Origin of the sequence: Dongshaea marina, assembly GCF_003072645.1 — a bacterium.
Lineage (GTDB): Bacteria > Pseudomonadota > Gammaproteobacteria > Enterobacterales > Aeromonadaceae > Dongshaea > Dongshaea marina.
The window spans coordinates 936,154-1,051,496 of record NZ_CP028897.1; the positions used below are offsets into that span (position 1 = coordinate 936,154).

At 49.1% G+C, this 115,343-nt stretch carries 105 protein-coding genes, 1 tRNA gene and 9 pseudogenes (2 of these 115 only partly in view); 79 read left to right on the forward strand and 36 right to left on the reverse strand.

Translation table 11 applies throughout. From position 1 onward, the window contains the following. Together DB847_RS04660 and DB847_RS04665 are read right to left on the reverse strand one after the other, a co-directional pair. A pseudogene (locus DB847_RS04660) lies at positions 1 to 678 on the reverse strand (carboxypeptidase M32); it reaches 796 nt to the left of the window's first position. A 92-nt stretch (positions 679 to 770) separates the two neighbouring features. Further along, positions 771 to 1,640: a TraB/GumN family protein gene (locus DB847_RS04665; protein ID WP_108649658.1), complete on the reverse strand. Its 870-nt coding sequence runs from the start codon at positions 1,638 to 1,640 to the stop codon at positions 771 to 773. Between the two features lie 208 nt (positions 1,641 to 1,848). Here DB847_RS04665 and DB847_RS04670 point away from each other — a divergent pair, with 208 nt between their 5' ends. Further along, positions 1,849 to 2,268 carry a hypothetical protein gene (locus DB847_RS04670; protein WP_108649659.1) on the forward strand — a complete coding sequence of 140 codons (420 nt, stop codon included), beginning with the start codon at positions 1,849 to 1,851 and terminating at the stop codon, positions 2,266 to 2,268. A gap of 108 nt (positions 2,269 to 2,376) precedes the next feature. Here the strand turns inward: DB847_RS04670 and DB847_RS04675 are convergent, their stop codons facing one another. The 9 genes from DB847_RS04675 to DB847_RS04715 form a co-directional block, all read right to left on the reverse strand. Continuing rightward, positions 2,377 to 3,336, reverse strand: a complete 960-nt coding sequence (locus DB847_RS04675) for an OmpA family protein (protein ID WP_108649660.1) — start codon at positions 3,334 to 3,336, stop codon at positions 2,377 to 2,379. A gap of 44 nt (positions 3,337 to 3,380) precedes the next feature. Then, positions 3,381 to 3,743: a hypothetical protein gene (locus DB847_RS04680; protein WP_108649661.1), complete on the reverse strand. Its 363-nt coding sequence runs from the start codon at positions 3,741 to 3,743 to the stop codon at positions 3,381 to 3,383. 598 nt (positions 3,744 to 4,341) lie between these two features. After that, positions 4,342 to 7,830 (reverse strand): hypothetical protein, encoded by a 3,489-nt coding sequence (locus DB847_RS04690; RefSeq protein ID WP_108649663.1) that lies wholly within the window; start codon positions 7,828 to 7,830, stop codon positions 4,342 to 4,344. Positions 7,831 to 8,132: 302 nt separating this feature from the next. Then, the gene (locus DB847_RS04695; RefSeq protein ID WP_159084406.1) at positions 8,133 to 10,346 is read right to left on the reverse strand and encodes a TcfC E-set like domain-containing protein; all 2,214 of its coding nucleotides are present in this window, start codon (positions 10,344 to 10,346) and stop codon (positions 8,133 to 8,135) included. Between the two features lie 106 nt (positions 10,347 to 10,452). After that, complete coding sequence (locus DB847_RS26540) at positions 10,453 to 10,752, reverse strand: EcpB family pilus assembly chaperone (protein WP_108649665.1); 300 nt, start codon at positions 10,750 to 10,752, stop codon at positions 10,453 to 10,455. A gap of 16 nt (positions 10,753 to 10,768) precedes the next feature. Beyond that, a complete protein-coding gene (locus DB847_RS04705) occupies positions 10,769 to 11,137 on the reverse strand; it encodes a hypothetical protein (protein WP_108649666.1) in 369 nt (122 codons plus the stop codon). A 137-nt stretch (positions 11,138 to 11,274) separates the two neighbouring features. Further along, complete coding sequence (locus tag DB847_RS25940) at positions 11,275 to 11,400, reverse strand: hypothetical protein (RefSeq protein WP_267897741.1); 126 nt, start codon at positions 11,398 to 11,400, stop codon at positions 11,275 to 11,277. 2 nt (positions 11,401 to 11,402) lie between these two features. Continuing rightward, on the reverse strand, positions 11,403 to 12,287 hold the full coding sequence (locus DB847_RS04710) for an IS982 family transposase (RefSeq protein ID WP_108649240.1): 885 nt from the start codon (positions 12,285 to 12,287) through the stop codon (positions 11,403 to 11,405). 71 nt (positions 12,288 to 12,358) lie between these two features. After that, complete coding sequence (locus DB847_RS04715) at positions 12,359 to 12,868, reverse strand: common pilus major fimbrillin subunit EcpA (protein ID WP_159084407.1); 510 nt, start codon at positions 12,866 to 12,868, stop codon at positions 12,359 to 12,361. Positions 12,869 to 13,238: 370 nt separating this feature from the next. On the opposite strand from DB847_RS04715, the gene DB847_RS04720 reads away from it, so the two are divergent. After that, complete coding sequence (locus DB847_RS04720; RefSeq protein ID WP_108649668.1) at positions 13,239 to 13,772, forward strand: hypothetical protein; 534 nt, start codon at positions 13,239 to 13,241, stop codon at positions 13,770 to 13,772. Between the two features lie 90 nt (positions 13,773 to 13,862). Here the strand turns inward: DB847_RS04720 and DB847_RS04725 are convergent, their stop codons facing one another. The 3 genes and pseudogenes from DB847_RS04725 to istA form a co-directional block, all read right to left on the reverse strand. Continuing rightward, positions 13,863 to 14,756 (reverse strand): helix-turn-helix domain-containing protein, encoded by an 894-nt coding sequence (locus tag DB847_RS04725; protein WP_108649669.1) that lies wholly within the window; start codon positions 14,754 to 14,756, stop codon positions 13,863 to 13,865. 55 nt (positions 14,757 to 14,811) lie between these two features. After that, positions 14,812 to 15,567, reverse strand: a complete 756-nt coding sequence (gene istB / locus DB847_RS04730; protein WP_108649424.1) for an IS21-like element helper ATPase IstB — start codon at positions 15,565 to 15,567, stop codon at positions 14,812 to 14,814. Between the two features lie 9 nt (positions 15,568 to 15,576). Beyond that, a pseudogene (gene istA, locus DB847_RS04735) lies at positions 15,577 to 17,122 on the reverse strand (IS21 family transposase). A 973-nt stretch (positions 17,123 to 18,095) separates the two neighbouring features. On the opposite strand from istA, the gene DB847_RS04740 reads away from it, so the two are divergent. The 15 genes and pseudogenes from DB847_RS04740 (at position 18,096) to DB847_RS04805 (ending at position 34,620) form a co-directional block, all read left to right on the forward strand. Next, positions 18,096 to 19,394, forward strand: coding sequence for a tyrosine-type recombinase/integrase (locus DB847_RS04740; protein ID WP_108649670.1), 1,299 nt, complete (start codon positions 18,096 to 18,098; stop codon positions 19,392 to 19,394). Between the two features lie 70 nt (positions 19,395 to 19,464). Beyond that, entirely contained in the window at positions 19,465 to 20,001 is a 537-nt protein-coding gene (locus tag DB847_RS04745; RefSeq protein WP_108649671.1) for a hypothetical protein, read from the forward strand. Between the two features lie 1,147 nt (positions 20,002 to 21,148). Then, the gene (locus DB847_RS26545; RefSeq protein ID WP_407644453.1) at positions 21,149 to 21,289 is read left to right on the forward strand and encodes a helix-turn-helix transcriptional regulator; all 141 of its coding nucleotides are present in this window, start codon (positions 21,149 to 21,151) and stop codon (positions 21,287 to 21,289) included. Between the two features lie 3 nt (positions 21,290 to 21,292). Next, entirely contained in the window at positions 21,293 to 21,664 is a 372-nt protein-coding gene (locus DB847_RS04760) for a hypothetical protein (protein ID WP_108649673.1), read from the forward strand. Between the two features lie 192 nt (positions 21,665 to 21,856). Next, on the forward strand, positions 21,857 to 22,423 hold the full coding sequence (locus DB847_RS04765; protein WP_108649674.1) for a YagK/YfjJ domain-containing protein: 567 nt from the start codon (positions 21,857 to 21,859) through the stop codon (positions 22,421 to 22,423). A gap of 416 nt (positions 22,424 to 22,839) precedes the next feature. Further along, positions 22,840 to 23,430 (forward strand): recombinase family protein, encoded by a 591-nt coding sequence (locus DB847_RS04770; protein ID WP_108649675.1) that lies wholly within the window; start codon positions 22,840 to 22,842, stop codon positions 23,428 to 23,430. 297 nt (positions 23,431 to 23,727) lie between these two features. Beyond that, complete coding sequence (locus DB847_RS04775; protein ID WP_108649676.1) at positions 23,728 to 25,443, forward strand: class I SAM-dependent DNA methyltransferase; 1,716 nt, start codon at positions 23,728 to 23,730, stop codon at positions 25,441 to 25,443. Beyond that, positions 25,433 to 26,887 carry a restriction endonuclease subunit S gene (locus DB847_RS04780; protein ID WP_108649677.1) on the forward strand — a complete coding sequence of 485 codons (1,455 nt, stop codon included), beginning with the start codon at positions 25,433 to 25,435 and terminating at the stop codon, positions 26,885 to 26,887. The genes DB847_RS04775 and DB847_RS04780 overlap by 11 nt, the downstream gene beginning before the upstream one ends. Beyond that, positions 26,884 to 27,789 (forward strand): COG2958 family protein, encoded by a 906-nt coding sequence (locus tag DB847_RS04785; RefSeq protein WP_108649678.1) that lies wholly within the window; start codon positions 26,884 to 26,886, stop codon positions 27,787 to 27,789. Before DB847_RS04780 ends, DB847_RS04785 begins: the two co-directional genes overlap by 4 nt. A gap of 23 nt (positions 27,790 to 27,812) precedes the next feature. Further along, positions 27,813 to 28,505 carry an AlbA family DNA-binding domain-containing protein gene (locus tag DB847_RS24750; protein WP_199911725.1) on the forward strand — a complete coding sequence of 231 codons (693 nt, stop codon included), beginning with the start codon at positions 27,813 to 27,815 and terminating at the stop codon, positions 28,503 to 28,505. After that, positions 28,505 to 29,071 carry a putative DNA binding domain-containing protein gene (locus DB847_RS24755; RefSeq protein WP_199911726.1) on the forward strand — a complete coding sequence of 189 codons (567 nt, stop codon included), beginning with the start codon at positions 28,505 to 28,507 and terminating at the stop codon, positions 29,069 to 29,071. The genes DB847_RS24750 and DB847_RS24755 overlap by 1 nt, the downstream gene beginning before the upstream one ends. A gap of 590 nt (positions 29,072 to 29,661) precedes the next feature. Further along, the gene (locus DB847_RS25405) at positions 29,662 to 29,892 is read left to right on the forward strand and encodes a hypothetical protein (RefSeq protein WP_234418516.1); all 231 of its coding nucleotides are present in this window, start codon (positions 29,662 to 29,664) and stop codon (positions 29,890 to 29,892) included. Beyond that, a pseudogene (locus DB847_RS04795) lies at positions 29,892 to 33,109 on the forward strand (type I restriction endonuclease subunit R). The gene DB847_RS25405 and the pseudogene DB847_RS04795 overlap by 1 nt, the downstream one beginning before the upstream one ends. 337 nt (positions 33,110 to 33,446) lie before the next feature. After that, positions 33,447 to 33,980 carry a DUF4160 domain-containing protein gene (locus tag DB847_RS24240; protein ID WP_159084408.1) on the forward strand — a complete coding sequence of 178 codons (534 nt, stop codon included), beginning with the start codon at positions 33,447 to 33,449 and terminating at the stop codon, positions 33,978 to 33,980. 196 nt (positions 33,981 to 34,176) lie between these two features. Next, on the forward strand, positions 34,177 to 34,620 hold the full coding sequence (locus tag DB847_RS04805; RefSeq protein WP_108649679.1) for an SF0329 family protein: 444 nt from the start codon (positions 34,177 to 34,179) through the stop codon (positions 34,618 to 34,620). 47 nt (positions 34,621 to 34,667) lie between these two features. On the opposite strand, the gene DB847_RS04810 is transcribed toward DB847_RS04805, so the two are convergent. From DB847_RS04810 to DB847_RS04825, 4 genes are all read right to left on the reverse strand, one after another. Beyond that, positions 34,668 to 35,069: a (deoxy)nucleoside triphosphate pyrophosphohydrolase gene (locus DB847_RS04810; protein ID WP_199911728.1), complete on the reverse strand. Its 402-nt coding sequence runs from the start codon at positions 35,067 to 35,069 to the stop codon at positions 34,668 to 34,670. Next, on the reverse strand, positions 35,069 to 35,809 hold the full coding sequence (locus tag DB847_RS04815; protein ID WP_108649681.1) for an HNH endonuclease: 741 nt from the start codon (positions 35,807 to 35,809) through the stop codon (positions 35,069 to 35,071). The genes DB847_RS04810 and DB847_RS04815 overlap by 1 nt, the downstream gene beginning before the upstream one ends. Positions 35,810 to 36,129: 320 nt before the next feature. Next, a tRNA-Arg gene (locus tag DB847_RS04820) sits at positions 36,130 to 36,206 on the reverse strand. A gap of 50 nt (positions 36,207 to 36,256) precedes the next feature. Next, positions 36,257 to 37,420: a flagellar assembly protein T N-terminal domain-containing protein gene (locus tag DB847_RS04825; RefSeq protein WP_234418517.1), complete on the reverse strand. Its 1,164-nt coding sequence runs from the start codon at positions 37,418 to 37,420 to the stop codon at positions 36,257 to 36,259. A gap of 122 nt (positions 37,421 to 37,542) precedes the next feature. Between DB847_RS04825 and DB847_RS04830 the strand changes: the two genes are divergently transcribed. Then, entirely contained in the window at positions 37,543 to 38,232 is a 690-nt protein-coding gene (locus DB847_RS04830; RefSeq protein WP_108649683.1) for a FlgO family outer membrane protein, read from the forward strand. Between the two features lie 9 nt (positions 38,233 to 38,241). Beyond that, the gene (locus DB847_RS04835) at positions 38,242 to 38,715 is read left to right on the forward strand and encodes an LPP20 family lipoprotein (protein WP_108649684.1); all 474 of its coding nucleotides are present in this window, start codon (positions 38,242 to 38,244) and stop codon (positions 38,713 to 38,715) included. Between the two features lie 486 nt (positions 38,716 to 39,201). On the opposite strand, the gene flgN is transcribed toward DB847_RS04835, so the two are convergent. From flgN to flgA, 3 genes are all read right to left on the reverse strand, one after another. Beyond that, entirely contained in the window at positions 39,202 to 39,621 is a 420-nt protein-coding gene (gene flgN / locus DB847_RS04840; protein WP_108649685.1) for a flagellar protein FlgN, read from the reverse strand. Continuing rightward, complete coding sequence (gene flgM / locus DB847_RS04845) at positions 39,618 to 39,938, reverse strand: flagellar biosynthesis anti-sigma factor FlgM (RefSeq protein WP_159084410.1); 321 nt, start codon at positions 39,936 to 39,938, stop codon at positions 39,618 to 39,620. Before flgM ends, flgN begins: the two co-directional genes overlap by 4 nt. Positions 39,939 to 40,029: 91 nt before the next feature. Beyond that, a complete protein-coding gene (gene flgA / locus DB847_RS04850) occupies positions 40,030 to 40,710 on the reverse strand; it encodes a flagellar basal body P-ring formation chaperone FlgA (protein ID WP_108649687.1) in 681 nt (226 codons plus the stop codon). A gap of 148 nt (positions 40,711 to 40,858) precedes the next feature. Here flgA and DB847_RS04855 point away from each other — a divergent pair, with 148 nt between their 5' ends. From DB847_RS04855 to hisH, 31 genes and pseudogenes are all read left to right on the forward strand, one after another. Next, a complete protein-coding gene (locus tag DB847_RS04855) occupies positions 40,859 to 41,770 on the forward strand; it encodes a chemotaxis protein CheV (protein ID WP_108649688.1) in 912 nt (303 codons plus the stop codon). A gap of 29 nt (positions 41,771 to 41,799) precedes the next feature. Continuing rightward, positions 41,800 to 42,651: a CheR family methyltransferase gene (locus DB847_RS04860; protein WP_108649689.1), complete on the forward strand. Its 852-nt coding sequence runs from the start codon at positions 41,800 to 41,802 to the stop codon at positions 42,649 to 42,651. 112 nt (positions 42,652 to 42,763) lie between these two features. Beyond that, the gene (gene flgB, locus DB847_RS04865; RefSeq protein ID WP_108649690.1) at positions 42,764 to 43,165 is read left to right on the forward strand and encodes a flagellar basal body rod protein FlgB; all 402 of its coding nucleotides are present in this window, start codon (positions 42,764 to 42,766) and stop codon (positions 43,163 to 43,165) included. Further along, on the forward strand, positions 43,162 to 43,593 hold the full coding sequence (gene flgC, locus DB847_RS04870) for a flagellar basal body rod protein FlgC (protein ID WP_108649691.1): 432 nt from the start codon (positions 43,162 to 43,164) through the stop codon (positions 43,591 to 43,593). Before flgB ends, flgC begins: the two co-directional genes overlap by 4 nt. A 13-nt stretch (positions 43,594 to 43,606) precedes the next feature. After that, the gene (locus tag DB847_RS04875; RefSeq protein ID WP_108649692.1) at positions 43,607 to 44,296 is read left to right on the forward strand and encodes a flagellar hook assembly protein FlgD; all 690 of its coding nucleotides are present in this window, start codon (positions 43,607 to 43,609) and stop codon (positions 44,294 to 44,296) included. A 21-nt stretch (positions 44,297 to 44,317) separates the two neighbouring features. Continuing rightward, positions 44,318 to 45,022 carry a flagellar hook-basal body complex protein gene (locus DB847_RS24765; RefSeq protein ID WP_199911729.1) on the forward strand — a complete coding sequence of 235 codons (705 nt, stop codon included), beginning with the start codon at positions 44,318 to 44,320 and terminating at the stop codon, positions 45,020 to 45,022. Positions 45,023 to 45,024: 2 nt separating this feature from the next. After that, the gene (locus DB847_RS24770) at positions 45,025 to 45,309 is read left to right on the forward strand and encodes a hypothetical protein (RefSeq protein ID WP_199911730.1); all 285 of its coding nucleotides are present in this window, start codon (positions 45,025 to 45,027) and stop codon (positions 45,307 to 45,309) included. Positions 45,310 to 45,359: 50 nt separating this feature from the next. Further along, positions 45,360 to 45,686 (forward strand): annotated as a pseudogene (locus DB847_RS24775) (flagellar hook-basal body complex protein); the annotation flags it as partial. A 21-nt stretch (positions 45,687 to 45,707) separates the two neighbouring features. After that, complete coding sequence (locus DB847_RS26550) at positions 45,708 to 45,803, forward strand: flagellar basal body rod C-terminal domain-containing protein (protein WP_407644454.1); 96 nt, start codon at positions 45,708 to 45,710, stop codon at positions 45,801 to 45,803. Positions 45,804 to 45,904: 101 nt separating this feature from the next. Next, on the forward strand, positions 45,905 to 46,648 hold the full coding sequence (locus DB847_RS04885; protein WP_108649693.1) for a flagellar basal body rod protein FlgF: 744 nt from the start codon (positions 45,905 to 45,907) through the stop codon (positions 46,646 to 46,648). Between the two features lie 15 nt (positions 46,649 to 46,663). After that, positions 46,664 to 47,451, forward strand: a pseudogene (gene flgG, locus DB847_RS04890) (flagellar basal-body rod protein FlgG). A 12-nt stretch (positions 47,452 to 47,463) separates the two neighbouring features. After that, positions 47,464 to 48,144, forward strand: a complete 681-nt coding sequence (gene flgH / locus DB847_RS04895; protein WP_108652905.1) for a flagellar basal body L-ring protein FlgH — start codon at positions 47,464 to 47,466, stop codon at positions 48,142 to 48,144. A 12-nt stretch (positions 48,145 to 48,156) separates the two neighbouring features. Continuing rightward, positions 48,157 to 49,248: a flagellar basal body P-ring protein FlgI gene (locus DB847_RS04900; RefSeq protein ID WP_108649694.1), complete on the forward strand. Its 1,092-nt coding sequence runs from the start codon at positions 48,157 to 48,159 to the stop codon at positions 49,246 to 49,248. 64 nt (positions 49,249 to 49,312) lie between these two features. Continuing rightward, positions 49,313 to 50,263 carry a flagellar assembly peptidoglycan hydrolase FlgJ gene (gene flgJ / locus DB847_RS04905; protein ID WP_108649695.1) on the forward strand — a complete coding sequence of 317 codons (951 nt, stop codon included), beginning with the start codon at positions 49,313 to 49,315 and terminating at the stop codon, positions 50,261 to 50,263. 12 nt (positions 50,264 to 50,275) lie between these two features. After that, positions 50,276 to 52,399: a flagellar hook-associated protein FlgK gene (gene flgK / locus DB847_RS04910; protein WP_108649696.1), complete on the forward strand. Its 2,124-nt coding sequence runs from the start codon at positions 50,276 to 50,278 to the stop codon at positions 52,397 to 52,399. Positions 52,400 to 52,459: 60 nt separating this feature from the next. Beyond that, positions 52,460 to 53,965, forward strand: coding sequence for a flagellar hook-associated protein FlgL (flgL, locus tag DB847_RS04915; protein ID WP_108649697.1), 1,506 nt, complete (start codon positions 52,460 to 52,462; stop codon positions 53,963 to 53,965). Positions 53,966 to 54,073: 108 nt separating this feature from the next. Continuing rightward, positions 54,074 to 56,044 (forward strand): flagellin N-terminal helical domain-containing protein, encoded by a 1,971-nt coding sequence (locus tag DB847_RS04920; RefSeq protein WP_108649698.1) that lies wholly within the window; start codon positions 54,074 to 54,076, stop codon positions 56,042 to 56,044. A 175-nt stretch (positions 56,045 to 56,219) separates the two neighbouring features. Further along, on the forward strand, positions 56,220 to 58,193 hold the full coding sequence (locus tag DB847_RS26300) for a flagellin N-terminal helical domain-containing protein (RefSeq protein ID WP_108649699.1): 1,974 nt from the start codon (positions 56,220 to 56,222) through the stop codon (positions 58,191 to 58,193). A gap of 77 nt (positions 58,194 to 58,270) precedes the next feature. Then, positions 58,271 to 58,636: a flagellar protein FlaG gene (locus DB847_RS04930; protein WP_108649700.1), complete on the forward strand. Its 366-nt coding sequence runs from the start codon at positions 58,271 to 58,273 to the stop codon at positions 58,634 to 58,636. Between the two features lie 30 nt (positions 58,637 to 58,666). Continuing rightward, entirely contained in the window at positions 58,667 to 60,748 is a 2,082-nt protein-coding gene (gene fliD, locus DB847_RS04935; protein WP_199911731.1) for a flagellar filament capping protein FliD, read from the forward strand. An 88-nt stretch (positions 60,749 to 60,836) separates the two neighbouring features. Further along, positions 60,837 to 62,858 carry a motility associated factor glycosyltransferase family protein gene (locus DB847_RS04940; RefSeq protein ID WP_108649702.1) on the forward strand — a complete coding sequence of 674 codons (2,022 nt, stop codon included), beginning with the start codon at positions 60,837 to 60,839 and terminating at the stop codon, positions 62,856 to 62,858. A gap of 11 nt (positions 62,859 to 62,869) precedes the next feature. Next, positions 62,870 to 63,874, forward strand: coding sequence for an NAD-dependent 4,6-dehydratase LegB (locus DB847_RS04945; protein ID WP_108649703.1), 1,005 nt, complete (start codon positions 62,870 to 62,872; stop codon positions 63,872 to 63,874). Then, entirely contained in the window at positions 63,871 to 65,049 is a 1,179-nt protein-coding gene (locus DB847_RS04950; protein WP_108649704.1) for a LegC family aminotransferase, read from the forward strand. Before DB847_RS04945 ends, DB847_RS04950 begins: the two co-directional genes overlap by 4 nt. After that, positions 65,030 to 66,211: a UDP-N-acetylglucosamine 2-epimerase gene (neuC, locus tag DB847_RS04955; protein ID WP_108649705.1), complete on the forward strand. Its 1,182-nt coding sequence runs from the start codon at positions 65,030 to 65,032 to the stop codon at positions 66,209 to 66,211. Before DB847_RS04950 ends, neuC begins: the two co-directional genes overlap by 20 nt. Before the next feature lie 139 nt (positions 66,212 to 66,350). After that, positions 66,351 to 67,403, forward strand: coding sequence for a nucleotidyltransferase family protein (locus tag DB847_RS04960; RefSeq protein WP_108649706.1), 1,053 nt, complete (start codon positions 66,351 to 66,353; stop codon positions 67,401 to 67,403). Further along, on the forward strand, positions 67,400 to 68,365 hold the full coding sequence (locus DB847_RS04965) for a Gfo/Idh/MocA family protein (RefSeq protein WP_159084411.1): 966 nt from the start codon (positions 67,400 to 67,402) through the stop codon (positions 68,363 to 68,365). Before DB847_RS04960 ends, DB847_RS04965 begins: the two co-directional genes overlap by 4 nt. 94 nt (positions 68,366 to 68,459) lie before the next feature. Further along, on the forward strand, positions 68,460 to 69,083 hold the full coding sequence (locus tag DB847_RS04970; RefSeq protein WP_407644455.1) for an acylneuraminate cytidylyltransferase family protein: 624 nt from the start codon (positions 68,460 to 68,462) through the stop codon (positions 69,081 to 69,083). Next, the gene (locus DB847_RS04975; protein WP_199911732.1) at positions 69,064 to 69,852 is read left to right on the forward strand and encodes an SDR family oxidoreductase; all 789 of its coding nucleotides are present in this window, start codon (positions 69,064 to 69,066) and stop codon (positions 69,850 to 69,852) included. Before DB847_RS04970 ends, DB847_RS04975 begins: the two co-directional genes overlap by 20 nt. Before the next feature lie 55 nt (positions 69,853 to 69,907). Next, positions 69,908 to 71,221: an N-acetyl sugar amidotransferase gene (locus tag DB847_RS04980; protein WP_108649710.1), complete on the forward strand. Its 1,314-nt coding sequence runs from the start codon at positions 69,908 to 69,910 to the stop codon at positions 71,219 to 71,221. Then, positions 71,221 to 71,979: an imidazole glycerol phosphate synthase subunit HisF gene (gene hisF, locus DB847_RS04985; protein ID WP_108649711.1), complete on the forward strand. Its 759-nt coding sequence runs from the start codon at positions 71,221 to 71,223 to the stop codon at positions 71,977 to 71,979. Before DB847_RS04980 ends, hisF begins: the two co-directional genes overlap by 1 nt. Continuing rightward, entirely contained in the window at positions 71,976 to 72,596 is a 621-nt protein-coding gene (gene hisH / locus DB847_RS04990; RefSeq protein WP_108649712.1) for an imidazole glycerol phosphate synthase subunit HisH, read from the forward strand. The genes hisF and hisH overlap by 4 nt, the downstream gene beginning before the upstream one ends. Positions 72,597 to 72,663: 67 nt before the next feature. Here the strand turns inward: hisH and DB847_RS04995 are convergent, their stop codons facing one another. From DB847_RS04995 to fliS, 15 genes are all read right to left on the reverse strand, one after another. Next, a complete protein-coding gene (locus tag DB847_RS04995; RefSeq protein WP_108649713.1) occupies positions 72,664 to 73,797 on the reverse strand; it encodes a class I SAM-dependent methyltransferase in 1,134 nt (377 codons plus the stop codon). Beyond that, on the reverse strand, positions 73,794 to 74,873 hold the full coding sequence (gene neuB / locus DB847_RS05000) for an N-acetylneuraminate synthase (protein WP_108649714.1): 1,080 nt from the start codon (positions 74,871 to 74,873) through the stop codon (positions 73,794 to 73,796). Before neuB ends, DB847_RS04995 begins: the two co-directional genes overlap by 4 nt. 29 nt (positions 74,874 to 74,902) lie before the next feature. Continuing rightward, positions 74,903 to 75,799, reverse strand: coding sequence for an NAD-dependent epimerase/dehydratase family protein (locus DB847_RS05005; RefSeq protein ID WP_108649715.1), 897 nt, complete (start codon positions 75,797 to 75,799; stop codon positions 74,903 to 74,905). Next, a complete protein-coding gene (locus DB847_RS05010) occupies positions 75,796 to 76,818 on the reverse strand; it encodes an ATP-grasp domain-containing protein (protein ID WP_108649716.1) in 1,023 nt (340 codons plus the stop codon). Before DB847_RS05010 ends, DB847_RS05005 begins: the two co-directional genes overlap by 4 nt. Before the next feature lie 2 nt (positions 76,819 to 76,820). Continuing rightward, complete coding sequence (locus tag DB847_RS05015) at positions 76,821 to 77,630, reverse strand: metallophosphoesterase family protein (protein WP_108649717.1); 810 nt, start codon at positions 77,628 to 77,630, stop codon at positions 76,821 to 76,823. 214 nt (positions 77,631 to 77,844) lie between these two features. Continuing rightward, on the reverse strand, positions 77,845 to 78,525 hold the full coding sequence (locus DB847_RS05020) for a PIG-L deacetylase family protein (protein WP_108649718.1): 681 nt from the start codon (positions 78,523 to 78,525) through the stop codon (positions 77,845 to 77,847). Next, positions 78,522 to 79,559: a pseudaminic acid synthase gene (gene pseI / locus DB847_RS05025; protein ID WP_199911832.1), complete on the reverse strand. Its 1,038-nt coding sequence runs from the start codon at positions 79,557 to 79,559 to the stop codon at positions 78,522 to 78,524. The genes DB847_RS05020 and pseI overlap by 4 nt, the downstream gene beginning before the upstream one ends. A gap of 5 nt (positions 79,560 to 79,564) precedes the next feature. Then, positions 79,565 to 80,275 (reverse strand): methionyl-tRNA formyltransferase, encoded by a 711-nt coding sequence (locus DB847_RS05030; RefSeq protein ID WP_108649720.1) that lies wholly within the window; start codon positions 80,273 to 80,275, stop codon positions 79,565 to 79,567. Further along, on the reverse strand, positions 80,262 to 80,915 hold the full coding sequence (locus tag DB847_RS05035) for a formyltransferase family protein (RefSeq protein ID WP_108649721.1): 654 nt from the start codon (positions 80,913 to 80,915) through the stop codon (positions 80,262 to 80,264). The genes DB847_RS05030 and DB847_RS05035 overlap by 14 nt, the downstream gene beginning before the upstream one ends. Further along, complete coding sequence (pseG, locus tag DB847_RS05040) at positions 80,908 to 81,993, reverse strand: UDP-2,4-diacetamido-2,4,6-trideoxy-beta-L-altropyranose hydrolase (protein ID WP_108649722.1); 1,086 nt, start codon at positions 81,991 to 81,993, stop codon at positions 80,908 to 80,910. The genes DB847_RS05035 and pseG overlap by 8 nt, the downstream gene beginning before the upstream one ends. After that, the gene (gene pseF / locus DB847_RS05045) at positions 81,990 to 82,679 is read right to left on the reverse strand and encodes a pseudaminic acid cytidylyltransferase (protein ID WP_108649723.1); all 690 of its coding nucleotides are present in this window, start codon (positions 82,677 to 82,679) and stop codon (positions 81,990 to 81,992) included. The genes pseG and pseF overlap by 4 nt, the downstream gene beginning before the upstream one ends. Further along, positions 82,676 to 83,842 (reverse strand): UDP-4-amino-4,6-dideoxy-N-acetyl-beta-L-altrosamine transaminase, encoded by a 1,167-nt coding sequence (gene pseC / locus DB847_RS05050; protein ID WP_108649724.1) that lies wholly within the window; start codon positions 83,840 to 83,842, stop codon positions 82,676 to 82,678. Before pseC ends, pseF begins: the two co-directional genes overlap by 4 nt. Further along, a complete protein-coding gene (gene pseB / locus DB847_RS05055) occupies positions 83,839 to 84,828 on the reverse strand; it encodes a UDP-N-acetylglucosamine 4,6-dehydratase (inverting) (protein WP_108649725.1) in 990 nt (329 codons plus the stop codon). Before pseB ends, pseC begins: the two co-directional genes overlap by 4 nt. 267 nt (positions 84,829 to 85,095) lie before the next feature. Continuing rightward, positions 85,096 to 85,392: a hypothetical protein gene (locus tag DB847_RS05060; RefSeq protein WP_108649726.1), complete on the reverse strand. Its 297-nt coding sequence runs from the start codon at positions 85,390 to 85,392 to the stop codon at positions 85,096 to 85,098. A 5-nt stretch (positions 85,393 to 85,397) separates the two neighbouring features. Next, a complete protein-coding gene (gene fliS / locus DB847_RS05065; RefSeq protein ID WP_108649727.1) occupies positions 85,398 to 85,817 on the reverse strand; it encodes a flagellar export chaperone FliS in 420 nt (139 codons plus the stop codon). Positions 85,818 to 86,045: 228 nt separating this feature from the next. Here fliS and DB847_RS05070 point away from each other — a divergent pair. The 29 genes and pseudogenes from DB847_RS05070 to DB847_RS05210 form a co-directional block, all read left to right on the forward strand. Then, positions 86,046 to 87,478 (forward strand): annotated as a pseudogene (locus tag DB847_RS05070) (sigma-54 dependent transcriptional regulator). Positions 87,479 to 87,933: 455 nt separating this feature from the next. Next, positions 87,934 to 88,998: a sensor histidine kinase gene (locus DB847_RS05075; RefSeq protein ID WP_108649728.1), complete on the forward strand. Its 1,065-nt coding sequence runs from the start codon at positions 87,934 to 87,936 to the stop codon at positions 88,996 to 88,998. Further along, positions 88,995 to 90,362, forward strand: a complete 1,368-nt coding sequence (locus DB847_RS05080) for a sigma-54-dependent transcriptional regulator (RefSeq protein ID WP_108649729.1) — start codon at positions 88,995 to 88,997, stop codon at positions 90,360 to 90,362. Before DB847_RS05075 ends, DB847_RS05080 begins: the two co-directional genes overlap by 4 nt. 188 nt (positions 90,363 to 90,550) lie before the next feature. Next, positions 90,551 to 90,876 (forward strand): annotated as a pseudogene (gene tnpA / locus DB847_RS05085) (IS200/IS605 family transposase); the annotation flags it as partial. A 701-nt stretch (positions 90,877 to 91,577) separates the two neighbouring features. Continuing rightward, entirely contained in the window at positions 91,578 to 91,892 is a 315-nt protein-coding gene (gene fliE / locus DB847_RS05090; protein ID WP_108649730.1) for a flagellar hook-basal body complex protein FliE, read from the forward strand. Positions 91,893 to 91,901: 9 nt separating this feature from the next. Next, the gene (fliF, locus tag DB847_RS05095; protein WP_108649731.1) at positions 91,902 to 93,617 is read left to right on the forward strand and encodes a flagellar basal-body MS-ring/collar protein FliF; all 1,716 of its coding nucleotides are present in this window, start codon (positions 91,902 to 91,904) and stop codon (positions 93,615 to 93,617) included. Beyond that, positions 93,610 to 94,658, forward strand: a pseudogene (fliG, locus tag DB847_RS05100) (flagellar motor switch protein FliG). The gene fliF and the pseudogene fliG overlap by 8 nt, the downstream one beginning before the upstream one ends. Before the next feature lie 10 nt (positions 94,659 to 94,668). Beyond that, positions 94,669 to 95,466 carry a flagellar assembly protein FliH gene (gene fliH / locus DB847_RS05105; protein ID WP_108649732.1) on the forward strand — a complete coding sequence of 266 codons (798 nt, stop codon included), beginning with the start codon at positions 94,669 to 94,671 and terminating at the stop codon, positions 95,464 to 95,466. Next, on the forward strand, positions 95,466 to 96,803 hold the full coding sequence (fliI, locus tag DB847_RS05110) for a flagellar protein export ATPase FliI (protein ID WP_407644437.1): 1,338 nt from the start codon (positions 95,466 to 95,468) through the stop codon (positions 96,801 to 96,803). The genes fliH and fliI overlap by 1 nt, the downstream gene beginning before the upstream one ends. Then, positions 96,800 to 97,249, forward strand: a complete 450-nt coding sequence (fliJ, locus tag DB847_RS05115) for a flagellar export protein FliJ (RefSeq protein WP_108649734.1) — start codon at positions 96,800 to 96,802, stop codon at positions 97,247 to 97,249. The genes fliI and fliJ overlap by 4 nt, the downstream gene beginning before the upstream one ends. A 69-nt stretch (positions 97,250 to 97,318) precedes the next feature. Next, positions 97,319 to 98,926 carry a flagellar hook-length control protein FliK gene (locus DB847_RS05120; protein WP_108649735.1) on the forward strand — a complete coding sequence of 536 codons (1,608 nt, stop codon included), beginning with the start codon at positions 97,319 to 97,321 and terminating at the stop codon, positions 98,924 to 98,926. A gap of 122 nt (positions 98,927 to 99,048) precedes the next feature. Beyond that, positions 99,049 to 99,504, forward strand: coding sequence for a flagellar basal body-associated protein FliL (gene fliL / locus DB847_RS05125; RefSeq protein WP_234418518.1), 456 nt, complete (start codon positions 99,049 to 99,051; stop codon positions 99,502 to 99,504). A gap of 8 nt (positions 99,505 to 99,512) precedes the next feature. After that, on the forward strand, positions 99,513 to 100,586 hold the full coding sequence (gene fliM / locus DB847_RS05130) for a flagellar motor switch protein FliM (RefSeq protein ID WP_108649736.1): 1,074 nt from the start codon (positions 99,513 to 99,515) through the stop codon (positions 100,584 to 100,586). Next, on the forward strand, positions 100,583 to 101,065 hold the full coding sequence (fliN, locus tag DB847_RS05135; RefSeq protein ID WP_108649737.1) for a flagellar motor switch protein FliN: 483 nt from the start codon (positions 100,583 to 100,585) through the stop codon (positions 101,063 to 101,065). Before fliM ends, fliN begins: the two co-directional genes overlap by 4 nt. Next, a complete protein-coding gene (gene fliO, locus DB847_RS05140) occupies positions 101,062 to 101,421 on the forward strand; it encodes a flagellar biosynthetic protein FliO (RefSeq protein WP_108649738.1) in 360 nt (119 codons plus the stop codon). Before fliN ends, fliO begins: the two co-directional genes overlap by 4 nt. 201 nt (positions 101,422 to 101,622) lie before the next feature. Continuing rightward, a complete protein-coding gene (gene fliP, locus DB847_RS05145; protein ID WP_234418519.1) occupies positions 101,623 to 102,348 on the forward strand; it encodes a flagellar type III secretion system pore protein FliP in 726 nt (241 codons plus the stop codon). Positions 102,349 to 102,350: 2 nt separating this feature from the next. Further along, positions 102,351 to 102,620 (forward strand): flagellar biosynthesis protein FliQ, encoded by a 270-nt coding sequence (gene fliQ / locus DB847_RS05150; protein WP_108649740.1) that lies wholly within the window; start codon positions 102,351 to 102,353, stop codon positions 102,618 to 102,620. Then, positions 102,620 to 103,399 carry a flagellar biosynthetic protein FliR gene (gene fliR, locus DB847_RS05155; protein ID WP_108649741.1) on the forward strand — a complete coding sequence of 260 codons (780 nt, stop codon included), beginning with the start codon at positions 102,620 to 102,622 and terminating at the stop codon, positions 103,397 to 103,399. The genes fliQ and fliR overlap by 1 nt, the downstream gene beginning before the upstream one ends. A gap of 9 nt (positions 103,400 to 103,408) precedes the next feature. After that, the gene (gene flhB, locus DB847_RS05160) at positions 103,409 to 104,548 is read left to right on the forward strand and encodes a flagellar biosynthesis protein FlhB (protein WP_108649742.1); all 1,140 of its coding nucleotides are present in this window, start codon (positions 103,409 to 103,411) and stop codon (positions 104,546 to 104,548) included. Positions 104,549 to 104,730: 182 nt separating this feature from the next. Continuing rightward, complete coding sequence (gene flhA, locus DB847_RS05165; RefSeq protein WP_108649743.1) at positions 104,731 to 106,836, forward strand: flagellar biosynthesis protein FlhA; 2,106 nt, start codon at positions 104,731 to 104,733, stop codon at positions 106,834 to 106,836. Positions 106,837 to 106,854: 18 nt separating this feature from the next. Further along, positions 106,855 to 108,206 (forward strand): annotated as a pseudogene (flhF, locus tag DB847_RS05170) (flagellar biosynthesis protein FlhF). Positions 108,207 to 108,232: 26 nt separating this feature from the next. Continuing rightward, positions 108,233 to 109,078, forward strand: coding sequence for a MinD/ParA family protein (locus DB847_RS05175; RefSeq protein ID WP_108649744.1), 846 nt, complete (start codon positions 108,233 to 108,235; stop codon positions 109,076 to 109,078). Beyond that, positions 109,071 to 109,790 carry an RNA polymerase sigma factor FliA gene (locus DB847_RS05180; protein WP_108649745.1) on the forward strand — a complete coding sequence of 240 codons (720 nt, stop codon included), beginning with the start codon at positions 109,071 to 109,073 and terminating at the stop codon, positions 109,788 to 109,790. The genes DB847_RS05175 and DB847_RS05180 overlap by 8 nt, the downstream gene beginning before the upstream one ends. Before the next feature lie 136 nt (positions 109,791 to 109,926). Continuing rightward, positions 109,927 to 110,298: a chemotaxis response regulator CheY gene (cheY, locus tag DB847_RS05185; protein ID WP_456073085.1), complete on the forward strand. Its 372-nt coding sequence runs from the start codon at positions 109,927 to 109,929 to the stop codon at positions 110,296 to 110,298. 12 nt (positions 110,299 to 110,310) lie between these two features. Beyond that, complete coding sequence (locus tag DB847_RS05190; protein ID WP_108649747.1) at positions 110,311 to 111,054, forward strand: protein phosphatase CheZ; 744 nt, start codon at positions 110,311 to 110,313, stop codon at positions 111,052 to 111,054. A gap of 12 nt (positions 111,055 to 111,066) precedes the next feature. Next, positions 111,067 to 113,202, forward strand: coding sequence for a chemotaxis protein CheA (locus tag DB847_RS05195; RefSeq protein WP_108649748.1), 2,136 nt, complete (start codon positions 111,067 to 111,069; stop codon positions 113,200 to 113,202). 32 nt (positions 113,203 to 113,234) lie between these two features. Continuing rightward, positions 113,235 to 114,359, forward strand: a complete 1,125-nt coding sequence (locus DB847_RS05200; RefSeq protein WP_108649749.1) for a protein-glutamate methylesterase/protein-glutamine glutaminase — start codon at positions 113,235 to 113,237, stop codon at positions 114,357 to 114,359. A gap of 3 nt (positions 114,360 to 114,362) precedes the next feature. Continuing rightward, positions 114,363 to 115,097 carry a flagellar motor protein gene (locus DB847_RS05205; RefSeq protein ID WP_108649750.1) on the forward strand — a complete coding sequence of 245 codons (735 nt, stop codon included), beginning with the start codon at positions 114,363 to 114,365 and terminating at the stop codon, positions 115,095 to 115,097. Positions 115,098 to 115,101: 4 nt separating this feature from the next. Next, positions 115,102 to 115,343: the start of an OmpA family protein gene (locus DB847_RS05210; protein ID WP_108649751.1), read on the forward strand. The gene runs 697 nt beyond the window's last position; 242 of the gene's 939 nt are visible here — the first part of the coding sequence; its start codon is at positions 115,102 to 115,104; the stop codon falls past the right edge of the window.

Below are 115,343 nucleotides of genomic sequence, written 5' to 3' on the forward strand. Positions count from 1 at the left end.
ATATCAAGTCGGCCATGCTCAAAATCAAATCCCAGCATCGCCATCACCTGGCGCGCTAATTTCTGCTGTGCCTTGATCTTAAAGGGACCCTGGAGTGGCTCGCTGAGGGTATTTGATTGCTTCTCCATCACCTGCTTGATTAGTGGTGGAGTTTCTCTCGCAGTGGGCTAAACAGAGTCTCTATCTGTTGGCTATTCATTCCGGGCTCATAGAGATCGATCAGGCTATCATAGGGACTGACCCCTAGCTGTTCACTGCGGATCTGCGCCTCCTCCCGGGTGAGCTCAACAACCTGTGTCAGGTTAGGCTTAAAACCTTCCCAGTCATTGGCATGACGCTGAGTTTGCCAGGCATGCTCACAACGGGAGCCGGCAATGGCCTTTTTCTTGACCAGATCTTCAGGCAGGACGATCGACTGTTGCCACTCCCTTCGCATCTCAAAAAGGTTGGCCTGCTCAGCCTGATCCAGTTGTTGCTCCTGTGCATCGCTAAACCACTGCTCGAGCTCTGGCTGTGCAAGCCGCTGATGGATGATCAGAGCCAGCTCCGCCTGGGCGTTGGCCCGGGCCCCACTCCCCCGGCTGGCATCATGGTCGCCTGGTCCCAATAGCTGATAGCGGCCAGGTGACGCAGATGAAAGATTTTTTCAAAATGTTTGGTTAACTGTTGATAGCTCATCAAGGCACTCCATTGAGTCAAACTTGAGTCATGGTGTTTTGAATAGGAAGGAAAGCTGGCAAACCACCTGGGGGCCAGCTTTCAGTCGTTGGTCAGGAGGGTTGGCGCTGCAGCTGATAACCCTCTCGCTCAAGCCCCTTTAATAATCCATTGTTATCGCCCAGGTGCAGGGCGCCCACGACAACGAAGATCTGGGGCTGTTTGAGCTTGATGAGCTCGGTGACCCAGTGTTGGGTCCGCCGCTCAAGAAGCTGCTGATTGATATATTGTTTGAGAGGCTTGGGAGCATTGGGCTGCTGAAGATGGGCCTGGAGCTGCTCCAGATCCCCTGACTTCCAGCTCACCAGAATCTTCTTGAGCTCCTTTGGCAGCTGTGGCAGCTGGTTCAGGGTTGTCTCCAGAAAGCTGCTCTGCAGGGTTCCCATTCCCGAGAGATATTCAAACTGCTCTGAGATGCTCTCCAGAGCGAAATTCGGTTTGTCTGAGGCTGAGGCCTGCTTTAGAAAATGCAGGTCGATTCCGTACTGTGAAGAGTAACCGGCATTTTCGGTGGCGATAGCCATCATCAGGGTTGCCAGATACCAGGGCTGGAGAGACTGGATTGTGGTGTTTGAGAGCCCTAGCGCCCGAGCCTGCTGTATGGTCTTTTGGTAAAGATCCGGGGTGAGCTCCTGGCTAAGCTGGGTCCCTTCAGGAAGAGTGGTCAGGGCATCTATGGTGCGTTGTTGCTCATCTGAAATATGCTCCGGATTGGCTTCGGTCACCAGTAGATCCGATTCCTTGAAGGCTTTTTCTATGGGTTTGGGCAGTGGGTAGAGGGCCGGGCTTCCGACATGGATAGAGCCGAGCACCCACAGGGTCTGACCATCCCGGGTCGCCTTCCAGAAGGGAGGCTGGCTGGACGCCATCGCGGGCACTGAAAGTAACAGACTTAGCCACACCAGTAGTTTTCGAAATCCCATGAAGCCTCCTTGCCGGAACTGATAAAAACAGGAACTCAATTACTATAACAGGAGGTGATGCTTTGATATATGAGAACTGTTGCTTCACAGACCTGGTGGCTTTTTGGGGTGAGAGTTTAGCCCCGTGTGTCAGCGATTCGAGCAAGATGAGTATCCTTATTCCAACTAAATTAAAGAGGGGAGCCTAAGTTTTCCCAAGGGAGAGGCTATGAAGTATCAGGAACACGGGAGATACACAATTTGCTACGCAGACAATATTCTGTTTGTGGAGGCTTTTGGTCGCTGGAACAAAGAGTTAGCACAACGCTACTGCCAAGAGATAGAGGCCATTATTACTGTAGAAAATCCTCCCTATTGGGGATTATTCGGGGATTGCCGGGATTGGGAGATGGCAACCCCAGAGGTCTGGGCCGAATTTGATCGTTGCTATGGCTGGATGGTGAAGCACAGGATGATCTTCATGGGACTTGCCTGTAACTCCATACTATTTAAGCATTTTATTGGTCAGGTGGTTGAGCATAACCCCGAAGATCAGGCGTCTGGCGGGCAGTTTTTTTCAAAAGAGTTTGATGAGGTGCGGGAGTGGTGCCATGCTCAGCTCCTCAATTATCGAGGCTCAGATCTCTGATATCTAAGGTGATAACAGCCAGCTCGGGTGTCCAGGCTCAATAATGCAAAAGGGGTTACAGCGCGATGCGTTGTAACCCCTTGATATTCTTGGTATCCCCTAGGTGATTCAACTCTCAGAGTTCGCCTCTGGGGTGGTTGGCTGTTGCTCGGGAGTCGCTTGGTAGCTAAAGCTGTGAATGGTAATTGTCACTCGGCGGTTTTTCGCTCGGCCCTGCCTCGTTTGATTGCTGGTGATAGGCTCTTTTTCTCCGAAGCCTTCAACGAAGAGCTGCTCTGCAGCAACATCCCGGGAGAGCAGATAGCCTTCAACAGCCATGGCTCGTCGTTTTGATAACCTGAGGTTATAGGCGGCAGGGCCGCTGCTGTCTGTGTATCCTTTGATATCGACCCGGGCTTGTGGGTAGGAGCTCAGTAGTTCAGCTAACTCATTGAGTTGTGCCTTCATCGATTCACTGATCGCGGCGCTATCAAAACTAAACCACTGCTGCCCCCGGGATTCATCGAAGGTTTTCTCAATCAACATGGGAGGTGTCGTCGCTGGTGGCTCAGGAGACGTATATCCCAACCGATAGCTCAGGCTCAGGCTGGCCATTCCCGCTTGTTGATCACTCAGGCCATAGCTTGAGTCATCCAGATTGGGGATAAGCTGATATTCAAGGCGCACCATCCATCGTGGGGTGGCATCAATCTGTACCCCTAGAGCCCCCATCATACTGCTATCCTGAGCATGGTCGTAATTGACCCAGGCAACACCGGCTTTTCCATACAGTGACAGGTAGTCATTCAGGGGCAGGCTGAAACGAGGGGCCAGAGTGAGCGCCGTGACAGGGCCATCCAGCTGGGTGATTTGGTTCCCTTGCCGATAGGAGGTAGCCAGATCCCCAAAGTAATCATATCCCGCTTCAAGGCCAATATAGGGATTAAACTGCCAACCCCCGAAGCCTCCCAATGCCAGGCCATTAGCATCACATGGGGCAGTGAGTGTGGCGCAGGACTCTTTGAGCCAGCCGGCACCCACTTTTCCTCCCAGATAGCCGAAGCCATCGGCCCATGAGGGATTGCACAATAGTAAAGCGGTCGCGGCGACCAGGTTTAAGAATTTTTCATCGTCTATTTCACTTTCATTAGGAGAGCTCCCGCTACTGGCGGGGAGAAGGAAGGGTTATTCGGGTTGAGTCCATACCGCCTTGAAGTCGACGCTGACCTCACCCTGGTAGTTACCGGCGGCATGGCGTGAGGATCAGGGGCACTAAAGTTATGCAGGTGAGCCTGCCAGTCCGTGGTGGCAGTTTCGATGCCTCCGGAGCGGCCGGTCAGGGTGCTTAGACCGGTATCCGGCTCGGCATCATCTCCGGCCACTGCCAGCCACTGGGTACGGCTCAGGGCATGAGCACCGGCTCTTACTGCCACATCCATCCCGGCATCATTTTGTGACAGGGTCAGGCGAGACTTGTCACCGGCTCTGGCATACAAGGTAAAGCCGAAGCTACTATCTGCGTCGTTATTATCGAGCGTGACGGTAAAGGGCAGGGGTTGGGAGCCAAAGCTGGCGAGCTCGTTATCGTAGGCAAAGTGCAGCTCACTGTTAGGGGTGACACTCAGCCGTCCCTCCTGATCATTATCCAGGATCTGGCCTCGTCCGCTTTTGGCTTGTGAGGCGACATAGCTCCAGCCTGGGTTTACTGAGAGCTGAAAATCTTCGGTAAATTCACGCAGGGTGTCATCGATGCTGGGGATCTCGATGCGAAACTCCCGGTACCTGTTGGCAGGGTGATCTCAGCTTCTCCTCGGCTTAGGGAAACTGGCAGGACCTGGCTGTCGGCGTGAAGAGTGACTTTTGTCAGAACCAGGTCGTCGGCTGAGGCTCGGCCCGGCCATAGCTTGATAAACACACTATCGGTTGCAACCGAGGGTGTAGAGAGGTGGATATTAAAATTAAGCGGATCTCCTTCATCAGACTTGGTATTACCAACTGATTCGATCTTAAACTCAGGGTTGTGGCGGCCCAAGATAGTGATATGGGTTACTTTATACATCTGGGCTTGAGGCCCGGTGGCGAGTGCCAGCGGAATCAGTTCATCGCTCTCACTGATATCATCTTTGAGAGTGGTGATCTCAATATAACCGCTGCGCTCAGCTGCATAAGCCGGACCGTGACCTTATGACTGCCCCCCTGGCAGATGTTTATGCTAAAGCGACTCTCAGGCTCACTGCCAAAAGCTGGAAGAAATACGTTGGCCTGACAGTCGTAGTCTGTACCTGGGGTCGCCAGGGGTTTACCCTGGGTGTTTGCCCTGGGATCGACCTTCAGATACAGAGTGTCGCTAATGTCGCTGGTATAAGATGTACTGGCGTGTACCTTGCCCAATGAGAAGGAATATTCGGTGGTTTTGCCCTCCTGAACCTGGTAGTTATCCTGTGCCCAGTAGCCTTCTAACTCATCTGATACATCAAAGATCTGTGAGGCGCCATTATTGGCAGGGGTAACATGCTGACTATCCAGCGGAGTCGTTCCCTGGTTAACTACCAGGTAGGCGTTCTCATTGCCTTCATTCCGATAGTCCTGGACGGTGGGGATGAGGATCGAGAACTGACTGATACCGGCCGGCAGTCTGAAGCTAGTCCCATAGCCACTACCACTGAGGTCGATGGGCTGGTGTGAGCCCTTATAGACAACCTGAGCCTTGTCTAGCTGGAAGTCACTGGCATCGGCCTGGCGGATTATTTCCGGGGCAAAACGGGCATAGAAATCCGTTGGCTCCGGTGTTTGGCTATTCAAAGAGACTGAGTAGCGAGCCAAGTTTCCCTCATAGACGTTATGACCTATAACATGGGTAAGTTTTATGGAGGCGCCCCCAGGAGTTATAGTCCCGGTACCGAACTTGGCTATCTGCTCATCATATCTTGCTTTAGAGGCTCCCATTCGGAAGGTTTTGTCAGAGGTTTGAGTCGAGTCAGGGTTAGTTGGCAAAGTAACAATGACTTCCTTTGCTCCCTTGCTCACCCTGATATAAAGCTGATCATAACTCCAGGTTTCACCTTCAATGACTTCGGCACCCTGCAGCTTGGTGTGATTGATGTTCAGATCCAGATCTGATTTTTGTGCAGTGTTCCAATACAGTCTTAAGTTAAGACGCTCGTCCTCTCTTGCAGGTCGATTAAGCCCTACCCTGAAGCTCAGATTTTGCCCCGCCTCAGCTGTGGGTGAACTGACGCTGGTGACAGCTAGGATCATGGGAGTGATAGTCCCGGTTCCAAATTTTGCAACTTGTTCATTATAAGGTGCTTTTGAGGCACCCATCCGGAAGATTTTGTTTGAGGTTTGTGCCGGGTCTGGGTAGGTGGGCATAGTTACAGTGAGCTCTTTTGCACCCTTGTTTACCCTGATATAGAGCTGATTATAATTCCAGGTTTCACCCGGAAGTATTTCGGCACCCTGCAGCTTGGTATGCTCGATATTCAGATCTAGATCGGAGCTCTTCGCAGTATCCCACTTTAACCTCAAATTGAGCCGTTCATCCTCTCCTGCGGGGCGATTCAGAGTCACCTTAAAACTGATCTGCTGTCCAGACTCAACGGTTGGTGAGCTAGTACTGGTAACAGCTAAAGTTTCAGCACCTTTCAAATCAATTTGGGAGCTAGTGTGGGCCAGGATGTTTCCTTCTTTGATCTCAAGGCGATCCTGTGGATTGCCAAATCCACTGTTTTCGATGATAAGGTCTGCTTCGACAGGGTTAGCCGCCGGTGATGCACCATTTGGGATAAACAGCTGTACTTGTCCTTGTGACTCGAGAGATGAGATGGCCTGACTATAGGTTAACGGCTGCCAGAGACGCTTAGCTGTTCGCCAGCGAGCTGTTTTTTCATTGAGACCAGATAGATTCAGGTGCAGCCGCAACTCGCTGCTGCGGGGAGGCTCCCCAATGATCCGGTAGTGACGTAGGGTACAGATCTCTCCTGTTACGCCTTGGATGGTGCCAGGAACACAGCGCTGGTTTAGCGCTCGCTCAAAGCGGATCTCTCCACCCAGACTCAGACGAGTAAATTGCTGCAGTGAGGATGATCTGTAGCGCAGCAATTTTTGTTGTCCTTGTGGTGAATGAAGCAGCCACTCAACTCCAGAGGTCGAAAGCTGGTTGGTTCCTGGAGCAAAGAACTCAGCTGGTGCCAGTTTGCCCGCTACTTTGTGGGGGGCGCCGACGGCTCCATTGTAAAACCAGCTCACAGATTGCTTCTGTGCTGGAGATTGACCAAATAGCAGTGGAGTAAGGGTAGTCTGGGCTCCTCGAGCCTCATCTGTGGTGACATAGGCGCTGCCGGTGGGCTGATCGTGGATGCGAAATAGACTCAGGCTGGTAAGCGAGAGACCAGGGGCATGATGCGGTGGACGGATATTTAGCAGCGGCAGCTGCCATCTGTCTCCCTGTTGTGCTGTCCGGGTGTTTGTCAGGGTTATTTTCAACTTAGCGAATAACTCAGACATAGAGGGAGGATCAGCACATAGCTGAGTCTCAGGCACGAATAGTTCTAAACGATCCCCCTGGTGCAGGGAAGATATGCTGATCCCTTGTCCAAGCGGAAGCCAGTGTTCCCGTACCCTATAGCGAGCACCGTTCAGGCCCTCGGCTCGCAGCTGTAGCATCAGGTTGCTTCCGGCAAGTTGTCCCTGTAGCTGTTTGACCTCACGCAGCGGACAGATTAGTCCTGAGATCTCTCCCTGCGAGGCTATATGACAGCGGGCGTGCGGGCGTGCCAGGGTGATGGTGGCGCGTTTACGGATGCTGGCGAGCACGGGTCGGAGCTTGTGATTATCGAGCACCTCCAGAAAACGGATCATCTTTGGCTGGCCAATAGGAAGGCTCTGCAGAGCAAGGGGAGCTGTCTGGTTGAAAACTGGGTTTACAAAGCTTTTGTCGGGGATCTGGATCCGGTTGCTACCATGCTGGATTTGTGGAGTAGAAGCATCATTAGCCACACCACGAAATAGCTGAGCAGGCATGAGGTGACTTACTGCGATAACAGGAAGATCGGGTTGGTGAGGGTACCAGATCAGAGGATGGCGATTTGCACCTTCAGGATGGGTAACTCCAAACAGGGCTCCGCGGGACTGGTTACCTGAGCTATGCACTGTTGTGATATAGGTTTGTTGGCTGGGCTCATCCTTAAAGACGGCCAGATCCAGATGATTGAGTACCGGATGAGCCAGGATCTCTCTGAGCTCCTTGTATCTCTCTTTAAACTTATTCAGGAAGTTAGGATCGTGGCGATAGCGCTCGATGAGCTGCTGCCATTTTTCCGGGTGATTTTTATAGCTCTCTTTGAGCCGTTTGGCGAGTTTGGGGTGGTTTCGAATCACTTCACTCACCCGGGCTTTGAAGCGCGGGTGTAGCTCCAGCTGATGCTGCAACCTTGGGTGAGCATCGACCACTCTGGCCAGAGGCTCACCCGCACTGCTTTCGCCAAATGAAAAACAGATGATGATCATAGCCATAATAAACAGAACATATTGCAGAGTCTGGAGACTGGGAATGAGACGGTAAGTTCGTTTGAGTTTTTTCATCATAAAACCTTTTCGAAACCTATTGATTGGCCAAGAGGTTGATGGTGATCTTGTTTAGCCACTGAGCCCCATCGGTTTTTTCTGGGAGAGTGAGAGGCACGATTCGGGTCAGCTTGTCAGCGACTATGGTGAGTTCAGGGTTCTGCTGGGCAGCATTTAGATCCAGTGAGAAATAGCCGTCTTGATCTGTGCTTCCTTCGTCGACATTGCTTTGCAGAGTGACATTGCGCAGTGGCTCACCAGAGGGGAGACTAACTGGCCAAAAATGGTCACTATGGCGACCACCTGAGGCTTTATGGTGACTACATTGCCAGGGTAGAAGGTGTAACTCTCATGGCTAACCCCCAATTTGTAGGCTCGAGTGCTGTTGGGGCAGTGCGGACATAGGCGGTGTACCTGCTATAACCATCTACTGGAATAAAGTTGCGCCCTGAGCGAAGTGGGTAAGAGATATCATTGACGACCACCTCTGTATCACCGCTTTCAATATGCTCAGGCATGATAACGATAAGACCGGATTCAGACTGCTGATCACCAGGTGCTGCCTGGTGTGGCGTCCACGCCAGTGAACCACTATTACTGATACTCACCGAGTGGTTCTGCTCGTCACCCTGAGCACTCACCATGCCCTGGGCATAGTGGCCATCATAGTTGGCATAGAGGTTGTAGCTATTCTGCTCATCAAAATCTGAGCTTAAGTCTGCTCCGGCGCTGGTCACGAAGCCATCCATCTGCTTCTCAACACTCAGATCCAGGCTATCTCCATCCTCATGATGGGAGAGTCCCAGTGACAGGCTGTAATCCAGGGGGATGCTGAATAGCAGGGTGCCATAGTAGTTTTCTGAGACGTTGTTGCTACCAGTACTCTCGTTACGGTTGTAGCCTATGGTCATCTGGATATTGACGTAACGGGAGTTATAGATCTGCTGCTGATAGGTAAGCTGAGTCGCCTGGTAGCCAGAGTCATCGAAGTTTAGATCGTCACTTATTTCATAACTGGCATTGAGGGTTCCTGCCCCGGAGATCATTCGGCCAACATTGAGGCTCATCCCAAAGCTTTTAGCGTGAGTATAAAAGTAGCCTTGTAGATCCTCTCTATCGCCTGGATGGCCATCTTGGTGGGTAAACCAGGTTTGGCCAAGCTGCCAGGGCAGATCATAGTTGAGGGTTGCACTATAGCTTCGACCATTGTCCGAGGCCATCAGGTTTCCCAGCTCCACCGAAAGGCTGCTTAATAGAGGAAGGGTGATCTGACCCTCCTCCACCAGGGTGTCGCCGTTTTGATAGAGGGAGGCACTCCAGAGCACATCCTTGATGTGAGAGGCCAGGGAGAGTCCCAGCAAGCTTTTAGTTTCCTCTTCGGTTTGCAGATTGGTCTGCAGCATCGCATCGACTTGGGAGAAGGTGCGGCTGCGTTTTGCCATTCCGCCCCACAACTGCCATTTAAGATCATCTCCCTGCTGGTAGTTCATCGGCTTATTGACCCGATAGAGCCGACTAGAGCTGACGGTGCCAGCTGTGACGATATCGACTCGTACCTGATAGTTTCCCTGGGGGAAGTCTCTGGTATCGAGCTCGTGTGATCCAAGCTCAAAGCGCTGAATATCGATTAATTTGTTGTTGCGATAGACTCTGGCCTCACCCGGGGTGCTGAAATAGAGGATAATCGGGATCAGTGAGCTGCTTTTGGTTGCGCGAGAACTCTCGGCCGCATTACCAAAGGAGGCGCCGTAGACAGTGTTGTAATCCAGGGTCGAGACATTGCCCAGGCTCTGGATGCTACCACCATCGAGCAGCCCGGTGGCAACGCGGTATCCATGATAATCCCGCTCATACAGCAGGGTATCCAGGGTCCCCTGATCTTTGCCCTCATCACCAAAAAAGAGTGAGCCATCCAGATTCAGGTGATGCTCTTCAAAGCTGGTATAGCTGTCGAGATTTAGTGATCCATTGCTGCCGCTATCAGCATGATAGGCGTTGAGATCATAGTTGAGCGTACCGGTCAGCTCGTGGGTTGAGGAGGATCCGAGCTCATCGTTCTTAGCTTTACGAGTCGTAGCAAAGCTGGATTGCTCTACCTGTAGCCTCAGCGTCATTTGAGCGGGGATAAATTGCAGCTCAGCTCCGCTCTTGAGCGTGACAGCGCCGTTGGGCCTAAGCTGGATATTTTTGCTATTTTCCAGCTGGTGGAGCAGTGATGTGGTCAGCTCAAATTTATCCTCTTCAAGATGGATACTAATCTCAGAAAGAACATATTTATTACCATTCAGGGTCAGAGTTGCAGTCCCGATCTGAGGGGAATCTGGATTAATGGACTGACCGGCAACTTGCAGATAGATGGGCAGTGGCAGGCCTGACTCAAACATGGCTTTTATCTCAGGTGATAGCACTAGCTGTTCACCCGATGCCGAGATGAGACTTTTTTCAGGGGCTTTTTCAGTACTTGCCCCCTGGTGGATAACTTTATGCTGAGTTGGTCTCAGCCACTGGGGATAGATTGGCTCCTTGACAGGCATAGGCAATGCTCCTGGTGAGGAAATCACCAGAGGGAGCGCTGTAAGAATGAAGCAAGCTGATCGTGTCATTAGAGTATGAGTGAAGGTCGGGTCTGGAAGAAAAAGGCTAGTCCAGCGGGATGGAGACTAACTGTTCATTAGACCAGTAACCCAGGGAACTACCGGCTGCTGTCAGATCTATTCCTGAGTAGTGAGTACTCTTGCCTGGAGTTAGATAGATGATTTGCTGACACTTTTTATGGGCTATTCCTTTGGGCTGCTTCAGACAATCCCCATAGGCCACAGTTTTCAGAGCTGTGTTACCGGTGTTTTTCAGGGCTTTTGTTTTTGGATCATAGTGATAGCTGAGCTTAGCCTTTGTCGGATGGACGACTAGAACTGTAGATACGGTTGCCTTGGCCAGCACGGTCGCAGATTTTTTATTATCTGATTGCTTGCCCGAGATGACGGAGTCGGTCCACTGTATTGCGTAGTAGCGCTCCTGTGCGTCCCGGGGCCCTGATAAAAGAAAGTGATCGAGTTTGATTTTCCGGAGGAAGTAGAACCCGGGCCGGGGTCCACAAGACCTCTTTTTTATCGGTGTAAGGAAGCGGATTGAGGGTATAGGGAGAGTCTACTGCGATCACATTGACCTGGATCAGGTGTGCATGTTTGGTGTCAGTGTTTTCTGCATCCTGGACAATCTTACCCTGTTGCGGGTTCATCATTAGGGTTGTGGTGTTGAGGCCAACAGCCAATACCAGGTTGGATACACACAGAAGTCCCGATAACAGTAGAGTTTTGAGTCGCATAATATCTCCTCAGAGGCCAGTAAAAACCGGCTCTAAGCTGTTTGAAGTGAATTTTCCAGCAATAAGAGGTCAGGCTGTGGATTCAGCCTGACCAAGATCACAACAGTAAGTAGAGAGGTGTGTAGTAGTTCGAAGAGTTAGATCTGGCCGCCGTCAACTTCCCAGGTAGCTTTAAAGGTTGCACTGACGGTTCCCACATAGGTTGCAGACGGCATCTCTGAAGCCTCAACATTGAGCCCTTGAGGATCTGTGAAGTTACTCAACCTCAGATCTGCATAAGCGCTTCCTTTTCAAGCCGAGACATTCGGATGCTCGGCTTCTTTTCCTGGAAGGTATATGCAATGAGGCCAGCAAGGAGATTCACCATAAAGCTGACGCAGCTACGATGCCGTGAGTGTTCTATCTGAGAGATGTTCTTCAGCTGATCAAAGACGGTTTCAATGATGAAGCGTTTGCGAAGCATCAGCTTATCCCATAGCCGCATCAACTTTGGTTTCATATTCTTCCTGATGCTGGTAATTAATGTGACCCCTTGGTCTGCCAGCTCTTCTGCAAGTGGTCCTGAAATATAGCCTTTATCTCCATAGAGTGAACCCCAGAGCTGCTCGCACATTTCAGGAAGAGGAGTTCTGTCATCAACATTGGCTGGGGTTAATTTGACCGAGATAACACCACCTTGATCATTGATGATAAGGTGCAATTTAAATCCATAAAACCACCCCATGGTTCCTTTGCCACGCTTGGCAGCACCTTGAAATACTTGATGTCGAGGGATGCGAAGGTTATGGCAAACCTGAAGTTTTGTTGAGTCGACGAATGCAATCCCAGTAGGTTTTGCTTGTCTGTGGGTGAGATAGGAGCACAAAGGGACAAGGGTCGTTTGCATCAATTTCAACATCCGGGTGTAACTCACCAGGCCGGGGAACTCGCTTTTCCAGTACTTACATACGAACTGAAGATAATAGGATTTAAAGTCTCGGAATCCCAAGCGATGGAATGCGATGACGATGGTCATCACTTCACTGACAGCCAGGCGAGAGGGTCTGTTCCGCTGCTTCACACCTAAGGAGATCTGCTGTTTTTGCCAAGCGGGTAGAAAGACCTGACAGAAATCATCGACATCAACGAAAATAGCTTCTAAATTGATCATGCCCAAGCTCCTTGGCGATTGATGGTTCTGGACAAACGATCAGATCGCAGCTTGGGCTTTTAGTTCCCCTCTTATGCGCAGCTCAGGTTACTCAGCATCGCCTGGAAAGAGGAGTTACCACTCTGGGTTGAACTATTTTGTCCATCCAGATCACCAAGTCCGTCGTAAGCAACGTCATTGGCTGTATCAACCAGGGAGACCCATGAGCCATTTTGCAGTTTACTGCCGTTAGCGTAGAGGTCGACAGTCATTCGGGCATTGTTTGGACTGGCCACTGAGTTTTGGTTCCCCATCTGCGCCTCTAACTTAAACCCGGTTACATTGGTCAGGTTACTGTTGTCCAATTCAACATGGAATGCGGCATCACTGACATTGAATGCTTTGGATTTTGGCAGATATTTGAACTCAATATCACCGTTAGGCACCACAATCAGGCGTGCAGAGTCATCCTTCAGTGCAGAGACTTTCCAGGTTACCGTATCGCTATCTTTAGTGATACTTGAATCAGGTGTTGCGGCGTAGGTAAGGCTGGTGGTTGCCAAGGCCAAAGTTGCTGCGAAGGGGAGTAAATATTTTCTCATCGTTTTACCTATCTGAAATATGAAATCAACTACAGTTGGATTTGATGAGCGCATTATATGTACAGGGAGAATGCTGGCTATGACCATTCGTACATCATTTTTGGCATTTTGCGCATACAGTATATTTTCTATTTTGTGCACCAAGCTTATTGGCTAATATCTTCAGCAAACTGACAAAGAGGTTCGTCCGAGTCTCTTATTGGGGAGGGTAGGGCTATTAAAGGGCAGGTACTAGCTATGGCTACAGGTAAAGCGGTTAATGCCAAACATAATGTATGAGTCATCCATTTTAAGTCTATTGAGCTTGTAGAGCATTTAAAGTGATGACTTATACCTTGTCTGTTTATGGATTAAAAAATGAAAGGAATCTATGGATAAGCTTAAAGCGACTGTTGTTATGCTCCTTCTCTCGTTTTCTGTTCATGCGGCAGGGCGTTTGTCTGCGGGCGGAGCCAAGTGGTCTGTTACGGCTATCAAGGAGGTTAATGATAGTCTGACCATTATGCCAGTCAATAACCTACTGGTTAGTAGAGATGCATTGCTGAAACATCAATTTATCAATAGTAATCTCTTTTGGGTGGAGGAGCAGAGGGTAAATTCCACGGTAAACTACTTTGCGCTTCAGAGCCGACAAGATATTCAGCTGAGGGTTTTTGGCTTATCACAGGAAAAACTGGGGGCACAGTTGGTCTTAGAGGACAAACAGCTGAGTACAAAATGGAAGAAATTGTCAGTTGGAGAGGATGATGGCGGTACAGAGCTGACAGTTAGAGTAAGAAAACTTAAAAATAGATATAGTGCCTACTCTAAAGGAAGCTATATGTTTACTCAGACGATTATTGCCAGGTTTCGCACACTTTGGATCCTGGATGATGGGAAGCAAGATCCCGATATTGTAGCTTGATGTCATCTGGACACTTCGTTCTTTCCTATACATCCAGAGATTAGTTTGTCGTATGGCTACTCAAGCCAGTCTCACATCTCAGTCCATCGGTTATATATGGGGGATTTGCTTCTCTTTGCGCCACTTGAGAGGTGTAGTGCCTTTGTTGTTTTTAAAAAAACGGGTGAAGGACGATATATCGGTAAAACCCACTAATAGAGCGATTTGCGCCACTGTTTTTTCTGAGTTGAGGAGTAGGCGACAGGACTCTTCAAGGCGAACGGACTTCAGGATAGTGCTATAACTTAGTTTTTCCTGCTGCAGGTAATGCTGCAGTTTGCGTGTTGAGATGTTTATTGATTGAGAGACTTGAGTCAGGGAGCACTCCCCCGTAGGGAGGAGATCTATGATAGCCTGTTTGATTTGAGAGTTGAGGTTTTGAGGAGCTTCCTCACTGATATCTTGGATCTTTTTGAGCACGACCTCTTCAATGATATCACGGCGTAATCCAATAGAAGTATTCAGGAGCGCAAGGGGCAATCTCAGACCATTGAAATCAGCGCCGAACTGGATCTGACTGATATCTATCTTTGAATTCACAGGATTGACCTGGGTGAGGCACATCTGGATATCGTTGGATTTTTCGAGTAATCGTTCAACTAAGAATTTTGAACGAACCACCATACATTGATAGATCTGATCCAGCTTTAAGCCTTGATGCTCAAAGGCAAGGGTGAACTGGATGCTGATCCAGTTTTCTTCAACTTTTGGGGTGAGCTCAATTCCGGTGGCATAAATTCCAATATTTTGTAGTAGGTAGTTGAGGGCATCATTCAGGTTACTCTGCAGGGCCAGAGCAATTGCCAGTTCTTTAAACTTTAGCTGTCGATCTGATTTTGCCAGCTCGACTCCAAAACAGGGCTCTCCAGTTTTCTGAGCGGCGAGTTCCAGCAGTCTACAAAAGGAGTGGTGAGAGATAATGCGTATTATCGCGATGGCGATCACCGAATAATATGATGTCGATCACCTCAACATCCCGTCTCACAGACTGGGTTATTTTTTACCCTGAGTGATCGGCATCCGTCAACTCTGCGGTGATTTTTCTCATCGATTCTCCGCATAATTCTACACGGATCGCTCCATGAACCAGACGATCCAGGATCGCATCCGCATGGGTTGATTCACCGATCATTGTGTGCCAGTGCTCCAGCGGAAGCTGGCTGCCGATCAGTGTGGCTCCGTGACCATGGCGAGCATCGATTAACTCCAGTAGATCGCTACGCTGAAGCGCATTCAGCGACTCCAGTCCCCAGTCATCGAGGATCAGAAGCGGCGTGTTTCTCAACTGAACCATCAGCTTTCGATAGCTGCCATCAGCCTGAGCCAGCTGCAGTTGCTCCAGCAGCTCTTTAAACCGGAAGTAGCGAACCCCGAGTCCCTGCAGACAGAAGTGATGGCCCAGGGCGCAGGCCAGATAGGTTTTCCCGCACCCGGTCGCCCCGGTCAGGATCAGAGTCTGCCCCAGGCTAAGCCAGTATCCCTCTGCCAGTGAGCGGATCTGGGCTCTATGCAAGCCGCGATCACTTCGATAATCCAGTTGCTCCAGATTTGCCTGCAGCCGGAATCGGGCCTGCTTGATAAGGCGCTCGATCCGCCGCTGAGACCGATCCGTCAGCTCCTGCTCCAGCAGCAGGCTGAGTCGCTCTTCGAACCCGAGTTCCTGGTAGTGCCCGGGTTGCTGATGTTGCCTTTCCAGGGCATCCCGGATACCACTTAGTTTCAGCTCCCGAAGTTGCTGTTTGAGTTGTTCTGTCATCTTTGATCCTTAGTGATAGTAGCCTGAGCCACGGATATTGAGGTGAGTGAGCTCCGCCAGACGATCCGGCTGAGTTTCGGGCAGTGGCTGGCCATCCAGCCCCTTTTCCAGGATGGAGCGGATCCCTTTCTGATAGTAAACGCCCGTTCGGTCTGCTCGCTGGCAGGCCGCTTCTAAGCGGGGGCGTCCATATCGCTTTTCCAGGTTGAGGATCCCAAGGCTGGCCCGATATCCAAGCTCCGGGTGGGACTTTCGGTAGAGCAGCTGTTTGATCACCGCAAGCGTGGAGGGGCCTATCTCCTGAGCCCAGTTCAGAAAGCGTCCCGGGGTCCATTGCATCTGCTTTTGGTGTGCGACCGGCATATGATCGGGGTGGGTGGTTTGCCCTCCCTGCTGATAGCTGCGTGGATGTGTCGCGACACAGCGACCACCATGATAGATCCGTACCAGGTTGTCGCAGATATGCGCTTCAAGCTTGCGTTTGAGCAGGGTATAGGGAACCGAGTAGTAGTGCTTGTCGAGCTCGATGTGATAGTCGATATGAACCCGAACCGCCTTCACCCGGGTGAACTGATAGGGGTTTTGAGGCAGCGATTTGAGCACCGGTTTGTCTAGCAATTCAAACTGTGATTTACGGCTTCCCGGCAGCTTCTTGAACGGGCGATTGTTCAACTCGGTGAGCAGAGCCCCGATCCGCTGGTTTAGCTGAGCCAGACTGAAGAAGGTCTCATGGCGCAGTTTTGCCAGGATCCAGCGCTCAACGATCTGCACGCCCACCTCAGCCTTGGCTTTATCTTTGGGCTTGTAAGGACGGGCAGGAAGCACTGCAACACCATAGTGTGCAGCCAGCTGCTGATAGGTAGGATTGAGATCTGGCTCGTAGCGACACGCTCTACTGACTCCGCTTTTGAGATTATCCGGAACGATCATCTCTGGTACTCCCCCAGAAATTCGAAGGCCCGTTTATGGCTCATCACCCAGTCTTCCAGCCCCTGACTCAAGGTTGCATCGGCGTAGGTGTAGCTGGATGCACCCATCACAGCGACAAAGATCTGAGCCCGACGCTCCTCCCAGTCCTCGGATCCACGATGGGCACGGTTGGACCGCAGTAATCAACAAACAGTTTTTCACCGGCTTTATGGCTCTGACGCATTGAGGGAGACTGGCATTTACGCCACTCACGATAACGCATGCAGTAATGGTTATAGCTGTAGTGGTTCTTGGGATGTCGCTCAGCATACTCCTCCCACAGGAGTTGTAGCGTCATCCCTTTGCGTCTGAGCTCCTGATGGGCCACGGCCCAATCCGGCAGAGGAGGTGTCTGACGAACCGTGATCCGGGTCTCAAGGAACTCACGGCGCAGCCGCTCTTCATCCCACTCAGCAGGCAGAGGCCATTGGCATAGCCCCATCTGTTGGGCCCTTTTGCAGTAATTGGACACAGTCGACGGAGACACAGACAGGCTGCTTGCGATCTGGCGGTGACTCAGGCCGCCTTGGTACTTGAGTCTGAGGATCTCTTTGAGTTTTCGCATGGTGATATGCACCGTTGGCATGGCTGGCTCTCCGCTCGAGGTCAAACAGAGAGCATAGCCGGTTAAAAAAACACCTGCGAAACGGGAGTTGAAATGAATAACATTTCGGTCGGGACTGCATAATATTCATGCCGATCACCCAATAATATAAAACTCAAAAGTGATCGCCATCGATATTATTGAGCGATCGCGATCGATATTATTCAGTGATCGCTATCGATCTTATTGGGTGATCGCGATGGACCAAAAAACGCAGAGATAAATCTCTCGGTTTGCTCTAAATCCTGGATGCTTAAGCCCACTCTACTTAATAAAGGCTCAGCTGAGATTTTGTACTTCTCCAGAAGAGGTAAAAATCCAGTCAGTGCAATAGAGCGAATTAGGTGCTTATGTGTACCTGGCTCTTTCATTATTTCTCCGAAGCACTCAAATCCCTAATTCACCTGTCAGGGATCTGCTTGGTAAATTATCCCTTAACTCAAAGCATAGAGCTCATGTAGCCCTTACATTGGCTTAAGTGATTAATAAATGACAGGGATTATCAACCCTATGACTCAGAAGTATGAATCGTCCTGTGTGCAGTGTATATGGTCCCAGAAGGTATTTTCAGAGGCAAGCATGGCTATCTTTTCAATATCACTGTAGCTCTATAACCGGAGCAAGGTGTACTCGCCATCATTACACTTTTGCAGGTGTGTACCCCTAACTCAAAAATGAAGAAGGGGTTACAGCGCGATGCGTTGTAACCCCTTGAAATTCTTGGCGCTCCCGAGACGATTCGAACGTCCGACCTTGCCCTTAGGAGCGAGCTGCTAGATGGTTTTATCACATTTCATCATTTATCACGTTGTGCCTATAACCTACTGAAAACAAAGGGATTGCCATGGTTTCATTGTTTCATCTGGTACCATGATGTTTCACTGTATATAATGCATTCTGTGTACCCCTGAGTGTACCCCCAAAACATATAGATGGTGAAAAAGTGAACTCATCGATGATGATTAAGCAAGATAGGCAAATCTCCTCCCTAGAGCTTCCTGAAGGAATAAAAAGTAAAGCTATCTCAGTATATTCGAAGCATGGTGGAGGGCTTGTACTTGAGCTTAGAGAAGGGAAAAAGCCAAGGTTTCGCTATAGGTTCAGGATAGCGGGCAGGCAGCATGCAATGAACTTAGGCTCCTATCCGGCATTAAGCCTATCTAAAGCGAGAGAGGCTCATCAGGACGCTGTCCTTTTGGTTCAAAAAGGAATTGACCCGCGGCAGCACCGGAAGGCTGAGAAGGCGAAGAATGAGTCTGTGATAACTATGGGGGCTCTAGTTGAACATTGGCTAAAGTATCTTGAACAAGCAGCAGAAGAAAAGCCAGATACGATTAAAAGGCATGGCGACCGCTGGCGGCTTCATCTTTCTAAACACCTTCAGGATATTCGGCTTGAGGATCTAACCCTTGCTCACCTTTCTCAAGCTCTTGAAGATATGCGGAGTAAGGGGATCAAAGAAGAAACGCGTAAGGCTTTATCAACACTAAACCTCTGCCTGGATTTCGCGTTAGCTCGTCACTGGGTCAACCTGAATCCAGCTAGATTACTACGACCAAAAGACTTTAAGGCTTCAGTCGGATTAGGGAGAGAGCGCTGGTTGACTATTCCTGAGTTGAGGAGGCTGTGGGGAACCATAGAAGAGCTCGGAGAGCAGCGAGAAGGGATACCTCGATCTGTAATCCTAAGCCTCTCAATAGGCAATATTCTACGGATACTTATTTTGACAGGGTGTCGAAGAAGTGAAGTGGTTCAAATGCGCTTTAGTCAGCTTGAGGGTGAAAAATGGACAATACCAGAGACTAAGAATGGAAAGGCCCACACGGTTTACCTCTGCCCCTTGGCTCTTAAAATTATCCATCAACAGCACTCCATATCCAGCCCTGGATGTGACTTTGTTTTTGAATCAGATAAGAGACTGGGGCAGTCAGTTACATCAGATGCGGTAACGCGTGCTCTTACCAGGCTGCGAGAGCGTGAGCTTCCCGAGATGGAGCATTTTACGATCCATGACCTGAGAAGATCCGCTGCTACTAACTGGGCGGAACGGATAGGTGCAGAGGAGAGGATCATTGAGTTATGCCTAAACCACCAGCCACAAAACAAGCTCATCAGGACTTACCATCGTAGCAAACACTCTGAAAAATGCAGGGCTGTTTGGATGCAATGGGGAGAGCTGGTGGAGCGAGAGATTGCGAATGATCAATGTGAAAGCTCTGAGTCTAATGTCATCGCTGTAAACTTTGGAAAGTGATCACTGAGCTGCGCTTCAGTGGTGATTTCCATTAAGAGATAAGGTTACACCTTATAAGTGGAGATAAATCATGCAAGATGTAATGCCTGAAAATTTCATCTACGACTTTAATAAAGACTCCTTAACAATAGAGACTCACGGGCTAGAAGCTGCGAGAAATATGATCCGTGAAGGGGTGAACGGTTTTAATAAGCAACACAACATGTTGGTCTATAGCACAGAGGCAGGGAAGTCCAACATAGGTAATGATAGGGTTGGCATTGCACTGTTTATGGATACGGATGAAGCCCCTGTTGGTGTTGAGCTTGTTGATTTTCCTATCTATTTAGAGGGGAGTAACGAGCCGTTATATCTAGGTGATGAAAGAGTTTACAGGCATGACTACTCTGTCGTGGTTTTTAGTGTAGTGGATGGGGCTCGCACTTATGCATCTGTGCTGGGAGATGTTAGTTACTTTGATGAGGGCAGGGAGGTGATGCCTGATGGAAAGCCTTTGTATTGCAGTAAGGAAAGAACAGGGCTGTCACTCTTTTATGCGTTTACAAATGATGATGATGCACTGAGGGCTGTGGTTTTCAGGAACATGCACGCTGATCTCTTTGGATAGGAGAAAAATATGGCACGGGCTAATTGGGTTTGTAATGGCCAAGCCATACCTGTGTCCGTTTTGGCTTGCTCATGACACTTCGTTGATGAGCCTACTTATAAGGCTCTGATATGGATTCCATGCTGTGGAGTTCTTCTCTTATCCTACTGATGGTTGTCAGCTCTGGGTCTCTATCCTTCCATCTTCTCTGTAGCCATAGTGCGTTGCTCACATCACGACCCTATTTTCAGAGATATCGATCTCAGGTCTACTTCCTCTACTCCGGTTCTTTGCTCTGATGTCGGAGTGTCAATTTGCTTTAAATGTATACAATCATTGCGACTATAGAGAGATATACAGAGCTAGCAGCTCTCTCTGTAACGCCTTTTTAGGGCTATCAACAGACATGGGGTAATTTTTTTTGAACTAAATTGCTTTAAAAAACAATAGGTTAAAAACTTGTTCAGTTGGGGTCGATTTTGGTATTTGCATTTGATTTTTATGGCGTCCCCTTCGTATTTCTTTAATTGTGTTTTTTTATGTAGTCAAGATGGTTATCTATGCACTCCGTGGCTTTGCGTGTTTTTTAACCACACATTGATAATGCCCCTCTCAATAACTATTATGCGCTCTATCGAACGGAGACGATTGATAGTGGAACAATGAGACGTATTTTAGATTTAGATCGTATAGTGAGAGATGAGGAGCGTTATTATCTTACAAAGATATCTCGAACTAGAGCTTGGTAGCTAGAGCAGATAGGTCAATTTCCACGGCGCATAAAAATCAGCCCAGTTGGTAATTCCGTAGGGTGGCGGCTTTCTGATTTATTAAGATGGGTTGAAGATAGGAAATAAGCTTTAAATCCGCTTCATCATAATTGACAACCCATTACTAAAGCATATCGTTTATTCACGATTAGATAATGCACCTGAGTATATCAGGGATATCAACCTGCCTAATTTCAATGATTAGTCTAGGTGTGGATATGCTTTAGTAATGATTTGCTCTCTTATTTAGAATGAGCTGAGCAGTTATTACCCCAGTTACATTCCTATTATTTAATAGTCAAGGAGATTATAAAATGAAAAAACACCCTCCTTTTCTGTCTAAGCACAGAGAAGTTGAGCAAATTTATTGCTCTCGCAGGCTAATTCGGATTAACGAGATGCTTCATCTCCTCGGTGTTAGCCGCCCAAGCCTTTATCGTTGGGTGAAAAAAGGTGCCTTTCCAAAGCCTTTGATGTATGGAGGGCGAACCATGGGATGGTCTGAGACTGATTACTTAAACTGGTTATCAAGGAAATAATGTATGTTTGTTAATAATAACATTAATATAGGAATGGGTTGTATGGAAGCCAAAACATCAAAAAGGAAACGCTATCCTGATTCATTCAAAAAGCACTGTGTAGAATATGCTTTAAAGAGATTGAAGCAAGTGGACAGCTTCGGTCGTTCTCCAACACTAAAGAATATTGCTAGTGGGCTAGAGATTCCTACGACCACTCTCAGTAGTTGGATGAAAGATGTGAGAATCAACTCTGAGTTGAGACAGACAGCTTATAAATCCCAGGCTACTGAATCAGCGTCACCTTGTAACGAACTGCTTATAATGTTCTTGCGAATTATTATCGCCGTATTGAAAGATCTAAAGGTGATTAAAGATAATCCACTTACAATTTAACACTGTTTAATTTTAAAGGGCTGACATGTTCAGCTCTTTTTTAGTGAAAGTGGTGAAACAAAATGAAAACATGTCTGTGGTTTTCTTCCACGTTTTTGCCTGACGCATCTATTGAAGTTCGCAGCGGGCTTAGCGAAAGGTCTTGGTTGTTCGTTTTTTAGTCGCAGGATATTCATATTATTTAGGGGTTTTATGGCTGTCACTCATGAGGCTGATCTATTTGATTATCGGGGATGGTTCTGGCCAGTCATGTCATTTTCAGATGGACTTCGCCGATCAATCATGCAACGGGTCATTGATCAGCTGGAGATGATGCTTCTTCGTTACTCAAGAGTGCTGGTGGTTCGGTTTGATCTACACCTGGCAGAGTACAGCTCAAATAATGGGATCATCAGTCTGTTTCAAGCTCGATTATCGAAGCGGCTAAAGAAGAAGTATGGTGGAGAGGTTGGATACGCATGGGTCAGAGAGCAGGTCAATGCTATTGCTCAACACTACCACTATGCCTTGATGCTTAACGGCCATAAAGTGAACTATCCATCTTCACTACTTGAGATGGTTGAAGAGATCTGGTGCGCTTTGGGAAATCCTAAGCCTTATACCCCTAAAAACTGCTACTACCTAATTCACCGCCAACGAGATGATGAGATCAAGAAGGTAGTCTACCGGCTGAGTTATCTTGCCAAAAACTACAGCAAGAGAAAGAGGGGAAAGCAAGTGAAGGATTATCAGACAAGCCGGCTCAAAAGCCCCGCATGATCACTTTTCTTGCTGCACGAAAAAAAGTGATCACTTAATGGGGATCACAATAGCCTTTGGAATGCGCCCCTGATCCCCTAAGAGCCTTGTATCTAAAGGGCTGGAGCCTCAAAAAATCACACGAGGCCGGTAATGAAATGATCACATGCTGAAACTCTGGATCGCCGCGCGCGGGCGTGCGCGCGATTATATGGCATTGTTAATTAGTAAGTTAGGGATTCGTGGGTATGTGCGGTGGTTATAAAGCTTCGGGTGGTCAGTCCCTCAAAAGGGGCAAAATGGGTCTCTTTAGACCGTCCCTCAAAGGGATTCCACTGATTGTCTCTATGGGGTTTGTTTTTTCAAAGAGACGGGTTACATTGAATGGATTCTCTATTAACTCTAAGTATTCATAGGGACAAAAGAGGTACACAAGAGTGACAACCTATATTTACGCTCGGGTATCGACCACCGAGCAGCATGTTCAGCAACAGGCTGACTATCTGGCGGAGCGCTACTCCCACGATGAGATAGTTACTGAGGAGTTTTCCGGTAAGTCGATGGAGCGGCCGGTCTTCAGTAAGCTCATTGAGAGGTTGGTTGAAGGGGATAGCCTGATCGTCAAAGAGGTGAGCCGCTTGGGCCGCAATACCTCAGAGGTTTCAGGTTTAGCATCTGATCTCAAAGTACGTGGAGTTCGGCTGGTGGTTGATCAGCTGGGTGGCATTGATGTCACATCATCCTCAGGTAAGTTGATCCTGGATGTGATGGCTGCTTGTGCTGAGATGGAACGCACAACAATGCTGGAGCGCCAGCGGGTTGGTATCGAGCGAGCCAAAGCTGAAGGGCGCTATAAGGGAAGAGCCCCAGTTGCTTCCGAGCTGGTGGAAATGGTGCTTACCATGAATAGCCATGGCGTGAAGGTACCGGTGATCTGTAAGCAGACCGGACTTGGGCGCTCGACAGTCTATAGGCTAATTAAGCAGGGTTTGGGGAGTAGCAGGTATGGTGCTCAGTCATCTGCCTGATTTTAGTACATGTGAATCTATTCAGTATGGACCTGTCGTGGGCTGCGACATATCATGGCGGCCATACAGATTTAGCTTCGGGCGATCGCGCTACTTCTCACTTTTCAAAGCCTCATATTGTGACAGGTCATGCTTTGCCTGGGGCATTTCATTATATAATCCAGTCCCATACAGTCTCAATTGTCCCTATAGCGGCACTCATGATCCCTTGTATGGCGTCGCAGACAGGAAGCTGCACCGATTTTTACTAGCAGCTGGTGGCCCTAAGCGACCCAGCAACAATCAGCAGGATTTTTTATGAACGATCAAGAACAACAGTTTCTCAACGCACTGGATGCCAAGCTGTGGCAGGCCGCCGATAAGCTGCGCTCCACCCTGGATGCAGCCCAATATAAGCACGCGGTGTTGGGGTTGATTTTCGTCAAATATGTGACCGATTCCTTTAGCCTGCGCCGTGATGAGATCAAGGCCGACTTTCAAAATCCTGGGCATGAGTATTTCCTGGACCCTGCTGATTTTGAGGGTGGCATTGAGGGTGAAGAGTACCAGCAGGAGCTTGAGATCGAGCTGGAGCAGCGTGACTACTACCGGGAGCAGAATGTGTTTTGGGTACCGACCGAGGCACGCTGGAAGTTCCTGCAGGATAAGGCGCCACTGGCGATCGGTGGTTGTGAGCTGGAAAGTGGCGGCAAGAGCAAGAAGATCACCTCTGTGGGTCACCTGATAGATAACGCCCTGGATGCCCTGGAGCGCGATAACCCAGCTCTTAAGGGCTTTCTCAATAAGCACTATTCGCAGCTCAAGATCGACCAGAGCAAGTTAAAGGAGCTGATCGATCTCATCGCAACCATCCCCTTTAACCATGACTCGCTCAACAGCAAGGATATTCTGGGGCATGTCTATGAGTACATGCTAGGCCAGTTTGCCCTGGCTGAGGGCAAGAAGGGTGGCCAGTTCTATACGCCGAAGTCAATCGTTAGCCTGATTGTTGAGATGATCGAGCCTTTCGAGGGGCGAGTTTACGATCCAGCGATGGGCTCAGGTGGCTTCTTTGTCCAGTCTGAGCGCTTTATCGAGAACCACGCTGACAAGCTGCATGTAGACGCCAGTGCCCAGAAGCAGAAGATCTCCATCTATGGTCAGGAGTACAACCACACTACCTGGCAGCTGGCCGGGATGAATATGGTGATCCGAGGTCTGGACTTTAATTTCGGCACTGAGCCAGCGAGCTCCTACACCCATGATCAGCACCCGGACCTGCGAGCTGACTTCATCATGGCTAATCCGCCATTTAACATGAAGGAGTGGAACGCCGGGGTGGATGATAACGACCCGCGCTGGGTATATGGCACCCCACCAGCCGGTAATGCCAACTTTGCCTGGCTGCAACACATGCTGCATCACCTGGCACCCGATGGCTCTCAGGCGCTGCTGCTGGCCAACGGCTCGATGAGTTCTACCTCCGGCGGTGAGGGTGAGATCCGCGCCGCATTGGTGGAGAACGATTTGGTGGAGTGTATGGTGGCGTTGCCGGGCCAGCTCTTCACCAACACCCAGATCCCGGCTTGTATCTGGTTCCTGACCAAGAACAAGCGTGGGCGCACTGACAAAGCTGGCCGTCAGCTGCGCGAGCGCAAGGGCGAGGTGTTGTTTATCGATGCGCGTAACCTTGGCTATATGAAGGACCGGGTACTACGTGATTTTGCCGCTGAAGATATCCAGAAGGTCTCTGATCTCTACCATGCCTGGAAGACCGGCGCTGAGGTGAACGGCGTAGGCTATGAAGATGTGGCGGGTTTCTGTAAATCGGCGACACTGGCTGAGATCGAGAAGCATGACTTTGTGCTGACTCCGGGCCGCTATGTGGGCGCCGCCGAGGAGGAGGAGGATGGCATCCCCTTTGCCGAGAAGATGGCAGGTTTGACTGCCAAACTCAGTGAGCAGTTTGCTGAGAGCGACCGCCTGGAAGCAGAGATCAAGGTGAATCTGAAGGGGTTGGGTTATGAGTGCTGATTGGCCTGTGATTACTTTAGAGCAGATTATTGAACATCAGAAAGGTTTTGCTTTTAAATCTAAGGATTATATCGGGGAAGGTACTCCTGTTATTCGTGTTAGTAACTTCACCTTAGATAGCGTTGATATATCTGATTTAAAATATGTAGATGAAAGCATAGCCTCCAAGCAGAAGGCTGTATCTTTAGAAACCGGAGATGTTGTTATCGCAACAGTTGGTTCTTGGCCAACAAATCCAGCATCGGTTGTTGGAAAAACTGTTTGTATTCCTGAGGTGGCTAATAACTCTTTACTGAATCAAAATGCTGTTCGATTAAGGGTGAAAAGTGGTCATCAACAGGATCAGGTTTTTCTTTATTATTTATTGAAAAATAAAAACTTTTCAGACTACATTGTTTCAACAGCTCAAGGTAGTGCAAACCAAGCGAGCATTACGCTAAAAGATATCTTTGGATATGAGTTTCATTATCCCGAAGGTCCTTCAAGAGCCTCCATTGGAGGTGTCCTAAAATCAATCGATGACAAAATAGCTCTCAACACCCAAACAAACCAGACCCTGGAGCAGATGGCGCAGGCGCTGTTTAAGAGCTGGTTTGTGGATTTTGAGCCGGTCAAGGCCAAGCTTAAGACCCTGGAAGCTGGCGGCAGCGCCGAACAGGCCACCCTGACAGCAATGACCGCTATCAGCGGCAAATCAGCCGATGAACTAGCGCAGCTTGAGGCCTCCAGCCCCGAACAGTACGCCGAGCTCAAAGCCACCGCCGAGCTGTTCCCCGCAGCACTGCAGGAGAGTGAACTGGGCCAGATCCCGGAGGGGTGGGAAGTCGGATCTCTCGGGGAGATTGCATCCGCGAAAGGGGGGTATGCCTTCAAGAGTAAACAGTTTATTGATGAAGGTAATCCAGTTATCAAGATTAAAAATATTACATCGGCAGGCACAGTTAATACGAGCGATTGTCAGTGTATTGATGATGACATAGCGAATACGGCATCAAGGTTCAAGCTCTCAGATGGTGATCTTTTGATGGCTATGACAGGTGCGACTGTGGGTAAGAGTGGTATTTATGTATCTGATGGCCGGGATGCTTACCTCAACCAGCGAGTAGCGAAGTTTGAGTCAAAAGTTGATAGCTCAAGCCCATGTTGGTTCACATATAACTTAGTCAATAAAGATAGCATCTTCGAACAGGTTGTCGGAGCTGCTCAAGGTAGTGCACAGCCCAATATTAGCTCTAAGGGGATAGAGCAGATTAAGACAGTTGTCCCACCCTTCGAGTTGATTAAAGAGTATCAAAGAGTTGTTTATCCTTTTTATTCTAAATGGATCAGTAGTTATAGGGAATGTAGTCAATTAGCCTCCCTTCGCGACACCCTCCTGCCCAAACTCCTCTCCGGTGAGCTAACTCTACCAGAGGCCGAGCAGCAGGTTGAGGTAAGTCAATGACCAGCCGGGTGGAGATGATCATTGAGACCCTTAAGGCCAACTCCGGGCGCCAGTTCAGCGCCCGGGATCTGGCTCGGGAGTTTCTGAGTCGCTATCCCGAGGAGATGGCACTCAAACAGCAGAATCCCCGCTATGCGACCGAGGATGCGCTGATTGCCCAGCTGGCCGCCGAGATTGGCGGGGAGCGCACAGTCACCGCCAAGCAGAAGTGCCCCCAAGTCTCGACTCGGGATAAGCCGCGACCTCGCCTCTACTTCTGGCAGGATACGCCTGAGATGGAGCCTTCTGCTGAGGATGAGGGGGAGCCAGAGATGGCTCAGGCCCACAGCGAGCATGATCTTTACCCCTTGTTGATGGGTTATCTCCAGCAGGAGCATAAGCTTTACTGTCAGCGCATCGATGAGAAGCGCTCACGTAACAGCAAGGGCAGTGGAGGCAATCACTGGTTGCACCCGGATATCGTGGCGATTGAACCTTTGGATCGGGGCTGGAATGAGGCGGTGCGCACCTGTGTGCGTCACGGCAACTACAGCTCGGCGCGGCTGTGGTCGTTTGAGGTAAAAAAAGATCTCAGTATCGGTAATGTACGGCAGTGCTTTTTTCAGGCGGTCTCCAACTCCAGCTGGGCGAACCTGGGATATCTGGTGACTACCGGGTTGCGCGATGGGGTAGAGCCGGAGCTGCAGATGCTGTCGGCCCTGCATGGCATCGGGGTGATCCTGCTTAATAGTGAGGAGCCCTATGAGAGCCAGATCCTGATCCCGGCCCGGGAACGTAGTAGCGTGGACTGGCAGTCGGTGAATCGCATCGTGGCGGAGAACCGAGATTTTCACCACTATATCGAGCAGATCGGCATCTACTACCAGACTGGTAAGCTGTTGGATAGAGCCTGGAACCGATAAATTATGAGGATATTGGTCGTCAAATGCAAATCACGATACGCGACATTTTAGATCTTGAGACTCTGGTGGAGTCTGAGCAGGTTGAGTTTAAACGTGCTGGTGGTAAGGATGGGAAGGGAGCACTGCCGAAAGATTTTTGGCCTACCTACAGTGCGATGGCAAATGGTCGTGGCGGATGGGTGATCCTTGGTGTGCGGGAGAGTGATGATAGAGAGTTTATTCCGGTTGGTGTAGAGCAGCCTGAAAAGGTGAAAACCGATCTGTTTAATCAACTCAATGATCGGGATCGGGTCAGTGTCAATGTCATTTCTGAGAGGGATGTTCAGCTGGTGGCCATGCAAGGCTTGCCTGTTTTAGCGATCCATATTCCACCGGCGACACGTAAGCAGAAGCCGGTTTATCTGAAAAAGACTCCCTTTGGGAATACGTATCTGCGTCTGCATGAAGGGGATCGTCGCTGTGATGATCAGTTTGTTAAGCGGATGCTTGCAGAGCAGTTGCATGACAGCCGTGATGATGAAGTTCTTTCAGAGCACTACTCATTCAATGACGATATTAGCCTTGAGAGCCTGAAAATCTATCGTAACCGCTTAGAGGCGCATAAGCCGCAGCATCCTTATCTCGATCTGGACTTGTTTGATCTCTTCAAAAAGGTGGGGGATGGCGTAAGGATCGAGAGACAGGTAAAGAGGGAATCACTCTGGCTGGCGTCTTGATGTTCGGGAACTGGGAGGCGATAACTGCTGCAGCACCAAACTATTTTGTTGATTTTCAGGAAAGGCCGGAAGCACAGGCTGAGCACCGATGGGTTGATCGTGTTTGTCCGGATGGTACCTGGTCTGGCAATCTGTTTGATTTTTACCGTCGGGTGTATCAGAAACTCACTGCAGACCTAAAGGTTCCCTTTAAGCTGGAGGGTGGGCAACGCAAATCGGATACTCCTGTGCACGTTGCCTTACGTGAGGCGCTGGTTAATACCTTGGTGCATGCCGACTTCAGTGATCGGGTTTCAGTGCTGGTGGTGAAACGTCCGGATATGTTTGGATTTCGCAATCCAGGCTTAATGCGGATCCCTCTCGCAGATGTCATATCCGGAGGTGTCACTGATTGTCGTAATCGGATCCTGCATCAGATGTTTTTGTTAATTGGCTTGGGAGAGCGGGCTGGCTCTGGCATGCCAAAGATCTTTAGTGGTTGGAAGTCAGTTAACTGGCGTACACCTAAGTTATGGGAGCGGGAGTCCCTGCTCAGACTCTACTCTCCCTTTCCACTGCAAGCTTGATCTCAGAAGATGTGAGGTCTGAGCTGCATCAGCGATTTGGTGATAAATTTGATGGCCTCAAAGATTTTGAGCAATTGATCATTGCGACTGCCTCTATCGAAGGGTGGGTCAATCATGAGCGAGCTTGCCAGCTGACAAGCCAGCATCCTCGAGAGGTCACCTTAACGCTACCCAAATTGGTAAAGAATGGCTTTCTGGCTGCAAGTGGGGAGCAAAGGCACAAATCTTACACTCTTCCGGGTGTTGCTTTACCGACGCCATCAGAGGTGTTTGCCAGTGCCTCTAATGTGACAAGCTCCTCAAATAGCTCCACATATAATGAACAGAGCTCCACACATAACGGACTGAGCTTCACACATAGTGGTGCCAGCTTCACATATAACGGAGCTAGTTTTTCTGGTGATGTTCAGAGCACAGCTGGTAGTCACGAATTAAAAACTGAGAATAGAGATTCATTCGGACGGCTGCTTACTGAGCATCTGGACCTCCCATTTATTGACTCTGTTACTATGCTTGAGTCCGAGTTTAGAGATGCACAATACCGTTTAGCTAAGGCTCCTCGGGAGAAAAAGCGACTATCTAAGGAGTTGATGAGCGAGGCTATTTTGAATGTCTGCCGGGGGCACTATGTATCGATTGCTTCGCTTGGTGAGCTACTAAAGAGAAACCCGAGTGCAATTCGCCAGCAGTACCTGAAAAGCCTGGTTGATGAGGGCAAGTTACGCCTGGCTTTTCCTGAGTTTAAGACTGACCCTAAGCAGGGCTATAGCACCGTTGAAAATGGTACTTTGGACCAGACCCAACAGAATGAGAGTAACTAATGATTACCGAAAACCAACTTGAGCTGCTGTGTATCGACTGGTTCAAAGAACTGAGTTACGAATACCAGTTAGGTTATGACATCCAGCCTGATGGTCCAAGACCGGAGCGGGAGGATTACCGCCAGGTAGTGTTGAAAGAGCGCCTGCTGGAGCGGCTGGAAGCGATTAACCCCGAAGTACCATCGGATACCCTGCAGTTGGTGGTGAATTCTGTGGTTGAGCCTGAGTCGCCGATTCTGATTAAGAGCAACCGCGCCTTTCATAAGTGGCTGATCGAGGGCTACCCGGTTGAGTATACCTGCCCTAAGAGCGGCGAAAACAAGCATACTCATATTCGGCTGATCGACTTTGATAGGGTGGATAACAACCAGTTCTTGGTGGTCAATCAGTTCACCATCACTGGTACCAAGGGCAATCGCCGCCCGGATCTGGTGGTGTTTATCAACGGTCTGCCGATCTCGGTGATAGAGCTAAAAAATCCTGCCGATGAGCAGGCGGATATCTGGCATGCCTATAACCAGCTGCAGACCTACAAAGAGGAGATAAGCGATCTCTTTGTGTTTAATGAGGCGCTGGTGGTGAGTGATGGCTGGACGGCGCGTATCGGCTCGCTGACCGCCAATAAGGAGCGTTTTCTGCCCTGGCGTACTATCAGCAACGAGCAGGATAAGCCGCTGCTGGAGTATCGCTTAGAGACGCTGGTGCGAGGCTTTTTTGACAGAGAGCTATTGCTCGATTATATCCGTTACTTTGTGCTGTTTGAGAGTGACAGCAACGAGATCATCAAGAAGATCGCTGGTTACCACCAGTTCCATGCAGTGCGTGAGGCGGTCAAGGCCACTGTGGTGGCAGCCAATAAAGAGGTTAGCGGCAAATTGCTGCCTGCCACCAGCAACATCGAGCCTGGCTCGGGCAAGGCAGGGGTGGTGTGGCATACCCAGGGCTCGGGCAAGAGCATCTCGATGGTTTGCTATGCCAGCAAATTGCTGCAGCAGCCACAGCTCAATAACCCGACGCTGGTGGTGGTGACGGACCGTAATGATCTGGATGGCCAGCTGTATAACACCTTCTGCATGGCGCAGGAGACCCTCAAACAGCTGCCGCAGCAGGCAGCAGATCGTGATGCGTTACGTGATCTGCTTGCCAGCCGTCAGTCCGGCGGGATCATCTTTACCACGGTGCAGAAGTTCTCACTGCTGGATAATGAAGAGGCGCACCCGATACTCTCGGAGCGAAACAATATTGTGGTGGTTTCGGATGAGGCGCACCGCAGCCAGTATGGTAACAAGGCCCGCCTCACCGAAACCAAGGATGAGCAGGGGAATGTGACCGGACACCGCTATGTGTTTGGCTACTCCAAATATATGCGCGATGCACTACCGGGAGCCTCGTTTATCGGCTTTACCGGGACCCCCATCTCACTGGATGACAAGGATACCCGTGGGGTGTTCGGTGATTATGTCTCCATCTATGATATTCAGGATGCGGTGGAGGATGGTGCGACAGTGCCCATCTACTATGAGTCTCGCCTGGCTAAGCTGGATATCAACCAGGATGAAATCGAAGAGCTGAACGATGAAGTGGATGATGTCCTGGAAGATGAGGAGGAGCTCTCATCCCGGGAGAAGGCTAAATCCCAGTGGGCGGCATTGGAGAAACTGGTGGGCGCAGAGCCTCGCATCAAACAGATTGCAGAGGATCTGGTAAAGCACTTTGAGGCGCGTACCGAGACCTTCCCCGGCAAAGGTATGGTTGTTGGGATGAGCCGGGATATCTGTGTCGATCTCTATGATGCGATCGTGGCCCTGCGCCCTGATTGGCATGATGAGGACCCCGAGAAGGGGGCGATCAAGATAGTGATGACGGGCTCCGCCTCCGATAAAGCCAAGCTACAACCGCATATCTACAACAAGAAGCAGAAAAAGCGCTTCGAGGCACGCTACAAGAAGGTGGATGACCCACTGAAGCTGGTGATTGTGCGGGATATGTGGCTGACCGGCTTTGATGCGCCCAGCTGTCACACCATGTATATCGATAAACCGATGAAGGGCCATAACCTGATGCAGGCTATCGCCCGGGTGAACCGGGTGTTTAAAGACAAGCCGGGCGGACTGGTGGTGGATTACATTGGGATTGCCAACGAGCTTAAGAGTGCTCTGCATACCTATACCGGCTCTCGGGGTAAGGGGAAGCCAACTGTCGACAGCCATGAGGCGTTCTCTGTACTGGCAGAGAAGATTGATGTGGTGCGCGGCATGTTTGCCACCCTGGTCGATGGCAACACCTTTGACTACCTGGATGAGTTTGAAACTAAGGCGATTCAGCTATTGCCGGGTGCAGTAAATCACCTCTCTGGTCTCACTAATGCAAAAGGGGAGAGAGACGGCAAGCGGCGTTTTCTGGATGTGATGGCGGCGCTGACCAAGGCGTTCAGCCTTTGTAACACCCTGGATGAAGTGGCAGAGTATCGCAAAGAGATCGCCTTCTACTCGGCGATTAAGACTGCCTTTTTGAAGCACTCCTCGGTGGATAAAAAGCTTAGTGAAGAGGAGAAGCACTCAGCCCTGAAGCGGATCATCGATAATGCGATTGTCGCCGAGGGGTAGATGATCTCTTCTCTATGGTAGGCCTGGAAAAGCCTAACATCGGCCTGTTGTCGGAGGAGTTCCTGGAAGATGTGAAAAGCATGCCGCAGCGCAACCTGGCGGTTGAGCTTTTGGAGAAGCTTCTCAAAGATGAGGTGAAGGCGCGGCTTAAGACCGATGTGGTCCAGGAGAAGAAGTATTCGGACCGGATCATGGAGACCCTGCGTAAGTACCATAACCGGGGAATTGAGACCGCACAGGTGATTGAGGAGCTGATCCAGATGGCCAAGGATATGGCCAAGGATGCCGATCTGATGAACCAGCTCAATCTCAATCCGGATGAGATTGCTTTCTACCATGCTTTGATCCGCAATGAAGCCTCGGTACGGGAGATGGGCAACGATAACCTCAGAAGCCTGGCGATTGAGCTCACCAAGCAGATCCGTAAGTCAGCTACTGTAGACTGGCAAAACCGCGAGAGTGTACGGGCGCGGATGCGTAACTTGGTGCGGCGACTACTGCGGCGCTGGAAGTACCCGCCCGATGATCCTGAGACTCAGGAGTACACCGAGTCGGTGGACTTGGTTCTCAAGCAGGCCGAGGCCCTGGCGGGGAGCTGGGGCGAGCGCTGAGTGCCGACTTTATTATGAGCTTTCCTGAGGTAGAAGAGTCTGTTCTGCTGTTAGGTTAATTTGCTCAGGGCAAGCATGATGATTTATCTGACCTGGACAACGCTTGGGGTGTTTTGAATAAATCAGGACATAAGTCGCACTTTGAGCGATTACTTGAGCGGGTTTGTTGTCGAATTAATGAGTTTCGGTGTGAAGAGTTTAACGGCTGAGGCCTGGGAGCGAACGGGGCTATCGCTATAACTATGAAGTCACGGAGCGGTGCGCTGGTGAGCGGCAGCAGACTTGATGAAGCCATCGCCCATTAGCAAAGTGATTCAGAGTTCAAAGAGGATTGACGGTGACAACAATATCAATATTTTATGGGATCGTGATTGCGATGTACTGGCGAGAGCATCAACCTCCTCATTTTTATGCCACTTATGAAGAAGATGAAATCTTGGTTGATATCCTAACCCTGACGGTGCTCGAAGGGAAGCTACCCAAGCGTGCTGAAAAGATGGTACTGGAATGGGCATCCAAATACCGTAAAGAGCTATTGGGGAACTGGGCTTTATGCGAAAAAGAACAGCTTCCCCGTAAGATTGCACCACTCGACTTTGAAGTAGGGCCGGTGACGACACCGTGGCATGTTGAACAAGTAAGAGTAGTTAAACATCTTCTGCTTGAGGTGACATTTAGAGATGCAGTATCTGGCACAGTTTCGATTGCACCGGCATGGCTAACTGGCGCTCTTTCACCTCTCAAGGACCCCGAGTTATTTTCTCAAGCTTTCATTGCCCATGGTGCTGTATGCTGGCCGGGAGATTTGGATCTCGATCCTTTAATGATGCACGATGCGATCGCTCAATTCGGGCACCATGAAGTCTGTTGATAGAGTTGAAAATTGCGAAGCATAGATGCCACCTGCCTAGGCTTGTGGCAATCTGTGTAAGGTATGGAGTGAGTCACCCTGAGAGACGATGCTGATTGCTGTATGCATAGCTTGTGACTTATGAGGTTGAGCTTAATATTATGAGAGGGTGCCTAACGGCACCTTTTCTTTTGCTATGGATTGTCTGGAGAAATAAGTGTCTAAACGTTGGAGCAAGCTTCAAAGAGAGTTTTATCAGCTACGAGCAGAGGGGCTGGACTTGCAGCTGCACTGCCGGGTGTATCGGATGGGCTCTCAACGTGGTAGTACAGACTGCCCTCGATATTGGATAACCCTGGGTAAAGAGGTTATCTGGGACTATCCAAGGGACTTTAGTGAGAGTGAAAAGGCTAAGAGGCTTACGGATGAAGGACACTACCCCTATATCACTGATGTCTCAGATATTTCAGCGCTGATCCGCGATTACATTGATACTCCCAAGGGGGAATTACTGTCCCGGTCATTTGACCAGGATCGCTGGGGGCTGGTGGACCTGCTCAGAGCCTCTGACCGTCGTGTCGGTTTGCGACGCCTTGCTAAATTCAAACAGTCGACCACCAGCAAAGCTGCTCACAGATTGATGGAAGCTCGACTGGCCTAGTAAAGACTTATATGGAGTAATTCTGTTTGCTCAGGCCGAGCCCCTTTCTATCTGTAGCTGTCCATGATTTTGTGTACGGCAGGGATATCAGCTGCGGCCCAATCAACGTCCATCAGGCTATCTTTAGTTAGCCAGCGCTTGGCAACATGCTCAGTTAACACAATCTCTCTACTATCAACATTTACAACAAAACAATGCATGGTGATATCGAAGTCTGGGTAGTCGTGTTCCACAGTGATCAATAATTGTGGGCTGCTTATAGAGAGTGCGAGTTCTTCTTGAAGTTCACGCTGAATTGCGTCTTCGAGTGACTCACCTAATTCGACTTTCCCACCTGGGAACTCCCACTTGTGGCGAATGTAATCAAGTCCGGCGGAGCCACGTTGAACTGCAAGGTACTGGTCTTCGAATGTTATAATTGCAGCTACAACTTCGATGTGTTTTCTCATTATGCTGTATCCACATGCCTTGTGCGTTGCTGAAGAGTGAGTACATCTTGTCTATCATCAACAATGTGCATTTTTTTATGGCAGTTGGGGCATAGTGCAACGGTGTTTTCTATGGTGTCTTCACCTCCTCTCGCTAACCAAGTGATATGATGAGTCTCAAGGTAGGGCTCACCTTTGGCGTTGTGAAATGGCGCAGGCTGTAAACAAAGTTGGCAAATACCTCCTGCCTGCCTCTTCGCATACTCGGCTACCCAAATGCTTCTCTCATATTGAGTAGCTTCTTGCTTGAATGTGCCAGGTTGCTTTCGGCTTTTTGCTGCTCTCTCTTTTAGGGTTTCATCTGATAGAGCTTTTGCCGCTTTAGAGCGCTTTTTTTCTAGTGCCTGCAGATTGTCTTGAGATACAACCCTACTACCTAATGCCACCTTCAACGGAAAAATATAAGCAAGCCTGCTGTCACCGTTTACATCAGGTTGTGGCTCTTGGTAAGGGCTACCACAAAGAGTCACCTCTCCAACGTAGGTGTATTCTTTGTCTCGAAATACTTCGAATAAGTGAACCCCTACGCCGTTGCTTCCTGACTCTGCGAGAGTTTTGTTTTGTGCAAAAGATAAACTCTGATCACCGTTTGTCCCCATGCCTGTGTAATGGAGAGTATTACCTTCCCAACGATCATCATAAATAGATTTAACGTGGTTTGAGATGATAACCAACGTGTTGGTCTTATGCGCACGGCGCATGCCACCTTGAGGGCTGCATCCAAATATGTCACATAGCTGGGTGTTATCGAGTATAGAGCCGGGAGTAACTGGGGGATTGTGGTCATATAAGTCATATAGGTGTTAGATACTCTGAGCCGTACAATACTGCAAACTTGAAAGAATGAGAAACAGAGATGCCGATTTTGCAGGTGCATTATCACTCAGCAAAAGGTTAGCTCGTTTGTGAGTGATAGCTTGAAGTGGTTTTCACTTTTGTAACTGTGTACCCCTGAGTGTACCCCTAACTCAAAAATGAAGAAGGGGTTACAGCGCGATGTGCTGTAACCCCTTGATATTCTTGGCGCTCCCGAGACGATTCGAACGTCCGACCTTGCCCTTAGGAGGGGCCTGCTCTATCCAGCTGAGCTACGGGAGCCGTGTGCTGCTGATTATACTGAATTTAAGGGCTTTGAAAAGCCATCTTACTCAATCAATCAGGGTCAGATCGCGGATCTGGATGTTGGTTGCCGGATATTTGTTCACCGGGACCAGTGTTGCGCTATATTCCTGCAGATGAGCAACTTCCATCTGGGCTCGAATGGGACGTTGCAGGTCACGGAACAGGCCACTTTGATCGATAAAGGATGCCTGATGATTGATCCTGAGCTTATCGCCGACCTTGAGGCCGTGGCGTCGCCCCAGATTGATCTCCAACTTCTCCCCGCTGACCCGGATGATCCGTCCCTGGGGCTTGCGGCATTTTAGAAAATCAAGCACATCCATCTGCACCTGGTCCAGCAGCTGGGCCGTGGTCTGGCCAAACTTACTGCTCCAGAAATTATTACTGTAAACATCGACTTTGGCGGTATCGTTAAAATCCCACTTTTGGGTAAATTGATAGAGGCGCTCCATCTCCAGGGTGCCGTGATAGCTGTCATAAAGATAGACCTGCAGGGCCAGGGAGCGTTTGTCGATCCGCACCTTGTCCAGCCAGGCATCCCGGTTGAGCCAGGTTTCGGGAACTGTGAGTGACAGGCGTGACTTGTCCAGCAGCGCGATATCTCGGATCACCCCGAACAGGACGTATTGGCTGTCACTATTTCGTCCGATACTCAGGAGCTGCTCGGGGTTTCGGTCCTGGCGAGTCAGAATTTTGTCTGGATTGAGATTCAGGTTGTGATCCAGCCAGGGGTGGGTCACCAGATCGGCTGTTGATTCAGCCAGTAGCTGGTGCAGATAGCCTGAAATGGCTCGATTGAGCTCAAAGAGCTGGCCATTGCGTGCCTGGGTCGGATTTTCGGTTCGAAAACGTGCCAACACCAGGGACTTTGCATAACTAGGGCCCTTGCAGCTGGAAAGCTCGGGGGTAATGTCGGCCTGGACGCCAATCAACATATTGCCGTTGATTACTCTCTCCCAGGTGATCTCATAGCCTCTTATCTCACTGTTGCTGCGGATCTGAATCGTATCCTGAGTCAGGATGCCATCCTCGACCTGTTGCAGGCTGGAGATTGAGGAGCCAGATTTTAGCAGAGCCTGCTTGAGAGCCAGGCGCATCGCCTGCTCCCGGGCAAACGCCTTATCACCATTGATGATGGGGGCTGAACCGACGCCCTGAAACCATGCGGCATAGGCTGATTGCATAAACATCAGCAGGAGCATAAGCAATAAGCATCTTTTTTGCATACAGTTAAACCAAGGTGTCAGCTATTTATTGGATATAAGCAGAATTTGTGCCTGCTCTAATGGTTTTAAATTCTCAAGAATTGGCCATGGTGACCGATAGAGAGATCAGATGGCCTGCCGGAGGTAATAAGATGAAGACCCTGAGCATCATGCTGATGTTGTTACTCGGGCTTAGTGCCTGTAGTAGTCAACCTGAACCCCCACCGGTCCAGCCCAAGCCGGTACCTCAGGAAGAGAAGGAAAGGATCCCCCCTCAAAGCGAAATTAATCAGGTTGTGTCTGATATGGCCGACCAATTGCTAGGGAATGATGTAAACAAGGAGAATCAATCGCCGATCGCCGTTGCTTCCTTTGTTGATCTGACGACCCTGAAGCGAACCAACAATCTGGGGCAGCAGTTGGCCGAGAGTTTTATCCACGAATTGCATCGCCGCGGATTGCCAGTGGTCGATTACAAGCTGACCGGTAACATCCGGATCACCCCCAAGGGAGACTTTGTATTGAGTCGAAACTGGAAAGACCTGGCCAAACGGTTACCCATCCGGCGGATCCTGACCGGTACCATGTCTCAAAGTGGTAATGGGATCCTGATCAATACCCGGATCATCGAGCTTGAGAGCAAGTTTGTAGATGCAACCGCTCAGGGATTTCTTCCCGATATGGTGTTGATCCCCTATGAGATGCGCGGTCGCTCCGTGACCACCTCAGGTGGTCACCTGAGTCGCGATGAGATGCGCTTTAATGGTAGCGGGCACAGTGTGGAGCTCACACATTAGGAGTAAACTATGTTTTACCGAGGGTGGCTGGTGGCGGGGGGGATCCTGCTTCTGAGTGGTTGCTCTTCATTGAGCGGGATTTTTTCATCGTCCGATCAACATAAGGCCTATGCTCCTGCAGAGCTTCCGGTGCTGACAGCTGTGGGTTACGCACCTATCCTGGAACAACCAGGCCCCTCCAAGACACAAAAGATGCTGCAGGCGATTCGGGCCTCTAAGCTTGATGCATATCGTGAACTGAGCGAACAGGTCTATGGCCAGAGGGTTCATGGTCAAACCCGCCTGGGCAACGTGGTTCAAAAAGATAGCCAGCTTCAGGCCTCGGTCGATGGCCTGGTGCGGGGAGCCAGGGTTGTGCAGAGCTATGCCCTGGACAATGTCTATGTCACTCGCCTGGAGCTCGATATGAAGCTTGTTCATCAGTTGACTCAGGGTGCTTTTGGTGGACGTTCATCCCAGGGAGCTGCGACAAGGCGCTTCTGAGTGGAGGTTATACGTACTGCAAGAATCCCGGGCACTCTGCCCGGGATTTTTTATGTCCCTGCTGTAGGAGTTCTTTAGGCGGCAGGAAACTGCCGCTATGGTTAGATGGGGGGGAATTACATCTATTGTGGTGTCTGGCTCAATCATGAGCGACACGCTGTGAATCCGGGCCTCTTCCATGAGACTCTTTTCCCGCTTAGCTCTTTGCTTCGTGTGCGTTACTCAGGTTGTAACTTACTTCCGGAGTCTCTATTGCCGTGCTGCCATCCCTGATAGCTCATTCCAGTTCGATGATGTTAAAACTTACTCATCTTAAATATCAGCAATAGATCTGAAATATGACCCAATAAAGACTGATATCACTAAATGGTGTGATTGCATCGTAAGCAGAGCATTTTCAGGAGATACTGGTTCACAGTTGAACCATCAATAGAGCCTATGAGGGGAGGGGAAAATATATTCGAGCTTGTAGGATTAGTTTAAGGCTCAGGCCTTGATCCCTTTGCCTGACAGGGTGCCACCCTGGGCTGTGCCTTTTTTGCTATAGGTCATGGTATCAGGGTGCTGCAGGCGGGTCAGGAGTTGTGACAGGCGGTTGGTGGTACTCAGGCTGCGTTCGATGATTTCGCCATTGACTGCATTCTCTTTCTGGCAATTTTCGAGCTGACGACGAACCTCTTCAAGCTCTTTGGCATGTTGCTCCTGGAGTGTTTCGAAGTCGGGATGAGTGGTGAGCTGTTGATCCAGCTCTGCAATCTTCACCAGCAGTAGCTGTTTTTGTTCGACGAGCTGTGAAAGAGGCTTGATTTGACGTTTTTCAAGAGCCAGGCGCTCCTGCGCCAACAGTTCCTGAAGCTGTTTGAGCTGATTGAGTTGCTGATTCAGAGTATCTAACCATTCGTTCATTTGGCTATTTTTTCTAATTCAGACTCAAGTGTAAACATTTTTTTAGCCACTTGTTCATGGTTAACCTGATAGCTTCCATCTGCGATGGCTGCTTTAAGCTCAGCGACACGCTCAGCACGGCTGCTATCTGAGGTGGCAAGCTGTTTCTCCAGCTCAGTGAGCTGCTGGGCCTGCTTGGTGAGAAGTACCGCATCAGGTTTAGCCTGTGAGGTGGCTTGTGGCTGTTGATCACCAGCAACTTGCGGATCAGACTTTTTATTCGCCTGGTCGATTCGCTGCTTAGCATCATGACCGATGTTATTGATATGAATAGACATCTTAACCATCCAACCTTAGGAAACCCATCTTTCTGTCCATTGTATCGGCAACTCCACATAATCCTTTAGTAAAAATTACGGGAAATGCTACTCATAGGGCAACTTCCACCCGAGCCACACCGGTGACTCTTGCTGTTATTTTACGCCCTGAGCGGATATTTTTCACGGAAACTGTTTGCCCGTAACGCGCATCTCCCAATGCGACTCCCGTGGTGCGCAGCATGATGGAGTCGCTTTTCGCAATAATATTCACCTTATCCTGTTTGCAAACTACGCAGATATTGTGTTGCAAAATGGGCATATTGATCCGGACATCCCGCTTGAGTCGGGTGCCGATGAGGCGCTTGGGATCCTGAAAACCGTTGTTGCGGATCACCAGGCGATCAAAGTAGGCGATCTTGAGATCGTTTTGGGTGATCCTTTGTCCCTTTCCCATATTGCGAACGGCAACAACCTGAGGCTGCTGATAGCTGACCCGAACCGGAACATAGATATTCCAGGCAGGATCGGAGCAGGTCACATGCACAGGAGTATTGCGCTTTATCTTTCCGTTGCCCGGTAATCTTAGCTTGAGAGGACCCTTGCAGACCGGAAGGTTAAGCCGACGGTCAACGCCTGTGACCTTGAGGTTGAGGCGGCTGTCGCTCGGAGCATTGATCTGCTGTTGCATAAATTGCTTTACCTCTGCCTCAATATGCTGATGAAACTCAGCAGCCTTGCCTTGTGAGGCAACCACTGCTAGTAACATGAGTATGAGATGGGTATTTCGCATTTGAACCTCTTTGTTCGGATTCAAAATGACGCTCTGTTTCAAACTTGTCTATGCTATACAAAGGACAAAGTTAAGATGAAACCGTGCCACTCGTTCCATGAGAGTGAGAAACGCAAGTTTCATGCCGGACTTTAAACTGGAGCACGCTATGGCAGGCATATTAGACTCGGTCAACCAAAGAACCCAGCTAGTCGGACAAAACCGGCTGGAACTTCTGCTTTTCAAACTGGCTGGTCGTCAAAGATTCGGCATCAATGTATTCAAGGTGAAGGAGGTCTTGCAGTGCCCCCCATTAACCAGCATGCCTAAGCTGCATCCCTGTATTCGCGGGGTGGCACACATTCGGGGGCAAACCATCTCGGTCATCGATTTTAGTATGGCGACCGGGGGACGGGCTATCGAAGATCCAACCAAGTGCTTCATCATCATCTCAGAATATAACCGTTCGATTCAGGGATTTTTGGTGGGTTCGGTGGAACGGATCATCAATATGAACTGGGAGGCGATCTTACCTCCTCCTGAAGGTGCCGGTCGTTTTAACTATATGACAGCGGTCACCGAAGTGGATGGTGAGCTGGTCGAGATCCTGGATGTTGAAAAAATTCTTCACGAGATTTCGCCGCTGGATATGGATGTCAGTGCAGAGGTTCTTGAAGAGAGCACAGGAAAGGATCTCAGTGAGTTGCCGATTCTGGTTGCGGATGACTCATCCGTTGCCCGCAAGCAGGTGCAGCGAGCCGTTCAGGCGATAGGAATGAGCTGTATTTTGGTTAAAGATGGTAAAGAGGCACTGGTTAAGCTCCAGGAGATGGCGGAAAACGGCCCGATCGAAGATCAGATCTCTTTGGTTATTTCAGATATCGAGATGCCGGAGATGGATGGCTATACATTAACCGCTGAAATCCGCAACGATCAACGCCTTAAGGGGCTGCATGTGATCCTGCATACCTCATTGAGCGGGATCTTTAATCAGGCAATGGTACAGAAAGTTGGGGCAAATAACTTTATTGCGAAGTTTAACCCGGACGAACTCGCTAAAGCGGTACAGGCTGCTTTATAGGTTATGGATAACGATAAAGATGGTACCTCATGAAAACGATACCTGACGATCTTTATAAGAAGTTCAGCGATTTTCTGGAACGTAAGAGCGGCATCGTACTCGGTGATAACAAGCAGTATCTGGTTAAGAGTCGCCTGACACCGCTGATGGCTAAATATGACAGTCCGGATCTGACCGATCTGATTAATCGCTCTATGCTGATGCGAGAGCGGGATCTGCAGATGTCGGTGATCGATGCGATGACCACCAATGAGACTCTGTGGTTCCGTGATGTCTATCCTTATCAGCTGTTAACAGACAGGCTGCTTCCTGATGTTGCTAAACCGGCTCGTAAGGTTAAGATCTGGTCTGCGGCCAGCTCATCAGGGCAGGAGCCCTACTCAATTGCGATGACGGTTCTGGAGCACCAGATCAAAAAGCCCGGGACTCTCTCCGGTGGCGCCGAGATCATAGGTACAGATATCTCGGTTGAGATGTTGGAGCATTGTCAGAAAGGTGAATATGACTCCCTGGCTCTGGCTCGGGGTTTGTCCCTTGATCGCAAACGTCAGTTTTTTGAGCCTTGTGATAACAACCGGATGCGGGTGGTGGACAGGGTCAAACAGCTGGTGACCTTCCGCTCCTTTAACTTGTTGGATAACTACAGTCTGCTGGGGAAATTTGACATCATCTTCTGTCGAAACGTGTTGATCTACTTTTCGGCTGATGTGAAATCCAAGATCCTCAACCAGTTTGCCAACAGTCTTAACCCCGGTGGCTACCTGATGCTAGGCGCCTCTGAATCACTTACCGGTCTTACTGAGCGTTTTGAGATGATTCGCTGTAACCCGGGGATCGTGTACCAGGTGAAAGACGCCAAGGGCTCTGTGTTTAATCGATAATCGGGTTCACTTCTTCAGAGCACTCCGGGTGGGTGCTCTTTTTTATTCCTTCCAACCCATAATCCCCAAATATCTGGAACATATTTTGCAAAAAAAATTCCAGGAGGCGCTTATGGCTATTTCATTCGATAAGGCACTTGGCATTCACCAATACACCCTTGAGGTACGCAATCGGCGTTCCGAAGTGTTATCGGGGAATATTGCCAATGCTGATACTCCGGGCTATAAGGCTCAGGATCTCGACTTTGAGGCCGCACTGGAGCATGCGAAGGGGATGCAGCAGTTTAATCTGTCGCGTACCCATGAGCAGCACATTCAGGGCTCAGCACAGATGGATGGCGATCTTAAATTCAGGATCCCGGAGCAGCCAGATACCGGGGATGGCAATACGGTGGATGTCCAGCGTGAGCGCACGGAGTTTTTTACCAACCACCTGCAGTACCAGAGCTCCCTGACTTTTCTTAACTCCAAGATCTCTGGTCTTCTCAAAGCGATTAAAGGAGGTCAGAGATGAGTCTTTTCAATGTCTTTGATATTGCCGGCTCTGCGATGAGTGCTCAGTCGGTGCGCCTCAATACCACCTCATCGAACCTTGCTAATGCAGAGAGTGTCAGCTCCAGTGTTGAGGAGACTTTTCGTGCCAGGCGGCCGGTCTTTGCCGCAGAGCTGCAAAAAGCGATGTTCGGTAGTAGCGATCAGGGGAGTAATGCCGTTGGGGTAGAGGTGTTGGGAATTGTAGAGAGTGATGCGCCACTGCGCGCAGAGTATAACCCCAATCACCCGATGGCAGATAAGGATGGTTATATCTACAAACCGAATGTCAATGTGGTGGAAGAGATGACCGATATGATTAGCGCCTCCCGCTCATATCAGACCAATGTACAGATTGCAGATTCCGCCAAGCAGATGTTGCTGCAGACACTGCGGATGGGGAAAGGTTAAGGGGAGATAGCAGATGACTCAAATTAGCAACAACCCTTATCTGGATGTCTTGCGTCAGACTGAGCAAGCCAATGCCCAGAAAGCCGAAGATCCGAACAATAAGCAGTTGGATCAGGAGGACTTTTTCAAGTTGCTGACCCAGGAGCTCTCCTATCAGGATCCTTTTAAACCGGTGGATAACACCCAGATGATTAGCCAGATGACCTCTTTCAGTACCCTGGAGGGGATCACTAAGATGACCGAAGAGATGGAGAGTCTCAACTCAGTGATGACCTCGGGCCAGGCTTTGCAGGTTTCAGGGCTGGTGGGTAAGAGTGTCCTGATCCCATCTAATACCTCACATATGCAGGAGGGGCAGGATATTTCGGGCAAGATCAATCTTCCACTGTCAGCCGGTAATGTATTGCTGCAAATTGAAGGGGCCAATGGTGAGCTATTGCGCTCTTATAATTTAGGCGATCAGGCGGCAGGAAATGTCAGCTTTAGCTGGGATGGCCAGGATCAAAGCGGCAACCCTTTGCCTGCTGGCATGTACAAAATCAAGGCCACTGGTCTTATTGAAGGTAATCGCGAGGAGTTGCCGGTTGCGACCTTTGCCCATGTGGATAGCGTGAGCCTCGGTCAGGGAATGAGCGATGTGGTACTTAACTTGCAGGGATTGGGTGGAATTAAGCTTAACGAAGTGATTGAAGTCGCTTCATAAGGTGTACAAAGGGGTAGCATCATGTCTTTTAATATCGCCCTCAGTGGGATCAATGCCGCTCAAAAAGATCTGGATACCACGGCAAACAACATCGCGAACGTGAATACCACAGGCTTTAAAGAGTCCCGTGCTGAATTTGCCGATGTGTATGCCTCCTCTATCTTCACCGCGGGTAAAACCAAGGTGGGGGATGGTGTGAGCACCTCAACCGTTGCCCAGCAGTTTCATCAGGGCTCGTTGCAGTTCACCAACAACCCGTTTGATCTGGCGATCACCGGCTCCGGTTTCTTTGTGACCTCCTCTGAGCCAACCTCTCTGGATTATACCTTTACCCGGGCGGGAGCCTTTAAGCTGGATAAAGACAACTATGTAGTGGACTCAAACAGTAACTTCTTAAGAGGTTTTCCGGTGAATACCGATGGAAGTTCATCTTCGGTAAGTCTCGGGACTTCGGGTACGGTGCAGGTACCAGAGACTGCCGGAGTGCCGGTCCAGACATCAATTCTCGACATTTCACTGAATTTGCCAGCAGCCGAAACAGCACTCACTGTTGCTAATTTTGATCCGGCCAATACCACCACCTATAACGCGGCAACCTCGATGACGGTTTATGATTCATTGGGTGAGGCCCATACTGTCACCATGTATTTCGTGAAACCCGCAGGGGCTCCTATACAGGAGCAAACCACTGGGGAGTTTTCGCCTTTGTTGATAATACGGCAGTGAATGTGGTTACGGATACAGGCGATAATACTCCAAATGCAGGCCAGTACCAGGTTGACTTTGAGACGGGGATGACGCTTCCATCTAGCGGGCGAACTCAGACTCCGGATGGTATCGCGGATGATTTGGATGACACCGGTGCGAATACCGATGCGGGAGACTTCGTAAGTATGACTGTAGGCACTCATAGAGGTGCAGTATTGACCTTTGATGCAAGTGGCTCCATGCTAACGAGTGGTGGCACCAGCCCTGCCACTATCACTCTTCAGTCTCTGGGGTCACCAGCTTAGGTGGCACAGCAGGAGCCGGGGTACTTGGGGCGGGAGCCGATGGTAGCCAGCAACTGACCCTGCGTTTTAGTACCACAGAGACCACCCAATTTGCCTCCGAATTTGAGGTGACCAACCTTGAGCAGAATGGACTGACGGTAGGGCGCTTAACCGGTGTCGATATCGGATCCGATGGTTTGGTGAAGGCGACCTACTCCAATGGTACATCTACTCCTCTGTCAAGAGTGGCCCTGGTGCGTTTTTCTAACGAGCAGGGGCTGAGACAAAACGGTGAAACCAGCTGGAAAGAGAGTCAGGACTCCGGGGTTGCCATCGCAGGTGAGGCGAACTCAGGAACCTTTGGTACCATCAACTCGGCGGCCCTTGAGCAGTCGAATGTAAACCTCACGGCTGAGCTGGTGGATCTCATCACCGCGCAGCGGAACTTCCAGGCCAACTCACGGGCCCTTGAAGTTAACAGTAGCCTCCAGCAAACAATCCTGCAGATCCGTTAACCTGAATATCCTCTTGAGCAAGGCGGCGATAGCCGCCTTGCTCATTTCTGGCACCCCCCTTGCATTTCTCCAGGTAGTCACCGAATTGACTGGAGTGTCGTATGGATCGCTTGTTGTATGTCTCCATGACGGGAGCCAAAGAGAATATGGTGAGCATGGCCAAGCGGGCCAATAACCTGGCCAATGCCAGCACCATAGGTTTTAAGAGCGACTTTCAACAGGCTCGTGCCATGCAAGCCTTTGGTGAAGGGCTGCCGACTCGGGTGTTCTCCATGACGGAGCGAGCGGCTACCAACTATGACCAGGGTTCTTACATCACCACAGGTAGGGAGCTGGATGTTGCGGTTAAGGGAGAGGGCTGGCTGGTAGTAAAGGACAGCAAGGGTGAAGAGGCCTTTACCCGGATGGGTAATCTCAGCATTTCTGTGACCGGAGAGCTACAAACCAGCACAGGATTAACCCTGGTCGATGTAGGGGGGAATCCGATTATCTTGCCGCAGATGGACAAAATCGTGATCAACAAAGATGGCACCATCCACGGCTTATTGGCGGGGGCGACCCCGGATATCCCTGAAGACTTTCAACAGTTAAAGCTGGTGAACCCGCAAATCCAGGATCTCTATAAAGGAAATGACGGGCTGTTTCGGCGCAAAGATGGAGAGGCGGAGGCGGTCTCTGCCGATGTACGCCTTGCCAATGGCAAGCTTGAATCGAGCAATGTGAATGTTGTGGCGGAGATGACCCACCTTATTCAGTTACAGCGTCAGTTTGAAACCCAGGTCAAGATGATGAAGACCGCAGAGGAAAATGATCAGGCTCAGGAGCGACTGCTCAGAATGAGATGATTTTAGGAGGCTAGTATGAATCCTGCATTATGGATCAGCAAAACGGGCCTCGATGCCCAACAGACCAACATTTCGGTGGTCTCCAATAACCTGGCGAATGCCAGTACCGTGGGGTATAAAAAATCCCGGGCCATCTTTGAGGATCTTCTTTATCAAAACATCAATCAACCGGGGGACGCTCCTCGGCGGATACCGAGCTACCTTCGGGTTTGATGCTGGGGGTGGGCTCCAAGGTGGTCGCCACCCAAAAAACCTTTAGCCAGGGTAATGTTCAAACCACAGATAACTCACTGGATATAATGATCAGTGGTCGGGGCTTCTATGAAATCCAGCTCCCGGATGGCACCTCTGCTTATACCCGCAACGGTCAGTTCACCATGAATGATGAGGGAACGATCGTAACCCCGGGCGTGGGCTATGTGCTACAGCCACAAATTCAGATCCCGAATAACGCACAGAGCATCACCATTGGTACTGATGGAACGGTTTCGGTGCAGCTGGCGGGACAAGCGGCGCCTCAGGAGCTGGGACAGATCACTCTGACCGATTTTATTAACCCCGTGGGACTTGAGCCAATGGGGGAGAATCTATTTATAGAGACTCAGTCAAGTGGAGCCCCCATCGCAGGGACCGCAGCAGCCGATGGATTTGGTGATATCAAGCAGGGAATGCTGGAAACATCCAATGTCAATGTGACCGAAGAGCTGGTGAATCTGATTCAGTCACAGCGCATTTATGAGATCAACTCTAAGGTGATCTCTGCGGTTGACCAGATGATGTCGTTCGTCAACCAGCAGTTGTAAGGTGACACCATGATGAGACTGTTGTTGGGCATGTTGCTGTTAGTTCTGTTGGGCGGATGTGCCTCGCCCTATCCGGTTGCTACACCGGATGATCCTGACTATGCGCCAGTCTACCCCGATGAGCCCGAGGTCAATATGGTTCCAACAGGCTCAATTTATCAGCGTGGTTATGCGAATAATCTCTACTCTGATGTCAGGGGACTCAAGGTGGGAGACATTATCACTGTCACCTTGAATGAGACCACAACAGCCTCTAAAAAAGCCAACTCGACACATAGCAAGGATAATAGTTTTACCACCACGACCCCCCTAAAAATTGGTGGGGAGACCATCAATGCCCTGGGTTTTAATCAGATATCGGCAGGATTTAATCGAGAGAGTGAATTTACCGGGGCTGGTAAGGCTGATCAGAGCAATAACCTACGCGGAAATATCTCAGTTACTGTGACCAAGGTGCTGTCGAATGGCAACCTGGTGATCCGCGGTGAGAAGTGGATGATGCTCAATAACGGCAATGAGTATATTCGCCTCACCGGGGTGGTGCGTCCCGAAGATATTGACTCCCTGAACCAGGTCGAGTCCTACCGGGTAGCCAATGCCAGGATCCAATATGGTGGTACCGGTGATTTTGCCAACTCCCAGGAGGCAGGATGGCTGTCTCGTTTCTTCAACAGCCAATGGTGGCCATTCTAGTGGGGTGAGCTGATGCGATTCATAATCATAGTATGCACTTTTGCCCTGCTAACCTTGCCGGTGGAAGCTGCCCGGCTCAAAGATATGACCTCGGTTCAGGGGGTTCGCTCCAATCAACTGATCGGTTACGGCCTGGTAGTTGGATTACCAGGAACCGGTGAGAAGAGTAGTAAATTTACCGAACAATCTTTTCGCGCCATGCTCAATCATTTTGGGATCCGACTTGCAGACAATGCGACACCCAAAATTAAAAACAGTGCCGCGGTGATTATTCACGGTGATCTACCCGCCTTTGCCAAACCTGGTCAAAAAATCGACGTTACGGTTTCGGCGATTGGTGAGGCGAAAAGCCTGCGAGGCGGCACCCTGCTTCGGACCTTCCTCAAGGGAGTGGATGGTCAGGTATATGCCATTGCACAGGGCTCTTTGATAGTTTCAGGTCTTGGCGCTGAGGGGGCTGACGGCTCTAAGGTTTTGGTAAATACCCCGACGGTAGGGCGGATCCCTAATGGGGGAGTGGTGGAACGTGCGGTTCCGAGTGCCTTTGCTACCGGCGATCATCTTATCTTTAATCTGCACCGCCCAGACTTTACCACGGCGAAGCGAGTCTCGGATGCGATCAATCAACTGCTTGGGGGAGGGATTGCTCGCCCGATGGATGCCACTTCAATCGAGGTCCGGGCTCCCCGAGATGTTGCTCAGAGAGTGGCCTATCTTTCGGCCCTTGAAAACCTTGATGTGAAACCTGCCGATGAGAGTGCGCGGATCATCGTCAATTCCCGCACCGGTACCATAGTGATCGGCCAGCATGTGCGGCTAAAACCTGCCGCCATCACCCATGGTGGTTTGACCGTCTCGATTACAGAAAACCCCCAGGTCTCCCAGCCTGAGCCGCTATCTGGCGGTGACACAGTCGTAACCCCTGATAGTGAGATCAATGTTGAGCAGAAGAATATGCGGATGTTCAAGCTCGATACGGGTACCACTTTGGATGAATTGGTGCGGGCGATCAACCAGGTTGGGGTTGCGCCAGGCGATCTGATGGCGATTCTGGAGGCGCTCAAGCAGGCAGGGGCTATCGAGGGTGAGCTGATCATTATTTGAACTGGCACTAACCATGCATGGTTCTGTTACTTGCTGAAGCAATGAGTTGCCAGGAGCGGTTCTAATGAATGGCATGGATCCGACACTCTTTACTGATATTAAATCTCTGGATCGATTACGCCAGGAGTCTCTGACTGCCGCGGACTCGAGAAAGCCACTGCTCAAGGCTGCTCAGCAGTTTGAATCCTTCTTTACTCAGATGTTGCTGACCCGGATGCGTGAGGCAAACCGGGTGTTTGAGGCAGACTCTCCCTTTAACAGCCACTACACCCGGTTTTATCAGGGGATGCTGGATCAGCAGATGGCTGTTGAGATGAGCCAAAAGGGTAGCCTTGGGTTGGCCCAGCTGATGGTTGAACAACTCTCACCAACTCAGGGAGCGATTTTACCGGGCCAAGCCAGTGGTTATGGGGCGATGGGAAGTCAACATAGCACAGCGAAGGCCGCGCCTCTTGCAGAAAAATCAGCTGAGACGGGAGATAAGCCTGTTGTATCCAAAGCTCAGCCAATCGAAAAAACAGTTGAACCAACCGCATTTGATTCTCCTAAGAGCTTTATCGATACCTTGCTCCCACTGGCAAAAGGAGCTGCAGAAAAGCTTGGAACCTCCCCTCTTGTTTTGCTGGCGCAGGCGGCACTGGAGACGGGGTGGGGCAAGAAGCTGCTACGCAGGCTCAATGGCGAGAGCAGCTTTAACCTCTTTAATATCAAGGCAGATCCCTCCTGGCAGGGGGAGAGCACCCGGGTTACCACACTTGAGTATAAAGAGGGAGTTGCGGTTAAGCAGAGTGCGAACTTTCGCTCCTATGATGATTTCAGTCAGAGCTTTGGTGACTATGTCGAGTTTTTACAGCGCAACCCTCGTTATCGTGAGGCGCTGCAGAGTGCTGCCGATCCCGAGCGTTTTATTGAAAAACTCCAGCAGGCGGGCTATGCCACCGATCCTAAGTATGCCTCCAAGGTTATGCGGGTGTTTGAATCTATTCCTCAGCTGTCTGGTGACAGGGCCCTGTAAGGAGTTCTGATTATGTCTAATCTTTTTCAAATCGGCTTATCCGGGCTTAATGTCTCTCAGGCGAGCCTGAATACCACGGCGCATAATATAGCCAATATCAATACCGAGGGGTATAGCCGGCAGGTCACCCTTGCTGAAACTCGTGGTGCTGAGCGCCAGGGGAATATATTTATGGGGCGGGGAGCCCAGATCGGCAGCATTAGCCGTCAGTTTAGCGAGTTTGCTTATAGCGAGTACATCATTAACACCACCTCTCAGAGTTACTTTGAGACTCGCTTTACCAATGCAGCCCGGATTGACAGTGTGGTATCCGATGAAGATACCTCGGTCTCCCAGGATATGCTGAGCATGTTTTCGTCGATCAATGGGTTTGCCGATCACCCCAACACCATAGAGGCGCGCAGTGTGTTTATCGAAGATGCCAAGAATATGGTAAACACCTTTAATCGCCTCTATGACCAGGCGCGCCTCCAATTTGATAGCGTTAATGATGATATTGAGCGCACTGTCGAGTCTATTAATACCTTTTCCGATAACATCGCCAAGATCAATCTGGATATTCTGACGGCCCTCAGTGGGGATACCAGTCGTGAGGCGAACGATCTTGCCGATCAGCGTGACGAGCAGATCCGTCAGCTCAGTGAATTGGTGAATGTTTCTGTTATCAAGCTAAGTAATGGCATGGTGAATGTCACCATGGGCACAGGACAGCCTTTGGTGCTGGGTGCTCAGGCTACAGTGCTAGGTACCCAGCCTGGTAATCCTGATACTCAGGATATTCAGGTGGTGATTGAAGCGAGCGGTGCCCAGATCCCGGTTGATGGAACGGTTTTAGGGGGGTCCCTGCAATCTCTGTATGATGTCCGCGATCAAGTGTTGGTTCCAACCTTTACCAGTCTGGGTCTCAATGCGATGGGGATTACTCATTCGATCAATGAGCAGCAGAAGCAGGGGCAGGATCTTGATGGTGCCATCGGTGAACCGCTGTTTTACGATTACAACAGCACTACGGCACAGCGTGGCCGGGTGATGAGTCACAATGATAGTTTGGGTGAGGCGCAGCTTAGCTTGCGTATCGATGATCTCTCTTTGATGACGATTGATGAGTATGAGCTTAGAGTAATTAGCTATACACCAGCAGCACCAGGCCCAGAGGCTATTCAGTTTGAGTTAACTAATCTCACCACAGGGGCTACTTCGAACCTTCCTGCAGCGGGCGCTCAGGACTTAACTGTGAACCAGCGGATCACGATTCCAAACACCGGGTTATCCCTTGGGATCGAGAGTATCTCGGCAGGCGATCCTCCCCAGGTTGGCAAGCGCTTTACCATCAGGCCGACCCGAACCGCGGCCAATGATCTTTCTTTGATTCAGGATGATCCCCGCAAGGTCGCTGCGGCGGATGCTGAGGTAAAGGTTGCCGCTGTTTCGACCAATACTGGTAATGCCACCCTTTCGGTTACCTCGATTGATGATCGGGCCGATGGGCTCTACCCGGTCAAAAATCAGCCGATGACGATCGCCTTTACCGGTGTTGCGGCAGGACCTCCAACTGTATATCAGTACGAGATCCGCGATAGTGCCGGAACCGTGATTACGGTGCCAGCTGGTGAAAGTTATACATTAATCGATAATACCGGGGCTGCAGTTACCAAGAATGCAGGAGATCAGTTAAATAACCTTGGTTTTTCTTTGGATATTCTCTCCAACCGTTACAGCGGGATGCAGTTTGCCGGGGTAACCCTGGAGTTTGATGGCATCAGTGGCGGCCCTGCAGTTGGTGATCAGTTCACTATTAGTTATAACGAAACCGGCGATGGTGATAACCGTAACGCTCTGCTGATGGCGCAGCTGCAGACCGATAAGATTCTCGGGCAGGGTAAGCAGACCTTCCAGGATAACTATAGTGCGATGATCTCCTGGGTTGGTGCCATCACCAAAAATGCCGAGATAAGTCTTACCTCCAGCGAAACCCTCCTCAATCAATCCAGGGAGCGATTGCAGGCGATCTCCGGGGTGAACCTCGACGAGGAAGCCTCAAATCTCATCCGTTATCAGCAATCCTATAACGCCTCGGCGCGGGTTATTACTGTGGCTAACGAGCTGTTTGACACCATATTGCAGTCAATCCGTTAACTGGCGCAGTTTATGCAGCGGTTAAATCAATGAACGAGCGGAGCGACTAGGAGTTTAGCTGTGCGGATCTCCACCCAGATGTTTTACGATCGCAGTGTAACCAGCGTGGTTAAACGCCAGGCTAATCTGAGTGAGCTGCAGACCCATCTCTCGGAGCAAAAAGAGGTGGTCCATGGCTCGGACGATCCTGTGGCGATTTCGGCGATTCAGCGGTTGCGTCAGGATATCTCTGTCAGTGAAAAGCATATTCAAAATGGTGAACTGGCTGCCAACAGTAATGCGATTGAGGAAACCAGTATTGCTCAGGCGGTTAATCTGCTGCAGCGTTCCAGGGAGCTACTGGTTGCGGCAGGAAATGGTACCTACAACACAGATAACCGGGAGGCTCTGGCTACGGAACTTGAGCAGGTTCGAGAGGAATTGATCGGAGTTGCTAATACCCGGGATGCCAATGGCCAATATATCTTTTCCGGTTACGAGGTGGATACTCAGCCGTTTCAGGTCAACGAGTTTGGTACCGTGGATTACCATGGTGATGATGGGGTTCGTAACTACCAGATTGGCCCTGGAGTAAAGATCTCAGGTAATGAGGCGGGTGATTACGCCTTCATGAATATTGCTACCGGAAACGGCACCTATCTTTCGAGCGTAGCTGATTCAAATCAGGGTTCCGGGGTTATTGATGAAGCCCAGGTGATTGATGAAACGGTGCACTCAACCTTTTCCGGGAACAGCTACTCCATCTCAATGAATGAGCCCACTCCCGGGGCTGATATCGAGTATCGGGTGTATGGCATCAAGCAAACGGCAACTTTTACCGGTTCGGCAACGGTGAAGATTGCCTCTTTGGATCCTACAGATGCGGGATTTGCCACACAACAGCCAACGGCACTTTATCCTGAGGCAAATGGCACGACTAATATCGTTTTTACTCAAACGGCCCCGAATACCTTTGATGTGATTGTGGGGGGAAATACAGCTGTTCCTCAATATGACTCTTCAAATACCAATCCCCAAACAGTTGTGGTTAATGGAGTCAGCCTGGAGATTTCGGGAACTCCAGTTACAGGCGACACCATGGAGCTGACCGCTTTTGTTGGGGCGACTCAGTATGAAGAGAATCAAGATATCGAATTTAATGGCCTGAAAACTCAGATCAAAGGTAAACCCTTTGATAAAGATGTGATGTATTTGGAGCCAGCCAGTCAGCAGTCGGTTTTTGCAACGCTTCAGCAAGCGATCGCTGCACTGCGTATCCCTGGCGAAGGTGATGTGATCGAGGCAAAGATTGAGAATCAGCTCAATATGTCAAAGCTACAGGTTGATAGTGCCTTGGATCGGGTGAAAAACATTCGCTCCAGTGTGGGGGCTCGGCTCAACACTATAGAGAGGCAACGTGAGTCGAGTGAGGACTTCAAACTCACTTCACAAAAGGTGCTCTCTCAGCTCGAGGATCTGGATATGGCCGAAGCCATCTCTGAATTTCAGCTTGAGCTAACCTCTTTGCAGGTGGCTCAGCAAACCTTTGTGCAACTGCAAAATTTAAGCTTATTTAATTTTCTTTAGGATATGGCACACATTTCGCTTGATCTGTGTGTGGTTAAACAATCGACACTGTAATGGCAAGAGTTTGCCGCAGGCTGTCAAAACTGGAAGTTAAGTGAGGAACAAGTTATGCCTCAAATTATTAACACCAATATCATGTCGCTCAATGCTCAGCGTCAACTAAATAAGTCGCAACTCAAGCAGAATATGGCTATGGAGCGACTCTCATCCGGCCTGCGGATCAACAGCGCTAAAGATGATGCGGCAGGTCTTGCCATTTCAACCGGCATGGAATCGCAAATCCGAGGCCTAAACCAGGCGGTACGTAATGCGAACGACGGTATCTCCATGTCGCAGACTGCAGAGGGTGCGATGGATGAGATGTCCAACATTCTGCAGCGGATGCGTGAGCTGGCGATTCAGGCGGCTAATGATACCAACTCGGCGTCTAACCGGGCATCCATTCAGAAAGAGATCGATCAGCTCTATGCTGAATTGGATCGTATCGCAGAGGTGACTCAGTTCAATGGGGTGAAGGTGCTGGATGGATCTGGTGGTTCGACAAGCCTACAAATAGGTGCAAACGCTGGAGAGAATCTCGCCTTTTCCATTGACGCTGTAACCACGACAGCCCTTAACCTGAATGCGGTCTCAGGAATTGGAGAGCTTAATGGTGGACGAGTGGATACAGGTGGTGCTGGGGCTGATAGTACAGTGACAGTTAATGGAGTCAAAATCAATTTTGCTGCAGGCGCAGCAATGACTGCCATGGTTGAAGCCTTTAATACAGTAAAAGGTCTGACCGGAGTGACCGCGACCTCTTACAACGTGCTTGAGGGAACCAAAAACCAAAGCGGGGTGACCGATGGGACCTTCCAGATTAATAGTACGACGATCGGCGCGACTGGCTCAATGCAGGAGTTGATCGATACGATTAACCAGGAGGTCGGAGGGGTTACTGCAAAAATTGGTTCCGGAAACTCTTTGATTTTGAGCAATGATGATGGGGGAGGCATTGTTATTAATGCTGGTGGTGCTCAGATTGGGTTAGTCGATGATATCTATGGTGGTTACCTCGCCTTGACCAGTCAGGATAACTCTGCAATTGAGATTGGCTTGACCAGCACCGGAGTAACCTCTGAATTAAATGAAATAGGCTTCAACCGGAGTACCGGCTCCGATCTGGTTGTGGGGGGAACCAATTCAGGTGTTATCTCTGCCATGGCGGCTGCGAGCAATCACGGCATTACTGCCTCTGATGGTATTGTTATCAACGGTGTGAAATTAGGCGATGTTACCGGGAATTCAGCGGCGGACAAGGCGTTTGCGATTAATGCCCTTAGCTCTCAAACTGACGTCACAGCTGCCGCGAGAACGGAACTTGATTTTAGCTTGAATATAAATACTGCCCAGGGCGCTAGTGCATTGACAATCAATGGTGTAGGTAGCATAACCTTATCCTTAGCGACCAGTCTGGACTCTGCAGTAGCGATTATTAATGCGGCTGGAATTGGTGGTTTGGTTGCTGAGGCCGATGCGAGCAGTGGTCAGGTCAAGCTGATCTCAGCATCGGGTCAGGATATCAGCATTGTGAGTGGTAGTCTCCATTTCGAGGATCCGGCAGGCACGGGAATCGTCTCAGAGATAACCTACCGAGGAGCGATTACCTTGACCGGTCAGGATGGTAAGGATGTTGTGGTAACTAGCTCGGCTTCGGATGAAGCCGCAAAAGAAAGTGCTCTTGAAAAACTTGGATTGAGCGATCAGGGGGGGAACTCTACTGCCGTTGGAATTGGCTTGAGCGTGACGACGGTTGCTAATGCAGAGAATACTATTGAGCGAATCGATGCAGCACTTCAACAGATCTCTGATACTCGGGCGAGCTTAGGTGCGATTCAGAACCGCTTAAACTCTACCATCTCTAATCTTGAGAATGTGTCTCAGAACTTGTCGGCGGCAAACTCGCGAATTAAGGATGCGGATTTCGCGGCGGAGACCTCTGCCCTTAGTAAGGCGCAGATCCTCCAGCAGGCAGGTATCTCCATGCTGGCCCAAGCCAATGCCAGCACTCAGAATGTACTATCGCTTCTTCAGGGATAGTGATCTTCATGGTATTAAAGGGCAGCATTTGCTGCCCTTTTTCTTGTAAAACGCAGAGCCAAATAGGTTAAAAATTGACTAAAGCTTCCTCAGCTATCGCCGATAAGGAGGTATCAAAAGTCGCCGATCTGCAGTATTTCCTGGGTCGGAGTGTGTTGAGCATGAGGAGCTTATTATGCCTTTCGTTGTAAACACCAATGTAATGTCGATCAATGCACAGCGTCAGCTGGGTAAATCGCAAATGATGCAAAACCAGGCGATGGAGCGACTCTCCTCTGGTTTGCGGATCAACAGTGCTAAAGATGATGCGGCGGGTCTGGCGATCTCCACCGGGATGGAATCTCAAATTCGTGGCCTGAATCAAGCGGCACGTAACGCTAACGATGGTATCTCCATGGCTCAGACCGCAGAGGGGTCTATGCAGGAGATGACCAACATCTTGCAGCGGATGCGTGAGTTGGCAGTTCAATCGGCCAACGATACCAACTCAGCTTCTAACCGGGCATCGATTCAAAAAGAGATCGATCAACTTTATGCTGAGCTGGATCGTATCGCCACCGTTACCCAGTTTAACGGGGTCAACCTGCTCGATGGCTCGAATTCTTCCACTAGCTTGCAGATTGGGGCAAATACTGGCGAGCGTCTCTCATTCTCTATTGCTGCTGCGACTACTGGGGCACTGAATCTGAACGCAGTGTCCGGTATCGGTGAGCTCAATGGAGGCCGGATTGATACTGCGGGTGCTGCTGCTGTTGATAATGGTGATGTGACGGTCAATGGGGTAGCCATGTCTTTAACTGCTGGTGCTGCGATGTCACTGCACTTGGCCGCATTTAATGATGTGAAGGGCCTCAGTGGAGTTACTGCCACTGCTTATAACGTATTGGAAGGAACTGGTAACCAGACCGGGGTTACCGATGGAACATTTTCCATCAATGGTACTGTCCTTGCTGCCACCGGTTCAATGACTGAGCTAGTGGATAAGATTAATCAGGAGGTCGGAGGGGTTACCGCGAAAGTGGGGGCTGGTGACTCCCTGGTGCTGAGTAATGATGATGGCCAGTCGATTATCATTGATGCCGGTGGTGCGCAGATCGGATTGGTGAATGATACCTATGCTGGGTACCTTTCTTTGACCAGCCAGGACAACAGTGCTATTACCATAACGACCAACTCAGTTGGTACCAATGATGATATTCAAACGTTTGGCTTCAACCGGAGTACCGGCTCCGATCTGGTTGTGGGGGGGACTAATTCAGGTGTTATCTCTGCCATGGCGGCTGCGAGCAATCACGGCATTACCAGCTCTGATGGTATTGTTATCAACGGTGTGAAATTAGGCGATGTTACCGGGAATTCAGCGGCGGACAAGGCGTTTGCGATTAATGCCCTTAGCTCTCAAACTGACGTCACAGCTGCCGCGAGAACGGAACTTGATTTTAGCTTGAATATAAATACTGCCCAGGGCGCTAGTGCATTGACAATCAATGGTGTAGGTAGCATAACCTTATCCTTAGCGACCAGTCTGGACTCTGCAGTAGCGATCATTAATGCAGCTGGCATTGGTGGTTTGGTTGCTGAAGCCGATGCGACCAGTGGTCAGGTTAAGCTGGTGTCTGCATCGGGTCAGGATATTAGTATTGTGAGCGGTAGCCTCCATTTCGAAGATCCGTCAGGTACGGGAATCGTCTCAGAGATTACTTACCGAGGGGCGATTACCCTGACTGGTGTGGATGGTAAAGATGTCACTGTTTACAGCACCGCGACCAGCGAGGCTCTCAAGGATACTTCTCTTGCCAAGCTTGGCTTGATTGATCAGGGTGGTAATGAGACAGCGGTTGGTACCGGGTTGAATGTCACCTCGGTTGCCAATGCGGAGAACACTATTGAGCGGATCGATGATGCTCTCGTGACTATCTCAGAAAACCGGGCTGAGCTTGGTGCGATCCAGAATCGCCTGACCTCAACCATCTCGAATCTTGAGAATGTCTCACAGAACCTAAGCGCAGCGAACTCTCGGATCCGGGATGCGGACTTTGCGTCTGAGACCTCATCTCTGAGTAAGTCGCAGATCTTGCAGCAGGCAGGTATCTCTATGCTGGCTCAGGCGAATGCCTCAGGTCAGAGTGTCCTGTCACTGCTCGGATAAGTCAGGAGGAATTTTTAAAGTAAGGAAGCTCCCCGGGGAAACTCGGGGAGCTTTAGGCTAGAAGAGAGGGGGAGATTATGAGCCAGGAGCTTGAAGGTAGCCGCAGTGTACTGCAGCAGACATCACCGGCAGAGCGAGCCTCACAGCCCCAAATGCCTAAACCAGATGCCAGGAATGAGGAGGTTAGGGATAATGTACAGCAATCGCTAGCTGAACTTGATCCTCAGGCAGTGCGTGAGACAATGGAGACACTAAATGCTCATGTACAGCTGATGCAACGGCAAATCAGCTTTTCGGTGGATGAGTCCAGCGGGCGTCAGGTGATTATGGTGTTTGATAAAAATACCGGAGAGGCAATAAAGCAGATCCCTTCGGAGGATTTGCTGCAATTGGCACGAAACTTGGACAAAGTAGTTGGGCTATTATTTAGTAGTCAGGTGTAAATCTGGATAAAGAGGATTTTAGATTTCCAATTGCTGAGTGATCTGAGTCCTGAGGAGGTGCTTATGCCTGTAGTAACATCTACTGGTCTTGGATCCGGGTTAGACATAAACAATATTGTCACTAGTCTAGTGGAGGCCGAACAGGTTCCTGTTCAGCAGAAGATTGATAAAGATGCTCTTGAGGCCACCGAACAGATCTCGGCTCTGGGGCTACTCAATAGTTCACTCTCCTCTTTCAAAAGCTCTTACTCTACCCTTTCTTTGAGCTCTAGTTTCAGCGCAGCTTCTATCTCCAATAGCCACACAAATCTTCTTTCGGTTACCACTGATGTTGGGGCCGATCTTGGTAGTTATGATCTCAGCATTGAGAAGCTTGCACAAACTCATACGATTGCTTCAGCTAGTTTCACCAGTCCAAATGATGTGATTGGCACAGGAGAGATGACAGTTCGTTTCGGTACCTATAATGCGACAGATGATAGTTTTACTCTCAATGCTGATGAGACGGTACAAACAATTACCATAGATTCGACGAATAACACTCTTTCGAGCATGCGGGATCATATCAATGAGGGAAATTATGGGGTCAAAGCTTCGGTGATCAATGATGGGAGCGGTTATCGTTTGGTGTTTGAGAGCAGCAAGAGTGGAGCTGATTATGCTCTGGAGATCACCACAGACGACGATGATGGCACTGATACCAATAATGCGGGCTTGTCACAGCTGGTGTTTAGTGCATCGGACAAAAACATGACAAAAACTGTGACTGCACAAGATGCTGAACTGGTGATGAATGGTCTGACGGTTACCCGCTCCGATAATACTGTGACGGGATTGATTGAAGGTGTAACTCTGAACCTACTGGACTCAAGTCCCGGAGAGTCTATCAAGCTAGTTATTAGCAGGGATTCCAGTTCGGTTGAGGATAAAATACGCACTCTTGTTGATAGCTACAATACCGTCTATGCCCAAATATATGAGCTTACAAAGTACACGGGAACCAATGAGGCCAATGGTGTATTGATTGGTGATGCTACAGTGAGAGGCATCCAGAGTACCTTACGCTCGATTCTTAATTCCGAAGTTGATCTGTCTGGTAGCGATATACACACTTTTGCAGATCTCGGGATCATCACCACTCGGGAAGGAACCCTTGAAATTCAGGAGTCAACCTTTACCTCTGTCTTGAGTAACAATATTAATGATGTTGCGGACTTCTTCACTGCAGCTGGGCGGACGACGGACTCACAGGTTGATTTTTTCAGTAGTAACTCGCTTACGGAGGCAGGAACCTATGCGATTGAGGTCACACAACTGGCGACACAGGGTGTGCTGACTGGTACTGTCGCATTAGGTGCAAACACAACAATAGATGCTGACAATGATACATTTAAAGTTCGTATTGATGGGATTTTATCCAATGAGATCAGCTTGCTTCAGGGAACATATACACAATCTGAACTTATTGCCGAGATACAGTCAAAGATAAATTCGGACTCAACTTTACTCGATAAAGGAGTCAGCGTCTCTGTGACTCTTGATGGTAGTAATCAGCTAGTGATTACCTCTGATGCCTATGGGAGTTCATCTTCGGTCGCGTTTACCGAGGTGGATACAGACATGGCAGCGGAGTTAGGACTATCAGTCGCATCGGGAACAGAGGGAGTCGATGTTGAAGGCACGATAGATGGACAAACAGCTTTAGGTGATGGTCAATTTCTCCTCTCTGAGAGTGGAAACTCCTCAGGAATTAAAGTTCAGGTGACAGGGGGAGCAACAGGGGCTCGGGGAACGGTCACCTACTCTCCGGGAATGGTTGACCTTCTCAACACCACACTGGATGCTATGATTGATAAGTCGATCTCTTCCGGTTCCGGAGATATAGATCTGAGTGAAGGTATTATCGATACCAAGATTGACTCCCTGTATAAAAAGTTGCAGGAGCTGGACAAGAAAGATGAAGATCTTAAGTTCAGGATGAGCAAGCTGGAAGCTCGCCTTTTTGAGCAATTTAATGCCATGGATATTGTTGTTTCTCAATTGGCAGGTACATCTAGCTTTCTCCAGGGAGCCTTAGAGGCTTTGCCTGGATATGCAAAGGATAAGAAGTAAACCTAACTGCTTGGTTCGGCGCGATTTTTGCCTCTACTTCTGTTAAGTTGGAGTAGAGGCTTTTTATATTTTTGGGAAGGTAAAGCTTATGGACCCGATGCGCCTGGATATAGAAACAAAGATTCTACGAGGTACTTTTGTCAAAAATTTGGCTGTTCTGAAAAAGCACATGCCCCCTCTCTTTGAGCTTTATAAAGATTTTGAACCCCAAAAGACTTTTCTCACCTTTGATCATAATGATGAGCTTAATCTGGTTTCAGATGGGGGGCTTGTTTATGAAGATCGGGCGCAGCAACAAAGCTGCGAGCAGGCAGAACTCTATCTTAAGCGACCAATGAGAAGCCGTTACTTACCTACCTATGAAGAGGAAGGTTTTGAGCACTATTTGCATATTCAGTTGATGGAGGAGCTTTTTTCTAGGCGCGAAGAGGAAATTGGCTTCCCGGCTGCAGAAGAATTTAATGAATTTGACACTCATAAGCTTATCGACTTCTTATGTATGATTGGATCGGGGCTGGGATACCATATTCAGAGGATTTTTGATTCTGTGGATGTGAACTATTTTTTCCTTTATGAGCCAGATCCTGAGTGTTTTTATGCATGTTTGCATGTAATTGATTGGCAGAAAATTATTGAACACTGTAATGCTAGAGGGGGAACAGTCACTGTGACTGTTGGTGGGAGTAAGTTTAGTTTCATGAACAATGTTCATAGCTGCCTTAGTCAGCGGGGGACCTTTCATGTTTGTCGGATAGGCTTATATCGGCATTACCATAGTGAAGATACCGATGAGTCTTTTGAGTATTTTCATGAATTGGCTCATCGACTATCAAGTGGTTGGGGCTTTTTTGAAGATGAAATTTTGAGCACGCAAAATACTTTTGCAAATATTAAGATTAACATCCCACTACTCAAGAATAATGTCTATTCAGGTAAGCTGAAAAAATATCCAGTATTTATTATAGGCAATGGACCATCACTTGATTACTCGATTGATTACATAAAAAATAACCTGAAAGGGGCTATCGTTATTTCCGGTGGGACAGCGACCCGGAGCCTACTTGAAAATGGTATTGTTCCGGATATTCATGTTGAGGTTGAGAGAACCTATCATGTAGCAAAGTGGCTGGAAAATATTAAGGAACAGAATACATTGAGTCGTATTCCTTTGGTGGCATTTAATAATGTTCACCCAGAAGCGATGCAGATGTTTGAACGCTCATATATGATTCTAAAACCCCATGACTCTGGAAATGAACTCTTGTGTCAGCTGCTACCAAAGAATAAATATAATCAAATGTATTATAGTAACCCAACAGTTACTAACTTTGCTTTAGCTCTCGCCTTTGAAATGAAAATGACTGATATCTACCTATTTGGGACTGATTTTGGTTATAAAGACAAAAAGTATCATCACTCCAGAGATAGTGCCTATTATGATGAAAGCTGGGATGGGTATACTGAGGAGCATGGTGGCCAATTACGTTCTAAGGCTAATTTTGGAGATGATATTATTTTTACTGAAAGTGCTTATGAAAGCTCTCGGGCAATAGTTGAGATGTTGATTGAGAGGCAAAGATATATAAAGAATAGGGTCTTTAAAGTTCATAATACATCAGATGGCGCAAAAGTTGAAGGTGCCGAACCAGCTACAATAGATTCACTACCATCACTTGATATTATTTCAAATAAGCAAGATTTGATATTTAAATTTCTTGACAAGAGCTTCTCTAATAAAGAACTTGTAGGTACAGACATGGAGATCCTCATAAAAGAACATATCGATAGAATGAGGGGGATGGTCAAAATATTATTTTCTGAAATGCCTCAAGTGACAGACATTCAGTCTCTTATCAATTTTTTCCAGAGACAATACGCAATGGTAATCCCTTTGATGGATATTCCAGAAGATAAAGCATACTATAGGTTTTTGAAAGGGACATTAAACTATATTCAGACGACAATTTTAACCAATGCTTACTTTTATCATGGGGATGAGCTATCAGATTATAGCAATTGGGCTTTGTTGAGGTTTAAGAAGCATTGTGAGGATTTGGTTGAAAAGATTTCTTCAACATACCATACCCCACAAAATAAGCGCTGGTTCTGAGGGAGGAGCGTGTGAATAATCGAATATTGGTGACAGGAGCTGATGGCTTCATTGGATCTCACCTGATCGAAATGTTGGTTTCTCAGGGGTATTCTGTCAGAGCTTTTTGTATGTATAACTCTTTTGATCGTCGTGGGTGGTTGGATACACTGAGTCCCGAGTTTTTGGAGCATATCGAGTTTTTTATGGGGGACATCCGGGATCCAAACGGGGTTCGTCAGGCGATACAGGGGGTCGATGCTGTATTGCACTTGGCAGCATTGATTGCCATTCCTTTCTCTTACCATTCGCCGGATAGTTATGTTGATACGAACATCAAAGGAACTTTAAATGTGCTACAAGCTGCGCGTGATCTTGAGGTGCAGCGAGTTGTTCACACCTCTACAAGTGAGGTATATGGCTCAGCTTGTTATGTGCCTATTGATGAAAAGCATCCCCTTCAGGGACAATCTCCTTATTCTGCCAGTAAGATAGGTGCCGATCAGTTAGCTCTTTCCTTTTATCGCTCCTTTGAGCTTCCCCTGGTCATCGCTCGTCCATTTAATACTTATGGGCCGAGGCAATCTACTCGGGCCGTGATCCCTACCATTATTTCTCAGTTAGCGATGAATCCAAATGAATTAAGGCTTGGTGCTATTTCACCGACCCGAGACTTCAATTATGTTCTGGATACTGTTCGCGGTTTCGAAGCACTCTTAAGGGCTGATGATCAAGTACTGGGTGAGGAGATAAACCTGGGGAGTGGTTTTGAAGTCAGTATTGAAGAAACCGTCAATATGCTATGTGATCTAATGGGAGTATCACCAAAAATCGTAACAGAAGAGCAGCGTTTGCGTCCGGATAAAAGTGAGGTTAATCGACTCTTTTGTGATAACAGAAAGGCCTTGAAGCTCTTGGATTGGCAACCTGAGTTCGCTGGTGTTGATGGATTTCGTAAAGGGCTAGAGCACACAGTTCATTGGTTTCAGGAGGCTAAAAACCTGCAGTTATATCGTTTCGGGGACTATACCCTATGACTCCTGAGAATAAGAGTAGAGAGCTTGCAGCTCGAATTCGGCACGCATCGGGTTGCCACAACAGTGTCATGCCACTTCATGAACCTATGTTTATCGGTAATGAGTGGCACTATGTGAAAGAGTGCCTGGATACGGGATGGGTTTCTTCCCAGGGTAAGTTTGTTGATCAATTTGAAAGGGATCTTGAGTCTTACACGGGAAGTAACCATGCTATCGCTGTAATGAATGGTACGGCAGCACTTCACCTGGCTCTACTAGGTGCCGGTGTGAAGGCAGGAGATGAGGTATTAACGCCATCCCTTAGCTTTGTCGCAACGGCCAATGCCATCTGCTATTGCGGGGCAACCCCTCATTTTGTGGATGTTGAAAGTCTGAATTTAGGCCTGGATGCCACCTCTTTGGATGAGTATCTGAACTCTGCCACAGAGCTTAGAGATGGCACTTGCTACAACTGTTCCACTGGCCGGGTTATAAGAGCCTTGGTTGTTATGCATACCTTTGGGATACCCTCTGAAATGGAGGCTATCCAAAAGCTATGTAAGCAGTACTCACTTGCATTGGTTGAAGATGCTGCAGAGGGGCTAGGTAGTCATTATCAGGGGCAGCATGTTGGGACATTTGGTGTCACTGCCGCACTTAGTTTCAATGGTAATAAAATCATGACTACAGGTGGAGGCGGCGCTGTTTTGTGTCAGGGAAAGGTGCTTGCTGAGAGGCTTCATCATCTTTCGACGACAGCGAAGCTTAAGCATCCATGGCAGTATCATCATGATGCAGTTGGATATAATTATCGGATGCCAAACCTTAATGCAGCCTTAGGGTGTGCTCAGCTTGAGCAGATGCCGGAAATATTAAGACGCAAACGCACTCTTCACGAGAGTTATCAGCAGTATTTTCCCTGGAGGGGGATTGAGTTATTAAAAGCTTCTGGTGACAGAGAATGGAACTACTGGCTAATGGGATTAAGCCTACCTTCTGATTATAAATTAGAAATAGTCTTAGAAGAATTGAATTCACAAGGGATCCTTGCTCGACCAGTCTGGCAGCCTCTGCATCAACTTCCGATGTTTGAGGTCTCACCTCGAATGGATTTAAGTTGCACAGAGCGGCTAGCTAGTTGCATTATCAATATACCAAGTAGTGCAGGGGTCATGGATGATGCAAAAAATTTTTAAAGTTACTGTTGTGACGGGCGGCAGAGCCGATTATGGTTTGCTGCGTCCCTTACTAAAAGCCTTAAAAAAACACCCTAAGTTTGAATTACAGCTCGCCGTTACCGGAGCTCATTGTTGCCAAAGTTGGGGGGATAGCTTGTCAACTATTCATAGCGATGGTTTTCATATTGCAGCTGAAGTTGATATGCAACTTGCCAGTGATACCCCTGTTGGAATGAGTAAGTCTTTAGGACTTGGTGTGCTCGGAATGAGCGCAGCTTTGTCTCGGTTAAAACCAGATGCACTAGTTCTTCTTGGTGATCGTTATGAAATTTTTGCAGCAGCTCAAGCCGCTCTTTTTCTTAAAGTCCCTGTTGTTCATCTTCATGGAGGAGAGCTGAGTCAAGGAGCTGTGGACGACTCTATTCGTCACTGTATCTCTAAGATTGCAAGCCTTCACTTTTGCTCAACTGAGGAGTATCGACAGCGCCTTCTTCAGTTAGGGGAAGCGGTGGAGGCTGTTTACGATACCGGCCCTCTGGCTCTGGATAATATACGAGAACTTAAGTTGTTGACACGAGATGAGTTGGTGGCTGAACTGGGCTCTGCATTCTCTCGTCCGTATTTGCTCATGACATTGCACCCTGAGACAGCTACAAACCATGATCCAAGAGTACTTTCTGAACTGCTCTGTGAGACGCTAAGAAATGAATGGCCGCATCAGATCATTATGACATCCAGCAACTCTGACGCCGGAGGACAGCAAATAGAGGGGGTACTAGAGAGTTATGTTCAGAAGTATCCCGAGCAGTTTGTACTATATAAGCATCTGGGAGTACTACGATATATGTCTGCTGTAAGTTGTGCGAAAGCAGTTGTTGGCAACTCATCAAGTGGACTCCTTGAAGTTCCACTCTTAGGAACTCCGACACTGGATATTGGAGAGCGTCAAAGAGGGCGAACAGCACCGATTTCCGTTATTCGCGCTTGCGCTACAGCTCGGGAGATCGTTAATGGGTTGGAAAGAGCGCTGTCTAAATCTCATCAGGAGCTATCAAAGCATCATTGCCATACCTATGGTGAGGACTCTGTTGCCGAACGTATGATCAACGTTTTACTTAGCCACCTTCAGCAGGGACTAGGCAAGCTTCCTTTTGTGGACAGGATGGAAAGAAGGGTTTAGTGGACACTTTGGACAAGAGGCTCGAAAAAAAGTATGCACAGGGGGGGGTAATAAATCTTTGTATTTTGAAGTGCAAAGGTGAAAGGGTAAAGGGTTCATGTTAGGCTCAAAATGTAGCTAGCATCCAGGGAGAGAGTGCATGAAGCGCTGGCAGAACAGCTTTATTGATCCAGAGGCGAGTATTGAGCGAGCTATCCAAATTATCGATAAAAGTGGCTTGCAGCTTGTGATGGTGGTTGATACTGAGCATCGGCTATTAGGGGTTATCACGGATGGTGATGTGCGGCGCGCGCTCTTGCAACACATTCCTTTAACCGAGCCTGTAACTGCAATTATGCAGTGTTCCCCAGTGACAGCTTCTCCTGAACTTTCTGAAAATGAGTTGCGTAAGCGCATGCTACACCATGTGATCGATCAGCTTCCTCTGGTTGACTCAGATGGAAAAGTGGTTGGCTTGCAAACATTACAGCACTTAAGTAAGCCGCAGGAACTTGATAATACGGTTATTCTAATGGCTGGAGGTCAAGGGACGAGATTGCGCCCTCTTACTGAGGCTTGTCCTAAACCTATGCTTCGGGTTGGTGTAAAGCCTCTTCTTGAGCTCATTATTGATAATTTTATCGAGCATGGATTCCATAACTTTTATATCTCTGTAAATTACCTTGCTAAAGTGGTTAAGGATTACTTTGAAGATGGTAGTGAATGGGGCATCAATATACATTATATTGAGGAAAATGAGCCTCTCGGGACAGCAGGTTCCTTAGGATTAATTCCTAAGAATGATCTTCAACTGCCAGCAATTGTGATGAATGGTGATATTCTTACTCAAGTGGATTTTACTGCTCTTCTAAAATTTCACCGTGAACATAAATCTTCGGCGACTATGGGCGTTCGTGAGTGGAAATATCGAGTTCCTTATGGCGTATTGGAAGCAGATAATCAGAAAATTAAGCGGATTGTTGAAAAGCCTCTGCAGCATTTTTTTGTTAATGCAGGTATCTATGTTTTAGATCATGAAGCTTTTTCCAGAATTAGTGGTGAAGACTACTTGGATATGCCCGATCTTTTTAGCCAACTCATCGAAGACAATAAGACAACGACTATGTTTCCCATTAGAGAGTACTGGTTGGATGTAGGGCAGCACCAAGATTTTGAACAGGCAAATAGAGATATTTTTGAGGCCAGATTTTGACGACGCAAGTTCTGCTCCTTGGATTTGGCAGTGTAGCTCAAAAGCACATTGAAGCTTTAGGCGAGCTTTTGTCTGATGTAAAGTTTGCTGTTTGGTGTCGTCCGGGAAAGTTACGCTCGCACCCCAAGGTGGTGCATTTTTTCTATGATGCTAAGCAAGCTATTGCCTGGCAGCCTCATCTTATCATTGTGACAACGCCCTCATCGATTCGACTCGAATTGATTACAGAACTCGCTTCTTTGGGTTGCCCAATGCTTATAGAGAAGCCACTAGCTGACAGCCTATCCCAAGCACAAGAGATTACCTGTTTACTGGCAAAAAAAAATAGCTTCTATCTGGTCGCTTATCAGCTTAGGTTTTTACCCAGTTTTCTCAAGCTACAGCAGTGGCTTACTCTTTTGGGACAGCTCTATCATGTTAGGCTGGATGTTGGGCAGTACTTGCCTCACTGGCGCCCAGGCAAGCCTGTTATCGAGATGGTTTCAGCGTCATTAGAGCTTGGTGGTGGGGCCTTGCTTGAGCTGAGTCATGAACTGGATCTGATGATTAACCTCATTGGAAAGCCTTCATCGGTCTTTGCAAAAAAGGCTCCTCCGAGTCACTTAGCAATTGAAGTGGAAGAGTGTGTTGAGTTGCTTTGTAGTTATCCTCAAGGACCATTGGTGAGTGTCCACTTAGATATGCTCCGCTATTCTCCGTCCCGTAATAGTACATGGCTAGGCGAAAATGGACAGATTTGCTGGGATCTATTAAGTGATAGCCTGACATTTTATGATCGAACTGGTGAGCAGGTTGATTCATTCAATGGAGGGATGGATCCGGGGAGAGCACGCAAAGCTTTACTGGAATCTTTTATTAACCAATCTTCTCGGGGTTGTAATTTGGAACAGGGGTGTGAAGTCATGCATCTCATTGAGGCTTGTAAAGAGTCGTTGCGATACAACAGGGAGATAGTTTTGTGAGTGGTGAAGAAAGTACGCTCGCTTTTATTTTCGCCAGGGGGGGTCTAAAGGGATTCCTCGTAAAAATATCCAGCTTTTAGCTGGTAAGCCTCTTATTTCCTATAGCATTGAGGCTGCATTGAATCACCCTCAGATAGAGCAGGTGATTGTCTCTACAGATAGCCAGGAGATTGCGCAAGTTGCTTTGGAGTGGGGAGCGCAAGTTCCTTTCATCCGCCCTGCAGAGTTGGCAACAGATACTGCGCCAGAGTTAGAAGCCTGGCAACATGCAATACGTTTTTGCCAGACTCAGCCTCAATGGCATAGCTTCTCAACCTTTATTTCCTTACCAGCAACAGCACCTCTTCGTTCTGAGGATGATGTAACCCGATGCTTGGAGTTATTTGGTCAGAGCAACTTTGATTTGGTTGTCACCGGCTCTATAGCCTCCAGGAGTCCCTGGTTTAATATGGTAAAGAAAAAGGATGATGGCGCTATAGAGTTGGTGCTTCCTAGCCAACATACACGGCGACAAGATACGCCTCAGGTTTTTGACCTAACGACGGTAGCCTATGTTTCAAGCCCGCAGTATATCCTAAATAGCCAGAATGTAATGCAAGGAAGGATTGGCTTGGTAGAGATTCCAAGAGAGCGGGCGATCGATATTGATGAGCCCCTGGATTTTGAGATTGCAGAATGCTTGCTGGCAAGGAGGATGTGTGAGCAAGACACTAGATAAATTGGCTGATCTTTCAAGTAGAGTGGCTTTGGTCACTGGAGGAGCTGGGCATCTTGGTCGTTTATGTTGCAATTTGCTTGTAGAGCAGGGAGCAAAGGTGATTGCTATTGATCGTCAGGAAGCTCTCCAAAATGTAGTATTTCATGATGGAATAACTCCTATTGCTCTTGAGCTTGCAAGCATAGAGGCTGAAGGGGAGCTTCTACTACAGAAGATAGAGCGTGATTTTGGGCGGCTGGATATCTTGGTGAACAACGCAGCCTTTGTTGGGACATCAGAGCTACAAGGTTGGAGTACATCCTTCGCTGAGCAGTCAATTGAGAGTTGGCGCGCTTGTTTGGAGGTGAATTTAACAGCTACTTTTGCCTTGAGTCAGTTGTTCTATCCATTGTTATCAGTCAGAGAAAAAGGAGTGATTGTTAACATCGGGTCCATTTACGGTGAGGTAGGGCCTGATTGGTCGCTGTATGAAGGCACTCAAATGGCTAACCCCGCAGCTTATGCTGCAAGCAAGGGCGGGCTTCATCAGTTAACGCGCTGGCTTGCAACTACCCTTGCCCCCAAAGTACGGGCTAACACTTTGGTACCAGGGGGAATTTTTCGTTATCAGCCGAAGAGCTTTGTGGATGCATATTGCCAGAGGACACCTTTGAGGAGGATGGCTAAGGAAGAGGATCTTGCCGGCCCTCTGCTTTTTCTATGTTCAGATATGTCCTGCTATATGACCGGAGCTCGACTCGATGTTGATGGCGGATGGCAGGCTTGGTAGGCGCAGTTATTGCATTATTCTTTGTACTCTTACTTTTTAAGGATGAAGAAGATCTATGGCTCAAATTTCAGCACCATCTCGTGTCGATACTCGATTATTTTCTCCTGAAGCCTCGATTAATGGAACAAAATATGGTTTACCCTCGGAGGTTTACTATTGTAAAAAATGTGTAATTAGTAATCAGCGCCCAAACTCGGCTGTAGAGTTTAAGCATACGAATAAAAGCAAAAAGAAAACAATTCACTTTGATAGCGAGGGGGTTTGTGATGCGTGCCGATTATCGGAGCAGAAAAATAATACAATAGATTGGGAGCTCAGAGATAAGGCGTTGAGAGAGTTATGTGATCGGCATAGGAGCAAAAATGGATACTATGATTGTTTGGTTCCGGGATCTGGCGGTAAGGATAGTTTTTACGCGGCTCATATTTTAAAAGAAAAGTATGGAATGCACCCATTAACCGTGACTTGGGCACCACATATATACACAGAGTGGGGGTGGAAGAATTTTCAGTCATGGATTCATGCAGGGCTTGATAACTACCTTATGACTCCAAATGGGCGGGTACACAGATTATTAACCCGGTTGGCCGTTGAAAATTTATTGCATCCATTTCAACCATTTATGTTAGGGCAAAAGTTATTAGCCCCCAAAATGGCTAAGAAGTTCAATATCCCATTGATCTTTTATGGTGAAAATGAGGCGGAGTATGGAAACCCTATTGCAGATACCAACTCACCACTGCGTAGTAGCGAATACTTTTCATCGTCTGACTATGATGAGCTTTATCTTGGAGGAGTATCATTGACAGAGCTTCAGGAGGACTTTGGATTAGTTTCCCAGGATCTTATTCCATACCTTCCTATATCTGAGGGTGATATTGAAGAGTGTAATATTGAAACACATTATCTAGGATATTATCTGAAATGGCACCCTCAGAGTTGCTATTACTATGCAGTAGAAAATGGCGGATTTGTTGCTTCTCCAGAAAGGACGCCTGGAACTTATTCTAAGTATAATAGTATTGATGATCGAATTGATGACCTTCATTATTATACAACCGGTGTTAAATTTGGTCTGGGTCGTGCGAGTTATGATGCAGCTCAAGAGATTCGTTCCTTAGATATTGAGAGAGATGAAGGTGTTGCTTTGGTTCGTCGATATGATCACGAATTCCCTGAGCGTTTTATTGATGAGCTGTTATCCTATTTAAGTATTCCTGAGAATGAGTTTCCTGTTGCAGCAACACAATTTGAATCACCAGTTATGGATAGACACTATTTTGATCGTCTTTGCGATAGCTTTAGGAGTCCTCACTTATGGATTTATGATAAGGGGCTGTGGCGATTACGCCACCCTTTGGAGGAGTGATGCCAAAGAAGCGACTAATTGCGCGACTTGATATAAAAAATAACTACCTTATCAAGGGGATTCACCTTGAAGGGCTTAGGAAACTAGGCACTCCAGATACCTTTGCTGGAGAGTACTTTTCACAGGGTGTTGATGAGCTGATATTTATGGATGCGGTAGCATCTCTCTACCAGCGCAATAATCTGATGCATATTGTTAGTCAGGCTGCCGAGAATATATTTGTACCAATTACAGTGGGTGGGGGATTAAGAAAATTAGATGATGTTAAGGCTGTCCTGCGAAGTGGTGCTGACAAAGTTGCTATCAATACTGCTGCGGTGGCTAAACCAAAATTTTTGAGTGAAGTAGCAAGAGAGTGTGGGGTTCAATGTGTAGTTTTGTCTGTGGAAGCAAAAAGTGTAGGGGATCAGCTATGGGAGGTTTATACCGATAATGGCCGAGAGAGAACAGGGGTAATGGTTGATGATTGGGTAAAGCAGTGTTTACCCTTGGGGGTTGGTGAGATTCTACTTACATCAGTGGATCGTGAAGGGACATGTTGTGGACTAGACATAGAGTTATGTCGCATGGTGAGATCTCTATCTACTGTACCAGTTGTTGCTTCGGGAGGTGTGGGTTGTTTGAGTCATATTCAACAAGGTTTTGATGTTGATATGGATGGTATAGCGCTTGCGCACCTCCTTCATTATCGGAAATCGACAGTTAGCGAAATAAGGGACTACTGTCTTGATGCAAACCTGGATGTAAGAGCAAGATGAAAAAAATAGATTTGATAGATTTTGGCACAGGAAACCTCTTCTCAATTATCGGGGCATTGCGCTATTTGGGGGCGGAGCTTAATGTTGTGAGCCGAAAGGGAGATTTTAGTGGTGCCGGGCTTATAGTTTTACCTGGAGTTGGTGCTTATCCCGCTGCAATGAAAACTCTAAAGAGTAATGATATACAACGTGAACTACAGTATAAGGTTAGTTGTGGTATACCTATTCTTGGGATCTGTCTGGGCATGCAGCTTCTGTTTGAGAAGAGCTATGAATTTGAAGCTTGTAAAGGATTAGGGTTGCTCTCTGGTGAAGTTACCCCTTTGCCTAGTTTGTCAATTGATGGGTTGAGTCTCCGTATACCCCATGTTGGTTGGAGCCAGGTTACTTTTGAAGGTAATGGTAGTAGTCCACTGGTAGGGGGGCTTATGCAGGAAGATTATTACTTTGTACATTCACTTTCGGCAATAACTCAGGATAGTCTTGGGTTTGTTGAGTTTGGAGGGCACAAAATTACAGCCTATGCTGAAAAGAAAAATATATTTGGTTGTCAATTTCATCCCGAGAAGAGTGGTGATGCTGGCTTGCATATGTTGGAGTCCTTTATTAATTTATAAAATACATTATGGGGTAATTCATCAGGGTTTATAATTTTAACTATATCAGTATGTATTAATTGTTACCTCATATAAATAAAGGTATTATTTTCTCTTGTGGGATCTTCTTTTCATTAACTAGAAAATTATTTATCTCTGAGTAAAATGACATTGATGATATAATAAACAAGTCAGCAGTTAAATATCTTTCATCATTAATCGATACGATTTTCTTATTAAATGAAGGTAAATATGTGTTTGTTTTTGAATTATCAATATCAGCTATAATGATATTTTCATCAGTATGAACGTCTAGTATATAAAGTAACGTGTTTAGTCCATTGCATGCACCATGGAAAGCTATTTTTTTATTGTTCGTCCTTTCAGTGTTCAATATATTTTTTATCCTTAATATATTACTTTCAATTTTTGATGATATGATATCTATCAATCCATCATCCTCAGCTATAATGTTTTCTTTAGGTTGTGATGTTGCTTCAATTAAGATATTTAATGTGTCATTGGCGTAGAATTCATTAATTATATTAAAGCCACAAAACTGGATTATTTCATATGCGCTTTTTCTTGTGAAATAGCTTATGTGTTCATGTAAAAGAGCATTCAAATCTCCCGTTTTAAACTGCCTTTCAATATCTGGGATTTCAACAACCGCCCTACCTCTTTTAGGTAATAAAACCTTATTTAGTTCTGCTAGAAACAAAGTTGGATCTGGAACATGCTCTAATACGCTGAAGCAGATTGCAAAATCAAATTTTTTATTTTGCAAAATATTAAAATTAAAGTACCCCTTAATGACATCTATTTTTTCATCGCTGGATTCTTCTTTTATTGCCGGGTCAACTAATGTATATTTTTTTATGTCAAATTTACCAAGTATTTTTTTTGCCGTGTAAAGGCTTCCCCCTCCAATTTCAAGGATTTCTTTATGGTCTAAACTACCGTGTAAATATGAGATTAAATTGATCTTTTGATCACCAAGTTTATTTGCCCACTCTGAATATCCTGGAGGGTTAGTTATAAACTCATAGTCATCATTATCGTATGTTTCAAATATTGAATCTTGATTTTCTGAACTAATAATCTGTTGTATATAACCATTATTGTTCCAATGAATTTCAAATGGTATTAACGCCTCAATGCCTGGCTTTTCAGATGTACCTTTCCATAAGGGCATACTTCTTATTTTTAGTTTTTTATTCATATCAAATCATCCATGTCGTAGTTAGTTTTTGCTCTTTTCCCTAAATACTCCCAATAGGAGTATGGGGATATTCCTGAGCCAGGCCTTTTTATTGTTAAATTATCCTTTGTAAATAGTTCTCCTTTTTTAATCGCCTTAGAGGCGATTAGGCTTTTTCGTGCCACATCACTATTAACTAATTCATCATCGACAGGTGCCTTTATTCCTTTACCCATAGCTTGTTCAATATTTCTTATTTTATTAATCATAGATTTTAATTCGTCAGGCTCTAGGGATGCGCTATGGTCTGGACCTTTTAGTGTACGGGTTAATGTAAAGTGCTTTTCAATTATAGATGCGCCAAGAGCTACAGCTGCTAATGAGATCTCGATACCTAAAGTATGGTCTGAATAGCCAGTTTTTAGCCCGAATGCAACTTTTAGGGTATTTAGCGTGTTAAGGTTTGCCGAACTAAATGGTGTTGGATAAGCTGTTGTACAATGCAAAAGTGTCACATTATTTTTTAGTGCTCTCTGACCTGCTTCAGAACAATAACACTGTCTAAAGTTTTCTAATGATGGAGATAAATTATGGGATGTGTACCCTAAGGCTAATACACCTAATGCACTTTCAATATCTGCAAGAGTACACATTCCTGTTGATAGTATGACAGGGGTATTTCGAGAGGATATGTCAAGCAGTAATGGTGCATTTGTTATTTCCCCGGATGCTATTTTAATTATTGGTAGCTTTAATTCATCTATGAGTAATACTATGCTCTCTTCATCAAATGGTGATGATAAAAAATCAATATTATTAATTTTGCAGTATTGAAATAATTCAATGTGTTCTTCTTTAGTCAGCTCGAAACTCTTTATCATTTCAAGCTGAGACTCATCACTAGGGGTGTTTCTTTTTTGATACTCAGCTTTAGGTGATTTACTGCTCACAACATTTTCAGACTTAAAAGTTTGAAACTTCACAGCATCTGCATTGGCATCTACAGCAATATCAATTAGTTTTTTAGCTAATTCAATAGAACCATTATGGTTAACTCCCGCTTCAGCAATAATATATGTCCTATTTTTGTGTTGCATTAATCACACTCCAGAATAATCATTTAAAGTTAGTACTTGTTTATCACTTTACCTGAGTGCATTGCATCTATGCCATCTTTTAAATTTATGCTAGCTGAATAGTTAAATTTTTCATGAGCTTTTGTGCAATCTAGGTCAAATCTTATGCTTGGCGTGTCACTATCACCATCAAGTATATTTATATTTCCCCTGTTTGTTATCTCTATACATGTTTTTGCTATTTTTAGTATTGAAATGTTTTCCGGTCCTGCAATGTTAAATATCCCCCATGCTTTATTCTCTAAGGCGTGTAAGGCTGCGTTACATACATCTGCTGCATTAATTAAATTGACGGACGATTCAATAGGCTGATAGATATCTATCTGTTTATTTTGTTCTGATAAATATAGTAGCTTTGCGACTAGTTTTTTTTTGTCCATAAATGTCCCATAAATTGAGGATGGACGTAAAACTATAGTTTTTAATCCAAGATAACTATAGTGTTCAAATATACTCTCAGCCAATAGCTTACTAAAACCATAGAATCCTCCAAAACCTGAAATAACTTTCTCACTATTTTCTTTTATTTTCTTAGCATAAGGATCTTTATAAACGGTAGATCCAGATAAAAAGACTACTGGGATATTTCTTGATAGAGCCCACTCACAAATTGCCAGGCATGATCTAACATTTGTATCAAATGTTTCCTTTATGATAGAATTATTTTCATATTTATGGTCAGATCTATTTATCGAATGTTTTGTATATGCACCAAAATGAAATATTGATGATACACCCTTGAGTAAGTGATCAAGCTGATGGATGCTTTGCCAATCTCTTAAATCCCATTGTTTTCGGGTTATCTCAATAAAAGGTATCGACCTTTCTTTGAGAATGGATTTCATATTAAGCCCTACCAAGCCAGAGCTTCCGGTTAGAGCTATCATATAGATATTACCTTATGATGAGGGTTATTTAGTTTAATGTGATGGCTTCTTGAAAGTTTCTCAATTTGTTTTTTTGGAACAAGAAGCTCACTCCAATATCTCATGATGACAAAATCATAATTTACCTCTGGTTTATACTCAATATCATTGATTTTTTTTAGATAATACTCGACAGGATTAAAACCTAAGGCAGTCCAAAATGGTGTAGTACCAGAGTGGCGGCAGTTAATTTCAAATATTTTTGGGATTCCACTAGAATCAATTCGGAGTTGAAAGTTGCAACAACCGTGAACGTTTAGTTTTAAAGCAACTTCAGTAATGTATTCGCAGATTTTTTTATTTTTTATGGGGGTAGCTTTGTACGTATCACCATCTCGTAATTCTCGCTTGAAAACTAGAACATCAGAAACATGATTGCCTACGATAATAATTGTGCATGTGTACTCATCAGAGCCTTCGCCTATCAATTCTTGGATGATGAGTCCATCTTCATTTTCAATTCTATCTCTAAGTTCTTTTTCGTTTTTTGAAATGCTGACACCTTTTGAGCGGCACCCAATAGCGGGCTTCACAATTATAGGATAGTTTATTTCTTTATAATCTATATCTTCAGGTCTATATGTAGCGGGGTGCGAGAAATTGTTCTTTTTAAGAAACTCAAAAGTCTTGTATTTATCGGAGGATATTTCAATCGCCCTCTCTGGCGATATTATAACCTTTGCAGAGCTCATCGATTCTATTTTACTTTTATTTCTGGCACAGAAATAAAGCTCTATATCAGTTCCTGGGAAATAGTAACTTACATTTTCATTGTTTAATAGCTCAATAAGTTTTTCTAGATGGTTAGGAGATGTTTCAGGTGGAAGAATTTTGGCGTAATCACTAACATATAGACCGGCAGAGTATGCGCTAATATCAGAGGTTACAATTCTAATATCTAAATCTGTGATTGACTTTAGCGATTTAATTATGCCTTGACCAACACCGCCACCAACTCCTGTTACTAGAACTGTAAGCATATTTATTCCTTAAAAAATGAAAGTAGCTTCTGAATCGTTTCTTTAGGTAGTTGTGATGCATTTATTTTTCTAAAATAATCATTAAGATCTGTTTTTGCTTCAATGTGTTCAATAGTTATATCTATAGACCCTAATGTCAATATTAAAAAACTTAGTCCGGTGCCTCTTGACTGTCCTAGAGACCCGGGGTTTACAATGAGACACTTTTCTTTTTTATCATTTATTTTGAATTTTTTTGTGTTCTCTTTAATAGAGTTATGGTTTATAACACATGTACTCAATGCTCTATGTGTGTGCCCAAAAATCCCTACCATATAATGCCTATTAGATAGCTCTTTTGCTGCTGATAATAGATCGTCTCGTGAGTTTATATATGACCAATCATTATCTGAATAGGGATTTGCATGAGAAAATAAAATAGGACCTATAGATAATGATTCAATCCAGTTGAAATATGAATATAGATTAACATCTATATTGTTTAGGTTCCACATTATTGAGTCACGAATATATCCGCTGATATTTTCTAGCGATTTTCCATTCTGTAGGTCAAAGTATATTTGGTCGTGATTTCCTTTGATGAAAAAACACTTTGTTTCTTGAGGTATATTTTTTAATGAATATATTACCTCTTTACATTGGCAGCCATAGCTTAATACATCACCTAAAATAACAATATATTTTATTGAGTTTTTTTTAATGTAGTTTATGGCAAACTCAAGGGAGTCACTATTACTATGTATGTCGGACAATACTGCAATTTTTCTGCCTAGTACCTCACTATAGTCTATGTTGATGGCATTCTCTCTCATTGTGTCTTATCTCTATGAACTATAGTGTTTTTTGTGAATATTGGCACGTTTCTGCAAAATTATTTTTTCATCTTTAATGCTACCGCATGGACATTTTATCCACCAATTAAGTTTATTCATATCATAATGGGTGTGAGAATGCAACCGTCCTAACCGTGACTCTTTATACCTTATTTTTTTGATTATTCTATAAATGACATATTTGGAATATGAGCTATCTTATACACCTTTCAATATAAAATGATTCTGCCATTTGGAGACCATACATAGCACCTCTTGTAGTAGCTAAGGACTTGATTGTCTCATAGCTACGACTATGTGGAAAAGAACGTATCTCTTCATCATACTGCTTTAGTGCTCTGAGTTTACTCTCCCAATAGTTACTGATATCCACGATATAGTTTGGAGTAAAAGTTGGGTAGCTCTTGGATTGCCACTCAGTGCTGGAGAGTACCTCGAAGGTCAACAGCTTTTTGACGGGGCTTCCGGGCTGGGGACGGCATGCTGTTAAGACTGCCTGATTGACGATACGGTGATCAATATTCAGATCCTGAGCGTAGTGAGTATAGACAACCGAGGGCTGAATTTTATTCAGCTCTTTCTCGATAGTCTGGGTGACCTCAAGCAAAGGCAGGGTATCGAGTTGGTTATCGGGGAAATTAAACCGATGCACACTCTCCTCATCAATACCAAGCTCAGCTAGAGCCCTGACGGATGCATCTTGACGCTGCTGGAGCTGTGCCGCTTGTTGCTGGCTTTCTCGGGCGCTTACTCCATCTGTCATGATGATAATGCTAACCTCATCGCCTTCGGCAATATGCCGGGCGATGGTGCCACCACAGCCAAGCACCTCATCATCCGGGTGCGCCACAATTACCGCCACTGTTTCTGTCATTTGATTAGCTCCCATGAAACCGCTGTTCCAATACTGATATCCTGGTTCACCTCTTTGCCGATCAGCTCCTGGTAATGTTTGGGGGTAAGTCCGTAGCCCGGACGAATTCGCCGAATACTGGAAGCAGTTATCTTGTCTCCAGCTTTGAGATCTTCCACAAAGTAGAGGGAGCGGCGAAATTTGATGCTTGCCTCTTCGACTGGCTTTTGTTCATAGCTGGCTGTCCCAATTGCTTGCCAGACCACTTGTGTATCCAGGGAGAGCTGCTTTAGCTCTGAAGGCTCTAAAGAAAAGGCAGAATCTGGCCCCTTGTCCTCTCTGCTCAGGGTTACATGCTTTTCGATAACGCATGCGCCTAAGGCAACGGCGGCAACCGGTACTGAGGTACCAAGAGTGTGATCGGATAATCCAACCAGGCAATCGAAGTCTTGCTCCATTTTGGGGATTGTCGCGAGGTTTGCTTGTTCAACGGGGGAGGGATAACCACTGATACAGTGCAGCAGTACAAGCTCAGAGCAGCCATTTTCTCTGGCTGTTTTGACCGTTTCTTCAATCTCTTGCTGATTAGCCATTCCGGTGGAGATGATCATCGGTTTACCGGTTTGAGCGACTCGTTTGATGAGGGGGAGATCTGTCATCTCGAAGGAGGCAATCTTATAAGCGGGTGTATCCAGCTCTTCCAGCAAATCGACAGCTGTTTCATCAAAAGGAGTAGAGAACAGGGTAACTCCGACCTCTTTCGCTTTTTGAAACAGGGTCTCATGCCACTCAAAAGGGGTGTGGGCCCAATCATAGAGGTCGTAGAGCTTATAGCCATCCCATAGGCCGCCATGGATCAGAAAGTCCTGCTTATCACAGTCAATGGTCATGGTATCGGCGGTGTAGCTCTGGATCTTAATGGCATCGGCTCCGGATTGGGCCATTATCTCAATACTCTCAAGGGCCCTTTGCAATGAACCATTATGGTTCGCAGATAGTTCAGCAATGATGTATGGCTTCTCTTTTTTTCCAATGGCCCGATTATTGATCAAGATAGGTTTCATGACTTATTCGGCCTTTTGGTGATGAATACAGAAGCGAATAACTGATCGGGGTCATCCTGGTTAGCATCCGTAAACTCCATTCTATAATCTCCCCAATCGATATAAGCCTTTGGGTAGCTCTGTGCATCCAACATACGAATATGATCATAGAGAGCTTTGAGATCAGCTGTCTTTGGTAACTCACTCTGCTCTGGTGTACGGCGTTTGAATAGCGTGACCTCTCCTTCCTGAGGCTTAGGCTGAGGCGTCTGCTCAACTATGTAGCAAATAAGCTGATAGATCTTGGGAGCCATCCTCTCAAAAATCTCCTGGGCAGATCCTTCCAGAGAGAGTGGAAGCTTCCGGTACACAGGACCTGCGTCCAACTCTTTTACCATCTGCAGAGCGCTGAGCCGGGTCTCCTTGTGCCCTCTTGCTATGAGGTTTTGTAGTGGGCTACCACCTCTGCCATAAGGGACGTCGGCCATGTGAAAGCAAACACACTCCCAATGTTTAAGGATATCTTCGGGGACGATCCAGCTCCAGTGAGGGAAAAAGATATACCTGGGGTCGAGGCTGTTTAGGTAATCGGTTGTCAGTTGATTTTTTTCTGTGATCAAGTGCCACTGACCCGGGAGCTCAGGTGTGAATTGTGTGAAAGCCTCAATATTCCACGGCTTGAGTGTGGCCACCAGGTAATTTTGTGTGTTTGGATCAGTCTGGATCATATTCAGTGATCTCGATTTTGTATTGTTTCCCGCGGAGTTTAAAAAAAGCCGGGTAGCGTTGATTGTCGACGATCCTCAGGAGCTCGAATTGCTCGCTCAGACTCTTGTCCGGGTTTAGTTCGCTATCTCCGGGATTCCTTCTTGGGTAGCTATGGCTGGCCCCTGACTGCTCTTTAGGTATGAGGGTTGGATACTCCAATAGAAACCTTTGGCAGATCCGAATTGTCGCTTCTCCCTGCAGCTGCCGCCATTCATCACAAAGCTCTGTTCCTCTGAGTTCAATCTTGTCTTTGAGCCAGATCCTGCCACTATCGGCCTGCTGGGTTGCCTCAATCAGGCAGACCGGGATCTCATTTTTTCCTTCCAGTATCTGCCAGGCTATGGGAGCAAAACCTTTTCCATGGGGAAGGTCACTTTCATGGGCCACAAGATTGAGTCTGGCTTTGGCAAGATTTTCTGGCGTTACCATATGCACGCAGCCGAGGAGAAAGGTGATATCGGATTGAGCAAGCTCAGATTGCTCACTAATCAACTTTGCGTCATAACCATGTTTATGGCACCAGTCGATGAGCTCCCGGGCAAAGGGAAGAATCCAGGACTCATTGTCGACGAGAACACAAATTGAGTCGATTTTATCCATTGCCTAATATCTCCACGACCCTGCTTGTGCCCACTCCATCGCAGCTATCTAATCCCAGTTTGACTGACTCTAGATAAAATCTGGGGTCTGTAATTTTTGCAATTTGAGCTGTTAATGAATCTGGATTGAGAGGGCTCTTAAGTTCAACCGCTATCTTCCGGGATACCAGTTTTTCTGCGATGAGTTTTTGGTTCTCAGCAAATACAGTAATTAGGCTCACAAGCCCCATACTACAGCGCTCCCAGCAACTACTTCCTGCGGCACCAATACAAATATCATGGGAGTGGATCAATTGAGCGATCTGATTACAGTTAATTTTGAGCTCAATTTGTTGATGCTGTTTATAAAGTTGCTGAATTCTAGGAATATTTAGAGCTGAGCTACCGAGAACTACAGTCACTTTTGTGAACTCTTCCAAGTTGAGTGAAGCAAGGATCTGGGATGTGATATCGCAAGGATCGGTACCTCCCATCATGATGAGAAGCCGGCTTAACCCTTGTTTGATACGGGATTGGCGATGCTGAATGATCTCTGTAGGAGAGTGTTGGTTGAATTCGGGCCTTAGTAAGGCGTACTCAGTTCCCAGCAGCATGGTACAGGGTTTCATCAGGTATGGCTGATAATCTTGGGGAATACGTCCAAGGGTTTGATCTAAAAGAAGATCACAATAGTGTTGGCGATCAGCTAGATCATCAATGACCATGATATTTTGGGCGTGCCGGGTGAGGGCTTTTTGCCAGTGATAATCAATCCCATAGTGATCGACGATGAGCCAGTCTACCTGCTGCCCGAAAGACTCCTCTATGATATTTCGGGTTGCCTGTGCATCTTGCTTTTGAGAGCCGCCGAGCCAACGACTATGGGCCAGCAAGTGCTCAGGTTGATCTTCAGAGATAGGTATGGAGTGAACCTCTATTCCCTGTGCTTCAAGGAGGTGGCACAGGTGCCCGGGATGTTGCTTACAGATAAATAAAACCCTATGCCCTTGATTGTTTAGCGCCTTGGCCAGGGTTAGGCTGCGCATGATATGCCCGTTTCCTATCTCTATGCCTGCATCTGCCCGCAATACAATATTCACAGACTAAGCTCCATGATAGCTTTGTGCATCAGCTCGGCCCTTAACCAGTCCTCCTCGGTGTCTATATCCTGAACGATATATCGGGAAAGAATTATGGGGAGAGTGTTACTACTAAATAAAGGACGATCTTCGATAAATGCTTCTTTATGCCCCCAGTAGATCTGGCCTGCATCATGGTAAGATTCATCGAGATCCTGGGAGCGGGTCATCCTGTGCTCTGGCTCTCGCATCTGCAAACTTCCATTCTCTTCAAGCTTTAGGGCACGTTGGATAGGAAAGGGAAAGCTGGTTACCGTAACTGCATAATCAAAATCGGCGTTTGCCTGCAATAATTGGAGCCCTTTTCGGAGGACCTCGGGTCTTATGAACGGAGCTGTGGCATAGATACAGCAGGCAAAGTCAATATTTTCTGTTAGTTGATGAATAGTGTGGGCAACCACTGCGTTAGTTCCCGTAAAGTCATCGGCGAGTTCGTTAGGCCTGATAAAGGGGACTTCCCCTCCAAAATGAACAGCAATCTCAGCGATCTCGGGGTCGTCGGTTGAAATAATGATTCTCTCAAAGCATTCGCAAGCCTTGGCTGCTTCAATGGAGTAGCCGATAATAGGTTTACCATTAAAGGGACGAATATTTTTGCTAGGTATGCGTTTGCTACCAGCTCGGGCAGGAATAACCGCGATATTCATTTCAGTGCTACCTTTAATGCTTGAATGACTCTGTCCTGCTGCAGCTCGGTCATGCTATGAAACAGGGGAAGGCTAATTGCTCTGCGATAATAGTTTTCAGCCACAGGGAAATCACCTGATTTGAAGCCAAATTGCTGATAGAAGGGCTGTGTGTGTACCGGGATAAAGTGTAGGTTTACACCAATCTCCTGCACTCTAAGCTTGTTGAAAACCTCAAGATGAAATGCCGGATCATCGTTTTTGAGCAAAATGATGTAGAGGTGCCAGCTTGAATAGCTAAGAGAGGCCTGAAAAGGCTTATCTACAGGAAGAGATCCGAGGCTTTCATTATATCGTTTGACTAAGGCATGGCGAGCCGCAACGAAGTTATCCAGCTTGGCTAGCTGCTTGAGTCCTAATGCTGCATGGATCTCAGACATCCGGTAGTTGTACCCAAGCTCAATCTGTTGATAGTACCAGGGGCCATCGGGTTGATGAGTCATCTGAACCGGATCCCGGGTGACCCCATGGCTGCGGTGCAGCTCCATTTTTTTCCGGAGTGTCTTGCTATTGGTTAGCGCGGCGCCACCCTCTGCTGTGGTAATGATTTTGACCGGGTGAAAGCTAAATACGCAGATATCTGAGTATTTGCAGCCACCGATAGGCTCTCCATCATATCGTGCGCCAATGGCGTGCGAGGCATCCTCAATGATTGAAAACCCATATTGCCTGGCAAGTTTTGAGATAGCTTTCATGTCACAGGGTTGACCGGTTAGGTGGACCGCGACCAGCACTTTGGGGAGCTTTTGCTCTGCCTGAGCTTGTTTGAGTTTTTTCTCCAGAGCTAAAGGGCAGAGATTATAGGTTTTTGGATCGATATCGACGAAATCTATATTGGCTCCGCAGTAGAGTCCACAGTTTGCCGAGGCAACAAAAGTGATGGGGGAGGTCCACAACCAATCACCAGGCCCTAACTCTAGCGCCATGCAAGCGATATGCAGCGCTGAGGTCGCGCTATTTACTGCCAGGGCATGCTTGGCTCCAGTATAGCTTTTAAGCTGCTTTTCAAATTCAGGTACCCGTGGCCCCTGGGTCAGGAAGTCAGACTTTAAGACTTTAACTACCGCATCAATCTCTTCCTGGGTGATCTCTTGGCGGCCGTAAGGGATATGATCTTTGTTCATGCTATTAATTTAGCTATCTCCTTAATAGACAGATAATGCGGGTTAGATAAAGAGTTATACTCAAACCCTGGCGTGACCAGCTCCCCTGTTTCCCCAACAGCATTATTTGTATAGTCATGGCTCAGGTTATTGAACTTGATTGAAGGAGAGATCAGGTAGTGATCCGGATAGTCATAGGTATGGTAGGAGTCATCAGCAGGGCACATGATCTCATGCATCTTCTCTCCCGGACGGATCCCTATGATTTTAAATGGGGTTTCAGGGGCTATCGCTGAGGCTAGATCAGTGATCTTGCAGCTGGGGATTTTGGGAATGAAAATCTCACCACCGGCCATACGCTCAAAACTCTTGATGACAAAATCAACACCTTGCTCAAGAGTGATTAAAAAGCGGGTCATTTCAGGGTGAGTAATGGGGAGTTGTTCACATCCGTTTTCCAAGAGCTCCTTAAAGAAGGGAATAACAGAGCCTCTTGAGCCAATGACATTACCGTAACGTACCACGGAGAATATTGTTTTATGTTTGCCTGCTATGTTGTTACCCGCAACAAAAATCTTATCGGAAGCCAGTTTGGAAGCACCGTAAAGATTGATGGGATTAGCCGCTTTGTCAGTGGATAGAGCAATCACCTTCTGGACGTTATTTTCCAGTGCGGCATGGATGACATTTTCTGCACCATGCACATTGGTTTTAATACACTCCATAGGATTGTATTCGGCTGCAGGGACTTGCTTGATCGCTGCGGCATGGACCACATAATCAACGTTGCGCATCGCCCGGGTCAGGCGAGCCTGATCTCGAACATCACCAAGGAAGTAACGCATGCACGACTGGCTAAACACCTGCTGCATCTCAAACTGTTTGAGCTCATCTCTGGAGTAAACGATCAAGCGTGATGGCGTATAGCGATCGAGCACTGTTTCGACAAACTGTTTGCCAAATGAGCCTGTTCCACCTGTGATTAAGATAGCCTTGCCATTAAACATCTGAACTCCTTTCGATGCTGTATGCTGGTGCTATTATGTGATGACTCTTGCAAGCCTGGTTTACATACCAAAGTAGTCTCCTAAATCTACAGCGGTAGTAACCGGATGCTATTTCATTGAGCTAAATGCACTTTTACGGCTTATGTCTAACCATCCTACCGCCTGCGCTGGGGAGCAACAAGGGCTGGTTTCACAGAACATGCTGAATCACTCATGACTGGTGAAATATTGATATTCGAAAACTGGCTGTTGAGGGACTGGGGCTTGCTATTTTTTTTGTTCATATTGTTTTTTAAAGTGGTGGCTGCGTTTGAGCTTGAGTAGCTCTTCTTTGAGCTCTTTGTGGCGCTTTCCTGCATGTTGATGCATGGTTTGCAGAGTCTGCAGCAACTCCCTGAGAAGCTCCCGGTGTGGAGCTAACTCTTCGGGCGAGCGCTCCTTGAACAGAGCCCGCACCTCCTGATCCAGCTTTTGTACCAACTCGGCAGAGACTAAGGCATTGGCGTCATCAAGCTGCTGGTACAGCTCTTCCAGCAGGCGTGCAATCTCATGAAAGTGGGGCATTGAGGTTAGTCCTCAGGTTTTGCCTGTTTTGTTGCGTGTTGATCTCGGGCTTCCTGGGGGATTGCATCCCAGCCCTCCTTGACCTCGGCAATCAGCTTAGAGACCTCATCCAGCATGGCAGGCTCAATCTTGGCGTTGGACTCGACTAGTCGACGTACACAGTAATCATAGAGTGCCGCCAGGTTTTGGGAGACTTCGCCGCCCTGCTCCATATCCAGGCTATCTTGCAGCTCACCGATAAGGGCGATCGATTTATCGATGGCCTTGGTTCGAGCCTCGATATCCTCTCGCTCCATGGCGCCCTTGGCGATGGTGTTATTGTTGATTATGTGCTGAAAGATGATTGATATCAGTGTGTGGGGGTCAGCATCTGCGACATTACTCACACTGCTCTGCTGGTACTTTTTAATTGAGCTTCTGGTCATACTCTGTCCCTATCGCGATTGCACGATCTTTCCAAAATAGTCAGCAATATCTATGCCTTTTCTCATATTAGCAGGCCAAATGAATCCTTTACCTGAAGTGAGTCCCATTGCAATACTATGATCTTTGACAGCCTGTCATAAAATTGGCTATTTTGCCAATAATCGTCGAGAATTTATCCGTATGGAAGCGGTCTGATTGAGTGCGACTTAATGCGAGGATAGCATACCATGGTCAACGAGTTGGGAAGCGTTCTGCTTATCGATAATGATGAGCAGCGCAGGCAGCGTTTAGAGACAGTTCTCTCCTTTTTGAAAGTGAACTGGCAAAGTGGCAGTGAAGAGGATTGTCTGGCGTACCTGGGGGCAAGTGAACGTTTTTTTGCGGTGATAGCGGGTCAGCTTAAGCATAAGAGTCCCTCCAAACTGGTTGAGCAGTATCCCCTGTGTCCTTTTATCACCTTCGAGGCCTTGAGTGGTGAGCACCCTAATGTCGTAGGCTGTTTGAGCGAGCCGGTGAGTTATGATCAGCTGACTCAACTGCTGCACTTTTGTCAATCTTTTGCCGACCACAGACCGGATCGAGAGATTGAGGGCAGCCATCAGCAGCTGTTTAAACTGCTGGTGGGTAAGGGGATGGCGATTAAGGAGGTCCGACGCCTGATTGAGCAGGTCGCCAGCAAGGATGCCAATGTGCTGATCCTGGGAGAGTCTGGTACCGGCAAGGAGGTGGTTGCCCGGGCAATTCATGAGCTTTCTAATCGTTGTAAAGGACCTTTTGTACCGATCAATTGCGGTGCTATCCCCGCCGAGCTTCTTGAGAGTGAGCTTTTTGGCCATGAAAAGGGGGCCTTTACCGGGGCTTTTACCTCGCGCAAGGGGCGCTTTGAGCTTGCTGAGGGGGCACCCTGTTTCTGGATGAGATTGGGGATATGCCGCACCCGATGCAGGTCAAGCTGTTGCGGGTCTTGCAGGAGCGGCTCTTCGAGCGGGTCGGGGGAGGAAAGCAGCTTAGCGCTGATGTGCGGATCATTGCCGCGACCCATCGCGATCTTGAGGAGATGATCCGCCAGGAAAAATTCCGTGAAGATCTCTACTACCGCCTCAATGTATTCCCGATAGAAACCCCATCACTGCGTGAGCGCCAGGATGACATTCCGCTGCTCCTTCAGGAGCTGGTGCGGCGTCACCAGATAGAGCATAAGGCGACTTTGCATTTTACCCAGCGCTCGCTGGAATCCCTGATGCAGCATAGCTGGAAGGGCAATGTCCGAGAGCTATCCAACCTGGTGGAGCGGTTACTGATCCTCTATCCCAACCGTATCGTCGATGTGGCCGATCTACCGGTGCGTTATCGACATCTTGAGCTAGAAGACAGTGAGGTATTTACACCCGAGTATCCGGAGGAGTTGGCGGAGCGCGATGCCCTGGCGGCCGTCTTTCAGGAGAGCGATGAGGAGGAGCTTTTTGATGCGCCTCTTCGCAGCCTTCCCGATGATGGGATCAACCTCAAGGAGATGCTGGCCGACTTCGAAGTCGAGATGATTCGTCAGGCTCTGGATGCACAAAATGGGGTCGTTGCCCGGGCCTCCGATATGTTGGGGATGCGTCGCACCACCTTGGTGGAGAAGATGAAAAAGTACGGGTTAAGCAAAGAGAGTTAAACAGTTTTTCAGGGACTGTCTTATTCAGGATAAAGTCAAATAACAATGCCTTGAGATTCATTCTCTCAAGGCATTGTTATTTGGGGGACTGCTTACCGGGAGTACCATATTCATTTGACTCTATGTGAACTAACAGAGCACCACGGGTTTACCCGTGGGTGAATGATTTTTCAAATTTCATTGCGTAGCTTTGGAATTTGTTCAACGAAGTTGTAACGGTAAGTACCCCGTGCATGCACGGGGGAATCTACTTTCGGTTGTGCCGGGCGCTTTTATTGCTGGGTTTAATGCAATGAAATCAGGGGCTGAGTGTACTTAAATTAACCTGGATTGCATTGGGTGTTATGAGCCAATTGTTTGACATTGTGAGTCTAATTGACTGAAAAATAGTCTATTTTTTATCTGGCATGATTATTGATGATTTCTGCACAAGTCATGTAATAGGAAATGGACTTATGACGGATACGACCTACTCTACCTCTGAATGCGAAGTCTTGCGGTTGCGTCAGGACGTGAGCCGTTTAACCCAGATCCTGGAGGCGATGCCTTCGGGGCTGGTGATCCTGGATGGTGCCGGAATTGTTTGCCAGGCAAATTTAGCGGCTCGGAATATGCTGGATGAGCCTTTAGTGGGTGAGCGCTGGATGGGGATCATCAAGCGCTGTTTTCGGATCCGCAACGATGATGGTCACGAGGTATCCCTGTATGACGGGCGCAGGGTGCAGCTTTCGATGATGCCCCTTGCCGACGAGCCGGGGCAGCTTATCTTGATCACAGACTTGACTCATACCCGGGCGCTTCAGGATAGAATTGCCCAGCTCAAGCGCTTGTCTGCCCTGGGTAAGATGGCGGCCTCACTAGCGCATCAGATCCGCACTCCGTTGTCGGCAGCCATGCTCTATGGTGCCAATTTATCAAATCAAACCTTATCCAGCGCGGCTCGTGAACGCTTTAGTGGCAAACTGATGGAGCGCCTGGCGGAGCTGGAAAAACAGATCAATGATATGTTGCTGTTTGCCCGCAGTGGTGAGCAGCAGATCGTCGAGCCATTGTCGGTGGCACAAATCTTTGAACAGGTTGAGACCAGCACCGAGGCGATGTGCCTGCAGAGTCAGGCAAGCCTGAGTGTATCGGCGGTCGAGAGCTCAACCTATCTGATGGCGAATAGCAATGCACTGGTGAGTGCCATTGGCAACCTGGTGGAGAATGCCCTACAGGCGGGAGCTCATCGATTGCAGCTAACGGCGGACAATCAGGGGGAGTGGTTAAAACTACAACTGGTTGACGATGGCAATGGGATCGACTCCGAGGTTCGATCCCAGATCTTTGAGCCCTTCTTCACCACTCGTACCCAGGGTACGGGTCTTGGCCTGGCTGTGGTTCAGGCCGTTGTCCGGGCTCATCAGGGGGAGATCAGTGTGGAATCACAGCCAGGAAAGGGGAGCCGCTTTACCTTGTTGCTTCCCATCTTGCCTGCAAAGCAGCGGTCTTCGGCTGAGTGTGTAGGAGGTGCAGCATGAGTCAATCACGGATCCTGGTTGTCGAAGATGATCAAGGGCTCAGAGAAGCACTGGTAGATACTCTGATGCTGGCTGGATACGCTTGCCAGCAGGTCGATAGTGGTGAGTCGGCTCTGATTGAGCTTGGGCAGAGCCGCTTTGATATGGTGATCTCAGATATTCAGATGGGTAAGATCGGGGGCCTGGAGCTCCTTAATTCGGTCAGGCGCAGTTATCCGGGATTGCCGGTGCTGCTGATGACCGCCTATGCCAAGATAGATGATGCGGTCAAAGCGATGCGCCAGGGCGCCATTGATTATCTGGCAAAACCCTTCTCTCCCGAGGTTCTTCTCAACCAGGTTGGACGTTACCTGCCGCCCCATAAGGTTGAGGATAAGACCCCTATCTATGGCGATCCCCAAAGTGAAGAGCTGCTGGCGCTAGCCTCCCGGGTTGCGACGACCGATGCCACCGTAATGATCACAGGTCCCAGTGGGACCGGAAAAGAGGTCCTGGCCCGTTATATCCATCAGCAATCGATTCGTGCCGATCAGCCCTTTGTGGCGATTAACTGTGCGGCGATTCCTGAAAATATGCTGGAGGCGACCCTGTTTGGCTATGAAAAGGGCGCTTTTACCGGGGCGATTCAGGCGTGCCCGGGAAAGTTCGAGCAGGCCCAGGGAGGAACTTTGTTGCTGGATGAGATCTCAGAGATGGATCTCAATCTTCAGGCAAAACTCTTACGGGTACTCCAGGAGCGTGAGGTTGAACGCCTGGGTGGACGTAAAACCATAGCTCTGGATGTGCGGGTATTGGCGACCAGCAACCGCGATCTCAAGCAGTGTGTGAGTGACGGTGATTTTCGTGAGGATCTCTACTACCGGCTCAATGTGTTTCCCCTGCGCTGGCTGCCTCTATGTAAGCGTCCTGGGGATATTCTCCCCCTGGCGGAACATCTCCTAGAGCTACATGCCAGGGAGCAGGATCTTGCTATTCCTGAGCTCACTCCTCAGGCACAGCAAACCCTTGTGGGTTATCACTGGCCGGGAAATGTGCGTGAGCTGGATAACGTGATGCAACGTGCTTTGATCTTGGCGACAGATCGATCCATCGAGGCCTCACACCTTATTCTTGAAGAGGCACAGGAGACCTCCGGTTTATCTTTACAATTTAAAGCTGAGTCCGTGTTAGAGAGTCTCAAAGAGGCCGACGATTTTCGGCTCGGGGGTGAGCTCAGGCAGCAGGAGCAGCAGATTATCTTGGATGCCCTGCAGCGCTTTGAGGGTTGCCGTAAGGAGGTGGCTCAGGCCCTTGGGATCAGCCCGCGAACTCTGCGCTATAAGCTTGCCAAGATGCGCGAGTCCGGGATTGAGATCCCATCCTGAATCGGTAGGCTGGGCTCAGACTTAAGCCTTTTGATTTTGCTGCAAATGGGGGAGACACTGTCTCCCCCATTTGATTGTCACCCCTAAACCACCGCCTAAGGCGGTGGTGATTGTAAAATCGAGGCTATAGCCTGAAGAGTGCCCATGCTAGAAATGGCCTGCTTATTCACCACAATAAGAGGTCTAACATGGGCGATTACAGAAGTTCATCACATGTCTACTGGCGTTGCAAATATCATATCGTTTGGACTCCGAAATACCGTTTTAAGATCCTAAGAAACAAGGTCGGGAAGGAGCTTTATCGGAGCATTTATATCCTGTGTAATATGAAGGAATGTGAGGTTCTGGAGCTGAACATTCAGTACGATCATGTTCACTTGGTTGTGATAGTACCTCCTAAGCTATCGATATCAGGGTTGATGGGGACTTTGAAGGGGAGGACAGCAATCAGATTGTTCAATAAGTTTCCTCATATACGGAAAAAGCAATGGGGAACCACTTTTGGGCAAGGGGATATTTCGTAGATACGATAGGGGTAAATGAGGTAATAATCAGGAGATATGTTCGCCACCAAGATAAGCAGGATATTGAGCATGAGCGACAGCTCGGCTTGCTCGATTGAAGCCTATTGCCCCCTTCCAGGGGGCTTCTAAGAAAGCCACCTTCTAAGAAGGTGGATGTTTACTATAGCCGTTACCAGCTTTTAGCTCGTGAGTGGGATCTCCTCTCCACTTAAAGCAATTCAACCACATGAGTTTAATCGGGAGCCGGTCCTGCCCAATCGGTTAGAGCATTTTTGGTTTAATCCGGGTAGTTATTCGCGCCCCTCAAGTTCAAGTGCTGCTTTGAGCTTTGTTAAGCTGACCTTCTGCAGCAAGGGCGGAGTTGTAAAGCAGCGTAGCGAGAAGCAGAGATGCTGAACTGGAAAAGATTATCAGGGAAGATAATCGATGCAGTAGAGCAACATGGATGTGACTTGCGAGTCAGCGATCAAAGTCAAAGCTGCTTTCATGAGATGAACCGGTTTATCCGGAAAAGGCTCTAGCCCGGCTCTGTAGGCTTAACTCCTTCATGTTTAGAGATTTACCCGGAGCGACAAAAAAGAGTCACTCGGGATAAGGTGTGAGCTTAACTTTCTGTTTATTAATGTTTTTTTTAGTTTGGCCCCGCTTTTGCTTTATCTGGCATAACGCGTTATGTGCAGGAGTGCGTGTGATGGATATGAAAGTAGATGCATTGATTCGTGAGATGCAGGCGTTGCAAAGCCAGGCCTCCGGCAAGCCAGCTGAAGCGGTCCCGGCAACCGAGAGTGACTTTGGTCAGTTGCTCAAAGATGCAGTAGATAAGGTAAACGGGATGCAGCAGCACACCAATGATCTGCGGACCCGCTTTGAGCTTGGCGATCGCTCCATCAGCCTGGCTCAGGTGATGTTGGCGGGGCAAAAGTCCAGCATCGCTTTTGAAGCAACCGTACAGGTGCGCAACAAGCTGATAGAAGCTTATAAGAATATTATGAGTATGCCGGTGTAATAGGGGGCAATAGTGTCTGATCAGCTGAACGATAATATGTCTCTTGATGATGGCGGAGCGATCCCCGACCTGGAACGCCATGAACAGGCTAGCTCCCCCCTGAAGATGCTCAGTAATACAGACATTCTGCGTCAGGTGACCCTGATCTTGGGGCTAGCGATCTGTCTGGCGATCGCCGTGTTTATTCTGCTGTGGGGCAAGGAGCCTGACATGCGCCCCCTGGGGACCTATCCCACCCATGAGCTGATCCAGGTCCTTGATTTCATGGACAAAGAGAAACTCCCCTATAAGCTTGATGGCAATACGGTGATCGTGACGGCCCAAAGTTATCCCGAAATTAAGCTGGCACTGACCCGCTCCGGAACCGTGACCGAATCGGCCGGTGGTGAAGATATCCTGCTGGGAGAGGGTGGGTTCGGCGTCAGCCAACGGATGGAAAAAGAGCGCCTCAAGCTAAGTCGTGAGAAGCAGCTGGCCCATGCCATAGAGCAGTATACCAATGTCTCTAAAGCCAAGGTTCTTCTGGCCATTCCCAAAGATAATGTGTTTGCCCGGCATCAGCGCAAGCCCAGTGCAACGGCGGTACTGGTTGTTCGCAAGGGAACCAGTCTCAAGCAGGAAGAGGTAGACTCAATTGTTGATACCATAGCATCAGCGGTGCATGGTCTTGAACCCTCCCGGGTGACGGTTTCGGATCAAAATGGACGACTCTTAAGCTCTGGCTCTCAGGATCCGCTCGCCTCGAGAACTCGCAAAGAGTTCGAGATGCAGCAGGCCAAAGAGCATGAATATAAGCAGAAAATCGATTCAATCCTGGCGCCGGTGCTGGGGATCGGTAACTACACCGCAGAAGTGGATGTCAAGCTCGACTTTACCCAGAGTGAGCAGACCCGTAAAACCTTTAACCCGGATCTACCAGCCCTGCGCTCTGAGATGACGGTTGAGGATCAAAGCACTGATGGCACCCTGCGTGGTATTCCGGGTGCTCTGACCAATCAACCCCCCCTTGAGTCGGATATTCCCGAGCAGGCGGCTGGTGGGGGAGCCGAGCAGCAAAAGGCTCAGAGTGGTCGCAATCATAAAGAGGCGACTCGAAACTACGAGCTGGATACCACTATAAGCCATACCCGTCGTCCGGTGGGAGGCATTGAACGGCTGACGGTATCGGTTGCGGTCGACTATACCCTGACTACACTCGCAGATGGAAAGGTTGAGCGTGAGCCCAGAACTCAGGCGGCCCTGGAGACTTATAGGCGCCTTCTGAAAGGGGGGCTTGGTTTTGATGTGAATCGTGGCGACACCCTGGAAGTGGTAACCATCCCCTTTAATCGGCCCGATCTGGATCCGGCTCCTGAGCTACCAATGTGGGAGCAACCCTGGTTCTGGCGTGGCGCCCGGATCATCGGTAGTGTCCTGATAATCGCGGTGCTGATCATTACCATAGTGCGACCCATGGTCAAGCGGTTGCTCTATCCCGATGCCAAGCCTGAGGGACTGGCGGAGATTGACCTGGATAACGTACCCGCTTTTGAGGGCGAGGATGATCTCAACGTGCTGGCCACCCAGAGTGACAGAGATATGGAGTTTGGAATCAAGGATGGCCAGTTGCAGCTACCAGATCTGCACCGGGATGAAGACCTGCTGAAGGCGGTTCGGGCCCTGGTGGCCAATGAGCCGGAGATGGCGGCCCAGGTGATCAAAGAGTGGATAACCGAAAATGAGTGATACAACGGATAAAAAAGAGGTTGGCCCCAAGTCCAGTAACCCCCTGGAGGGTATGAATGGCTGGGAAAAATCAGCGGTCCTGATGCTAAGCCTCAGTGAAGATGATGCGGCGCAGCTATTTCGTCACCTGGAGCCTAAACAGGTGCAGAAGCTGGGTATGACCATGGCCGCTCTGACCAATCTGAGTCACGATCGGGTTACGGCGATTCATCGCCTGTTTATCGAAGACATTCAGAAATACACCAATATCGGTATCGGTAGCCAGGACTTCGTGCGTAATGCACTGACCGCTGCTTTGGGTGAAGATAAGGCCGGTAACCTGGTTGAGCAAATCGTGATGGGTAGTGGTGCCCAGGGTCTGGACTCTCTCAAGTGGATGGATGCCAGACAGGTGGCTAACATCATTCAAAATGAGCACCCGCAGATCCAAACCATAGTTCTTTCTTACCTGGACCCCGAGCAGTCGGCCGAGATCCTCTCGCAGTTCCCGGAGCAGGTACGCCTGGATCTGGTGATGCGTATCGCCAACTTGGAAGAGGTTCAGCCGGCAGCCCTGCAGGAGCTGAACGATATCATGGAGAAACAGTTTGCCGGTACCGCGGGAGCCCAGGCCGCGAAGATGGGTGGTCTCAAGGCCGCTGCCAATATCATGAACTACCTGGATACCAATATCGAAGGCCAGCTGATGGATGCGATCCGCGAGAGCGACGAGGAGATGGGCCAGGAGATCCAGGATCTGATGTTTGTGTTCGAGAATCTTATCGATGTGGACGACCGTGGCATCCAGGCACTGCTGCGGGATGTGCCACAGGAGCAACTGCAAAAAGCCCTCAAGGGGCCGACGATCAGCTCAAAGAGAAGATATTCAAAAATATGTCCAAGCGTGCAGCCGAGATGCTGCGTGATGATCTTGAGGTCATGGGGCCGATTCGTGTCAGCGAAGTTGAGGCGGCTCAAAAAGAGATCTTGTCTGTGGCTCGTCGTCTGTCCGATGCAGGTGAGATCATGCTTGGTGGTGGTGGTGGTGATGAATTCTTGTAATTGAGGATTTATGGGCGAACAACAAAAGCCAGTGGATCAAAACATGTCAGCCGACGATGAGTCTCTCGAAACCTGGCAGCCACCCGATTTCTCCTCAGAGATGCCGGAGAAGGGACCGACCGCGATCGGCAAGCGGGCGGAGTGGTATCGCGCTAAGGATGAGGTAGAGGAGGAGGTTGAAGCCGAGCCTGAGCCTCGCCCCCTGACCGCCGATGAGATTGAGGAGATTCGCCAGAGCGCTTTTGATGATGGGTTTGCCGAAGGTAAGGCCCAGGGCTTTAGCAAGGGTGAAGAGGAGGGGCGGCTCCAAGGGCTCAAAGAGGGCCATGAAGAGGGATTTAGCCAGGGCCATGCGGAGGGGTTAGAGCTTGGCTCTGAAGATATTAAGGAGCGAATCCTGCGCTGGCAGGCGATATTGGACAGGTTGCATAAACCCTTGGCCCAGGTCGATGAAGAGATCGAGAAGCAACTGGTTAGGCTGGCAACTCAGCTGGCCGAGGGGGTGATCCGAACCGAGGCCAAAACCAATCCTCAGGTGATCCTGGAGTGTTTGAAAGAGGCCATTAATGCACTACCCGATCGCCAGGGCGAGATCAGAATTGAGCTAAACCCGGAAGATCTTGAGTTGGTACAGCAGCAGTATGATGAAAAGAGCTGCCTGGATCGAGGCTGGGTACTACTTGGCGAGCCGGCTCTTGAGCGGGGAGAGTGTCTGGTGAGTAATCACCTGTCGAGTGTTGATATGCGTTTTGAGCAGCGTATCGCCGATCTTATTCGTAATTTTTTTGAGAAGAACCTGGAGTCGTGATGAGCGAGCTGCTGCAGAGGCTTCAGAATTATCGAGCCGATGAATGTGCCTCAAGGCCTATGGTGGCCGGTAAGCTGACCCGGGTGATCGGCCTGACCCTCGAAGCAGTGGGATGCCGGGCTGCCGTCGGATCCCTGTGTCGGGTCGAGACGCTTCAGGGCTCAATTGATGCCGAAGTGGTGGGGTTTGAGGGCGAGAAACTCTATCTGATGCCCAGTGAGCAGGTCAAGGGGGTGATCCCGGGGGCTCGAGTGCAGCCTCTTAGTGAGCAGTATGGGATCCCGGTCGGGATGGAGCTGCTGGGACGGGTCATCGATGGGGTCGGACGTCCTCTGGATGGCCTGGGCCGGATCATCACCAGGCAAAAGGCGACCCTGGGTGGGACGCGGATCAATCCACTTCACCGTAAACCGATCTCGCTTCCCCTGGATGTTGGCGTTGAGTCGATCAATGCGCTGATGACCGTTGGTCAGGGACAGAGAATGGGACTCTTTGCTGGCTCAGGGGTGGGTAAGAGTGTGTTACTTGGGATGATGACCCGGGGAACCGTCGCCGATGTGGTGGTGGTCGCCCTGATAGGCGAGCGGGGACGAGAGGTGAAGGAGTTTATCGAGGACATTCTCGGTGATGAGGGACGTTCTCGTTCTGTGGTGGTGGTCTCCCCGGCGGATACCTCTCCTCTGATGCGGATCAAGGGCAGTGAGACGGCACTGACCATTGCCGAATTTTTTCGGGACCAGGGACTAAATGTGTTGCTATTGATGGACTCGCTGACACGCTACGCCCAGGCGCAGCGTGAAGTGGCTCTGGCTGTGGGTGAGCCGCCGGCCACCAAGGGTTACCCGCCTTCGGTGTTTGCCAAAATGCCACTTTTGGTGGAGCGCGCCGGTAACGGGGGAGATGGACAGGGCTCAATCACCGCATTTTTTACTGTGTTAGCCGAGGGCGATGATCTGCAAGATCCGGTGGCTGATGCCTCCCGGGCGATCCTGGATGGACACCTGGTTTTGTCACGGGAGTTGGCGGATTCGGGGCACTACCCGGCCGTTGATATTGAGCGCTCAATCAGCCGGGTGATGCCGATGATCACCAGTGAGGAGCACCAGAACTATGCCCGGCTTTTCAAGCAAAGTTATGCGCTCTATCAGCAAAACCGGGATCTCATCAGCATTGGTGCCTATCAGCAGGGGGCGGATCCCCGCATCGATCAGGCGATAGCGATGAAACCTGCTTTGGATAAATTTTTAATCCAGGGAATGAAAGAAGTCATCCATTACGATCTGTGTCTGCAAAACCTGCAGATGGTGACGACCCCACTGTTGGGGGGTAATGGATGAGCCGCAAAGCACTGCAACTGCTGCTGGAGCAGGTGACAGAGAAGGAGCAGAAGGCCGCTCAGGAGTTTGCGGCATCACAGATGCAGCTTCAGGCCTACCGGCAACAGTTGAAGCAGCTGTATGAGTATCAGCGAACCTATATGACACAGCTGAGTATAAAAGCCCTTGAGGGGCTCGATGCTGCCGGATTTAGTCATTACCAATCCTTCATCTCGCGTCTGGAAACCGCGGCCCGCGAGCAACATGCGGCCATTATTCAAAGTGAGAAGCAGCTGGAACAAAAGCGCCTGATCTGGACCAGGGCTCAGACCAAGCGTAAAAGCTTTGAGCTGTTGATCGATAAGCAGCTTGAGCGCGAGGAGGCCCGCCTGCTGCGTCAGGAGCAGCTGCTACAGGATGAGTACTCTATCACTCAGTTTGTACGCCGGAGTCGGGAGTCGTCTTAGGCGCAGTCGTTAAACTGGCCTGAAAGTTGCTCAGTCAAGGCAACGCTATGGGTAAAAAGGTAGGATACTATGACCTCTTTGAACCTTGCCCCCTCACAATCGGCGCTGCCGATTCAGGCTCAGGCCGGTCGCGGTAGTGAGGAGCTATCTGCCTCAGGAGGCTCTTCAGAGCAGGCCCCACAGGGGTTTGATAAGCTTCTCGAGGATAAGATCCAGCAGGCTCCCCAGGGCAAAAGAGCCTCTGAAGCACCTCCTGTAGAATCTAAATCAGAGGTAGCCGAGAGCCGTGAACCTTCAAAACCTCCTTCCGAGTCGGTCGAGAATCAATCCGAAGACGGTGAGGTTTTGCCACGCGAGGGGCAAGAGTTGACCTCTGAGGAGGAGCAACGCCCGCTCGAAGGTGAAGCAGAGGTTGAGCAGGTCTCATTACAGGAGCCCGGAGTTGAAGAGCTTGATGAGGCTTTGTTTGCTGGGCAGACCGAAGAGGAGTTACAGGGGGCCGAGCTGGAAGATTCAGAAGATTCTCTGGATGATGCCGTTATTCCCGGGTTGGTTCTCAGTGATATTGAATCTTCAAGGGAGTTTTCGAAGCTGAACCTTGTGGACTCTGAGTCTGAGCAGGTTTCACAAGACCCGGATGCAGAGGCTGCCTTAGAGGAGTCCTTGATCGCTCAGGAGGAGATGATGGCTGAGTCGGTTGCGACAGCCTCAGAGGCAGAGGGATCCGTAGATGATGCCCAGGCGGTTTCTGTTGCTGCAGCCATGGCGAACCAGCAGCCTAAGAGTGAGAGTAGCCATGCTCAGATGAAGGAGGCCGGGCTTGATGTCTCAGCGGTATCCGGAGTGAAGGCTGAGCAAGCGAAGCAGCCCGAGGGAGCGTTCAGCTCTTTATCCCGGGAGGGGGGACAACAGGATAGTGAGCAGAGTTTAGGCCAGCAGAAACACTATTTCTCACAGGGACAGGCTGAAGAGGAGCTCAGTAAGGGAGATAAGCTAGAGAAAGGCCGCTCGGACTGGGCCTTGCAGAAGCAAAATCTTGGGCGGACTATCTCTGAGTTCCATGGATTGCGCGAGCGCATGCTTGCCTCGGAGGGAAATCTTGTCACGGAGCAGAGTTCAACCTCAGCGGCCGAGGGATTTGTGAAGGAGTCCTCTCAGGGCATTCGCGGTGTGTCGGATCTTGCTGCGGCGTTACGCGCTGAGCGTACGGCTTCCGGGAGTCCGATTGATCTACCTTCGATGCGACTGACCGCTAATCCCGATAATAATGGGTTACATCTTGGCCAGAGACTGCAGATGATGCTCAATCAGCGGCTGCAGAGAGCCGAAATCCAGCTTGAGCCTGAAACCCTGGGTCGGATCCAGATCAGCCTGCAGGTCAATAATGATCAAGCCCATTTGCAGATCACGACCTCCCAGCCACAAACCCGGGAGGTGCTGGAGCAGACTCTGCCTCGATTAAGGGAATTACTGGCACAGTCGGGGATCAACCTGAGTGAGGCCAATATCCAGTATCGCCAGGAGCAGCAAGATGCTTCTGAACAGTCCGCTGCTGAGGGTGAGCAGCTGGCCTCCGGTGCGGCTGAAAACGAAGTGTCGGCTGAGGAGGGTGGCTCTTCACAGGGGATAGTGAGAGGTGACTGGCAAATAAGTGATCGAATCGACTTCTATGCTTGAGCAACTATCAGCTAACTTTATGATATATAAAGTGGAAGGATGGGTAATCCAACAAGGACGATGGTTATGGCTGATGACGAAGAGTTAACCCTTGAGGAACAGGGGGAGGAAAAAGTAAGACCATGCTGATCATCATCATAGCTGTGGTGGTGATCCTGGTTGGAGGCGGAGCTGCCGCCTGGTTTTTGCTGTTTAGTGGTTCAGACTCAGGTGAGGCGGTGCAAACCGAGGAGGTTGTTGAGGAGCCGATCACCTCAAGTGAGGCGGTCTACGTGGGCATGCCTCGACCCTTTGTCTTTAATGTTGCAGGAACGCCAAGGGATCGCCTGGTGCAGATTAAAGTGCAGCTCCTGGTTCGTGGAACCGAAAATGAGGCCTTCGCCAAGCAGCATGTCCCTTTGATTGAGGGAACTTTGTTGCGGGTGTTTAGCGCAGAAACAGCTGCGCAGCTCGAGACTCTGCAGGGCAAAGATCAGCTGAGGCAGAAGTCACTGGATGAGGTTCGAAAGTCTCTTGAGAAGTTGACCGGGGTACCTGTGGTTGAGAAGGTACTGTTTACAGGGTTTGTGATGCAATAGGATTCATCATTATGGATCTTCTGAGCCAAGACGAAATTGATGCGCTACTTCATGGTGCAGATGATATTGATGAAGATGAACTTGAGGAGGGAGGGGAAAGTTCCGGTACGGCGAACTTTGACTTCTCCTCCCAGGATCGCATCGTCCGGGGTCGGATGCCGACCCTGGAGCTGGTGAATGAACGCTTTGCACGGCATATGCGGATCAGTTTGTTTAACATGATGCGGCGTACCGCTGAAGTGTCGATCAACGGCGTACAGATGCTCAAGTTTGGTGAGTATGTCCACACCCTGTTTGTTCCCACCAGTCTGAACATGGTGCGTTTTCGTCCCCTCAAGGGGACCGGTCTGGTGACCATGGAAGCGCGACTGGTGTTTATTCTGGTGGAGAACTTCTTTGGTGGCGATGGACGCTATCATGCCAAGATCGAGGGGCGTGAGTTTACTCCAACCGAGCGGCGGATCACTCAGATGCTGCTCAAACTGGTGTTTGAGGACTACAAGGAGGCCTGGGCACCGGTGATGGATTGCGGTTTTGAATATCTGGACTCAGAAGTGAACCCAGCGATGGCGAACATAGTCAGCCCCACCGAAGTGATCGTAGTGAGTTCATTTCATATTGAGCTCGATGGAGGCGGGGGAGACTTTCACGTGGCACTTCCCTATTCGATGCTGGAGCCTATCCGTGAGCTTCTTGATGCCGGAGTTCAGAGTGATAAAGGGGATACGGATGTTCGCTGGAGTAAGGCTCTGCAAGACGAGATCATGGATGTGGAGATCGGGCTGAGAGTCAAGATGCTGGATACCGAGGTATCGCTCCGAGAGATGATGGAGTTCAAAGAGGGCTCTATCATCCCAATCGACATGCCGGAAAATCTGTTGGTGTTTGTGGAGGACCTTCCGACCTATCATGCCAAGCTGGGGCGGACCAAGGATAATGTTGCTATCCAGATCACCGAAAAACTCAAGCGGCCTAAGTCCGTGAAGAGTGAGTTGCAACTGGTGACCCGTCGCGGGGTACGGATCGATGGGGATGCTGAGTTGGAGCAGCTCGAAGAGCTGATTGATGGAGAAGAAGAATGAGCGATGACGAACAAGGCCAAATGGCAGATGAATGGGCTGCAGCGCTAGGAGAGCAGGCCGATGCTGAAGGTGAAGCCGCAGCGGAGGATGATTGGGCGGCGGCACTGGGGGAGCAGGCTGAAGCAGAGGCGGCTGCCGATGAGGTTGCGGCTGATGATGTGATGCCCGCAGAGCTTGAAGAGCTCAGCGATGAGAGCTCACCAATCAATGCCGATGAGCGACGCAAGCTGGATACCATTTTGGATATTCCGGTCAGCATCTCGATGGAGGTTGGTCGCAGTAATATAAACATTCGTAACCTGCTGCAGCTGAATCAGGGATCTGTGGTTGAGCTGGATCGGGTCGCGGGTGAGCCTTTGGACGTTTTGGTCAATGGTACCCTGATCGCCCATGGTGAAGTGGTGGTGGTTAATGATAAATTTGGTATTCGCTTAACCGATGTGATCAGTCAAACCGAAAGGATCAAAAAACTCAAATGAAAAAGGCTGTGATTGCGTGGGCCCTGATGGCTTTTCCTGTGCTTGCGGCACCAGAAACCACCTCTATGGTGAATTGGTTGTTCTCCAGTGTGCTGGTGGTGGTGATAATTTTCATGCTGGCCTGGCTTCTTAAGAAAACCCGGCTAGTACCGAACTCTGCCGGCCAGATCAAGGTCGTGAGCGCGATGCCCCTCGGCAGCAAGGAGCGACTGGTGGTGGTGCAGATCAAGGAGACCCAGTATCTGCTGGGGGTTACGGCGCATCAGATCAATCTTCTCGAAAAGCTTGATGAGCCCATCACCCGGGAGGCGCCGGAGTTTGCCCAGACCTTGAATAAATTCTTAAAAAAAAGCTAGAGCCTGAGCTTAAACATCGCAGAATGAACAGGGTGACGTTTTTTCGTCACCCTGTTTTTTTTGTGCCCGGAATGAGGGGGAGAGCCGCGCCATAGCTGGGCTGAGACCGGATGGCATGATGCTTGATGGAGTCATGCTATTGCGATGGGAGGGGAGTAACAGAGCATGGTGCAGCGATTGAGTGTATGGGGGGCTGTACTTATGGTGGCAGGACTTTGTGCCGCTGAAGCTGCGATTGCTCAGCCGACAGGTCTGCAGGCACTGACGGTGATCACAAATCCGGATGGTTCTCAGGAGTATTCGGTCACGCTGCAGGTGTTGGCCCTGATGACCTCCCTGTCTTTTCTGCCTTCGATTGTGGTGATGATGACCTCATTTACCCGGATCATCGTGGTGATGGCAATCCTCAGGCAGGCGATGGGCTTGCAGCAGACACCTTCGAATCAGATCTTGCTGGGGATCGCCCTGTTCATGAGCTTTTTTGTGATGTCTCCTGTGCTGGAGCGGATCAACAATGAGGCCCTGCAACCCTACCTGAAGGAGCAGGTAACCTCGATTGAGGCGGTGAAGAAGGCGCGGGAGCCGATCCACCAGTTTATGTTGGCTCAGACCCGGATCAAGGATCTCAATACCTTCATGGATATCGCCGATGAGAAGGTAGATAAGGTGGAAGATGTTCCACTACGGGTGTTGATCCCGGCATTTGTCACCAGCGAGCTTAAAACTGCTTTTCAAATTGGCTTCATGCTGTTTCTGCCGTTTCTTGTGATCGACCTGGTGGTGGCCAGTATCCTGATGGCGATGGGTATGATGATGCTATCGCCTATGCTGGTCTCCCTGCCCTTCAAGCTGATGCTGTTTGTGCTGGTGGATGGTTGGGGAATGGTGATGGGCACCCTGGCGACCAGCTTCGGAATGGGGACCTAGCCATGAGTCCTGAGTCTTTTGTCGATATCTTCCGTGAAGCCCTGGGAGTGGTTCTGATGCTGGTGGCGGCGGTGATCCTCCCCAGCTTGATGGTGGGCTTGCTGGTTTCTATCTTCCAGGCGGCAACCTCTATCAACGAGCAGACCCTGAGCTTTCTGCCTCGTCTGGTGGTAACCCTGCTGGCGTTGGCCTGGGGAGCCCACTGGGGACTGCAAACCCTGATGGAGTTTTTTTACCTGATGATTGATCAGATCCCACAGGTGATCAGCTGATGGATTACCTGACCCAGCTGATCATGGAGTGGCTGGCAGCCCATCTGTGGCCGATGGCACGGATCTCCGGGATGCTAATGAGCATGGTGGTAATTGGCTCCCGGACGGTTTCAACCCGGATCCGGGTTGCCTTTGTGATTGCGATGACCTTTGTCATCGCGCCGATTGTTCCTGAATCTCCTGCCATCGCGATGTTTTCGGCGGCAAGCCTGGTGATCCTGGCACAACAGCTGATGATCGGGGTGGCGATGGGGATCTTGTCGCAGATCCTGGTACAGACCTTTGTCATTGCAGGACAGATGATCGCGATGCAGACCAGTTTGGGTTTTGCCACCATGGTCGATCCCCTCAATGGGCAGTCCTCTCCCGTGGTGGGTCAATTCTATCTGCTGCTGAGCTCGGTGCTGTTTCTGGCAATGGATGGGCACCTGGTGATGATCGAGCTGTTGGCTGAGAGCTTTGAAACCCTGCCAATCAGCATGCAGGGGCTCAGTATCGGTAATTATCAGTCGCTGGCTGCATTCTTTGCCTCTATGTTTAAGGCGGGGCTGGTGATGGCCCTGTCGGCCAGTGTCGCCATGTTGTTCATCAACTTCTCGTTTGGGGTGATGACCCGGGCGGCACCTCAGCTCAACATTTTTAGTATCGGTTTTGCGATCAATATGATCTTTGGTCTGTTTATTCTCTGGTTCACCGTGGGCGGCTTTCAGGCTCACTTCGAACGGCAGTGGCACAACACCAATAGTCTGATGTGCACACTGATCCGGGTGAGCTGTTAAGGAGCTGTCATGGCTGAGTCAGACGGTCAGGAACGAACGGAACAACCGACGCAACGGAAAATTGACCAGGCGCGGGAAAAGGGGCAGATCCCCAGATCCAAAGAGCTGGGGACGGCAACGATCCTGTTTGTTGCCGTGGCCTCACTGTTTTTGGTGGGGGATGAGATTGCCAACGCCATGTTCAGCATCTTCAAGAACAACTATGTGATGACCCGGGCCGAGGTGTTTGATGAGGAGACGACTAAGCTGACCCTGGCCAAGGTGCTTCCGGTGATCGGCTTGCCGATGCTATTGCTGTTTTTCTTTGTGATGATTGCCGCCCTGGTGGGGAACATTCTGCTGGGTGGAATTAAGGTCAGTGCCAAGGCGGCGATGCCCAAGGCGAGCAAGCTCAACCCGCTCAAGGGGCTCAAGCGGATGTTTGGTATCCAGGGGCTGATGGAGCTGGTCAAAGCTGTGGCCAAGGTGCTGACCATAGGATTTTTTCTGGCGATCCTGCTTTACTTTCGTTTCACCGAGATCCTGTCGATAAGCTCACTGCCGCTTCATCAGGCGGTAGAAAAGGCGTTTGATATCCTACTGTGGATGTTGCTGATGCTCTGTTGCTCGCTGATCCCGATCGTGCTGATCGATGTGCCGTTTCAGATGTGGAATTACACCCGGCAACTACGGATGACCAAGCAGGAGATCAAAGATGAGTACAAGGATACCGAGGGAAAACCCGAGGTGAAGACCCAGATCCGCCGCCGCCAGATGGAGATGGCTAACCGACGGATGATGGCCGAGGTTCCCAAGGCCGATGTAGTGATCACCAACCCAAGCCATTATTCGGTTGCTTTGAAGTATGACATGCAGACCCAGGGAGCGGCACCTATGGTGATCGCCAAGGGGGTGGATCAGGTTGCCCTTAAAATTCGTGAGATCGCCCGCGAATATGAGGTTCCGGTGATGCGCTCGCCAGCCCTGACCCGGGCTATCTATCACTCCACTGAGCTCAATCAGACCATTCCTGAAGGCTTGTTTATGGCGGTGGCCCAGATCCTGGCCTATGTGTATCAGCTGAACCGCTTCCGTAAGGGGCGAGGCGCAAGGCCTAAGCCTCTTCCCGAAGAGCTACCAATTCCTAAGGAGTACTACAAAGAAGGCTAGCCCAGAGGCTTTTCATCGGTGCATCACCTTGCAGGCGGGATCTCTCTAAAATCGGGCCGACTATCCATTTCAGATGATCCAAATCAGAAAATTTGACTTTAACCCTCTGTTTAAAAAGTATTTTTTATACCCGGCCTGCTCTTTGCTTACTAGCTATAAATCGTCAGTTTTTGGACCCTGTGATGGCATTACCTCAGGTGTTACAGAAGATTAAACAGACTCGTTTCTCACTGGATCGGGGGCTTGGTACCCCACTGTTGGTGCTGGCATCTCTGGCGATGGTCACCTTGCCGATGCACCCCTTCCTGCTGGACATTCTGTTTTCATTCAATATCTCTCTGGCCCTGGTGGTGCTGCTGGTGGCAGTGTATGCCAGAAAACCTCTTGATTTTGCTGCTTTTCCTACCATCTTGCTGGTTGCAACCCTGCTACGTCTTGCGCTCAATGTCGCTTCAACCCGAATCGTACTGCTGGATGGCCATACCGGTCCCGGCGCCGCAGGCCAGGTGATCCAGGCCTTTGGCTCCGTGGTGATCGGCGGCAACTATGCGGTTGGTCTGGTGGTGTTTTTGATCCTGATGATCATCAACTTTGTAGTGGTCACCAAGGGTGCAGGTCGGATCTCCGAAGTGAGTGCCCGATTTACCCTGGATGCGATGCCGGGTAAACAGATGGCGATCGATGCGGATCTTAATGCTGGATTAATCAATCAGGATGAAGCCAAGGCGCGGCGTAAGCAAGTGACTGAAGAGGCTGATTTTTATGGTTCGATGGATGGTGCCTCAAAGTTTGTAAAAGGCGATGCGATAGCCGGTATCCTGATCCTGTTTATCAATATCATCGGTGGCTTTGTGATCGGTGTTGCTCAATATGGACTGACCTTTGCCCAGGCCACCCAGATCTATACCCTGCTGACCATAGGGGATGGGCTGGTCGCCCAGATCCCCTCACTGCTGCTCTCCATCGCTGCAGCTATCATAGTCACCCGCCAGAATACCGATCAGGACATGGGCAAGGCGATGCTCAGTCAAATGTTTGACAACCCACGCTCGCTGATTATCGCCGCAGCCGTGCTGCTGATCATGGGGCTGGTTCCAGGAATGCCACACTTTTCGTTTCTGACCCTGGCGGTGATTGCCGGAGTGGGAAGCTGGCTTCTGGTGCGCCATCGCAAGGCGGCCCTTGAAAAGCATACAGAGCTTGCACAGAGTGGTGAGGCTCCCGAGCAGGCGAAAATTGAGCATAAAGATCTCAGCTGGGATGACGTGATGCCGGTCGATGTGATCGGCCTTGAGGTCGGCTATCGCCTGATCTCCATGGTCGACAGGACCCAGGGGGGCGATCTTCTGGATCGGATCAAGGGGGTTCGTAAAAAGCTGTCTCAGGAGCTGGGTTTTTTGATCCCGCCGGTGCATATCCGGGACAATCTTGATCTCTCTCCCAATTGTTATCAGATCTCCCTGATGGGGGTTTCAAGTGGGGATGCTGAGGTTTATTCTGACAAGGAGCTTGCGATCAATCCGGGTCAGGTGTTTGGTCAGGTTCAGGGTATAGAGACTAAGGAGCCGGCATTTGGTCTGGATGCCATTTGGGTTGCCGAAGAGCAGCGAGAGCATGCTCAGGCGATGGGCTATACGGTGGTGGATGCCTCAACTGTGATCGCAACTCACCTGAGCCAGCTGCTGGTCAATCATGCGTCCAGTTTGCTCGGTTATGAAGAGGTGCAAAACCTACTGGATATGACAGCTAAAACTCATCCTAAGTTGGTGGAAGGCTTTATTCCTGAGGTGTTACAGCTTGGGGTATTGGCTAAAGTTCTGCAGTCCCTACTCGATGAAGGAGTGCCGATTCGTGACATGCGAACCATACTGCAGACCCTGAGTGAGTATGCGAGCAAGACCCAGGACCCAGAGATCCTGGTGGCGGCTTGCAGGATCAGCTTACGTCGGCTGATTGTTCAGGAGATTGCCGGGATTGAACCTGAGCTGCCGGTGATCACCCTGTCTCCTGAGCTTGAACAGATCTTGCATAGCTCGCTACAGGCCGGCGGGGCTGGAGGGGCCGGAATTGAGCCCGGATTGGCAGAGCGGATGCAGCACTCTTTGACCGAGGCGGTTCAGGAGCAGGAGCTGCAGGGATCTCCGGCGATACTCCTCACTTCCGGGGTGTTGCGTACCACTTTGGCGAAGTTTGTGAAAAATACGATACCCAGCCTGCGTGTGCTAGCATACCAGGAGGTGCCTGATGATCGGCAGATCCGTATCGTAAGTTCGGTTGGACAACAGTAACGGTCTGGAGGCTTATCTTTGAAAATAAAGCGATTTTTTGCCAAGGATATGCGAACGGCACTGGCAGAGGTCAAAGAGGTGCTGGGGCCGGATGCCGTGATCATGTCCAACAAGAAAGCTCGCGGAGGCATTGAGATAGTCGCGGCGGTTGATTATCGCGAGCAGCAGGCGGCTCAATCAGAGCAACCCCAGATGGGGGGCTCAAAGAGGATTCGGTCAGCCTGTCAGCGGCCCGTCCGGGGGCAGGTCCATCTCTGGGTGAAACGCCACTGACTTCAGAGCAAACCCGCAATTTTGCAGATACCCTGGATAAACTTCTGCAGCGCCAGGAGCAATCCCCCCTCGAAGCCCCCAAGTCCCTTGCCGAGCAACAGCAATGGCATCAGGGCACCAAACACAGTGAGCCTTCCCGAAACAGGAATCGCCAACATAAGGGCAATAGCGGTACTCAGGAGATGAGTGAGATGCGCCATGAGATCCAGATGATCCGAAAACTGCTGGAGCATCAGGTCTCAGGGCTGATGTGGCAGGAGGTTGAGCGCAGGGAGCCGGTCCGGGCGCTGCTGATCAAAGCCCTGGTTAAGGCGGGTTTTTCAGAGAACTTTGCCGATCACCTGATGAGCCAGCTTCCCGAAGGGGAGGATCTGGCGAACAGTTGGGAATCGGTTCAACATCAGCTGATGACTCAGCTCCCGGAAGGCCATGATGAGATCCTACGTGAGGGCGGGGCGATCGCCTTGCTGGGGCCGACCGGTGTTGGCAAGACCACCACCATTGCTAAGCTTGCGGCTGCATTTGGTAAAAAATTTGGAATGGAGCAGGTGGCACTGGTCACCACGGATCACTACCGGATTGGCGCCTTTGAGCAGCTGCAGACCTACGGCAGGATCATCGGCTGCGTGGTCAAGCAGGCGAAAACCGCCGAGGAGCTTTCCGAGGTTCTCTACCAACTTCGTAATCGGCGGCTGGTACTGATTGATACGGCGGGGATAGGCCAGCGGGATGTTCGACTCTCTGAGCAGCTGGATACTCTGAGCCGTAACTCCCGGGTGACCATCAAGAATTACCTGGTGTTATCGGCAACGGCCCAGCGGCGTGTTTTGGAGGAGACTTTTAACCAATTTCACCGGGTACCCATCAGTGGATGTATACTGACAAAACTGGATGAAAGTTTAACTTTAGGGGATGCCCTGTGTGTCAGTATTCAGCATTCGCTCCCGGTAAGTTACATTACGGATGGCCAGCGAGTGCCAGAAGATATTCAGGCTGCGAATGCTTTAGAGTTGGTGACAAGAGCAGTCGAGATGGTTGAGCGCTTAGGAGATGATCCCCACTACTGGTGTGGTGATAGCGAGGGATCGACGGTTTAAATTGGATTTTCAGGTGACTAATACAGATGCAAAAAAAGAAGCAAGTCAAAGTCATAGCCGTCACAGGGGGAAAGGGGGGCGTTGGTAAAACCAGTGTGACCCTTAATATGGCGATCGCCATGGCATCACAGGGTGTTCGGGTGATGGTATTGGATGCGGACCTCGGACTGGCCAATGTGGATGTGATGCTTGGGGTACGGGCAAAACACAACCTGTCTCATGTCCTGTCCGGTGAGTGCTCACTGGATGAGATTATCGTGCATGGTCCACAAGGGGTGATGATTATTCCTGCAACCTCAGGAACCCAATCCATGGTCGAACTCTCGCCTGCGGAGCATGGTGGCCTCATCCGCGCCTTCAGCGAGATGGAGACCCCGATCGATGTATTGCTGGTCGATACCGCAGCCGGTATATCGGACATGGTGCTGAGCTTTGCCAAGGCGGCTCAGGATGTATTGATGGTAGTCTGTGATGAGCCGACATCCATTACCGATGCCTATGCATTGATTAAGATCCTGACCCGGGAATATGGCCTGTACCGCTTCCGGGTGGTGGTGAATATGGTGCGCAGCCTGCGTGAGGGGCAGGATGTGTTCAGCAAACTCACCCGGGTGACCGACCGTTTTTTAGATGTCACATTGGAGCTGGTGGCCTGTATTCCGTTTGATAATAATGTTCGCCAATCGATTCGCAAGCAAAAGGCGATCATTGAGGCGTTTCCTAAGTCACCTGCGTCTCTGGCGGTTCGCGCGTTAGCGGATAAGGCTTGTTTGTGGCCGGTTCCTTCTCAGCCGGGGGGACACCTGGAGTTTTTTATCGAGAGCCTGCTGAACAAACCCCAAGAGATCAAGGAAGAGGATACGAGTGAGTAAGTCTCAGGCCTACAGTAACCAGCGGGATGCTCATCAACTGGTTGAGGAGCATGGCTTGCTGGTAAGGCGAATCGCCCAGCATCTGATGGCTCGGTTGCCACCCAGTGTTCAGCTTGAGGATCTCATCCAGGCGGGAATGATTGGCCTGCTGGAGGCGGCGCGTAACTTTGATGGGAGTAAGGGCGCGAGTTTTGAAACCTACGCCGGGATCCGGATTCGCGGAGCCATGCTCGATGAGATCCGCAGGGGGGACTGGGTGCCGCGCTCGGTGCATAAAAATAGCCGCCGGATCACCGAGGCGATCGAGGCGGTTGAAAAAGAGCAAAGCCGGGATGCCCGGGATAAAGAGATTGCAGAAAAAATGGGGATAGCGGTCGACGATTATCACACAATGTTGAGTGATGTGTCGTCGGGGCGACTACTGGGAATCGAAGATCTCGGAGTGAGCGAAGATATTCTCAGTAACGAAGCTCAACGCAAGGCCAATCAACCTCTGGAGGGAGTGGAGGCCAATCAGTTTCAACAGGTGTTGGCACAGCAGATTGCAGCACTTCCCGAGCGGGAGGCTCTGGTGCTATCGCTCTACTACGATGAGGAGCTGAACCTTCGTGAGATAGGGGAGGTGCTCAGTGTGAGCGAGTCTCGGGTGAGTCAGATCCACAGTCAGGCGATGCATCGCCTGAGAGCCAGAATGCAGGATTGGTTAGGCTAACATTCGATTAGTGTTTACCTAACATTTTGGAAAATTTGTCGATTTAGTAGTGCTTATTGAGTGTCGTGTTATTCTTAAGATGAGAATATGGGGATAACCTTGGAGCTGTATCTAGGAGGGAGCTTTGGATAAGAATATGAAAATCCTCGTGGTTGATGATTTCTCCACTATGCGTCGAATCATCAAAAACCTGCTTAGGGACCTTGGATTCAATAATACCCACGAAGCGGATGATGGAAGCACCGCGCTGCCTATGCTTAAGGGTGGGGATTATGAATTTGTTGTGACCGATTGGAATATGCCTGGTATGCAGGGGATCGATCTGCTTAAGGCGATTCGCGCCGATGACGATCTCAAGCACCTGCCGGTTCTGATGGTAACAGCAGAAGCCAAGCGTGAACAGATCATTGAAGCAGCTCAGGCGGGCGTCAATGGCTACATCGTCAAGCCGTTCACTGCAGCAACTCTAAAGGAAAAGCTGGATAAGATTTTCGAACGACTCGGCTAACTGGAGTGGCCTATGATGGCGAAAAAGGATGCGCTGATTACTGTGGAGCAGGCGAAGGAGATCGTCGCGCTTCTTGAGGCCGGCGATCAGGATGGCGCCGAGAGCCTGTTGGCTGATATTTGCGTACCCAACGCAAGTCAACTGTTTGATAAGGTGGGCCAGTTAACCCGCCAACTTCACGATTCACTTCAGGAGTTTAAGCTCGATCCCCGCCTTCCTGATTTGGCAAGTCAGGATATCCCTGATGCACGAGAGCGTCTTAACTATGTGATTGAGATGACGGATAAAGCCGCCAATCGCACCATGGATGCAGTCGATGCCAGCTTGCCACTGGCTGAAAAACTCAATGATAGCATTGTTAAAGTGAAACCCAGCTGGCGTGCGTTGATGGGCCGGGACCTGAGTGTGGGTCAATTTAAGGAGCTCTGCTACCAGCTGGATGAGTTTATTGAGTCGAGTGAAGCTGATGCCAGTCAGCTCAAAGAGCTTTTAACTGAGATCCTGATGGCGCAGGATTTCCAGGACTTGACCGGACAAACCATTCGCAAGGTGATCACTCTGGTAGGAGAGGTCGAAGATAAGCTGGTTGAGATGTTAACCGTGTTTGGCCATACCATCACTGAAGATGAGAAGGCTGAGAAACAGGCTCAATCAAGTGGCATCGAGGCAGAAGGTCCTATAATAGACAAGAGTCGTGAAGATGTCGTCTCCGGTCAGGATGATGTGGATGACCTGTTATCCAGCCTAGGATTCTAAGGGAGTTAGGGCATGAGTTTTGAACTTGATGAAGATATCCTACAGGACTTTTTAATTGAAGCGGGTGAAATCCTGGAGCTGCTGTCAGAGCAGCTGGTGGAGATGGAAAAAACCCCTGAAGATCAAGAGTTGCTGAATGCGATCTTTCGCGGATTCCATACCGTTAAGGGTGGAGCCGGGTTTCTATCTCTCAATGCCCTGGTTGATGCCTGTCATGGTGCAGAAAATGTGTTTGACTGTCTGCGCAACGGACAGCGTGCCGTTACTCCCGAGTTGATGGATGTCATCTTACAGGCTTTGGATACGGTCAACGAGATGTTTGCCCTGGTGCAAAATCGCGAAGAGCCTGAGCCTGCAGACCCTGAGCTTTTGGAAGCTTTGCACCGCTTAAGTAAGCCTGAGTCTGCGGATGAAGCTGCACCCGCTGCAGCCGAAGAGGCCCCTGCTGCCGCTGCGGAGCCTGCGCCTGAACCTGCCGTTCCCGAACCCACTCCTGAAGCACCCGCAGCTGATGCGTCGGGAGGCATTGACGAAATCACCGATGAAGAGTTTGAAGGCCTGCTTGATGAGCTCCATGGTGGTGGAGCTAAGCCTGCGGCAGCGCCGCCTCCTGCAGATGATACAGGAGACGATATTACCGATGATGAGTTTGAGGCTCTGCTCGATCAGCTCCAGGGTGATGGGAAAGGAGCAGCAGCTGAGCCAGCGGCCAGCCCCGCAACTCCAGCAGCGCCACAAGGGGGCTCAGACGATACGATCAATGACGATGAGTTTGATCAGCTGCTCGATGATCTGCATGGCAAGGGTAAGGGGGCTACAGCTACCGCTGCACCTAAGGCAGAAGCACCCAAGCCAGAGCCTAAACCTGAACCCGCTCCGGCTCCTAAGCCTGCGGCGGCAAAACCTGCACCAGCAAAACCTGCGGCGAAAGAGCCTGCGAAGGATAAAGCGCCGGCCAAGCCTGCGCCGCAACCTGAGGCCACGGTTCGGGTTGATACCAGCACCCTTGATGAGATCATGAACATGGTCGGTGAGTTGGTGTTGGTTCGAAACCGCCTGGTGAGCCTTGGCATCGCCAGTAATGATGAAGAGATGTCTAAGGCGGTTGCCAATCTTGATGTAGTCACGGCGGACCTTCAGGGCGCGGTGATGAAGACTCGGATGCAACCGATCAAGAAGGTGTTTGGTCGTTTCCCCCGGGTTGTCCGGGATCTGGCGCGCAGCCTCAAGAAAGAGATCGCCCTGGTGATGGAGGGCGAAGAGACGGATCTGGATAAGAACCTGGTAGAGGCTCTGGCCGATCCCATGGTTCACCTGGTACGAAACTCCTGCGACCATGGTGTGGAGCTGCCGGAAATTCGTGAGAAGGCAGGCAAGCCCCGTCAGGGTACGATCAAGCTTGGCGCCTCTCAGGAAGGGGATCACATCCTGTTGGTGATTGAGGATGATGGTGCGGGTATGGATGCCGAGAAGCTCAAATCTATTGCGATAGAGCGTGGGGTCCTGGACGCGGACTCGGCGGCGCGCCTGAGTGACTCAGAGGCCTATAACCTGATCTTTGCTCCCGGTTTCTCGACCAAGGTGGAGATCTCAGATATCTCCGGGCGTGGGGTTGGAATGGATGTGGTCAAGACAGGGATCACCCAGCTCAATGGATCGATCCATATCGATTCGACCCTGGGGAAAGGAACCCGCCTTGAAATCAAGGTGCCGTTGACCCTGGCTATTTTGCCGACCCTGATGATTCAGGTTGGAGAGCAGGTGTTTGCACTACCCCTGACCAATGTCAGCGAGATCTTTAACCTGGATCTGGGTAAAACCAATGTGGTCGACGGACAGTTGACCATTATTGTTCGTGATAAGGCGATTCCACTGTTCTATCTGCATGAATGGTTGATTCGAGATCGCAGCAAGTATGTTGTCAACAGAGAAAAAGGCTATGTGGTGATCGTCCAGGTTGGGACACAGCTCATCGGCTTTGTGGTTGATAGCATGATTGGCCAGGAAGAGGTGGTGATCAAGCCGCTGGATGGTTTGTTACAGCGCAGAACCGAAGGTATGGCCGGGGCAACCATCACCAGTGACGGCGGGATAGCATTGATTCTTGATGTGCCAAGCTTGCTCAAGGCAAATGCTCGCAAAGGATGATCCACAGTAATTCAACATAGAGATGGTGGACAATGACGATCAAGGTACTGGTAGTTGATGATTCAAGCTTCTTTCGGCGTCGGGTCCAGGAGATCATTGAGGGAGAGCCATCTCTTAGCGTGATCGGAACGGCTAAAAATGGTCAGGAAGCGGTCGATATGGTTGCCAAGCTTCGCCCGGATGTTGTGACCATGGACATCGAGATGCCGGTGATGGATGGGATCACCGCGGTAAAACTTATTATGGAGAAGACTCCGACTCCGATCCTGATGTTTTCTTCTCTGACCCATGAGGGGGCCAAGGCAACCCTTGATGCACTCGAGGCCGGGGCCCTGGACTTTCTTCCCAAGAAATTTGAAGATATCGCCAAAGATCGCGATGAGGCGACCCGTCAGCTGCAGTCCAGAGTAAAAGCGATTGCCCGGCGCCCGGTTTCTGCGCTGCGTCGTCCGGCTCCAAGACCCGCGGCTCCCGCAGCACCAACCAGCCCGACTGCTCCAGCTGCTCCCACAACCACAGCACCAGCTCAGCCTGCGGCTCGTCCGGCGCCAGCTGCTGAAGCAAGGTTTAAAAAAAGCGGCAAACAGTACAACCTGCTGGCGATTGGTACTTCCACCGGAGGGCCGGTTGCCCTGCAAACCGTATTGACTGAGCTTCCTGCGAATTTTCCCTATCCGATTCTATTGATCCAGCATATGCCTTCGACCTTTACTCCGGCCTTTGCTGCCAGGCTCAATGGCCTGTGCAAGATCAGTGTGAAAGAGGCTCAGGATGGAGATATCTTGCGTCCGGGGTGTGCTTATCTTGCTCCCGGGGGCAAGCAGATGTTGGTTGAAGGGCGCGGCAATAGTGCCAAGCTCAAGGTGGTGGATGGTAATGACAAGGTCAATTATAAGCCCTGTGTGGATATTACCTTTGCTTCTGCTGCCAAGAGCCATGGAGGGAAGGTTCTGGCAATCGTTCTGACCGGGATGGGAGCGGATGGTTGTGATGGTGCTCGCTTGCTAAAAGAGCAGGGGGCCACCATCTGGGCTCAGGATGAGCAGAGCTGTGTGGTGTATGGTATGCCACAGGCGGTTGCTAGGGCTGGTATCGCTAGTGAGTCACTTCCCCTGAACCGGGTCGCACAACGTATCAATGTTGAAATAGGATGTTAACTCATGGGGCTGCTGGGACTGGCCATTGCGATCGCCTGTATCCTGGTCGCCCAGCTTCTCAGTGGCGGCTCACTGCTTGCGCTTATCGATTTTCCTGCCTTTTTGATTGTGTTCGGTGGCACCATGGGTGCCATCATTCTCCAGACGCCTTTGAGTGCGCTGCGGATCGCCCTGCTTCAGCTTGCATGGGTGGTTAATCCACCAAAGAGCCAGTTACTCAACCAGGCAGAACGCTTTGAGAAATGGTCGATGTCGGCGCGTCAATATGGCTTATTGGCGCTGGAGGACTTGTCTGATGATGAGCCCTGTGAGTTTACCAAGATGGGGCTTAACCTGCTGGTTGATGGCACAGATAGCGATCATATCAAGCAGCTACTCGAGACAGAGATCGATATAGAGCAGGAGAAGCTTGAGCAGGGAGCTAAAGTTTACGAGGCTATGGGAGGCTATAGCCCAACCATCGGCATTATCGGTGCAGTCCTTGGGCTGATCCAGGCGATGGCTCACCTGGATAACCCCAGCGAGCTTGGAGAAGGGATCGCGGTTGCTTTTGTGGCTACTATTTATGGCGTGGGTTTTGCTAATCTTTTGTACCTGCCAATCTCCAATAAACTGCGGGCGATGCATTATCAAATCTATCTTTACCAGGAGCTGACGATGCAGGGGCTTTTGGCGATCGCAAGTGGAGAGAGCGGATTACAGCTGAGACACAGGTTCCAGGTCTATCTCAGGGAGTAGTTGGATGCGGATGCGTAGAAAACATAGAGGTCACTCCGGCCATGAGCGAACCGATCGCTGGCTGGTTTCCTACGCAGACTACATGACGCTGATATTTGCCCTGTTTGTGGTTCTATACGCCTTGGCTATCTACCATGAGGATCGCTATGATGAGCTGCGTGAAAGTTTCAAGCAGGCCAGCGAACGCATCATCGGCAGTAATGAGCCCATTTTCTCCTCTATCTTTCCTGAACTCTCCAACTCCAT

Excerpts from the sequence above, each read along its gene's own strand:
- DB847_RS04665 (WP_108649658.1), bottom strand. The coding sequence starts at position 1,640 with ATGGGATTTCGAAAACTACTGGTGTGGCTAAGTCTGTTACTTTCAGTG.
- DB847_RS04670 (WP_108649659.1), top strand. The coding sequence starts at position 1,849 with ATGAAGTATCAGGAACACGGGAGATACACAATTTGCTACGCAGACAAT.
- DB847_RS04690 (WP_108649663.1), bottom strand. The coding sequence starts at position 7,830 with ATGAAAAAACTCAAACGAACTTACCGTCTCATTCCCAGTCTCCAGACT.
- DB847_RS04695 (WP_159084406.1), bottom strand. The coding sequence starts at position 10,346 with ATGCCTGTCAAGGAGCCAATCTATCCCCAGTGGCTGAGACCAACTCAG.
- DB847_RS04705 (WP_108649666.1), bottom strand. The coding sequence starts at position 11,137 with ATGCGACTCAAAACTCTACTGTTATCGGGACTTCTGTGTGTATCCAAC.
- DB847_RS04710 (WP_108649240.1), bottom strand. The coding sequence starts at position 12,287 with ATGATCAATTTAGAAGCTATTTTCGTTGATGTCGATGATTTCTGTCAG.
- DB847_RS04715 (WP_159084407.1), bottom strand. The coding sequence starts at position 12,868 with ATGAGAAAATATTTACTCCCCTTCGCAGCAACTTTGGCCTTGGCAACC.
- DB847_RS04720 (WP_108649668.1), top strand. The coding sequence starts at position 13,239 with ATGGATAAGCTTAAAGCGACTGTTGTTATGCTCCTTCTCTCGTTTTCT.
- istB (WP_108649424.1), bottom strand. The coding sequence starts at position 15,567 with ATGACAGAACAACTCAAACAGCAACTTCGGGAGCTGAAACTAAGTGGT.
- DB847_RS04740 (WP_108649670.1), top strand. The coding sequence starts at position 18,096 with ATGATGATTAAGCAAGATAGGCAAATCTCCTCCCTAGAGCTTCCTGAA.
- DB847_RS04745 (WP_108649671.1), top strand. The coding sequence starts at position 19,465 with ATGCAAGATGTAATGCCTGAAAATTTCATCTACGACTTTAATAAAGAC.
- DB847_RS26545 (WP_407644453.1), top strand. The coding sequence starts at position 21,149 with ATGCTTCATCTCCTCGGTGTTAGCCGCCCAAGCCTTTATCGTTGGGTG.
- DB847_RS04760 (WP_108649673.1), top strand. The coding sequence starts at position 21,293 with ATGTTTGTTAATAATAACATTAATATAGGAATGGGTTGTATGGAAGCC.
- DB847_RS04765 (WP_108649674.1), top strand. The coding sequence starts at position 21,857 with ATGGCTGTCACTCATGAGGCTGATCTATTTGATTATCGGGGATGGTTC.
- DB847_RS04775 (WP_108649676.1), top strand. The coding sequence starts at position 23,728 with ATGAACGATCAAGAACAACAGTTTCTCAACGCACTGGATGCCAAGCTG.
- DB847_RS04780 (WP_108649677.1), top strand. The coding sequence starts at position 25,433 with ATGAGTGCTGATTGGCCTGTGATTACTTTAGAGCAGATTATTGAACAT.
- DB847_RS04785 (WP_108649678.1), top strand. The coding sequence starts at position 26,884 with ATGACCAGCCGGGTGGAGATGATCATTGAGACCCTTAAGGCCAACTCC.
- DB847_RS24750 (WP_199911725.1), top strand. The coding sequence starts at position 27,813 with ATGCAAATCACGATACGCGACATTTTAGATCTTGAGACTCTGGTGGAG.
- DB847_RS24755 (WP_199911726.1), top strand. The coding sequence starts at position 28,505 with ATGTTCGGGAACTGGGAGGCGATAACTGCTGCAGCACCAAACTATTTT.
- DB847_RS25405 (WP_234418516.1), top strand. The coding sequence starts at position 29,662 with ATGAGCGAGGCTATTTTGAATGTCTGCCGGGGGCACTATGTATCGATT.
- DB847_RS04810 (WP_199911728.1), bottom strand. The coding sequence starts at position 35,069 with ATGAGAAAACACATCGAAGTTGTAGCTGCAATTATAACATTCGAAGAC.
- DB847_RS04815 (WP_108649681.1), bottom strand. The coding sequence starts at position 35,809 with ATGCGCCGTGCGCATAAGACCAACACGTTGGTTATCATCTCAAACCAC.
- DB847_RS04825 (WP_234418517.1), bottom strand. The coding sequence starts at position 37,420 with ATGTTTATGCAATCAGCCTATGCCGCATGGTTTCAGGGCGTCGGTTCA.
- DB847_RS04830 (WP_108649683.1), top strand. The coding sequence starts at position 37,543 with ATGGTGACCGATAGAGAGATCAGATGGCCTGCCGGAGGTAATAAGATG.
- DB847_RS04835 (WP_108649684.1), top strand. The coding sequence starts at position 38,242 with ATGTTTTACCGAGGGTGGCTGGTGGCGGGGGGGATCCTGCTTCTGAGT.
- flgN (WP_108649685.1), bottom strand. The coding sequence starts at position 39,621 with ATGAACGAATGGTTAGATACTCTGAATCAGCAACTCAATCAGCTCAAA.
- flgM (WP_159084410.1), bottom strand. The coding sequence starts at position 39,938 with ATGTCTATTCATATCAATAACATCGGTCATGATGCTAAGCAGCGAATC.
- flgA (WP_108649687.1), bottom strand. The coding sequence starts at position 40,710 with ATGCGAAATACCCATCTCATACTCATGTTACTAGCAGTGGTTGCCTCA.
- DB847_RS04855 (WP_108649688.1), top strand. The coding sequence starts at position 40,859 with ATGGCAGGCATATTAGACTCGGTCAACCAAAGAACCCAGCTAGTCGGA.
- DB847_RS04860 (WP_108649689.1), top strand. The coding sequence starts at position 41,800 with ATGAAAACGATACCTGACGATCTTTATAAGAAGTTCAGCGATTTTCTG.
- flgB (WP_108649690.1), top strand. The coding sequence starts at position 42,764 with ATGGCTATTTCATTCGATAAGGCACTTGGCATTCACCAATACACCCTT.
- flgC (WP_108649691.1), top strand. The coding sequence starts at position 43,162 with ATGAGTCTTTTCAATGTCTTTGATATTGCCGGCTCTGCGATGAGTGCT.
- DB847_RS04875 (WP_108649692.1), top strand. The coding sequence starts at position 43,607 with ATGACTCAAATTAGCAACAACCCTTATCTGGATGTCTTGCGTCAGACT.
- DB847_RS24765 (WP_199911729.1), top strand. The coding sequence starts at position 44,318 with ATGTCTTTTAATATCGCCCTCAGTGGGATCAATGCCGCTCAAAAAGAT.
- DB847_RS04885 (WP_108649693.1), top strand. The coding sequence starts at position 45,905 with ATGGATCGCTTGTTGTATGTCTCCATGACGGGAGCCAAAGAGAATATG.
- flgH (WP_108652905.1), top strand. The coding sequence starts at position 47,464 with ATGAGACTGTTGTTGGGCATGTTGCTGTTAGTTCTGTTGGGCGGATGT.
- DB847_RS04900 (WP_108649694.1), top strand. The coding sequence starts at position 48,157 with ATGCGATTCATAATCATAGTATGCACTTTTGCCCTGCTAACCTTGCCG.
- flgJ (WP_108649695.1), top strand. The coding sequence starts at position 49,313 with ATGAATGGCATGGATCCGACACTCTTTACTGATATTAAATCTCTGGAT.
- flgK (WP_108649696.1), top strand. The coding sequence starts at position 50,276 with ATGTCTAATCTTTTTCAAATCGGCTTATCCGGGCTTAATGTCTCTCAG.
- DB847_RS04920 (WP_108649698.1), top strand. The coding sequence starts at position 54,074 with ATGCCTCAAATTATTAACACCAATATCATGTCGCTCAATGCTCAGCGT.
- DB847_RS26300 (WP_108649699.1), top strand. The coding sequence starts at position 56,220 with ATGCCTTTCGTTGTAAACACCAATGTAATGTCGATCAATGCACAGCGT.
- DB847_RS04930 (WP_108649700.1), top strand. The coding sequence starts at position 58,271 with ATGAGCCAGGAGCTTGAAGGTAGCCGCAGTGTACTGCAGCAGACATCA.
- DB847_RS04940 (WP_108649702.1), top strand. The coding sequence starts at position 60,837 with ATGGACCCGATGCGCCTGGATATAGAAACAAAGATTCTACGAGGTACT.
- DB847_RS04950 (WP_108649704.1), top strand. The coding sequence starts at position 63,871 with ATGACTCCTGAGAATAAGAGTAGAGAGCTTGCAGCTCGAATTCGGCAC.
- neuC (WP_108649705.1), top strand. The coding sequence starts at position 65,030 with ATGATGCAAAAAATTTTTAAAGTTACTGTTGTGACGGGCGGCAGAGCC.
- DB847_RS04960 (WP_108649706.1), top strand. The coding sequence starts at position 66,351 with ATGAAGCGCTGGCAGAACAGCTTTATTGATCCAGAGGCGAGTATTGAG.
- DB847_RS04980 (WP_108649710.1), top strand. The coding sequence starts at position 69,908 with ATGGCTCAAATTTCAGCACCATCTCGTGTCGATACTCGATTATTTTCT.
- hisF (WP_108649711.1), top strand. The coding sequence starts at position 71,221 with ATGCCAAAGAAGCGACTAATTGCGCGACTTGATATAAAAAATAACTAC.
- hisH (WP_108649712.1), top strand. The coding sequence starts at position 71,976 with ATGAAAAAAATAGATTTGATAGATTTTGGCACAGGAAACCTCTTCTCA.
- DB847_RS04995 (WP_108649713.1), bottom strand. The coding sequence starts at position 73,797 with ATGAATAAAAAACTAAAAATAAGAAGTATGCCCTTATGGAAAGGTACA.
- neuB (WP_108649714.1), bottom strand. The coding sequence starts at position 74,873 with ATGCAACACAAAAATAGGACATATATTATTGCTGAAGCGGGAGTTAAC.
- DB847_RS05005 (WP_108649715.1), bottom strand. The coding sequence starts at position 75,799 with ATGATAGCTCTAACCGGAAGCTCTGGCTTGGTAGGGCTTAATATGAAA.
- DB847_RS05010 (WP_108649716.1), bottom strand. The coding sequence starts at position 76,818 with ATGCTTACAGTTCTAGTAACAGGAGTTGGTGGCGGTGTTGGTCAAGGC.
- DB847_RS05015 (WP_108649717.1), bottom strand. The coding sequence starts at position 77,630 with ATGAGAGAGAATGCCATCAACATAGACTATAGTGAGGTACTAGGCAGA.
- DB847_RS05020 (WP_108649718.1), bottom strand. The coding sequence starts at position 78,525 with ATGACAGAAACAGTGGCGGTAATTGTGGCGCACCCGGATGATGAGGTG.
- DB847_RS05030 (WP_108649720.1), bottom strand. The coding sequence starts at position 80,275 with ATGATCCAGACTGATCCAAACACACAAAATTACCTGGTGGCCACACTC.
- DB847_RS05035 (WP_108649721.1), bottom strand. The coding sequence starts at position 80,915 with ATGGATAAAATCGACTCAATTTGTGTTCTCGTCGACAATGAGTCCTGG.
- pseF (WP_108649723.1), bottom strand. The coding sequence starts at position 82,679 with ATGAATATCGCGGTTATTCCTGCCCGAGCTGGTAGCAAACGCATACCT.
- pseC (WP_108649724.1), bottom strand. The coding sequence starts at position 83,842 with ATGAACAAAGATCATATCCCTTACGGCCGCCAAGAGATCACCCAGGAA.
- pseB (WP_108649725.1), bottom strand. The coding sequence starts at position 84,828 with ATGTTTAATGGCAAGGCTATCTTAATCACAGGTGGAACAGGCTCATTT.
- DB847_RS05060 (WP_108649726.1), bottom strand. The coding sequence starts at position 85,392 with ATGCCCCACTTTCATGAGATTGCACGCCTGCTGGAAGAGCTGTACCAG.
- fliS (WP_108649727.1), bottom strand. The coding sequence starts at position 85,817 with ATGACCAGAAGCTCAATTAAAAAGTACCAGCAGAGCAGTGTGAGTAAT.
- DB847_RS05075 (WP_108649728.1), top strand. The coding sequence starts at position 87,934 with ATGACGGATACGACCTACTCTACCTCTGAATGCGAAGTCTTGCGGTTG.
- DB847_RS05080 (WP_108649729.1), top strand. The coding sequence starts at position 88,995 with ATGAGTCAATCACGGATCCTGGTTGTCGAAGATGATCAAGGGCTCAGA.
- fliE (WP_108649730.1), top strand. The coding sequence starts at position 91,578 with ATGGATATGAAAGTAGATGCATTGATTCGTGAGATGCAGGCGTTGCAA.
- fliH (WP_108649732.1), top strand. The coding sequence starts at position 94,669 with ATGGGCGAACAACAAAAGCCAGTGGATCAAAACATGTCAGCCGACGAT.
- fliI (WP_407644437.1), top strand. The coding sequence starts at position 95,466 with ATGAGCGAGCTGCTGCAGAGGCTTCAGAATTATCGAGCCGATGAATGT.
- fliJ (WP_108649734.1), top strand. The coding sequence starts at position 96,800 with ATGAGCCGCAAAGCACTGCAACTGCTGCTGGAGCAGGTGACAGAGAAG.
- DB847_RS05120 (WP_108649735.1), top strand. The coding sequence starts at position 97,319 with ATGACCTCTTTGAACCTTGCCCCCTCACAATCGGCGCTGCCGATTCAG.
- fliL (WP_234418518.1), top strand. The coding sequence starts at position 99,049 with ATGCTGATCATCATCATAGCTGTGGTGGTGATCCTGGTTGGAGGCGGA.
- fliN (WP_108649737.1), top strand. The coding sequence starts at position 100,583 with ATGAGCGATGACGAACAAGGCCAAATGGCAGATGAATGGGCTGCAGCG.
- fliO (WP_108649738.1), top strand. The coding sequence starts at position 101,062 with ATGAAAAAGGCTGTGATTGCGTGGGCCCTGATGGCTTTTCCTGTGCTT.
- fliP (WP_234418519.1), top strand. The coding sequence starts at position 101,623 with ATGGTGGCAGGACTTTGTGCCGCTGAAGCTGCGATTGCTCAGCCGACA.
- fliQ (WP_108649740.1), top strand. The coding sequence starts at position 102,351 with ATGAGTCCTGAGTCTTTTGTCGATATCTTCCGTGAAGCCCTGGGAGTG.
- fliR (WP_108649741.1), top strand. The coding sequence starts at position 102,620 with ATGGATTACCTGACCCAGCTGATCATGGAGTGGCTGGCAGCCCATCTG.
- flhB (WP_108649742.1), top strand. The coding sequence starts at position 103,409 with ATGGCTGAGTCAGACGGTCAGGAACGAACGGAACAACCGACGCAACGG.
- flhA (WP_108649743.1), top strand. The coding sequence starts at position 104,731 with ATGGCATTACCTCAGGTGTTACAGAAGATTAAACAGACTCGTTTCTCA.
- DB847_RS05175 (WP_108649744.1), top strand. The coding sequence starts at position 108,233 with ATGCAAAAAAAGAAGCAAGTCAAAGTCATAGCCGTCACAGGGGGAAAG.
- cheY (WP_456073085.1), top strand. The coding sequence starts at position 109,927 with ATGAAAATCCTCGTGGTTGATGATTTCTCCACTATGCGTCGAATCATC.
- DB847_RS05190 (WP_108649747.1), top strand. The coding sequence starts at position 110,311 with ATGATGGCGAAAAAGGATGCGCTGATTACTGTGGAGCAGGCGAAGGAG.
- DB847_RS05195 (WP_108649748.1), top strand. The coding sequence starts at position 111,067 with ATGAGTTTTGAACTTGATGAAGATATCCTACAGGACTTTTTAATTGAA.
- DB847_RS05200 (WP_108649749.1), top strand. The coding sequence starts at position 113,235 with ATGACGATCAAGGTACTGGTAGTTGATGATTCAAGCTTCTTTCGGCGT.
- DB847_RS05205 (WP_108649750.1), top strand. The coding sequence starts at position 114,363 with ATGGGGCTGCTGGGACTGGCCATTGCGATCGCCTGTATCCTGGTCGCC.